Genomic DNA, 111044 nt, shown 5'->3' on the forward strand with positions numbered 1-111044 from the left:
GGCCAATCGATGATCAACGTGAAATCGGGCGGTCGTGGACGCCTGTCGTGTTTCGCTGCAGGGGTATTCCTGTTGTTTCTGATTGTCGTGCTCGGGGATTGGGTTAAACAAATCCCGATGCCAGCACTGGTGGCGATCATGATCATGGTATCTGTTGGTACATTTAGCTGGTCTTCGCTCAAGAATTTGAAAGAACATCCGACAGCCTCGTCCGTTGTGATGGTGGCAACCGTTGTTACGACGGTGTTCAGCCACAACCTTGCAATAGGTGTTTTGACCGGAGTTTTGTTGTCAGGAATTTTCTTTGCCTGGAAAATTGCGGCAGTGTTTCGCGTGACATCAACGCCGACAAACGGCGGGCGTGGACGCCACTATCTCGTTGAAGGTCAATTGTTTTTTGCGACAGCGCCAGACCTTTCAGATGCGTTTGACTTTAACGAGGTGCTGGAACATGTCACGATTGACGTAAGTCGCGCGCATATCTGGGATATTTCGTCGGTCAGCGCATTGGATATGGTTGTTCTCAAATTTCGCCGCGAGGGTGCGGAGGTTGAGATTGTTGGTATGAATGAAGCAAGCGAAACCCTGATGGGACGGCTTGCCGAGCACGACAAACCGGGCGCGTTAGAACGGCTGATGGGACATTGAGGATGGCTGATATGGCAAAAATTATCGCGCTGGTTGACGGTTCGGTTTATTCGGAAAGTGTCTGCGACTACGCGGCGTGGGTCGCACTGCGAAAAGATGCCTCGGTTGAAGTGATGCACGTCCTGGGGCGCAGGGACGAAGCAAAATCAAACCTGTCTGGCAATATCGGCCTTGGAGCGCGTACAAAACTTATGGATGAGCTTGCGGATCTTGACGCACAGAAAGCAAAGTTTGGCCAGCAACGCGGCCGTGCAATTCTTGAGGATGCGGAAGCACGTCTGCGAAGTGATGGTGTGGAACATGTCACCACAAGATTACGCCATGGTGATCTGATCGAAGAGCTTCTTCTGGCGGAAAAAGATGCAGATCTGGTCGTCATCGGGAAACGCGGCGAGGCAGCAGATTTTGCGACCCTTCACCTTGGGTCAAACCTTGAAAGAGTTGTGAGAGCATCCAGAATTCCTGTGCTCGTAACATCACGTGCTTTTTCCGAACCGTGCAGTTTTCTGCTCGCTTTTGATGGTGGAAAAAGCGCGATGAAAGCGGTGGAGCATGTTGCGAAGAGCAAAGTTTTTGCGGGCCTCAATGCGCAATTGCTGACGGTTGATGAGCCAACAACAGTGAAAAATCGCGCGTTGGAAGGTGCAGCCGCCACGCTGAAGAATGCGGGTTATGTTGTTGAGAGCACGGTTGTTAAAGGTGATCCAGAAGCAGTAATTTCTGAACGTTGCAAATCGGGAAGATTCGATATGCTTGTTATGGGTGCTTACGGCCATTCGCGGATTCGCAGTCTTATCATCGGATCAACAACAACAGAAATGGTTCGGCTTTGCCAGATTCCGGTGCTGCTGTTCCGGTGAAGACGACCAGATACTGCTTGAAACATTAAAAATTTGAGGCGCACAAGTGCGCCAATTCTTCTGGCACGTCGTGCGATTTTGCGCTCCGCGCGGGGATATTTAAAGGATGTAGAAAAGGTAAAACCGCCATTCTTTTTCCCCAAAATATCCCCGCCGGAGGCATCATGCACCCCGCTAGGGGTGCGTAAATGTTTGGCGCGCTTGCGCGCCTCGATTTCTAAGCGGCAGGCTTACGCACAGAGCGGCGGCGACGCTGTTGATTTGGTTTGTCGCCAGACGGCTTTGCGGTGGCTGCGTTTCTTCGGCCGCTTCCTCCGGCGTGCGATCTGGCTTTGCCACCACCGTGTGGTGCGCTTTTACGCCCGCCCCGGTTGCCGCCTCGTGGCTCAGGCTTCTCTTCAGCCGGGCGAATGCCACCGATCACCTTGATTTCGGTTTTCATGATTTTTTCGATTTGCCGAAGATATCCGATTTCCGTTGCGGCGCAAAAAGCAATGGCTTCGCCGTCTTTTCCTGCGCGCGCGGTCCGGCCAATGCGGTGAATATAGTTTTCCGGCACTTCTGGCAGATCGTAGTTATAGACATGGCTGACGTCAGGGATATCGATTCCGCGGGCTGCAACGTCGGTTGCAACCAGAATACGCGCCTCGCCTGATTTGAAGGCTTTCAATGCTCGTTCGCGTTGGCCCTGGGATTTGTTGCCATGGATCGAGACAGCGTCAAATCCGCGAGCAACCAAAGTGTTTTTAAGTTTTTCAGAGCCATGTTTTGTGCGGCCAAAAACGAGAGCGAGACCTTCGGGCGATTTGTTCAGGTAACTCATGAGCAGATCCGTCTTTTCACCTTGTGAAGCGAAATGTAGAGATTGCGTCACTTTATCGGCAGCTTTGCCAGGAGGGGCGACTTGAATGCGCACTGGGTTTGTCAGGTATGCGGCGGAAAGCTCGTTCATCTGCTTGGGCATCGTTGCTGAAAACAGCAGGGTTTGACGAGGCGTTCCAAGAAGGGGAGCGATTTTGCGGAGGGCGTGAATGAAGCCAAGGTCGAGCATTTGGTCAGCTTCATCGAGCACGAGGTACGTCGCGGAATTCAGGAAAAGCGCACGACGATCCACCAGATCGATCAGGCGGCCTGGAGTTGCGACAAGAATATCTGTACCTCCAGCCAAACGCTTGATTTGGGTATTGATTGATGTTCCGCCAACGACGGTTACAACTTTCAGATGGCTACCAGAAACGTAGGTCGAAAGGTTTGCTGCGATTTGGTTTACCAGTTCACGCGTTGGGGCAAGAATCAGCGCCTTGACGGATTTTGATTTACGCGCTTCGGTCTGAGACATGAGGCGATTGATCAATGGCAAGCCAAAGGCCGCAGTTTTTCCGGTTCCGGTTTGGGCAAGGCCCATCAGGTCACGCCCTTCTATAATTAATGGAATGGCACGCGCCTGAATCGGAGTTGGTTTATCATAACCAGCGGCTGTGATTGCGGTCAGAAGTTTGGGCGAAAGGCCCAGATCAGTAAAATTGGTCATATTGACCCCTTATATGGTCATGCAGCACGAGAATGCGCCGCATGTATGAAACAGCGGAGTAGGGCCAACACTAATGCGGCCACTTATCTGCGGTTGCGCCCTGAAGCGTGCCCCGGACCGGATGTCCAAAAAGCAGATCAAGGCGTCAGAACCCCGCGTGAATTGGGAACTTGGGAATTTGAGGGGTCGCCGAAGCGGAACCCGCATGTCTGTTCTTATCTCACCAATGGGTGGGCTGCTCACGCGGCAGCGGGACTAGACAGGGTGCGTATTTGCCCTTTCTGCTCAGATGTCAACTGTTTAAGATAAACCGAAGCATGCTGCGTGACAGTGTGTCATTCGCAAAGTGTATCGTTTGCATGGTTTTTGCGCCAGGAAAGCACCAACTGAACATCTCGGGCGATCGCCTCTTTCCCCCGCGTGCGCCTTAGGCTAAGAACCCGCGTCCGCTGATGGACAAAACGTAAAGGAGGCCCGTGATGGGTTACAAAGTCGCTGTCGTAGGTGCCACAGGTAATGTGGGCCGCGAAATGCTGAATATTCTGGCTGAACGCCAGTTTCCTGTGGATCAGATTGTTGCGGTTGCAAGCCGTAGATCTCTGGGCACCCAAGTCAGCTTTGGCGATAAAACTCTCACGACCAAGGACCTTGATACGTTTGATTTTTCCGGTTGGGACATCGCACTATTTGCCGTGGGCTCTGAGGCTACAAAAAAATACGCGCCACTTGCTGCTCGTGCGGGATGCTTGGTAATCGATAACTCGTCGCTTTATCGCTATGATCCCGCTGTGCCGTTGATTGTACCCGAGGTTAACCCCGAAGCGATCAAAGGTTATGCCAAAAAGATGATCATCGCTAATCCCAACTGTTCAACTGCGCAGATGGTTGTGGCTTTGAAACCGCTGCATGATCGTGCGCGGATCAAGCGGGTTGTTGTATCAACATATCAGTCTGTTTCCGGGTCTGGGAAAGACGCTATTGATGAACTTTGGAACCAGACCAAAGGTATGTATGTTCCGGGCCAGGAAGTTGCGCCAAGCGTCTATCCAAAACAGATCGCGTTCAACGTTATTCCGCATATCGATGTTTTCCTTGAGGATGGCTCTACCAAGGAAGAATGGAAAATGGTCGCCGAAACCAAGAAGATTGTCGATAAGTCAATCAAAGTAACTGCAACCTGCGTGCGGGTGCCCGTTTTTGTCGGCCATTCCGAAGCGATCAACATCGAGTTTGAAGAGCATCTGGATGAAGACGAAGCGCGTGATATTTTGCGTGAAGCACCCGGCGTTATGGTGATCGATAAACGAGAAAGCGGTGGTTACGTGACCCCGGTTGAGTGTGTGGGTGACTACGCAACGTTTATCAGTCGTATTCGGCAGGACAGCACGATCGACAACGGGATCAACCTGTGGTGTGTCAGTGATAATTTGCGCAAGGGCGCGGCGCTGAACGCCGTGCAGATTGCAGAACTGTATGGCCGGGAAATTTTGAAAAAAGGCTAGTTCCAGATCGTGAAGAGATCTTTGAGGGCGGCATTGGCCGCCCTTTTTTCGTGACGTTAGTGCTAAAAGTTTTGTTGGTGAGTTGTTGTCGGCGTGACGCGATCTCGAGCAATCGGTCAGAATCGGGCCGTTTGTGCTGCGCCTAACGCTGAGTTTTAACTGGGAGCAACGAAGCAGATAAGCGAACTGATTTGTTCGTAAAAGCGGGCACATCGATACAAACTTGATGCACCCGCCAAAAATTTATTTTCGGATGTTGCCACTCACAGCAATCACCCGGACTAACAGAACGATTGTCGCAAGTTCTCAAATAATGTCAATATGATATTATTAACCTTTCGTAAACTCGCTCATAAATTGAAGAAATCTGCAAGAATTCGTCTTTGCCTAGAAGTGTAAACTAATTGTTAACTTATAACTCACAAGTACAAATGTACTTTTAGGTATTTGCTCCTAAACTGGGTATGAAACGCGACTAACCAAACGATTTGAAACTGAGAAGAATATCATAGTGATTGAAACAAGTAAGATTGCGCAGCTTCGGCGGTTGTTACACAGCATGGAAGAATCATTAGGCCTGGTAGAACTGTCGTCTACTGAGCGAGATGTTTATTACGCCGCTAGTGAGCTTTCAGAACAAGACAGAATCGTTCGCAGTGATGACTTACAGGAGCACCCTTTGATTAACGGTGTCGCGAAACCAACGTATTTCAGGGCGCTAAAAACGCTCGTTAAACTTGGGTACTTGCATCATGCTGCGGGGACGAAGACGGGCAAGTATGTTGTAGATCTGCCATCAGAATAAGGAAGCGATTTGCCGCATTTTAAATGTCTGAAAAACAATCTTTGGTTTTTGGAAATGTTAGCGGTATCAATCGCTTATATATTGGCTTTTTTTCTGACGCACTATCTCTTTTACCCGCTTCAGTTAAAGATCATTCCAGAGTTTGATAGTCTCGCAAACCTTTTGTATTTGCCTCATGGCGTCCGAGTATTGGCGGCATGGCTTCTTGGGTGGCGTTCCGTAGTTGCGATTGCAGCCGGAGCTTTCGTTTCACAAAATTTGCTATTTGAACAACCGATCTGGGATTTTAATTTTTTTGGGGTATTTTTCATCGGCATAGTCGTTGCGCCTTTGGCGTTCAGCCTGTTGAAGTTCGCAAAATTTGATGCAAGCGCACGGGAAGAAAATCCACCTTGCTGGCAATGTGTGATGGTTGTGGGTATTTTCGCGTCTTTGCTTAACGCTCTTCTGGCCAACCTTGTGCTTGGGACGCTTACCATTGATTTTTTGGGATATCTGGTTGGTGACGTGTCTGGATTGTTTTTCCTTGTTCTGATTCTGATGCTTGTTTTCAGGCAAATGCGCGCTTGGGGCTACTGAAAAGGCAACCATTCCCTTGGCTAAATTTTCCCAAACAAGTCGCTTTCCGGAAACTGGATATTGCACCTGACCGAAATGTAAGACATTTGATTGGCTGACAATTGAAGACAGCATTGGATCAGCGGAATGACAAATAGGATTGACAGTTTACTCGAAGCTGCTCGCACGCATTGCGACGAAGAAGTACTTCCAAATGTGGACAAATGGAACGAGGTTGGCTTGTGGCCCCGGTCTTCGTCAGACAAGGCTGGAGACCTCGGTTTAACAGGGCTCTATGCACCCGAAGAATTCGGAGGTCAGGGACTGCCGCTTGGTGAAGGTATTCGTATTTACGAAGAGTTGGGGCGTGGCGACGGTGCCTATGCCTTTGCGCTCTCGATGCATAATATTTGTACATTCGCTGCTTGTGGTTACGGTACAGAGGTTTTCAAAAACGCCTGGGCCAGAGATTTAACCTCGGGCCGCAAACTCGCAAACTTTTCGCTGACCGAGCCGCAGTCTGGTTCGGACGCAACCAATATGTACTCTCGAGCTGTCATAAATGGCGACGGCACGTGGACAATCAGCGGTGCAAAGGCCTGGGTTAGTTTGGCGGGTGAGGCGGATATTTACTTTACCGTCGTCAAAACAACTGACAAGCCCGGCCATCAGGACATGGCCATGATCGCAATTCCAGCGGATGCCGAAGGCGTGAGTTTTGGACCCTTATACGAAACGCCCTCATACAACTTTTTGCCAATGGCAGAGATGTACCTGAAAGATGTCGTCGTCAGCGAAGGCAACATTATCTTGCCGGTGGGTCAGGGCCTGCAAGGGTCACTTATGGCAATTGATATTGCGCGTGTTTCAATCGCGTCCGGATGCTGCGGACTGATGCAATCTGCTCTCGACACTTCATTGGCCTATTCTGCGAACAGGAAGATGTTCGGCGGTAAGAACATCGATCTGGATGGCATACAGTGGATGCTTGGCGATGTCGCAACAGAGCTTGAAGCGTCCCGGCTTTTGTACCGCGCTGCAGCCAATGCGCTTGGAACACCAGAAGGTCCGCTTATGGCGGCCCACGCCAAACGGTTCGTGCCAGATGCAGCGGTGAAAGCTGCGAACACATGTACCCAGGTGCTGGGTGGTATGGGGTTGCTGAAGCCCTACGGGATGGACAGACTATCCCGGCTTTCCCAAATGCTTCGTATTGTCGACGGAACAACCGAAATCAGCCGCGTTGTGATCGGGCGAAGCCTGAAAAAACGTGCGGCCCAGTTAAAAACACCTGTCATCCCGAAAGGTTTTGGCGAAAGCTAAACACAATTTAAAACGAGATGGCCTCTGACCCATTCTAACGGTCAGGGGCCATTTCTTTGCGCATCACCTAATTAAAGCCCAAACCGGTCCATCATTGAATTCCAGCGCAGAAAAGCGGGCAGGAACCACGGTGTTCCATTGTAAAAGGGCTTTGACTCAAAGGACAGATCGTCGAGTTCGGTGCGTCCTTCCGGATCTCCCAGCATTTGTAATGCAACTTTCCGGCCAAAATAGCTAGCGCGGCCGACGCCGGAACCGCAGTAGCCCATGACATAGTGTACGCCATCATGCACCCCAAGGTGCGGTGCGTGATCAAAAGTATAGGCCACAGTACCTGACCATGCATGGGTGACCTGAGTGTCAGATAACTGCGGAAAAATACGGTGCATCATTCGTCTGAGGTCAGGTACATAGCGATCAGGTCGATCCGCAAGATCAAAGGCCCGACCGCCAAAGATCATCCGCGTACCATCGGGCGACGGTCGGTAGTAAAGTACAAGGCGCGAGCTTTCCCCAAACCCGCGGTTCTTCGGCGAAAGTTCTGACATCAATCCGGCTGGCAATTGTTCCGTCGCGATGATGGCAGAACGGATGGGAATGACGCGGTGGTGGAAAAAGGGCATTTCTGGCCCGGAATATCCGTTTGTTGCGACCAGAACCTGCCCGGCTGTAACTTCCGTTTCGCCAATACGTACGGTCAGTTTGGCGCCATTCCTTGTCACCCCGGTTACACGGGCGGGCGCAATGATTTGTGCGCCAGCTACAAGAACCCTTTCGACCAGTGCTCTCGCATAAAGACCGGGGTGCAGATGACCGTCATCTAGATAAACAACGCCACCATGATAATGATCACTGCCAATTTCTGCGTGTTGGGCCGCGCGTGGTATCATTTCAAACTGCATGCCTGTCGCACTAGCCAGGTCTTCCGACTCGCGGGCCACGCTTTCATAGCCTTCCGGTTTAACGACGCCCCGGAAACGTCCAGTCAAATGCAAGCCGCAGTCGATCTTTTCTTCGACAAGGAAGTTTTTCAGGTATTTCAGGCAATCCATCGATTCTCGCAGAATCGCGGTGGCTTTTTCTTGCCCGAAAGCAGATTTCAAACCGGACAGACCCAATTTGTGAAAGGACGGGCCAATCAGCCCACCGTTGCGCGACGAACAGCCGTAAGCGGGCATTTCGGCGTCAACGACCAAAACTTCGCGGCCAGAGCGCGCCAATGTCAGGGCCGCAGAAAGGCCGCTGTAGCCAGCGCCAACGATCAGGGTTTCTACATGCTTGGGCAGGTTATCAGGCGAGCTTGCCGCGACAGATAAATGCGGTTCAGCAGCATCCCACCAATAGGGTCGGGTCAGATAGTTTGCCAACGCGTGACTCCTCCGGTCGATCAGACAGGAACAAATTTTGCCTGTTTCGGATCGTAGGCTTCAAGACCACCTTCCGCAATGTCATTCCAAAGGCCATGAATGCTTAATTCTTCTTCTTTCACGGCATCGCGAACGAACGGAAAAGTTATGAGGTTCTCTAACGAGATTAATACGGCTTCTTTTTCCAGTGCACGTTCACGATCTGGTTCGCTTTCTATATGGCGAACACGTTCGAAGCCGGGGCGCAAAATATCCATCCAACGCCCAATGAAGCTGGATTCTTCATCAAGATCGGGTGCCTTACCAGAGCACATTTCATGGCATCCGTGAACTCCGCCACAATTAGAGTGACCCAATACGATAATATGGGCAACTTTCAACACTGTTACGGCGTATTCAACCGCTGCGGATGTGCCGTGATGATCGCCATCCGGTGCATAGGGTGGGACGAGATTTGCAATGTTGCGATGGATGAAAAATTCACCCTGTTCTGCCCCGAAAATCGAGGTCACGTGAACGCGGGAATCGCAGCATGAGACAACCATGGCCCGAGGTCGCTGGCCCTCTGTCGCAAGCCGCCTGTACCAGACTTTGTTTTCCGCATAGCTGGTCGCCTTCCAGCCCTGGTAACGTTGCACCAGATAGGCTGGCAGCGGTTTTGCATGATCCATTGCGTGTGCCCCTCTTATATACCTCCAGCGTATCTATGCGAAATTTGTACGAAATTCGAGCGAATTCTGTGTTTGGCCTCAACCTTTTCGAAGGGTCGAGAGTAGAATATCGCCATGCTGTGGGGGCGTTCAGAAGCGGGGTGAGCTTATGGAGATTGTAACCATACTCAGACATGAAGAAACAGTCAGGATCAATCCTGATCGACTGACGGAGCTTTTCCTAAATTTGGGTGAGACAGCGGCAGAGGAATTTATTTGCTGGGCTGTCGAGGACCTTGCAATTAAAATTTCAGAGATTAAACGCGCGGCCTCAAATAAACAGTACGATCTATTACAACTTAGTTCAGAACAGGTGGCGGAGATAGCGACGCGGGTTGGCCTAACGAGTTTGGCGCGTGTCGCACTGGATGTGGACTATTGCCTGAAAATTGAAACGGATACAGCATTGTCAGCCACTGTTGCGCGGCTTATCCGCATCGGAGAGATGTCTCTTTTGAAGGTTTGGGACGAACGAGATTTATCTGTTTGATGCGCCGCTTATTGCCCCTTTGCTGGTTCCAAGCAAACCGATAGGGTGACGGGCAGACAAAGCAGTGAAAAGGTCACGGGATGCCGCTGAAATTTGCAAATGGGGATACCTCGTCGATCCCGGTGCACGTCGTTAAAAAAGACGCTTTTAAGGGTTGGTTGGCAAGCCAGCCTGAAGAGGTTGCCTCATGGCTGGGCCGGACCGGATTCGAGGCGGAAGCTGGTGAATCGCAACTTGTCCCGGGCGCAAGTGGAAATCCTCAGATGGCCGTTGTTGGCTATGGTACTGCTAAAAGCCGTGCGCGTGGCCGGTTTCATATTGCGCGTGCAGCCAGAGCGTTGCCAAAGGGAACGTATCATATTGCAAGCGGACTTATAGGGCCCGCCCTCGAAGAAGCAGCCCTTGGCTGGTTATTGGCCAGTTACCGGTTTGACCGGTACCGAAAGCAAAAACCGCAAAAAGCACGCCTCAAAGCACCCAAAGGTGTTGATGCGGCACGCTTGGAAGTTATCGCTGAAGGAGAGGCGCTGACGCGTGACTTAATCAATACACCAGCATCTGACATGGGGCCGGACGAGCTTGAGTCCGTCTTTTTGGCGTTGGCGGACCAGCACAGCGCATCGGCTGCGATAATAAGTGGTGATGATTTACTCAAACATAATTTCCCAATGATTCATGCGGTTGGACGCGCGTCAGATCGGACACCGCGTTTGCTTGACATGCGTTGGGGTACGGCGGGGCCGATGCTCACGTTGGTGGGTAAAGGTGTCTGTTTTGATACAGGCGGATTAAATTTGAAGCCGAGTTCATCAATCGGGCTTATGAAAAAGGACATGGGTGGGGCCGCCGCCGCCCTTGGGCTGGCCCATATGATTATGTCACTGGGCCTGCGTTTGCGATTGCGTGTCTTGGTGCCTGCTGTCGAAAACAGTGTTTCAGGCAATGCATTTCGCCCGCAAGATATTTTGACATCGCGCAAAGGATTAACCGTTGAAATAAACAACACCGACGCCGAAGGTCGGCTGGTTTTGGCGGATGCTTTGGCTCTGGCAGATGAAGAGAAGCCCGATTGTCTGATTTCGATGGCGACATTAACGGGTGCGGCCCGTGTCGCCGTTGGACCAGATTTGGCCCCGTATTTCGCAGATGATTCTGGGTTCGTCGGAGCGCTCGAAGCAGCGGCTGCGCAAGTTTGTGACCCGGTCTGGCGAATGCCCTTCTGGTCGCCTTACGAAAACCTGATCGAACCGGGCATAGCCGACCTTGATAACGCCCCAAAAGGTGGATTTGCGGGGGCGATCACTGCGGCCCTGTTTTTGCGTCGTTTTGTCGAAAACTCGCCAAAATACGCACATTTTGATATTTATGGATGGCAACCGACCGCTGCCCCTGCCCGGCCCAAGGGTGGTGTAGGACAAGCAACTCGCGCTATTCTAGAGGCGCTGCCATCGATTTTGGAGATTTAGATGGACCGACGTTTGATACCAGCGAACGAACGCGTTGCCGCTTTGCATCTGAAGGGGAAAGTTGAGGCAGAGCAATATCTGAAAGGGGCGGCGCGTCAGGTGACGGCGTCCGAAGCAAACCTTTTGCGCGCGCCGGGTGGTAAACGGGATCGCCAGTTGCTGATGGGGGAAAGGGTCACCGCCTATGAGGACCGTGCCGGATATGCGTTTGTTCAGGCAGCACGCGACGGGTACGTCGGGTATGTCGATAGCCTGGCAATTGGCCCGGCGCAAAGTATGACTCATTGGATCGCGAGCCGGTCAACGCATATTTATTCGACTGCCAATTTCAAGAGCCCGGAAACAGGAACACTGTCGTTTGGCTGCGAAGTCTGTGCCAGATCACAGGCGGAAAATTTTGTCGAAATCGGAGACGGGCAATTTCTGCCGTTGCAGCATTTGCTGGAAATCGGCGAAGGATTGCAAGATATGGTGTCCGTTGCCGAAATGTTCCTTGGAACGCCTTATCTCTGGGGGGGCAACAGCGGCACCGGAATAGACTGTTCAGGGCTGCTGCAGGCGGCTTGCCTTGCCTGTGGTATTCCCTGCCCACGCGACAGTGACCAGCAAGAGGCGCAGCTTGGAAAAGAATTGCCCAAAGAAACACCCCTTGAACGAGGTGATCTGGTGTTCTGGAAAGGACATGTTGGATTGATGCTGGACGGCGAGATTTTGCTTCACGCAAACGCGCATCACATGGTTGTGGCGGTTGAGCCTCTGACCGAAGCGATCAGTCGTATTTCAGCTAAAGAATTTGGTGATGTTACGGCTGTCAAGCGATTGTGATTTAATCGATTGGCCGGATGAGTTTGCGCTCCAGAATGCGCAACACCTTTTTCAGATCAGCCCCACGCTTTAGGATTTGCCCGTCCATTGCGATAACGGAATATTGCCCTTGTCGCAGGCGCATTTTAGGGCGCTTTTCTATTCGGTAAAGCGGATGCTCTGCGGTGCGGCGGAAGACAGAAAAAACAGCGACATCCCGCAGACAGGAAATGCCATAATCGCGCCACTCACCGGCAGCGACCATACGCCCATAAAGCGCCAGAATATCCCCGAGCTCTTTCCGGTCAAAACTGATCTGATCCGGAATCCCGTTGCTTTGCGGAAAAGGCGTCGGTGACTGAATTGTCATATTGTAAGACTGGCCTGTGTTTCGGACAAAATCAAGCGCTGCCCCGAGTTTGCCTAAAAAAGATCAGGAAAGAGCCTTGCCACAGCTATTATACAGCCCTGATTACCTGTTCAATTTGCCTTGTAGCGACCAACGCTAGCCTCGGTGTCATGGATTAACAGCCCCCACCCAGCCTGTGGCACCGGGGCAAGATCAACCAAAGCCCTCACCTCTGTGGTGGGGGCTTTGTCTTTTGCAGTCTTCCTTAAAACCTGGTCCGAAAACGACAACGCAGTTATGGCGGAGCGCATTGTTGGCAATGGTTAAATCATAGGGCCGTACTGCGATTCGTGGCATTGGATTGTTGGTCACTTTTAACGATGGGTCGTGACAGCCCAGATTGGCGTCGTCTTTGAGTTGATAAGTTTCATGGATTCGATCAAAGTGACTCCGAGTTTTAAAAAGGGAGGAGTGACCATGCGCACCCGTGCAGCCGTTGCCTTAGAGGCGGGAAAACCGCTTGAGATTATGGAAGTGAACCTTGAAGGCCCGAAGGCGGGCGAGGTTTTGGTTGAAATCAAGGCAACCGGAATTTGCCATACCGACGAGTTTACCCTTTCAGGGGCTGATCCGGAGGGGCTTTTCCCGGCGATTTTGGGGCACGAGGGTGCAGGTGTGGTTCTGGAAGTTGGGGCTGGTGTGAGCAGCCTGAAACCCGGCGATCACGTGATCCCGCTCTATACCCCGGAATGTCGCGAATGCGAATATTGCCTTAACCCGAAAACCAACCTGTGCCAGTCGATCCGCAGCACACAGGGTCAAGGCCTGATGCCGGATGGAACAAGCCGGTTTTCAATGCTCGATGGGACGCCGATCTTGCACTACATGGGGTGTTCAACCTTCTCAAATCATACGGTTCTGCCGGAAATCGCATTGGCAAAAGTCCGCAAAGACGCGCCATTTGACAAGATTTGCTACATTGGTTGCGGGGTCACCACGGGCATTGGTGCGGTGATCAATACAGCAAAAGTAGAAATTGGGTCCAGGGGGATCGTTTTTGGCCTGGGGGGTATCGGTCTCAACGTGATTCAGGGGCTGCGGTTGGCAGGCGCTGATCAGATTGTTGGCGTTGACCTGAACCCAACCAAAGTTGAAATGGCAACACGTTTCGGCATGACGGACTTCGTGAACCCAACTGAGGTTGAGGGCGATCTGGTCGCGCATCTGGTTGAACTGACTGGCGGTGGCGCGGACTATACGTTTGACGCAACAGGAAACGTTGGTGTGATGCGGGCGGCGCTTGAATCTGCGCACAAGGGCTGGGGTGAAAGCATAATCATTGGCGTTGCACCCGCCGGAGCAGAGATTTCGACCCGACCTTTCCAGCTTGTCACCGGCCGGAGTTGGCGCGGTACAGCCTTTGGCGGCGCGCGCGGTCGTACCGATGTGCCAAAAATTGTTGATTGGTATATGGCCGGAAAGATCGAGATCGACCCGATGATTACCCATGTGCTGCCACTGGAGGACATCAACAAAGGCTTCGACTTGATGCACGAAGGCAAATCGATCAGGGCTGTGGTGGAGTTCTAGGGACCCAAAGATTTTAACGAGCAGCGTGTTCCTGTTTTGGAGCGCGCGGTTCGTTATCGAGCGTTTTGAGAACCATATCGCGCCATGAACATGTCCACGGTGCCGGCGATGATTTTGTCGATTTCGGCTTGGGTTGGTACAGAGGTTACGTGGAAACTGACGCGTACCCAGATATCAGTTTTGCAGAGAGCCGCAAACTGATCTGCGGCGAGATCAAGGTCATCTATATTCAATTCGCCGCGGCGAACACCGGCGGCGAACAGAATTTTCAGCCTTTCGCGCCCAAGTTCCGGACCGGATTTATAGAATGCCCGAGCGAGTTCAGGAAAGCGGTCAGATTCTCCGACAGCCAACCTGTGAATGCTTTGAGAGAATGGGCTGATGAGAAAATTAACAAGAATAGATGCGGCAACCGTCAGCAGCTCATCAATGGGTTTGTCGCATTTTTCCAGATCAAACGCGGCATCTGCCTGCTTCAAGCATTGTTCTTTGCAAATTTCCAGAAACAGGATGCGCTTGTCAGGAAAGTAACTGTAGAGCGTAGCCTTTGAAACGCCAGCTTCGCGTGCAATGTCGTCAACGCTTGCGCCTTCAAAGCCGTCTCTTAAAAAAACATTGCGCGCGCCTTCAATCACCTGATCGAATTTTCGACCTTTTCGAATGGTGCCAACGTCCGCGTTCATATGTTTTCCCCTAGGATCACGGACAAGTATAAACTGATCAGTTCAATTCCAACAAGGCGACAAAAACACCCAATCAAACCATATCGCTACTGAAGCAGGCATATCTTTGGTTATTTGTCTTTGGTGTCGGGCTTTGTGACTTCGGTTGGTTGAAAAGTACCCTGATCCGCACCATCAGATTCTGGGTAGGTCAGAGTAGGGAATTCTACGCTCAAGTTTCCTGCGCTGGCAGGTATGGCAGCGATTGTAACTGCAAGGATAAAGGCGGACGTTTTGAGTATGGACATTGCTGATCACTTTCTAAACCGATTAGTTCACTTTATCTAAACTGATTAGTTTAGAATTCAAGTGCATACTTCGAAAATTCGCGGTGATTTGCCTTGAATTTGGCGGGTGGATTGATACTTTAGAACAATTCTAAAAGGAAAAAGTTATGATCCCCGGATTTAGCCAGCGCCGTCGCTTTTCAGATTTGACCGAGCAGGAAATTATCGCTCTTGCCATTTCATCAGAAGAAGATGACGCTCGGATTTATCGAACGTATGCGGAGCGCCTAAGGGCGGATTACCCTGCTTCGTCTGCAGTATTTGACGGCATGGCTGTTGAAGAGCAGGAACATCACCGAAGGCTCATAGAACTTCATCAGGAACGATTTGGTGACGTCATACCGCTGATCCGCCGCGAACATGTTTCTGGCTTTTATGCGCGCAGACCTGTCTGGCTTGTCGAGAACCTTGGCCTTGAAAGAATGCGGGACGAAGCTGCCCGTATGGAACACGACGCCGCAGAATTCTACACGAAGGCTGCGGGCAGGATGACAGACGCAACAACGCGCAAGTTGCTGAGTGATCTGGCGGCGGCAGAAGCAAGCCACGAACACTCTGCCCAATCGTTGCAAGACGAGCATCTGACAGAGGATGCAAAATCTGACGAAGATCGCGCAGCGCACCGCCAATTCATACTGACCTGGGTTCAGCCCGGGCTTGCCGGTTTGATGGACGGGTCCGTTTCGACCCTGGCGCCGATTTTCGCCGTGGCCTTTGCGACCCATGATACACACACAACATTTCTGGTTGGCCTTGCCGCGTCAGTTGGTGCCGGTATTTCGATGGGCTTCACCGAAGCAGCCTCGGATGATGGAGAACTGTCAGGGCGTGGATCACCGTTAAAACGTGGAATAGCAGCCGGGGTCATGACCACGATTGGCGGTCTGGGACATGCGCTACCTTATCTGATACCGGATTTTTGGACCGCAACGATTATTGCTTTGATCGTGGTGTTTATTGAGTTGTGGGCGATCGCCTGGATCCAGAACAAATTCATGGAAACACCGTTTTTGCGCGCGACATTTCAGGTGGTTCTCGGGGGTGCTTTGGTCTTTGCAGCGGGGGCGTTAATTGGGGGTGGTTAAACCGACCATTGCCACAGATACGCGTACGCGATAGGCCTCGGACAAGGCGGCGCGAACCATGATCCAGATTTTCTTTAAGACACTTCCATTTTTTGCGCTGATCGGTCTTGGGTACTGGGCGTGCAGAACGCGGTTCTTCACGGAAGAAGCAGCCGCTTATCTAACTAAATTTGTGTTTTATTTTGCTCTGTCGGCCATGCTTTTTCGCTTTGCGGCCAGTCTGCCAATCTCCGAAGTTTTTGATACGCAATTTGCATACGCGTATTTGGCAGGATGTTTCACGGTCTATTTTTTGTTCACCGCAGTTGCCTTGTTTCGCGGAATTGGCATCGAGGAAGCCGCGATAGAGGCCCAATGTTCAGTGATCGGGAACGTAGGTTTTCTGGGCGTGCCGATGCTGGTTGTTTTATTGGGTGAAGCTGCGGCAGGGTCAGTCTTACTGATACTTGCGATTGATCTGATCGTCTTTTCCAGCCTTATTGTCATCCTCATAACAGGCGGCCGCGATGGGCGCATGTCGTTTGGAATGCTGCGAACTGTGGGCCTTGGGCTGCTCAAGAACCCAATGATTGTGTCGATAAGCCTTGGTTTGATTTGTTCGGGATTATCATTACCAATCCCTGCGCCTGTAGACGAATTCTTGTCAATTTTGGGCGCTGCTGCAACGCCTGGCGCTTTGTTTGCGATTGGCGCGTCGCTTGCTGGTAAATCTGCAGAACGCCTGTCGGTTGCCAGTTGGTTGAGTTTTGGAAAATTGGTGCTTCACCCCATTGCCGTCGCGTTCTTTGCGTTGATGGTTTTTGACGTCGATCAGTTCTCTGCATACGTTATGATTTCGGCGGCCGCGTTACCTGTGGCTGGAAACGTCTACATTCTGGCACAACACTATGGTGTTGCACCGCAACGGGTATCAGCCTCGATCCTGATCTCTACAGCGATCAGCGTGTTAACTGTGAGCTTGGTCATTGCGGTCTTGCAAGGATAAACACGCCGAAGGTTTCATAAAAGATCGAAGTTCGATTTGTCGGTTGGCGTAAGTGATCTGTCGATTGTATCGGTCCCAAAGAATGTAAATACAGTTTAGGTTTGTCTCATACGCACGTCCTGTTAGTAGAGGGCAACGCGATAAAAAGGGGCGATCCAATGGAAACCATCTCTGAAAACAAATGCTTTGGTGGCACACAGGGTGTCTATAGCCACACATCAGCAGTGTGCGGTTGTGAAATGACGTACGGGTTGTTCCTGCCGGAAGAGGTGGAATTTGGCCCGGTTCCGGTTCTTTGGTATTTGTCCGGGCTAACCTGCACCCACGAAAATGCGATGGTCAAAGCAGGAGCGCAAGCCTGGGCGGCTGAGCAGGGCATTGCTTTGGTTTTTCCAGACACATCCCCTCGTGGTGACGGTGTTGCTGATGACGATGCCTTTGATCTGGGCCAAGGCGCGGGTTTCTATGTGAACGCGACAGAGGCACCATGGGCACCACATTTTCAGATGTGGGATTATGTGACAGAAGAGCTTCCCGCACTCTTGTTTGAAAACTTTGCGATCGATGAAGCGCGCCAAAGCATCACTGGCCACTCGATGGGTGGCCATGGTGCATTGACGATTGCGATGAATTTACCAGAACGTTTTCGTTCTGTTTCAGCCTTTTCACCAATTGCCAATCCGACCAAATCTGATTGGGGCCGCAACCAGTTAACGGCGTATCTTGGCTCGGACGAAGGCAAATGGGCAGCCAATGATGCAAGCCTGCTGATGCGCGAAAAAGGTTTTCCCGGTCCGGTTCTGATTGATCAGGGAACAGAGGATCAGTTTCTTGACCTGTTAAAGCCGGAGGCTTTGGCAGACGCAATCGCGACACGTCGGCAAGAAGCAATTGTTCGGATGCAAAAAGGGTATGACCACAGCTATTTCTTCATTTCCACCTTCATGGAAGACCACGTGAATTTCCATGCAGAAGCTCTCTATGCGGGGTAAATCATGAGCCATTATGATCTGATCGTTATCGGAAGCGGCCCTGCGGGTCGCGCCGCCGCTATTCAGGCTGGAAAGCTTAAGCGCAACGTTTTGGTGGTTGAACGCAGCGGGCGAATGGGCGGCGTATCTGTTCATACAGGGACGATTCCATCAAAAACGCTCCGCGAAACGGTGTTGAACCTGTCAGGCTGGCGCGAACGCAGTTTTTATGGCCGTTCCTACCGGGTGAAAGACCAGATCAATGCGGGCGACCTGAAGGCCCGTATGCACATGACTTTGGACCATGAAGTCGATGTTCTGGAACATCAGTTTGCCCGTAATCATGTAACAACGGTCGAAGGTGTGGCACGTTTTGTCGGCGAACATGACATCGAGATTACGAACGAAACTGGCGAAGTTAGCCGGCTTACTGCTGACAGATTTCTGATTTCGACAGGGACGCGCCCCTATCGACCCGAGTATGTGCCGTTTAACGGCACCAATATTCTGGACAGTGATGAGTTTCTTGAACTGTCACAAATTCCCCGAAGCCTGATTGTTGTTGGGGCCGGTGTTATTGGGGTGGAATACGCCACGATGTTCGCAGCCCTTGATGTGCGGGTCACATTGGTTGAGCCGCGTGAAACATTCCTCGATTTCATCGATAAAACTCTGATTGGCGAGTTTACCCACCAGGTGCGCGAAAACGGTTTGGATCTGCGCCTTGGCTCTGAGATCGAGAAGGTCGAGGATAAGGGTGAGTTCGTTGAAATCTCGCTCGACAACGGTCGGCATGTCCGCGCTGAAATGTTGCTATTTGCCGCCGGGCGTCTCGGGGCTACGGGTGAACTCAATCTGAAAGCCGCCGGGTTAGAGACTGATCATCGAGGTCGCTTGGAAGTGGATCGGAAAAGCTATCAGACAAAGGTGCCACATATCTACGCAGCCGGTGATGTGATTGGTCACCCAAGTCTTGCGTCGACGGCATTACAACAAGGCCGCGTTGCCGCATGTCACGCCCTTGATACGCCAACGCTCAAGGAAAGCCCGTGGTTCCCCTACGGCATCTATTCCGTTCCTGAAATTTCCACCTGCGGCATGTCCGAGGAAGAGGCGCAGCAACGTGGCATTCCTTACGAGGTTGGCACCGCACGCTTTCGCGAAACATCGCGCGGTCAAATCATGGGGCTTGATCATGGAATGCTGAAAATGCTGGTGTCGCTTAAAACGCGCCGTCTGCTTGGTGTTCAGATTATGGGGGAAGGTGCGACGGAACTTATTCACATCGCCCAAGCAGTTTTGAACCTGAAAGGCACCGTGGATTATTTCGTGCAGAATACATTCAACTACCCGACATTGGCAGAAGCTTACAAAATCGCCGGGCTTGATGCGTTTAACAGAATGCCGATACCCGAAGAGTACCGGGTAAAACCCAAGCCACAGAAAGCAGCAGAGTGAGCGCGATTTACGTTGATGCAGACGCCTGCCCTGTGAAGGCCGAGGCAGAACGTGTCGCTACCCGTCACAAGCTTACGATGTATGTCGTTTCAAATGGCGGTATCCGGCCGTCTCCAAATCCGTTAGTTGAAACGGTGATCGTACCGGATGGTCCTGATGTAGCCGATATGTGGATCGCAGAGCGCGCTGGGCGCGGTGATGTGGTCGTGACAGGCGATATTCCCCTGGCGGCGAAATGCGTTGCATCTGGCGCGCGCGTCTTGCGTCACAATGGTGAAGCGCTGACCGAGGCGAATATCGGCAATCAGCTAGCAACGCGTGACTTGATGACAGATCTGCGCGCGGCGGACCCGTTTCGCCAAGGAGGCGGTCGACCTTTTTCGAAGGCTGACAGGTCGCGGTTTCTGGATGCGTTGGAGCGTGAAGTCCGGGTAGCACTTCAGGCATAGCCCACCCGCGATTTAGCGACAGCTATGTCGCGGACGGAACAGCAGCCTGGCGGGTTTTGGGTCAATCAAGTTGTATAGGAGCCGTTTTGACTTTCGCAACAACTCAGCAAAAAACATCTTTGGGTGCTATTTGGGCGCTCTTCGCTGTGATGTGTTTTTCAGTCAATGACGTGACGATCAAGTTTCTGAGTGGTGATTATGCCCTGCACCAGATTGTACTGATCCGCTCTTTTGTCGGTATGGCTGTTTTGCTGGCTGTAATTATGCCGCTGGAAGGTGGGTATCACCTTATTAAGACACGGCGGTTGGGGCTGCACATTATCCGCGGACTCTGCGTTGTTTTTGCGAATATGACCTTCTTTCTGGGCCTTTCAGTATTGCCGTTGGCCGATGCAGTCGCTGTCTTTTTTATTAGCCCGATGATCATCACAACCTTGTCGGTGTTGGTTTTGAAGGAAAAGGTCGGGCTGTTTCGCTGGGGAGCGGTTATTGTCGGTATGCTCGGTGTGCTGGTGATGTTTCGCCCGGGTGGCGAAAGCTTCAGGTTGGCGCTTTTATTGCCGTTTGCTGCCGCCTTTGGGTACGCCTTTCTGCATATTCTGACACGCTTTATTGGCGGAACAGAACGTGCATCAACCATGGCATTTTACATTCAGTTTGTTTTTATAATCGTCAGCGGGTTGATTGGCTTGATGTTGGGCGATGGGAAGTTTGCGGGTGGGGATGAACCGATGCTGGAGTTTCTGTTTCGCAGCTGGGTCTGGCCGGCAGTATCGGATTATCCTTTGCTGGGCCTAATCGGGGCGACCAGTGCAATGGGTGGTTATTTTATCAGTCAGGCCTATCGACTTTCAGAAGCCAGCCTTATTGCGCCCATGGAGTATGGCGCGCTGGTCGCGGCAATATTCTTTGGAGTTGTTGTTTTTGGCGAATGGCCGGATTTCGTAAGCTGGTTTGGTATTGTTCTGATCGCAGGGGCCGGGTTATGCGTGATCTGGCGCGAGTCAGTGCTGAACAAACGCCAGCGTGCAGCCCTTCCACGGTCAAAGCATTAGAACTGGTTTCGCTGCAATCCGTTAGCGGTTAAAGCGGTTTGCAAATCGAGAACAAGGGAATTTCAATGTCGCAACCCAAAGCCGTCATCTTCGATATTGGAAATGTTCTGATCGAATGGAACCCCGAACGATATTTTGACCAGGTGATCGGACAAGAGCAACGGGAAAGGATGTTTTCCGAGGTTGATATCCATGGAATGATGGAACGGATTGATGCGGGTGCACCCTTTGCCGAAACCGTGGCGGAAATGGCGGGCGAAAACAGCAAGTGGCACGATGCGATCTTGCATATTCGCGATCATTGGACAGACGTTGCAAGCCCTGCAATTGACCATTCCGTACGCTTGCTCAGAGCGTTGAAAGACAACAACGTTCCAGTTTTTGCACTGACAAATTTTGGAGTTCAGAACTTTCCGCTTAGCGAGGCAAAATATTCTTTTCTGGGTGAATTTGACCGCAGATATATTTCAGGGGAATTGGGGCTAATTAAACCCGACCCGCAAATCTATGCGATCGTTGAGGCCGATACCGGGTTAGCACCCGAAAATTTGCTTTTCACAGATGATCGTGAAGATAATATCACTGCTGCCAACGTACGAGGTTGGAAAACACATTTGTTCGATGGACCAGAGGGGTGGGCGCAAACGCTTGTTTCATATGGTTTGCTTGATCCCGCGGAGGCAGGTTTATGAAGTTTGAGGTTATTGAGTTTGAGGCAGACAGCCTGTTGAGCTGGGACGGGCTGTGCGAAACCTTTCTTGAAGGTCACAAGCTGCCCAAAGCTGAAATTGACGACACATTCCTTTATCGTGGTAAGGATACGCTCTTGTCACGTGCGGCATGGATTGATGGCATGGGAATTGCCGTAAAATCCGCTACGATTTATCCGGATAATCCTGCTAAGGGCACCCCGATGATCAATGGGGCGGTCAGCCTGTTCTCCGATTCCGAAGGAACGCTGGACGCGCTGATAGACTTTCATCTGGTGACAAAATGGAAAACCGCTGGTGACAGTTTGCTTGGGGCGAAGCTTTTGGCGCGCCCTGATAGCCGTAAAATCCTGATTGTTGGTGCTGGTACAGTAGGGCGAAATTTGCGTTCTGCTTACGTCAGCGCCTTTCCAGATGCGGAGTTTATGGTCTGGAACCGCACCTCTGCCGGGGCAGAGGCATTTGCATTGGAGTTTGAAAATACAGTCGCGGTTACGGATCTGCAGGCAGCCGTTGTTGACGCCGACATTGTAACATCTGCCACGATGTCGACCGAGCCGCTGATCATGGGAGAGTGGCTGAAACCTGGTCAGCACATTGACCTGATTGGTGCGTATCGTCCGGACATGCGCGAGGTTGATGATACCGCGCTACTTCGTTCTCGGGTTTTTGTGGACAGCCGTGACACAACGCTTGACCATATAGGTGAGCTGAAAACTCCGCTGGCTGAGAGCGTGATAAGTCGCGAACATGTTGTGGCGGATTTCTATGACGTAAAGACAGGTGGGTTTAAACGGACATCAGCGGATGAAATCACCCTTTTCAAAAATGGCGGTGGCGCGCATCTGGACCTGATGACCAGCCGCTATATTCTGAAAGCATGGATTAGCAGATGATCACGGAACAGAAAATCAACGAATTTCAGCGAGACGGTGCAACCTGCATCCGGGGGGCGTTCAAAGACTGGGTTGATGTTATGGCCGTAGGGGTTGAGCGCAACATGGCAGAGCCGGGCCAATACGCCTCAGAAAATGCTGTGACGAAAGGTCGGTTTTTCGACGACTATTGCAACTGGACACGGATACCCGAGTTTGAGCGCATCGTACGCGAAAGCCCAATGGCAGAGATTGCGGCGCAGGTGATGCAGTCCAGGTCCGCGCAGTTTTTTCATGACCATGTGTTGGTCAAGGAAAGCGGCACACCAAAGCCCACGCCCTGGCATCAGGACGGGCCATATTATTTTGTCGAAGGTGAACAAACCGTTAGCTTCTGGGTTCCACTGGATCCGGTTGATACTGCCAGTTTGCGCCTGATTGCCGGGTCACACCATTGGGACAAGCCCGTACGGCCCGTTAGCTGGGCAGACAACAGTGATTTCTATGAAGGCGATCAGGAATGGATCGAAGTCCCTGACCCTGATGGCGACGATGGGGAATATGACGTTCGCGAATGGGCCATGCAGCCGGGGGATGCCGTACTGTTTGACTACCGCACAGTGCACGGTGCGCGCGGCAATCCGGGGGGCGCACGGCGACGGGCACTTTCAATGCGTTGGGTTGGTGATGACGCGCGGTTCATTGAACGACCCGGGCGAACTTCACCTCCGTTTCCGGGGCATGATATGGTTGCAGGGCAGCGCCTGCGCGAGGATTGGTTTCCTGTAATCTGGAAAGGCTGAGATGGGCTGGATTCTGTTTCTGTTATTAATTGGTGCCATTGCGGTCGTGCCTCTGGTTTTGGAAAGCCGCAGGTTGCCAATGGATCAGGCAGAACGGGCCAATGCGCCGGGTCGGTTTGCGAACCTGTCCCGCGGGATGACGCACTACGATTGGTCTGGCCACATAGATGGGCCAGTCGCTGTTTGTGTTCATGGGCTGACCTCGCCAAGCTTTGTCTGGAGCGCTGTTGTAAAAATACTGACCCTGATAGGGTTTCGCATCCTGACCTATGATCTTTACGGGCGAGGATTTTCTGATCGGCCGAAGGACGCGCAGGATGCAGACTTCTTTGTCACCCAACTGAATGAACTGATGGATGATCAGGATGTAGGGGACAATGTCACCTTGCTTGGGTATTCAATGGGCGGCGCAATTGCGACAGCCTATGCTGCGCGCCATCGCGACAGGCTTGAACGGCTCGTCCTGATCGCGCCGGGTGGCCTTGGCCATGATCTTGGAAAATTCTTTGAGTTTGCTGCGAAAACACCGCTGATAGGTGATTGGCTTTTCCTCACGTTTGGGGGATTTATGCATCGGCGCAATATTGCGAAAGAAGCAGCAGTTTGGCCAACCGAGGTTCCGGATATCCATGAAGATCAAGCAAACGAAACCCATTTTCAGGGTTTTCTGCCAGCAGTTCTGTCTAGCATGCGTCACATGCTGAGTAACGATCAGGAACCGGAACATCGCGCCATAGAAAAAACGGATTTACCGGTTCTTGCGATCTGGGGGGAAGAGGATGACGTTATCCCGATTTCAGGACTTGGCAGGTTGGCGGAGTATCACAGGGATGCGAGACAGGTCTCTATCCCCGGCGCGCCGCATGCGTTGGCCTATACCCATCCCAAGGATGTACAAAAGGCCCTTCAGGATTTGTTGCATGACGGGCTTTAGCTGACGGATATTCAGGCCGCAACGGTAAGCGGTTTTTCACGCACAGGCAAATGCACGATGGCTGAAAATTCACCAACGCCAACGCCAACCCACCAGACCGCCGTATAGTCGCCGTAGATGTCATACATCCGTCCGCCCAGCCAAACACCCAGAAAACTTCCAAGTTGGTGGCTGAAGAAGACAATTCCGTACAACGTGCCCATGTTCCGCAGGCCGTAGATATGCGCAACCAGACCAGCCGTAAGCGGTACAGTTGCCAGCCAGAGAGAGCCCATCGCGAAGGAAAAAAGGACTACGGATGTCGGTGTGATTGGCATTAGGATAAAGGCTGCAGCAATTAGGGTTCGGCCCGTGTAAATTCCCGCCAGAAGGTACTTGCGGGAATAGCGATTGCCCAGCCAGCCCGCAAAAATTGTACCCGCAATATTTGTCAAACCGATCAGAGATATTGCAAGAGCGCCGAGGCTTGATGTCGTCGAAACCCCAATCGCCGCCAGTGTGCCCGAAGGGTCAATTGCGCCGCACATTTCGGTCACAAATGCAGGGAAATGTGCTGTGATGAATGCAAGTTGATAGCCACACGAAAAGAAACCGAAAAATATTAACGAATAAGATGGATCTCTGAACGCTTTGAGCAAGTTCTGACCCATCGATCCCTCAAGCTCGGTCCTGCTAACAGGCTGCGGGCTGCGCATCATTGGCAACGCGAAAAGTGCTAGAAGTATGAGAGCTGCAAAAACCATGAACACCTGTTGCCATTGCATAAAGCCAAGCAGGAACTCGGCAAAAGGTGCGCCAATAACTTGTCCGGCAGATCCCGCTGCGGTGGCAATACCCATGGCGACCGATCGGTTTTTGTCACTGGCTGCGCGGCCAACAACCGCCAAAATTACGCCAAACCCCGTTCCGGCGACGCCAAAGCCGACGAGAATTTCAAGCCATTGATGTGCCCCGGGTGTGACGGCGTAAGACGATAGAACCAAACCTGTTGCGTAAAATAAAGCACCAACAATAATTGCTCTTCGATCACCGAATTTTTCAGCTAAAGCGCCGAAAATAGGCTGCCCAATACCCCATGCGAGATTTTGAATGGCGATTGCAAAAGAGAACTCTGTTCGCAGCCAGCCAAACTCCTCGGCGATGGGAATTTGAAACACGCCAAAGGACGCACGTATGGCAAAGCCGATCATGATAATGATGCAGCCGCCGACCAGAACCGGGGTAAACAAGGGTGTACGGGTCTCTGTCATCGCGGTCTCCAAGCGTTCTGGTGACCGTCACGGAAAAAGCGCACAACGTCAATTCAGTGTTTTTTGCGCCCTGCATCAGCTTTTCTTATTCGTCACGGCGATTTATGGGAGGGTATGGCAGAGAGCTTGCAAGATATTTACAACCGCCACGTTGCGGAGGGCCTGCTGACAGCAGATAATGCGCAGATTGCAGCACTGCCAGCACTAGAGGATATTCGTCAGCATTTGGAAGCAGCAAAAACCCGCAAGCGCGGCATATTGGGTGGCTTGTTTCATAAACCCGAAGAAGTGCCGAGCGGTTTATATCTTTGGGGCGGTGTTGGGCGCGGTAAATCTATGCTGATGGATCTGTTCGTCGATCATTTGCAGGTATCTGAAAAACGCCGGGTGCACTTTCATGCCTTTATGCAGGAAGTACACACTGCAATGCATGAAGCACGGAAAACTGGTGTAGATGACGCAATAGCGCCCGTTGCGGCAGAGGTTTCTTCCAAGGTCCGTCTGTTGGCTTTCGACGAAATGCAGATCAACGATATCACGGATGCGATGATTGTTGGTCGATTGTTTGAAAAACTGTTCGAGGCGGGCGTTGTGATTGTCACAACCTCTAATCGCGTGCCAGATGACCTTTACAAAGACGGGCTGAACCGGCAACTTTTCTTGCCTTTCATCAAACTTCTGAAAGAACAGATGGTTGTGCATGAACTGATTAGCCCGACAGATTACCGGCAAGACAGGCTAGCAGGATCAGAAGTTTATTTTACGCCTGTTAACGCGGAAAACCGCAACGCTATTCGCGCGATCTGGGAAAAGATGAGCGGTGGCGCGGCGGACCCTCTGGTTCTGACGGTCAAGGGGCGTTCGGTGGAACTTCCTGCGTTTCGCAATGGTGTGGCACGGGCAACTTTTTATGATCTATGTGGCCGCCCACTTGGACCAGCGGATTTTCTGGCTATCGCCGAAGCCGTTCGCGTTTTGGTGTTGGAGGATATCCCACAACTTGGCCGGTCAAACTTTAACGAAGCAAAGCGTTTCGTCACGCTGATAGACGCGCTTTATGAGGCCAAGGTTCGGCTGATATGTTCAGCAGCATCGCTCCCTGAAATGCTTTACATCGAAGGCGAAGGAACGTTTGAATTTGAACGCACCGCAAGCCGCCTGCGAGAAATGCAGGACGCTGACTGGGGGCACTAGCCAAAGGCTAAATTCCGGCCCATTCCAGCGGGTCGGGCAAATCAAATGCAGCGAAATCCACTTGCAATACGCGTCTGCGCGTCGGGTGTTGAGCGGCGTCAGAGGCATGTAGAATAAGCGTGCGATACGCCCAGATATCTCGGGGCTTTGCCAGACAGTCCAACTGTTCTGAGCTTGCCACGGCGTCTGCGATATCATCGACACGAACAAGCCCCAGCTTGTGAGAGCCAAGCGCCACTTTCAAAGGGGCATTTTCAGCGCCACACGGATCAAGATGCACACGAAGTGTCAGCATGTGTTCCAAGATGGACGCGGGCGGTTGAACATGAAGCAGGCCGGATTTGCGCGTAAATGGCCCAAACTCCGCAACATCAGCAATTCGTTTCACGCAAATTGTCCGATCCTGATGCCAGCCGAGCGGCCAGTTGTTATCGGCAGTTTTGTCAAACAAGATCGCCCGGACAGCCCGCGCATTCGGGCCAAGGAACTGCACGGCGATATCGCGCATTGCGCTTTGGTTTTGTGTCAGCAGCTTGGAAGCCGGGTTGCCTTTGAGACGCTGGCCGGGTTGGCGCGGGTCCGTTTCTTCGCCGAGCTGTTCCAAAAGTTGGAACTCTGCGTCAGAAAGCGCTTTCGAAAAACACTCGGCACCTGTCGTTTCAAGCGTGGGTCTCATCCGTTTTCACGTAATACCGTGCCCGCTAAATAAAGCGATCCGCAGATCAGGATGCGGGCATTTGGTGCTCTTTTAGCGATGCTATTAATTGCCGCTTCAACGTCCGGTGCCGTGCTGGATTGCAACCCGGCTTTTTCAGCGGCTTCAGCGGTTGTTTCGGCGGGCAGGGTGTTTGCCTCTCCCGGGATGGAAACAGCCGTCAATGATGAGGCAACTTCTGCCAGCGGCCTGAGATACCCGCCGACATCCTTCGTGTTCAGCATACCGCAGATCAAATGGGTTGGTCTGGGTGACAGACTTTTCAAAACTTCGGCAAGCGCATCTCCGGCTGCCGGGTTGTGACCGCCGTCCAGCCAAAGCTCTGCTGGGCCAGCGGCTTTAATCAACGGGCCGGATTTTAATCGCTGCATCCGGGCGGGCCAGTTCGCGTTTGTCATCGCCGCTTCGCAGGCGGTTTCGCCATATCCAAGCGCGCGCAATGCCGCGATCGCGGCGGCGGCATTTTGCATCTGATGCGCGCCCAGCAAGTTGGGAAGCGGCAGATCCAGAAGACCATGTTCATCCTGAAAAATCAGACGGCCCCGTTCCTCAAAAACATGCCAGTGCTGGCCATGAGCTAGAAGCGGAACGCCAAGCCGCGCGGCTGTTGCTTCTATCACGTCCAGCGCTTCTTCCGGCTGTGGGCCAACGACACAGGGCACACCTCGTTTCAGAATACCGGCTTTTTCGGCGGCAATCTTTTCCAGCGTGTCCCCAAGGTATTGTTCGTGATCAACAGAAATGGGTGTGATCACGGTCAACGCGGGTTTGTCGATCACGTTCGTGGCGTCCAAGCGCCCGCCAAGACCCACCTCAAGCAGCGTGTAATCTGCCGGGGTGCGGGCAAATGCCAGCAAACCGGCGACGGTGGTGATCTCAAAATAGGTGATGTTTTCGCCGCTGTTCGCCGCGTAGCATTCGTCAAGTATTTCGGTGAGATGTGTCTCTGAAATCAGGGTACCTGCGAGACGAATTCTTTCGTGAAACCGGGCAAGATGTGGCGACGTATAGGCATGCACTGATTTACCGACGCCTTCTAAACCGGCACGAATCATCGCCTGAGTTGATCCTTTGCCATTGGTGCCTGCGATGTGAATCACTGGTGGTAGCTTACGCTCCGGATGATCAAGCGCAGCCAGCAAACGCCAGACGCGATCAAGCGTAAGATCGATAATTTTAGGATGCAGCGCCATCATCCGTGCCAGGATGACGTCCGATGTAGCCTCGTTCACTTTTTGGCATCCTCGGCAGGGGTACCATCCGGTTGGTCATCGGTTTTGGAATTTGTATCAGGTTTGGGCAATTCACCCATGACGGCTGGCGGTAAACCCATCAGCATTCGGGTAATGGTGATCAGCTCTTCCCGCAGATCCTTGCGGTGCGTCACGCGATCCAGCATACCGTGGTCCAGCAGATATTCAGAACGCTGGAAACCTTCAGGCAGTTTTTCGCGAATGGTTTGTTCGATCACGCGGGTTCCGGCGAACCCGATAAGTGCGTTTGGTTCTGCGATTTGCACATCACCAAGCATCGCGTATGAGGCGGTTACACCGCCCGTTGTTGGATGCGTCAGAACAACGATGTAAGGCAGGTTAGCCTCGCGCAGCATTTCCACCGCTACAGTTGTGCGCGGCATTTGCATAAGGCTGAGGATACCCTCTTGCATTCGGGCTCCACCAGCGGCGGAGAACAAGATAAAGGGACGTTTCAGGGCAACGGCACGTTCGGCACCGGCAATAATGGCGTTTCCAACGTACATACCCATAGAGCCGCCCATGAAGGAAAAGTCCTGTCCGGCGGCAACAACAGAAGTGCGTCCGATTTCACCTTCAACCACCAGCATCGCGTCTTTTTCACCGGTCTTCTTGCGTGCATCCTTCATCCGGTCAGGGTATTTTTTCTGATCGCGAAAGTGCAACGGGTCAGCGACAGCGGCGGGCACTTCGATTTCAGCGAAAATTCCACCGTCAAACAGCGCCTCGAAACGCTCACGTGGTGCAAGCGCCATATGATGGTCACACCCCGTGCAAACATTCAGGTTCTCTGAAAGTTCCCGGTGAAACAGCATGGTCCCGCACTCAGGGCATTTGGTCCAGAGATTGTCCGGCACCTCACGACGGGAAAACAGCGAGTTGATTGTGGGTCGGACGTAATTGGTGATCCAGTTCATTCGTGCTGTACCTTTGCTAAAGTCTTGCTCTGAAATAAGACGCCAGCGCTTGAAATGCAATCAGCGCCTTATTGCAATACGCGCCGCAAGCCATGCAACAATCAAAAAGCCGAAATCAAGCATGATAAGCGGGCTTGCTGCCTCAATGTCTGACGCGCTGTAAGGCAGATGATAGAGTGCGAGACCACCAAGTTGATCCGGAAAGCCTACGATCAGCATAGCGTAGGCGTTGTTTGTGAAGTGAAAACCGATAGCTGCGCCAAGGTTGCCACTGCGTGCTGTCAGGTCTGCCGCCATCAAGCCGAACATCCCGGCCCAAAGCGTTGCCCAGATCGCGTTGTCACCCAGAGTTGCGGTGTCGAAATGCCCCAGAGCGAACAGAAAAGAGGGCACCCCCATCCAAATGATACGAGAGTTAAAACGCGCCGCGAGTTGGCTTTGAATGTAGCCGCGAAACAGAATTTCTTCTGCGCTGGTTTGGATCACAATCCCTAAAACAGACAATGGCAATAAAGCCATCCAATGCCTGAACGACAGGTTTGCAACAACTTCGAACGGGTCATAAGGCGGCAAGATTTCCAAGACGATCTGAAGAAGGATCAACGCAAAAGTAACGCGAAAAAAATATCGCACGGTGAGGCGTAAATCACCAACCAAAGTCAGGCCCGGCCTTTTGTGTAACCATCGCACAATCAGCATCGGAGGAAGTGCCATCATGACAAAGCTGAACAGCATAACAAGCGTAGCAGTTGGGTTACCAGTGCTTAGCAGCATTTCGAAAGACCAGGCAGGTATCTTCAACAGAAAAGAGATCGCCTCGCCCAAAGCGATAATTCCGAAGAGGTAAAGTACGGTACATAGCACCAGCCCAACCACAAGTCGCCAGATTTGAGGTTTTCTGCGCGCGGGCGCGACGAGTTGTTCGTAAGGGACGTAGGACATCAGGGATTTTCTGGACTGTAAAAGACGAAGGCTCACTCTGACGGGGATGTGCGCGGAAATCAATAACGGTGGGTTGTGTAAGTGGGGAATGGTCCGTTTCAGTCGACCTGCCGGGTTAGGAATACCGCAAACCAAACCTACAAGGAGGGCAGGAAAGCCGCAATCACGCTTGTACACAGGTCGACTGTCGAATATTCCAAGTCGAGGTCTGAAACGGGAGTCATTCCATGTCCAACAGCAAGTTCGATAAATCTAAACTACCAAGCCGCCATGTAACCGAAGGTCCGTCACGCGCGCCACACCGATCTTACATGTATGCAATGGGGCTTTCTGAGGAAGAAATTCACCAGCCGCTGGTTGGCGTTGCGACGTGTTGGAATGAAGCCGCACCATGTAACATCTCGCTGAACCGTCAGGCACAAGCCGTGAAGATGGGTGTCAAACGCGCCGAAGGCACGCCACGCGAGTTTACGACGATCACAGTAACCGACGGCATTGCGATGGGCCACGAAGGCATGCGTTCGTCTTTGGCAAGCCGTGAGGCAATCGCGGACACGGTTGAATTGACCATGCGCGGCCATTGTTATGACGCGCTTGTCGGACTTGCGGGATGTGACAAATCATTGCCGGGCATGATGATGGCGATGATCCGTCTGAACACACCATCGGTTTTCATCTATGGCGGATCGATCCTGCCGGGTCGTTATCAAGGCCGTGATGTGACGGTGCAGGACGTGTTTGAAGCTGTAGGTCAGCATCAGGCTGGCAACCTCAGCAGTTGTGAGCTGGAAAAACTTGAGGCTGTGGCGTGCCCAAGTGCCGGTGCTTGTGGCGGTCAGTTCACCGCGAACACTATGGCATGCGTGTCCGAGGCAATTGGCCTTGCATTGCCAAACTCTGCTGGGGCACCTGCACCTTATGAATCTCGCGACCATTACGGTGAAGCATCCGGCCGCGCTGTGATGAACCTGCTGGAAAAGAATATCCGGGCGCGTGACATTGTTACCCTTGAATCGCTGATCAACGCGGCGCGTGTTGTTGCATGTACTGGTGGGTCAACCAATGCCGGTCTGCATCTGCCTGCGATGGCCCATGAAGCCGGAATTGATTTCGATCTTGATGATGTCTGCGACATTTTCCGCGAGACGCCGTATTTCGTCGATCTGAAACCGGGCGGCGCCTATGTTGCGAAAGACCTTTATGAAGTTGGCGGTGTGCCAGTTATCATGAAAGAGCTTGATAAAGCCGGTCTTATCAACCGCGATTGCATGACTGCAACCGGTCGGTCCATGGGCGAAGAGATTGACATTGTAACGCGCGAAGCCGACGGCAAAGTCATTTATCCAGTAGCTACGCCGCTGAGCGAAACAGGCGGCGTTGTTGGCCTAAAGGGAAATCTGGCTCCGCAAAGTGCGATTGTGAAAGTGGCCGGGATGACGAAGGAACAGCAGGTCTTTAGTGGTCCGGCGCGTGTATTTGAAAGCGAAGAAGACGCTTTTGAAGCCGTGCAAAACCGCACGTACAAAGAAGGTGAAGTGCTGGTCATTCGAAACGAAGGTCCGGCCGGTGGGCCCGGAATGCGCGAAATGCTGGCAACAACGGCGGCGCTTTCAGGTCAAGGTATGGGTAAAAAAGTAGCACTTATTACCGACGGGCGTTTTTCCGGCGCGACACGTGGTTTCTGCGTTGGCCATGTTGGGCCAGAAGCCGCGCATGGTGGCCCAATCGCGTTGCTGAAAGATGGCGACGTTATTACGATAGATGCGATCAAGGGCGAACTATCGGTGGCGTTGACAGATGAAGAACTTGCAGCACGCAAAGCTGATTGGAAAGGCCCCAAAAAGACGCTCTACGCGTCAGGTGCTTTGTGGAAGTACGCGCAGCTTGTTGGCCCGACCAACAAAGGTGCTGTTACACATCCAGGCGCAGAAGCGGAGCTACATGTCTACATGGACCTCTGACTTAAAAACATGCGCGGTTGCAGGCGTAGCCGCGCTTTTGGCTTTGGCCGGATGCATTGACGGGGGCGGATTTGGCTATGCCCCCAGCCAAATGATTGTGTCCCAAAACAGCGTTGTGATCTCCGGTCCGCCGGGGTTTTGTATCGATCGGCCCGCGAGCCGTGATAATGCGGACGGCGCGTTTGTTCTTATGGGAAGCTGTGCCGCTATTGCACGATCATCAAAACAGCCAACACCTGATGTGGCCGCTGTTTTGATGGCTTCCGTCTCGACACCGGTCGCTGGCAAACCAGTATCTGAATCGCTTGATACGTTGGAGCGGTTTTTTACTTCGGAAGAAGGTCGCGCAGCGCTTAGTCAAACAGGTCACTCTGACAGCGTCGAAGTACTGGACACTCTTCAAAGGGATAAGGTTTTCTATATTCATGCGCGTGATGCGAGCGAGGGGCTGGCGAGCGAAGTGCGAGACGAATATTGGCGGGCATTCTTTGATGTGAAAGGCCGACTGGTGACAGCGTCTGTTTTTGGCACCGACGAACGGCCATTTTCAAGCGACGCAGGACGCGCCACATTGACTGAATTTGTACAGCAAATACGCCGCCGCAACACAGGCGACAGCTAATACTGAAATTTTGCCTGACTTTTGCTTCTATGAAACCTCTTTGGGCGATATAAGAAATCAGAAGCCGGATTAACTGGCGTGTCGAGGTTTTGGGTATACATGGCAAAACGCATAGATTCCCTGTTTCAGCGTCTGTTTCACCGGCGTTTCCTGTATCGCTGGAAAAAAATTGCTGATGCTGCGGCGCAGATGGATCTGGTTCGCCTGCGCCTGTTCCGCACCCGTGCGCGTCAGGTGCGGCGTCCGATTGACCGGTTTATTCAGGTTGCAGAAAACCGGTTGGCCCTGCCGTTGATGGGCTCCAACGCGATACAGACCCCACTTGGAACAGACTGGTCTTACAGGCCGGAACTTTGGCGTGGGCCGATAACACCTTCGGGACAAGCAGGGGTTGAGAGCAAATCCATTTTTGGTGACGAGGCAACCGTGTTTCATGACTGCCGCATATCTGAGTTAACTCTTCGGCAGTTGCGGAACACAAGAGAAGCAGATCTTGCCCCCTTTGGCGTTCGAATGGATGTTTTTAGGTTTGACGGAAGTTTTTTATCTTTGGTCATCGAATTGCCCGAAGCAGCTGTACAGGGGCTCAAGAAGAAACACGTGATCCGAATGGATGTTATTGTTGAGTTGGAAAAACCTCTCGAAATTTTTGCGCGCCTAAACATCAAGCATGGACCAAACACCGAGCAGATCGTGCGGGAACTGCCACTTAACCAAGATGAGGTGATGGTGGAGTTCGATCTGGCTTACACCAAACTGAACGAAAAGCGGACAGACCGGATCTGGATCGATTTGATTTTTGAAGGTCCGGAAATGAACCAGATTATTTTACGCGACGTCACGTTTAGCCGTCGCCCACGTGCAGAACTTTAGGGGGTCGGCATGGTTGAGACAACGTTGACACACACACGCACTTCGGAAGGTGTTTGGGAAGGGCTGCTTGTTATGGGGGGTGATACGCCGCCTGTACCGGAACTCAAGGTAACACATCTGGAAAAACCAATTCCGGAGGTCAGCCTGACCGAAAATCCTGAAAAAGGCGGCGAATGGGTGCTCAGTTTCCCAATTCCCGTTGAATGCCTTTCGGATGGGGTGCAAACCTTTTTGATTACTGACACACGCAGCGGGGCGCGGCTTGGCAGTTACACAATTGTGACAGGAATGGCGCTGGAAGATGACTTTCGGGCCGAAGTAGATTTGCTGCGCGCTGAACTGGATATGCTGAAACGCGCATTTCGCCGTCATTGCCTTGAGACCGTTGGTTAAATTTAATTTTTTCACGTGCTTTGGTCTGAAATGCGACCCTTTCAAAGTTGACGTGGCGTTCTTCGTGACAAGATGACGGAAATTACTGCATCTTCATCGGAGTTTTCCAAGGACCTGTCATGATAAATTACCCGCATCTTCTTGCCCCTCTGGAGCTTGGTTTTACCACGTTGAAAAACCGCGTGCTAATGGGGTCTATGCACACCGGTCTGGAAGAGACGAAAGACTGGTGTCGGGTCGCTGAGTTTTATGCAGAGCGTGCGCGCGGTGGAGTTGCGCTAATCGTAACGGGTGGAATGGCGCCAAACCGCGAAGGCGGTGTTTTCCCGGATGCTGCAGGGTTGTTCAGTGCTGAAGATATTGCGAACCATCGTACAGTCACAGACCGGGTCCATGCCGAGGGCGGCAAGATTGCGATGCAAATATTGCACGCGGGACGCTATGCATACGGACGCGAATGTGTGGCTCCTTCGCCCGTGAAGTCACCGATATCTCCTTTTCCACCAAAAGAACTGGGTGAAGCGGGAATAGAAAAGCAGATCTCGGACATTGCTACTGCCGCCGCGCGTGCGCGCGAGGCTGGTTATGATGGCGTAGAGATAATGGGGTCGGAAGGATACTTCCTAAATCAGTTTCTGGTCACTCACACAAACAAGCGGACGGATCGCTGGGGTGGAACTTACGAGAACCGGATGCGCTTGCCGCTTGAGGTTGTGCGTCGTGTTCGCGAAGCGGTGGGTGACGACTTTATTCTTATCTATCGGCTGTCGATGATTGATCTCGTGCCCAACGGGTCAACCTGGGACGAAGTTGTAGAGTTGGCAAAGCGAATAGAAACCGCTGGTGCAACAATCATTAATACCGGAATCGGTTGGCACGAAGCGCGTATTCCAACCATTGCGACGTCTGTGCCACGTGCGGCTTTTAGCTGGATAACGAAGAAACTGATGGGAGAGGTTTCCATTCCCATCATAACATCCAACCGGATAAATTCACCCGAGGTTGCAGAAGGTGTTCTGGCCGATGGCTGTGCTGATATGGTCTCTATGGCGCGGCCTTTTCTGGCGGACCCTGAATTTGTTAAGAAAGCTGCAGAGGGGCGCAGTACGGAAATTGCGCCCTGCATAGCTTGTAACCAGGCCTGTCTGGATCATACCTTTAACGGCAAGGTTTCGACATGTCTCGTAAACCCACGTGCCTGCTATGAAACGGAACTGGTACTGGAAAAAACCAATCGCGCAAAGAAGATTGCTGTGGTTGGAGCAGGACCGGCAGGGTTGTCTTGTGCGCTCGCCGCATCCGAGCGCGGGCATGAGGTAACTTTGTTTGACAGGGCTGATCAGATCGGCGGACAGCTTAACATGGCAAAACAGGTTCCCGGTAAGGAAGAATTCCGCAGCTTTGTTGATTGGTTTCGCGTGATGGTTGAAAAGTCCACCATTGATCTTTGCTTGGAGACCGAAGCAACAGTAGAGCGATTGCAAGGCTTTGACGAAGTGGTTATCGCCACGGGCGTATTGCCGCGTGATCCTGATATTGCCGGGCAGGATGCAACAAATGTCGTAGACTACATTGATGTCCTGCGTCGCAAGTTACCCGTGGGGGATAGTGTTGCAATCATCGGCGCGGGTGGCATTGGATTTGATGTCGCAGAATACCTGGTGCACGAAGGCACGAGCCCCTCTGAAGATCTGGAACGCTGGAAGGCTGAATGGGGTGTTGGCGACCCGGAGGAAACTGCTGGCGGGTTGGCACAACAAGGCCCACAGCCAGAACCAGCCGCGCGTTCGGTGACCCTTTTGCAACGCAAGGCTGAAAAACTCGGCAGACGGTTGGGCAAGACGACGGGTTGGATTCACCGTACAGAATTAAAAATGAAGGGCGTCAAAATGATTGGTGGCGTCAATTACGAAAAGATCGACGACCAAGGTTTACATGTGTCTTTTGGCGAAGCGCGGGAAAACCCGCAAACCTTGAAAGTTGATACCATTGTTCTTTGTGCGGGGCAGGTACCTGATCGCAGTCTTGTCGGCGGTTTGATTGCGTCCGGGGTAACACCGCATGTTATTGGCGGCGCGGATGTGGCAGCAGAACTGGATGCAAAGCGTGCAATCAATCAAGGTACGTGGTTGGCCTCACAATTTTAGGGTAATTTCGTAGATTCAATTTCATTTCCTGCGGAGTTTGGTTCGAAACAATTGTTTCCAAATTTCGAATTTTATTGTGATCACCGCTTTTTCGTCCGTCGCGTGACCCATTGTTGCCAAAATTGACTGTAATACACATCCGGAATGGGTGAGCGCAGTATTGGGTAACGCAATGGACCGACTAACCGAAATGGAAGCTTTCGCCACCGTCGTGGATCAAGGGGGATTCACGGATGCGGCGAAGAAAATGGGGATTTCAAAATCTGCCGTTTCCAAACATGTTTCATCACTTGAAGCACGCCTTGGTGCGAGACTACTAAACCGCACGACGCGTCGCGTCAGCCCGACAGAAATTGGCCTGGCCTATTATGATCGTGCCCGCCGCGTTTTGAACGACGCCGGAGAGGCAGATGCATTGGTTACATCAATGCAATCGGCACCTTCCGGATTGTTGCGAATATCCGTCGCGACAGATTTTGGTGTCAATCACCTGTCGCCTGTTTTGGGCGAGTTTCTTCAGGAATTTCCGGATATCACCGTTAATATGGTGCTTAACAACCGTTTCGTTGAGTTAATTTCCGAGGGGTTTGATTTAGCAATCCGTATTGGTGAATTGGAAGACAGTACGTTGCGCGCCAGAAAGCTGACTGATACCTCCAAACGTATGGTCGGCTCTCCTGACTATTTTAGAAAATTTGGTCGGCCAGAAAAAATCGACGAACTGAATGATCACAAATTGCTGCATTATTCGAACCAATCTAATGGGTCTGTCTGGAAACTGACGGCACCTTCTGGCGAAAAGCGTCAGGTGCGTACCGCAGGTTGGCTGAGCGTGAATGACGGGCAATCCCTGCTCAACGCGGCGATTTCAGGTCTGGGAATCGCGTATCTTCCTAGTTTTCTTTACGCAGAAGCCTTGAAAGATGGTCTGGTTGAAGAGGCGATGCCAGAATTGCCTGCTGACCGTCAGGGCATTTATGCGGTCTACCCACCCGGTCGGTTTACACAGCCAAAAGTGCGTGCATTTATTGATTTTCTCGTTCACGCGTTTGCAGATAAGGGGCCAGACAACTGGTAAGCACGCCTGTTACCACTTCTGTGAATCCTAAAATTTAAAAGACCGAAGTGTTTAACGCTCCGGTCTTTTTGACTGTTTTGGGGTGTTTATTCAATCGATGTTAATATGACTTCGACGCGTCTGTTTTGAGTTCGCCCATCTTCAGTCAAATTTGTTGCGCGTGGCGAAAGAAAACCCATGCCTTCGGCACTCATCTGTGCACTATCTACCCCGTAGTTGGACACCAAGTGTTGCAAAACAGAACTTGCACGCCGTTTGGAGAGCGCGACATTTCCCGCCAGTGAACCTTCTGCATCCGTGTGGCCAACAAGTGCTATGGTTTTGTCCCTATGCGCGTTTAAGTACTCCGCCAACGCCACCAGAGTAACATAGTCGCCTTCGTCAAGTTCGGATGACCCGGTTTCAAAGTTGAGGTCTTCAAGAACGACATATCCCTCCTGCTCCAACATCTCACCCAAAGCCGAATGTATACGCCCTGCGGCGAGGGGCGCAGGCGTCTCTGCTGAGGCGACAAATTGTGGCGCCGCCGCATTTTCAGCGCCAACGTGCATAAACTGAACGAAACCAGTGTCACCACTACGGCTTACCAAAAGGCTTAGATACTGCGGGGTTTCGCCGTTCAGGCGTCTTGCTGAAAGAAATCGGTAATCGCCAAGATCGACATGCATCGCAGGTTCCGGAACAACATCAATATCGAACCGAAAGTCAAAACCGCCACAGACCGTTGATTCACATTCAAAGACAATCTCGAATCCTGCTGCTGTCAACTGTTCCCGCAAAGGTGCCAGCAGTTGCAGTGTTGTCAAACCCTGAGCCGGAACTTTCCATGCTTGCTGGGTTATTTTGCCTTCGGCATTCTCCGAAACAATTACACCGTCAGACCAAGGGCCAAGGGGAAATGCGTAACTTCCGTAGGGTTCAACCTGTTCTGCAGATTGAACTGCGCTGCCGGTGAACTCCAGCGTCATGGCATGGCCTGGTCCGGAAATTACTGCCGCGACAGTCGCCAATATGAATGTGCGAAGGGTCATCTGTGTGACGCGTGGTACTCCGAGTTGGGTCGCATATCGACAGCAGATGCGACGCGATTGGTCATGTTGAAAAAGCCTGCTACAGACGCGATGTCGAATATGTCACGGTCGCTGAAACCCGCGTCCCGCAACGCCTGCCGGTCTGCTTTCTGAGTTTTGGCGCTTGCTTCCGTCAAATTTGCCGCGAAATCGAGCATTGCACGCTGGCGCTTGTCCAGGTCTGCAACGCGGTAATTCATCACAAGCATTTCCCCAAGTTCGGGGTTGCCCGACAGTTCGCGCACCGCTGCGCCATGGGCGACGAGGCAATAAAAACATTTATTGATCGATGAAACCACCACGGCGATCATTTCGCGTTCAAGTTTGGATAATCCGCTCGGTGCCAGCATGAGATCATTGTACATACCTGCAAAAGCGTTCAGCTTTTCGACGTCAAAGGCATAGGCCTTGAGCACATTTGGAACCAACCCAAGCTTTTCCGCGCAGATGTCAAAATACTTTTGCGTTGCCTCAGGAAGAGGGTCGACCATAGGAAGGTCAAGCGCGGTTACATAGGGTTCTGTCATCTGTTAGCCTGCTCTCTTACCGCTTATGCGGCTTTTATTCTGTAGTGATAGTTTCCCACATTCTGCATGCTGAGGGAAGAATAGAGAGCATTCGCCCCCTTATTTTCTTGAGTCACCAGTACTAACAGAGTTTCGGCACCCTGATCTTGTGCCCAATGCGCGGCCGCCCGCATTATATTGATGGCAACTCCTTGCCGACGCTGGTCTGGTGAAACCTCTAGCGCATGAAGAACCGCGGTATTTTGATGAATTCCGACATACGCGACCCCGGCGGCACGATCATTTTGTCGCCCGAGAACGGTGGTTTTGGGCCCTTTGGCGCGCAGCATAACGTTGATCCTTGCCGGTCCAATTCCACCCTCCGCCCAAAGTTCCCGCATGATCTGAAGTGGTGGAAAAATGTTAAACGTTGAAACGCGCGGAGGTTTTACACCGGTGAGATCTTTGACCGGACAAGAATACATGACAACGGGATCCTTGACGGTATATCCTCGAGCGTCCAGAGCAGCATCAAGTGCATGTTCACCCTTTCGGATCATGAAAAGATTAGGTTGATCAAGGGCTGCCATGGCTTTTTCGGCCATTTCAATATCGGGCAATGTTCCTAATTCTGCGGCTGTCGTAGACGAAACACGTTGCCCGCCGCCTGCTCCATCTCTCACAACCCAGCCCTCTATTTCGTGGAAAGCGGCAGGCGGCCACGTAGCTTCGGAAATCTCGAAGAGTTTGGTTAGCTCATTCGGGGTCATCTGTAACCTCAGGTAAAAGGTTTGAAAGCCGGATCATGGCGGCGTCAATCAGCCCGCCGTCAGAGCCGCGAACGACGATATTTGTTCCGTAAACACCATCTTTCTGAAATGGATAAGATCCAATTGAAAGGTCAGGAAAATCTGCGGCAAGTGCACCCAGAGGCTCGGCAATCGTGCCTTCGCCAACCATGAACCGCATCGTTTGTGACAAAAGAGGTCGCCCGCCGGAAAGCTGGTGAATAACACCAGCGACCATGGCCTGAAAGACCGAAGGAACCCCGGCCATTACGAAGACATTACCCAGAATGAAACCGGGAGCGGCAGAAACCGGGTTTTCTATTAACTCTGCGCCTTCGGGAATACGTGCCATGCGAAGACGCGCTGCATTTAATTCCAATCCTGTGTCCGCGTAGTGTTTTGTCAGAATCGCGCGCGCATCATCGCGAATATCGATAGGGATACCAAAGGCTGCTGCAATGCAATCCGCCGTAATGTCGTCATGGGTCGGCCCAATCCCGCCCGAGGTAAAAACGTAAGTGTAAGTTTCCGACAGGGTACGCGTCGCAGAGATGATTGCACTCCGATCATCAGAAACGACACGTACTTCGCTGAGTGCGATCCCGTTGTTCGTAAGCTCACCCGCAAGATGGTACATATTGGCGTCGCGTGTTCGGCCCGAGAGTATCTCGTCACCGATAACCAACATTGCTGCGGTTGGATTAGACATGTGAAGCTCCTTGTTCGGATTTCACCTTGGGTATAGGTCGGGTTTATGCGCTTTCAAACCCCCTTGGTACCTGCCGTGCTAATCCGCCGCTACAAACGTTTTCTGGCAGATGCCAGGCTGGAGGATGGACGCGAAATAACTGCCCACTGCGCAAACCCAGGCTCGATGCTGGGTTTAAAAGAACCAGGCACACGTATTTGGCTCGAACCGAACAATGACCCGAAGAAAAAGCTGAAATACGGGTGGCGCCTGGTTGAGCATGAGAATGGTCATTTTACCGGCGTCGACACAGCGCTACCCAACCGCGCAGTTCGGGCTGCCCTTATAGCAGGTGAAATACCAGAGTTGGCTAGCTACAAGACAGTACGACCAGAAGTTAAATATGGTCAAAATAGCCGTGTCGATTTCTTGCTGAGCGAGTCCGGGCTCCCGGACGCTTATGTAGAAGTCAAATCCGTCACGTTAAGACGGCAAGGCGATTTGGCGGAATTTCCTGACAGCGTAACTGCGCGGGGTGCCCGGCATCTGGAAGAGTTGAGCGCAATGGTTGCCGCAGGGAACCGCGCCGTTTTGTTTTACTTGGTGCAGCGTACCGATTGTTCCCGTGTAAGCGTGGCGGCAGATATCGACTCTGTATATGCCCAAACCTTTGCAAAAGCGCGCGCAAAAGGTGTCGAGGTGCTGTGTTATGATACAAGCATTTCGGTCGAAGATGTTTCGCTAAACCGCACGTTGCCGTTTGAAATGCCAGTTTGAAATCGGGCCTGCTGTTCGCGGTAAGGGCGCACTCCGAATGCGGTTTGTGACATAAGCTGTCTCCAATATGATTGCGGTTTGCTCTGGATGAAAGTTGTCATTATGTGTAGGAGGTTTCGAAATTGAGACTGACCAAGCAAGAGCAAACCAAATGAACGACCTTCGCGGCAAAGTTACTAAAGACGGAATTCGGATTTACGAGGCTGATGATTTCGCCGGTATGCATGCAGCAGGTCGTTTGGCTGCGCAAATTCTTGACGATATGGCACCGCTGGTTGTGCCAGGCGTAACAACCGGTGAAATTGACCGTGCAATCACTGATATGGTGGATGCGGTTGGGGCCAAGTCAGCGACGATTGGGTACAAAGGGTATAAACACGCAAGCTGCATAAGCGTGAACCATGTTGTGTGTCACGGCATCCCCGGCGAGAAAAAACTTAAAGATGGCGACATCCTGAACATTGATGTGACTGTAATTGTCAACGGATGGTTCGGTGACACAAGCCGGATGTATGTGGCCGGTCAACTGAGCCGCAAATCCGAACGTTTGATCCAGGTTACGCATGACGCGCTGTTCAAGGGTATCGAACAGGTCAAACCCGGCAACACATTTGGTGACATAGGTGCCGCGATACAAAGTTATGTCGAAGGCCATCGCATGTCGGTTGTGCGCGACTTTTGTGGTCATGGCTTGGGTCGGGTGTTCCATGCTCCGCCGAATGTGCTTCACTATGGTCGACCTGGTACTGGCCCAATGCTGGAAGAAGGCATGTTCTTTACGATTGAGCCAATGGTCAACCTTGGCCGCCCTGAAACAAAGGTTTTGGCCGATGACTGGACAGCTGTTACACGAGACAAGTCCTTGTCAGCGCAATTCGAACATTCAGTAGGTGTTACAGCAGATGGTGTCGACATTTTCACATTATCACCCGGAAACAAGTTCCACCCGACGTGGGGCGAATAATCTGCAGTAACTCACAGCGATCCCTCTAGTTATGTTCTCCCGAGAATGGTAACAAACGTGTCCCCGTATTTCCGACTGTCATGCAGTTCAAAACCTTCTGGCGCCTTTTGGGGGCTTTTTTCTTCCCACACGATCAATGCGCCTTCGGCGATCCATCCGCCCTTAACTGCCAGGTCTAAAGCGGTCTCGCCCAGGCCTTTGCCATAGGGTGGGTCCATAAAAACCAGATCATAGGGTTCGTTGCCGTTCACGGGCAAACGGCAGGCGTCACAACTCAAAAGCTGTGTATCCGGCTGGCGGCGTGTCAAAGCAATATTTTCGCGGATGAGCTTTTTAGCAACGCGACCGTTGTCAACAAACGTAACGTGCGAAGCCCCGCGAGAGAGTGCTTCAAGCCCCAGTGCACCTGTACCCGCAAACAGATCAAGCACCCGGGTATCCGTAATTGGGTCGCCAAAGCGACCACCCAGAAGTACGTTGAACAGACTTTCGCGCACCCTGTCAGCGGTTGGCCGCAAATGCGCCCCGGCATCGCCTTTACCAACCGAAGTGAGCGTAAGCCCTCGATGCGTGCCAGCTATGATCCTCACGCCTTCAACAAGGCTTTCATGTCGGTGTCCGGGTTTGCAATTACGCTAGGTGCAGGGGATTTCCCCGATTCAATAAGCCGCTTTCCGATCATATAGCTGCGTGGATCATTCATCGCATCAACAGCAAGCAAAGTGTCTCCCTTGTAGTACCAATGCGATACAGCATCGCCCTTGTCACCCGGGCGCACGACGATAGTGTCGTAGCCTGTGTTTAATCCTGCGATCTGCAATTTGGTGCCAAACTGATCAGACCAGAACCAAGGCATAGGGACATATTCCTTTCCCGCACCCAGAATGTTTTCGGCGACCAACTCTGCCTGATCTATCGCGTTTTGAACGCTCTCAAGACGAATACGATTGCCTTTGTAGGGAAACGAAGCACAATCACCCGCGGACCAGATTGCAGGGTCAGAGGTGCGACCCTGTGCATCAACCTTGATGCCATTCTCAATTGTCAGCCCAGCGACCTCTGCCAGCGTACTTCCCGGCATTATGCCAACACCCACGATAACAAAATCAACGTCGGTTTCACTGCCATCGGTAAAGCGAGCGCCACTGACACGACCCTCACCCAGCAGACGTTCCAAACCCAGCCCTTCAAGGATATTTACGCCGTGAGACTGGTGTAGCTTGCGGAAATAGTCTGACGTTTCAGGCGCTGCAACGCGTTGCAAAATGCGATCTGCCATTTCAACGAGCGTGACTTGTACGCCGAGCTTGGATGCAACTGCCGCAGCCTCTAGCCCAATATAGCCACCGCCAACAATCAAAACGCGACGTCCGCTGGTAAACTCCGGTGCCATGCCGTCAACATCAGCAAGGGTGCGTACGACGTGAACACCTTGTAATGCGCCGCCGATTGCATCAGGCAAATGACGCGGAACGGAGCCAGTGGTTAGCGCGAGTTGATGGTAAGAGATTGTCTCATCCCCAACGGTCACGGTTTTGGCAGTCGTATCGATGCTTGAAACGGGTTTGCCGAGCCTTAAAGTGATGTTTGCCTCGTCGTAGTAACTTTTGGGCCTTAAATAGAGCCGCTCCAGATCCATCTCACCGAGCAGATATTTCTTTGACAACGGCGGGCGTTGATAAGGGGGGACTGGTTCTTCTCCAATCAAGGTCACTTTGCCTTCGAAACCAAGGTTTCGAAGTTTGACGACAAGAGAACACCCAGCTTGTCCTGCGCCGATAATCACAATATGACTCATCTCTTTCCCCGTGACCTAGTAGTTGCAGGTATGAAGCCTATATCTTCGTCTACACGAAACGCAATCGCGCAAGAGGGGCCAAGATGACAATATCTGTCGGAAACAGACTACCAGAGGCTACGCTGCTGAAAATTGGCGAAGATGGGCCAGAATCAGTGGCGCTTTCAGACAAGCTTGCCGGACGAAAAGTGATTATTTTCGGCGTGCCGGGCGCTTTTACACCTACGTGCCACTCCGCGCATGTCCCGAGTTTCATTCGGTCAAAAGATGCGCTTGAAGCGAAAGGCGTTGACGAGATAATCTGTATTTCGGTGAATGACCCTCATGTAATGAAAGCCTGGAGCGACGCGACGGGTGCATCCGATGCCGGTTTGACGATGCTCGCGGATGCACAAAGCGCTTTCACCACAGAAATTGGGATGAGTTTCGATGCTCCACCTGCCGGTCTGATGGCGAGATCAAAGCGTTATGCAATGCTTGTTGAAGATGGTGTTGTAAGAATCTTGAACGAGGAGGTTGCCCGGGGAACCTGCGAAATCTCAGGCGGTGAAAATCTTCTCGCAGCACTTTAATTCTTTATCCGTAAAATATCCCTGCCGGAGGCACTAAAGTTTTTGCCTCCGGCGGGGATATTTATTGGAAAAAGAAAGTTTCGCGGTTGTCTGAGCTTATCGAATAGGCTCGATGGGTTTTTCAACAAAGCAGATGTTTAGTGCGCAAGCGTATCCATCTTGTTGGCCAACTTTACATCAAGCTCTGTCAGACCGTCTGAATCGTGCGTCGTAAGGGTCACGTCCACTTTATTGTAGACGTTCGACCATTCTGGGTGGTGGCGGTATTTTTCAGACCAGATTGCAATCCGGGTCATCCACCCGAACGCCTCGATAAAGCTTTTGAAGGTGAAGGTTTTCGAGATCGCGTCGCGATCCGGGACGAGAGACCAGCCGTTTTGAATTAGTGGAGCGAGGTCAGATTCACGTTGTTCATCGGACAGTTTCATTTTTCTTCTCCGGATGATTTCTTGAATGGGCCATAGCTGGTCAGTACATCGATATCATTGTCAACGGCTTCACGTTCTGCGACCAGGTATTTTTCAACTGCATTCGCAAAGCCGGGGTCGGCGATCCAATGCAGCGAATGAGTCGTGACCGGCAGGTAGCCGCGCGCCAGTTTGTGGTCGCCCTGAGCACCAGCTTCGACGCGTGTCTGGCCGTGGGTAATGGCGTAATCAATCGCCTGATAATAGCAGAGTTCAAAATGCAGGCAGGCGTGGTCTTCGGTGCACCCCCAATAGCGGCCGTAAAGAGTACCTTTTCCGATCATGTTCATGGCCCCAGCTATCCAGCGGCCATTGCGCTCTGCCAACACCAGCAGGATATCGTCACGCAGAGTTTCTTGCGCAATATCAAAGAATGCGCGCGTCAGATAAGGGGTGCCCCATTTTCGTGCGCCTGTGTCCTGGTAAAATGTCCAGAATGCGTCCCAGTGCTCGGGTTCGATCTGGTCCCCGGTAAATTGATGGATTGTTCCGCCAAATGTCTGCGCCGTTGCACGCTCTTTTCGGATGTTTTTGCGTTTGCGCGCCGCAAGGCTCGCTAAAAACGCATCAAAATTTGCATAGTCTGTATTTTCCCAGTGGAACTGCTGGCTCGTGCGGTGAAGCAGACCCATTGCGCGGCCTGCTTCGGCCTCGGCTTCAGTGCAATATGTTATGTGCAGCGAAGAAAGTTGATTTTCAGACGCGAGCTGTACTGCACCTTGTACCAGTGCAGACTGACCCATCTCCTCATACCCTGGGCGCGCCAGAAACCGCCTGCCAGTGGCTGGTGTAAAGGGGACGGAAATTTGCAGCTTCGGGTAATATCGTCCGCCAGCGCGTTCATAAGCGTGTGCCCAGCTATAGTCGAAAACATACTCGCCCTGACTATGGGTCTTTGCGTAGGCCGGGGTGACAGCAATAGCCATTTCACCGGAGTAAGCAACTAGGTAACGAGGCGTCCAACCCGTACCCGTGCCAACAGACCCGCTGTCTTCCAGCGCTTTGAGGAATCGGTGGGTTGTAAACGGATCAATCGGCCTGCTTTCGTTTGATTCGGGGCAAGCACAGGCATCCCACTCTGCTTCTGAAATATCAGAGAGCGACGTCAGAACATGTATTTCGATTTGTTGATTGCTCATCTGCCTCACCTGTCTGCGGGACATAGATTGGGGGCGAAGCGGCCAACGTCAAGCGGTGGGCAAGGCAGCGGCGTAACCTTCGAAGGTAATATTGTCGGCAATTTTGCGCGCTTCGGCTTCGGCTTCGGGGCTGCGTATCGTCCAGCACAAAATATGCGCGCCACTTGCTTTTAGTTCTGCAACGCGTGGTCTGGAGAGATCTGCTGCCTCGTGGCTGATAAAGCAAGCGCCAACGCGATCATAATCCGGGATATCACGCAAGATTTGGCGTCGTGCTGCCGGAATCATTTGTGTATCTTTGTCTGTCCAGCCTTCTGTAACGAGTCCGCGCGGAAGATGCGGTGCAAGTTCTGCAAGTTTGGCAACTGAATGCGGGTTGAAAGACATTAGTGCGACCGGACCTTCGTAGCCTATCAACGCATTCACAACTGCCTGCTCCAAAGGCCCGATGTTTGGGCCCATCTCACCGTCTTGGTCTTTTAGTTCGACAAGTAGAGGAGCACGCCCGGCGACAAGGTCTAGAACTTCAGCAAAACTCGGTACATTTTCGTTGCTGCCAATCAGTTGAATCTCTGCCATTTCTGCGGCTGAACGTTGCTGAATCGGGCCCCTTTCACTAGTTAGACGGGTCAAATCATAGTCGTGAAAAACCATGGCCTGATCGTCTTTGGTGCGCTGCAGGTCCATCTCAATGCCGTAGCCTGCTTCAATAGCAGCAAGAAACGCAGCGCGCGAATTTTCAGCACGGCCTTTTGCAAGATTGTGGTAGCCTCGATGCGCAATCGGAGTTGATAAAAATACCGGGGGCAGATGCGTCATTTTATTTGAAAAATACCTTCAATTTCCACAGCAACGCCCAACGGCAGTGATGCAGCACTAACAGCAGAGCGCGAATGACGCCCGGCGTCACCCATCGCTGCAACAAGAAAATCGGACGCCCCATTTATGACTTTAGGCTGGTCAGTGTAGTCGGCGGTCGAATTGACGAATCCGGTGAGTTTTACGGCGCGGACAAGGCGGTTAAGATCGCCACCGCAAGCGGCCTTAACTTGCGCGAGTAGGCTGATTGCACAGGATTTTGCAGCGTCTGCGCCTTGTTCAGTTGACATATCGTCACCAAGCTTGCCGGTGATTAACCCATCAGGCCCATTAGAGATTTGGCCAGAGACATACACAATGTCGCCAATCTGTACGAACGGCACGTAGTTAGCGGCCGGGGCAGGTGCATCGGGTAGTGTTACACCAAGTTCAACAAGTCGTGCTTCGAGACCATTGCTCATGAGAATTCTCCCTATTCGAATTTGAACAGACGCTAGCCCGGACTGCGGACGGGGAAAACCACAAAATCGGTTCTGGTCGAATTTCAAACCAAAATTGTTGAGATTGTTCGTCCCTTCAAGCCTCTAAGGCGTTAATAATGCATTAAGATTAGGCCTACGTGGCGCGTTGAAAGTACTATTGGCAACAAAGCAACGCCCTCCGTGTTCCATAGAAAAAACAAGATTAATTGATTTATCGTTGCTCGTTGTAACCAAACAGTCACAATGACGTTTTCTACACCGCCGATTGATTGGACTTTGTAAGTAAAATACTATTTGAGGGGCTGAATGGGATTGTCGAAGAGAATTATTTTGCCTGGATCCAGAACCTGCCCCACAAGAGCTAGGCTAAAAATGGCTTGTGTACTTGTCGTCGCGCTGTCTCTCAGCGCGTGCGGTTTTTCGCAGCCAGTCGATGGAATTCAGGATCCAAATGAGAGACTAAACCGCCGTATTCATGCCGAAAACATAGCGTTTGACCGTTTTCTGTTCCGCCCAGCTTCAAAGGTTTATGGCAGAGGGATACCGATGCCTATTCGCCGAGGTATCGGTAACTTCGCCGGAAACCTGAATTTGCCGCGTGTTGTTGTAAACAACCTCTTGCAGTTTAGGATTGGGAAGGCACTGAAGCACACCGGGCGTTTTGTGATCAATACAACGCTAGGTATGGGTGGCCTTCTGGACCCGGCCACACCTATGGGTGTTGAGGAAGACAGAACCAATTTTGGCGAAACGCTATATGTCTGGGGTTTCAAAGAAGGTAACTTTATGGAATTACCTTTGTTGGGGCCGTCGACGGACCGGGCTACAGTGGGCATGATTGTCGACCTTTTTACCAATCCGCTTGTCTACATGGTGCCATCGCCTGAAAACGCAATTGGTGTATTTTCAGCAGGACTCGCAAAAGTTGGTGATCGGTACGAGTATTCGTCTACGATAGACTCTATCTTGTATGAGAGCGAAGATAGTTACGCACAGGCACGTTCTCTTTACTTGCAGAATCGCAGGTTTGAGCTGGGTGTAGAAGTAACCGACGACGAAGTTGACGAAATAGATTCATTGTTCGAGGATCTGTATGGTGAATGATGTAAAACGACGAACTGTTCTGGCCGGACTTGGTGCCGGCGTGGTTGCCGCGGCGGTGCCCGGTTCAGCGATGGCGCTGACCACCGCTGAAGCGCGCAGACTGATTGATGATGTCGTGAGCGAGATCACGCGCGTTATCAACTCTGGCGGATCTGAATCACGTATGTTGACGCAATTCGAACGAATATTTGATCGGTTTGCGAACACTGCCGTCATTGCTATCCGGGTGCTTGGAGCCGATGCGCGCTCTGCCAGCCAAGCGCAACTACGCGATTTTACAGTGGCATTTCGAAGATACATTGCACGCAAATATGGTCGTCGGTTTAGGGAATTTATAGGGGGTCGGATCGAAGTCGATTCAGCCCGCGCTGTAAAAAGCTGGCACGAAGTGCAGACAACTGCACATCTGCAGGGAGAAGCGCCTTTCCGCATCGATTTTCTGGTCAAGGAAGCAGGTGGTCGAAACCTGTTTTTTGACATGGTGATCGAAGGAATTAGCCTGACAAAAGTTGAGCGCGAAGAGATAGGCGCAATGCTTGACCGGCGACGTGGGAATCTTGATCAGTTGATCAGCGATCTCCGGAACACCGGCTGACGCGATGCGCTTGGGCATTGTCATAGCCACAGGCCTCTTGGCCTCGGCAGCAATAGCTGAAGAACAGCTTGGGAGTTTCGATGGTATCTACCGTCAGGTGGCTGGTGCTGATTGTGCTAGGATTGGCGAAGAGGGTGGTGCACTAAAGGTCGAAGACAACACCTTTATTGGTGTCGGTTCACAATGCACGATGATTAGCCCGGTCTCTGTTCGGGATATGAATGCCGTTCTCTATGACATGGAATGCGAAGCCGAAGACGCCCATTGGGTCGAACGGGTGCTGTTCATGAAAGCTGCCGATTCAGGGCTGATCATGGTCTGGAACGGCTATGCATTCAAATATGATAACTGTTCAGAGGAAGATCTGGTTGAGGGTGCTGTTGACGACGTCGTTAGCAACGAGTGAAAATCACATTAGCACTCGCCCGCGCTAGCGGCGCAAGCAAACCAGTTAAGAGGCGTCTCTGGTGCAAAAGTTAGCGATTGCGACCGCCGAATATGCTGTTCAATACATCAAGAATTATGCCATCTGCCTGACGGTCCCGTCTGCCCCTGTTGCCACGTGTACGCAATTCGGACAAAGGTGGCTGCGGTGGAACGGGTGTTATCATAGGCAGCGGTTGAGCAGGCAAACCTTCATGAACCCGTAGCATCGTTTCGTGCCATATTTCGGCTGGCAGACCACCGCCTGTCACACCAGTGAGCGGAGTGTTGTTGTCATAGCCCATCCAGACGCCCGCAACATAGTCGGCGGTAAAGCCTAAAAACCACGCATCGCGCGCGGCCTGAGTTGTTCCTGTTTTACCTGCTGCTGGCCGTCCCGGCAACTTTGCACGCTGACCAGTACCGGCTTCGACAACCTGGTTCATCATATAGATGAGTTGCGCAGCTGCATTTTCACTGATGACACGTTCACCGATGCCACCCTCTTGTCGCATAAGGGGGTCCTGCTCGCCCTGTAGCCGAAGCTCAACAAGCCCGTAAGGTGTCACACTGCTTCCGCCGTTTAAGATGCCAGCGTATGCGCCTGTCATTTCAATAAGAGTGGATTCCGATGCGCCAAGCGCCAGTGCCGGGCCCAAAGCCAGATCACTTTCAATGCCGAAATCGGCTGCGATTTTGCGCACATTTTCGCGACCTACGCTTTCGGAAACGCGGACAGCCGGAATGTTAAAGGACTGTCTCAGGGCGTCGGTCAGGGTCACTTGGCCATGAAATTTGTGATCATAGTTCGTCGGAGACCATGCGCCGGACCCCGGAATGTTGATTGTGAGCGGTGAGTCATCAACGTAATCGTTGTAACTGTACCCAAGGTCGAGAGCGGCGGCATAAACGAAGGGTTTGAATGCTGACCCAGTTTGACGCAGAGCCTGCGTCGCACGATTGAATGCGCCTGATACGCGTGTTTGCCGTCCGCCAACCATTGCACGCACCGCCCCGTCGGATGACATGACAACGATCGCGGCTTGTGCTTCTGAACCGTCGCGTACCTTGGTTTCAAAAATGTAGGCCAGCGCTTCTTCGGCAGCAGTTTGTATGCGCTGATCAAGCGTTGTGCGGATGATAACGTCTTCGGTTGTGTTGCTGGTAAAGAAATCTGGCCCACTTCCCATGACCCAGTCCGCAAAATACCCACCGGCGCGTGCGGCTGCGGCTGCGGATAATTCCGCGGGGTTTTCGCGTGCATTCACTGCCTCAGCCGTAGAAAGATATCCCTGCTCTTCCATCAGATTCAAAACGACCTGCGCACGGTCACGAGACCGTTCAAGGTTGTTCGTCGGTGCATAGCGTGTCGGGGCTTTCAGCAAGCCCGCCAACATTGCAGCCTCTGTCGGAGAAACTGTGTTTGCTGATTCACCGAAATAACGTTGGCTCGCCGCCTCAAAACCACGTGCACCTGCGCCTAAAAACGCGCGATTGAGGTAGATCGTAAGGATTTCGTCTTTGCTGTACCGTACCTCCATCGCAAGTGCGTAGATCGCTTCTTTCGCCTTACGCCAGAGCGTTCCCCGGCGACAATCAGCCTCGTATTCTGCTTCAGTCATCCCTGAACTAGGGTCGTGTGGAACACCAAGACACAGCAGTTTCGCTGTTTGTTGCGTTATTGTAGAGCCACCGTTGCCGGACAGCGGGCCGCGTCCGGCGCGTAGGTTGATGCGTACTGCGCTCGCAATCCCACGCGGGCTTATGCCAAAATGCCGGTAAAAACGCTTGTCTTCGGTCGCGATGACGGCGTTTTTCAGATGTGGGGAAACGGTATCAGCCGTAATCATGCCGCCAAACTGATCGCCGCGCCACGCGAACACCTGCCCGTTTCTGTCAAGCAGTGTGACGGATCCGCGGGTACGTCCGTCGATCAGCTGTGTGGCGTCAGGCAGTGTTGCAGCGAAGTACCCAACGGTCAGGGTGACTAGCAGCAGCAGCACAGCAGAGCTGCGCCAGACCACACCCCAGATCATCCGAAATACCCAACGAAACAATCCTGATATCGCCCTAATAATTGGGTTGCGAGATCTGCTCCGCCTACGTCGTGTCGTTTTCCTTGGGGTGGGTTTGCTTTTAGTTGTTCGGCGTGTGGTAGCTGTCTTGGCAGCAGGTCTTTTACCTGATGCTGCCTTTGACGCATAACGCCGATCCGCCACCAATGGCGGTTTCTTTTTGCCAGTACCACTCATGCGTCACCCAATCCGGCGCCTGCCTTTTTTTCGCAACTTACACGCTTCGCGTTGGAATGTGGAGCTTATAGAGCCAATCGCAATCCATTTTTCCAAAGCTTAAATTTTAAGCATAGCCCGAAAAAACCGCAAAAAATGTGCGATCGAAGGGATTCATGCCTAAATTTTCGTCTCTCTCCCTTGAAGCGCGCATGTGCGGCATCGCTATGCTGCAGCTGCAAACACGCGGTCAGAAGGGAAATAACGTGAAACTTATCATAGCGACCATCAAACCGTTCAAGCTCGAAGATGTCCGGGTTGCACTTACAGAAACAGGCGTACGGGGCATGATGGTGAGTGAAATCAAAGGATTTGGTGCCCAGTCCGGTCATACGGAAATTTACCGGGGGGCCGAATATACGGTGAACTTTGTTCCGAAGATCAAACTTGAGATCGTTGTCGCTGCGGCAATGGCCGATCAGGTGATCGAAACAATCCAGAAAACAGCCAACACCGGCAAGATCGGCGACGGCAAAATATTCGTGCTTGATGTGGCGCAGGCAATGCGTGTGCGGACCGGCGAAATGAACGAGGACGCGCTGTAAAGCGGCGGACTGTCAGAGAGGAATATAGAAATGAGACTGACAACACTTAGTCTGGCCGCACTGGTGGCCGCACTTCCAAGCCTTGGGTTTGCGCAAGAAGTGGATGAAACACCACTGAACGCCGATATCGGCTTTATCTTTACGACATTCATGTTTCTGGTCACCGGGTTTCTGGTGTTCTGGATGGCGGCAGGGTTTGCCATGCTTGAGGCGGGTCTTGTTCGCGGCAAGAACGTCACCATGCAGTTAATGAAGAACGTTGCATTGTTTTCTCTGGCGTCGATCTTCTACTACCTGATTGGTTACAACCTTATGTATCCGGGTGACGGCTGGTCGATTGACGGAATTCTTGGGGCGTTTTCTCCGGCTTCGTTAGAACCTGTCGGCCTTGCAGACACCGAAGCAGACCTGACTTATGCGTCTGTGGGTTCAGACTTCTTCTTCCAGCTTATGTTCTGTGCAGCGACCGCGTCGATCGTGTCGGGTGCCATGGCAGAACGCGTAAAATTGTGGCCATTCCTGATTTTCACCGTGCTGCTGACGTCTGTCATCTATCCCATTCAGGCAAGTTGGAAATGGGGCGGCGGATTTCTGAACGAAATGGGCTTTCTTGATTTTGCCGGCTCGACCGTTGTGCACTCGGTCGGGGGCTGGGCTGCCCTGACAGGTGCTATTATCCTTGGGCCGCGTATCGGCAAATACAAAGATGGCAGAACCGTCCCAATGCCGGGTTCGAACTTGACGCTGGCTACATTGGGAACGTTTATTCTGTGGATGGGTTGGTTTGGTTTCAATGGCGGCTCGCAGCTTTACATGGATACCGCTGGTAACGTTTCTGACATCAGCCGGATCTTTAGCAATACCAATCTGGCTGCTGCCGGGGGCGCGCTCGCCGTACTCATCCTGACTCAGGTTCTTTATAAGAAACCTGATTTGACGATGGTGCTGAACGGTGCACTTGCCGGGCTTGTATCGATCACTGCAGAACCGCTAACGCCAAGCCTTGGCGCATCTGTTCTGATTGGTGCAATCGGTGGTGTGATTGTTGTCTTTGCGGTGCCAATGCTGGATCGGTTCAAAATCGACGACGTCGTCGGTGCAATTCCGGTTCACCTGCTTGCAGGTATCTGGGGAACTCTGGCGGTCTGCCTGACAAATAGCGATGCATCTTTTGTCACCCAATTGATCTCGATCATAGTGGTAGCTGCCTTTGTCGTGGTTGCTTCAGCTGTGGTCTGGCTCGTTCTGAAGGGTCTGATGGGGCTCCGAGTGAGCGAAGAGGCCGAGATCACAGGGCTCGACATGACCGAATTGGGCATGGAGGCCTACCCCGAGTTCTCTAACGGCTGATTCCCTTCCTTTTCAGCCGAGAGACATCTTGCCCGGGCCTAAGTGCCCGGGCCTTTTTTGTTTGTCTTAACGAAAAACGCGGCCTCCCGGGGCACGCTTTCGTTTAAAGCAGAGTGTTAAATTGGTTCAAATTCCAACATCGATGATTGCTTTGGCCAGAATAGGCACTGAGTTTTTATTCAGGCCTGCAATGTTTAGCCGACTGTCACCAACCATGTAGATGCCATGATCGCGGCGGAGCGTTTCGACCTGCTCTGGCGTTGCACCAAGGCGCGAGAACATGCCGCGGTGCTGCGCAAGAAAAGCAAAGCGGTCAGAACCAGCGAGTTTTTGAAGCTCTTTCGCAAGCTGTTCACGCAATGCGAGCATTCCAAGGCGAACCTCTTCAAGCTCGGCGCTCCAGTCAGCGCGCAGTGCTTTGTCATCAAGGATCATTGTAACAAGCCGTGCACCATGATCCGGCGGGAAGGAGTAGTTCTGACGGTTCAGAAACGCGAGGTTCCCCTGCGTAACATCCCGCAACGATGCATCCTGTGTCACCACCATTAGAATACCCGTGCGTTCGCGGTAGATACCGAAGTTTTTGGAACAGCTCGCCGCAATCAGGGTCTGGGGCATTTCAGAGGCGACCATACGTAAGCCTGCTGCATCTTCTTCCAGACCGTCACCAAACCCTTGATATGCGATGTCAATAAACGGGATTGCGCCGGTTTCCTGTAGCACGGCGATCACTTCGGCCCATTGTGCGTTGGTCAGGTTTGCACCGGTTGGGTTGTGGCAGCAACCGTGCAATAGCACAACATCGCCTGCGGGAATCTGTGCAAGGTCGGCGAGCATACCCTCAAAATCTACGCCCCGGGAGTCGTTATCGAAATACCGATACTCGCGCATCTTCATCCCAAGATATTTGATGATCGACGGGTGGTTGGGCCATGTTGGGTTTGATATCCAGATAGTGGCATCTGGTGATGCCATCTGGATGAGTTCCAGCGCCTGTCGCACAGCACCAGTTCCACCCGGAGTCGCAGCTGCAGCCACGTTTTCGCGCGCGACTGAGGAACTCAGAACCAGAGAAATCATTGCGTCCTGATACGCAGGCTCACCGGCAAGACCAGTGTACGATTTGGTTGTTTCGGTTTCCCAAAGTTGCTTTTCAGCAGCTTTGATTGCACGCATCACAGGAGTGACACCTTCGGCGTTTTTGTAAACGCCAACACCAAGGTCGATTTTGTCAGAACGCGGATCGTCGCGATACATTTGGACCAGCTGGAGGATTTTATCAGCGGGCTGTTGTTTGAGATTGCTAAGCATATCAGGCCCCCGTTTTTATTTTAAGATCATTGTACATGCCCCATTCCGCCCATGAACCGTCATAGAGCGCGTGGCGACGATGCCCAATACGTTCCAGCGCAAGGCTGAGGATCGCTGCAGTTACACCAGAACCGCAAGTGGTGATTGCTGGCTTGCCAAGGTCGACGCCAGCATTTTCGAAAATGGGTTTCAGTGCATCCACGGATTTCATCGTTCCGTCAGCGTTCAGAACATCCGGGTAGGGAACATTTACCGAATTGGGTATGCGTCCGGAACGAAGGCCCGGACGCGGCTCTTCTTCTTCGCCCCGAAAGCGTGCAGCGCTGCGAGCGTCGACGATTGTATAATCACCCAGTTTCGCTGCTGCGGCGACTTGCGTAACATCTTTGGTCAGATGTGCCTGCCGTTGAACTGTCATATGACGGTCGCGCACGATTGGGGGCAAGTCTTCGACTTCACGTTCTTCGGCGATCCATTTGGGAAGGCCACCATCCAGAACAGCGATGTCTGTTTTGCCCATAAGGCGAAACAACCACCAGACACGTGCCGCGGAAAACAGACCAGAACCATCGTAGGCAACAACCTGATGGCCGTCTCCCACGCCCATTTCGCGCATTCGTGACATGAATTTTTCAATTGGAGGTGCCATATGTGGCAGCTCAGAGCGATGATCACTGATGTCATCGATATCGAAAAACCGTGCACCCGGAATGTGGGCCTCTTCATATTCCGCACGTGGGTTACGCCCAGATTGCGGCATATACCAGGATGCATCAAGAATACGCAGGTCTGGATCTTTCAGATGCTGGGCTAGCCAGTCTGTTGAAACCAGTGTTTTCGGATCATTTTCGGACATTTTTCGCCCCCAGAAGACTCGGTCGATCCTTGCCTACCGAGAGGGACGCGCGCTGGCAAGAGGCAGGTGCCTTACCTAAGGGGCAGGCACCTGCAATTTTTCTTATTTTGCCATCATCTTTTTGACGATTCCGACGATTGCCAGCAAAACGCCGCCGCCAACACCGCCGCCAGCAATTTGGCTAACGATTGCGCCAAGGTCCATTCCGCTGCCTGCAGCCGCGTCGGCCATGCCACCTGCGCCAATCATTCCAAGGAGCTGGCCACCAATACCACCGCCCAAGATTCCGGCAATCGAATTCAACAGAGTGCCTTGGTTAAGGTTCTTTAACAGGCCGCCAGCTACGTTGCCGCCGATGGCACCCGATATCAGACTGATCAGGAGTTCCATTTTTGTGTCCTTCTTCCGTCATGGGCCATTAAATTTATACACCAATACCCGGCCCAGATACTTGGCTTAGGCGGAGGATATCAAATTTAATGTTTTTCCGCGAAGGGGAATAATTTGACTGATCTAACCGTTACGTAAAAGACGCTGTTTCTGGCGGCCCCAGTCGCGTTTTGCCTCGGTCGCACGTTTGTCGTGAACCTTTTTACCTTTGGCGATACCGATCTTAAGTTTGACCATACCTTTGTGGTTGAAATACATGACCAGCGGCACAAGGGTCATACCTTGACGCGAAGTTGCTTGCCAAAGTTTTGATAATTCTTTCTTTGAAACCAGAAGTTTACGTTTGCGCCGCTCTTCGTGACCCCAGGTTTTAGCTTGCGCATAAGGGGAAATGTAGCCGTTAATCAGCCAAAGTTCACCGTCTTCAACATTTGCATAACTGTCGGCAATGTTAACCTGACCCGTGCGGGTCGATTTTACCTCGGACCCAAAAAGCACGATGCCACATTCGAGATCATCCTCGATGGCATAGTCATAGCGCGCGCGCCGGTTTTCGGCGATCACCTTATAGTTTGGGTCTGATTTCTTGTTCGACATAATGTCTGTTGCCTACACCGCAGCAAAGAGGGTGTCCATCGGGGACCGACGCAGAAGGTAAGTTGAAATTTAAAAATTATAACCAGTGCCTTTGAATTCTATTTTAGCTGGAAGGCCATTCCGCGATCACGGCGTCTGCTTCTATCTCGATCAACCATTCCGGATTTACAAAGCGTTCAACCGCCATGATTGTATCAACCGGACGCACATCGGCGAAATAATCTTTGCGGACGTCTATGGCAGATTTCCAATCATCAATATTTGTCAGGATAATCCGGGTACGCACAACGTCGTGCATGCCAGACCCCGCCTGTTCAAGCGCAGCCTTAATGATCTCCAGAATACATTTTGTCTGCATCGCGACATCACCGATACCAACGGTTTTCCCGTCGGGACCAACCGGGGCAGTTCCACCAATCGAAATAAATGGGCCAACCCGAACGGCACGAGAGAAGCCCACGATCGCCTCCATCGGGTTTCCGTTGGAAATAAGCTCTCTGTCAAATAGCGCCATGTTGGCCTCCGGTAATGGATTAAGTAGGGGCACGTTAACGGAAAATTTCGTTTTTGCGAAATTAGGCGGCGAACGCCTACTCAATTCAGTTTTCACTTGTCATTTTCGGAGAAACCGATTGCCGCATCGCAACTAAAGATTGAAGAATTGATGCTGACGTATATTTAGAGATGCGGGTTTCTAATTGATCACTTTTGTTAATCGCGAGCCGTTAGTTAGTGAATAATGGAGAAATTTGTAGGCGATGGAGATATTGAGCGAAATCTATCAGGGTGGTTTTTACTTACTCTCGCGCAGGTTCGAGAAAAAGCAGTTTCCGTTTATTGGCGTGGAGGAGGTACTTCCACCTGTTGACGTAGATCTAAACTTACTTGCGGATCAAACTGTGACCTCTCCCGAAATCTTATCCGAAGAATTAAGAAAGCATGATTTTCAGTTAACGCTCGCAGAACTGCAAACCGAATTCGCGGGCCAAAATGGTCTTTTGCTTTTACATGCTTTGCTAATCGCGGTTTTACGCAGACGCGAAGCGCCGGAAAATGCAACGCATCTCTTTCTGCGCCTGTGGCGAGAGCAAGGAACTCGTTTAGCCAAAGACCTGACGATACGATGGAAGATATCCGCAGCGACCACGTTTGCCGACCACGGTAACTCATATGAGCAACGATCACTGGGGATGGGTCTTTCAATCCTATTTGACATGATAAAACTGCACGACAGTGAAAGGCGCCTTACCGGTCAATCAGGTCGCGCCCCATTTAGGCGAAATCCAGAAATACGCCGATTTCCGCTGGCTTTCGGAATGGTGCCATATTCATTTCAGAACGGCGATCTTGATCGCAACATGCTGGCACGCCTCTGGGCGCTCTCTGAGAAAGATGAAGTAATCGCCCCGCTCGCTCGCTCAATGTTGTTTGCTGTTATGACAGATCAGCGATCAATTTTCGCTCGTGCCCAGCGCCTTAAGCCCAAACACGGCAATGAATCTGTCTTGGACCTGATCCCACGCGACGAAGGGTCAAAGTGAATTTTGAATAGAGAAACTCTGGTCGTGCTAGCGACAATTGCAGGGCTTTGCCTGGTTAAACTATCTCAAGAGATGTCTAATTCACTTTTTCGCGTCTCTTCCAGAGTGAACAAACACAGGTATTATTGTTACATTAATTAATCAAATCTGCATGGCGCATTGCGGCGTCGATTTGCGCCTTTGTTTCGTCCAGCAATTCGGTCAGCGGAGAGCGGACTTCGGCGGAGCACAGGCCAAGTTTCGAGAGGCCGTATTTTGCGCCAACAAGGCCGGGCTCTGTGAATATTGCCTGATGCAACGGCATGAGCTGGTCCTGATACTCAAGCGCAGTGGTGAAATCACCGGCAAGCATGGCTGCCTGAAACTCCGCACAAAGGCGCGGCGCAACGTTTGCTGTGACGGAAATACAACCAATACCCCCGTGCGCGTTAAACCCAAGTGCCGAACCATCTTCGGCAGACAATTGGATGAAATCTTTGCCGCAAGTTTCACGTTGTTCAGAAACACGAGTCATGTCCGCCGTGGCGTCCTTCACACCGATAATCCGTGGCAAGCGCGCAAGTTCACCCATCGTTTGGGCTGTCATATCAACGACTGAACGGCCGGGGATGTTATAAATAAAGATCGGCAGGTCGCAGCAATCGTGCAATTCGGTGTAATGCGCGATCAGCCCGCGCTGAGTTGGCTTGTTGTAGTATGGTGTCACGACAAGTGCAGCGTCTGCGCCAACCCTGTGCGCATGGCGCATGAACCGCACGGCTTCGACCGTGTTGTTTGAACCGGCGCCCGCGATAACAGGAACGCGACCAGCGGCTGCTTTTACGACCGTCTCGACAACAATTTCATGCTCTTCATGGGTCAAAGTTGGGCTTTCACCCGTTGTGCCAACCGGGACAAGACCAGTTGAGCCCTCTGCAATATGCCATTCGACCAGCTTCTTAAGCGTATCGAGATCCAGCTGGCCGTCTTTGAACGGCGTTACCAGAGCAGGGAGAGACCCTTTAAACATGATACGCATCCTTTTGCTTGAGGGCTAATCCAGTCAACCCGACGAATTCGCGGCAGACCCTAGCCATATTTGCCCCAAATGCCAAGTTTGTGTGTCGAAGGGAAGGGGGATGCGCTACATTTGTCGAAGGAATCTCAGAATTCGAGCAGGGACTACAGGCTGATGCACCAATTAATTGTTCTACTATTGCTTTTTTGCGTATCCGTCAGCGCTGTTGAAGCGCAGACCACCGAACAAGGCCAAGCTATGGCCAGTGCGATGAAAGAAGTGCGCGATGACAATTGGGATGAAGCCGTAAAACTTGCGCGTCCGGAGGGTCAAGTAGCGCTCGATTTAGTGGAATGGCGCCGCCTTCGTGCCGGAGAAGGCGATTTTACAGATTTCCAAAGGTTCTTAACGCGCCGTTCTGATTGGCCCGGGTTAAAGCGGCTGCGGGCTCGGGGGGAGATATCCATCACTGATGCTATTCCGACAGCTGATGTATTGGCATACTTTGAAGACCATCCTCCTCAGACCGGGAATGGTGCGTTGCAAAGAGGGCGGGCTTTTCGCGAAATTGGTGCGCAGCATGACGCGAACGACGAAGCGGTCATTGCATGGCGAAGCCTTTCAATAGAGCCATCAGCACGCACAGTATTGCTACAAAGATACGGGCATATACTTGGGGCGCATCATGAAGCACGCCTCGACATGTTGCTTTGGCGCGGTTTGGTGAGTGAAGCAAAGGCAATGTTCCCGCTGGTTAGTCCGGGCTGGCGAAAACTGGCCGAGGCGCGATTGGGGTTGCGCGCGGATTCCAACGGCGTTGACGGTTTGATCGCGGCAGTTCCAGCGGCTCTAAGAAATGACCCTGGTCTGGCCTATGAACGGTTCCTGTGGCGCGCAAAAAAGGGGCGTGACGAAGCCGCCATCGAAATTGCTCTGGCGCGAAGTGGAAGCGCAGTCTCGCTTGGCGAGCCAGAACGCTGGGGGCGGTACCGGCGACAGATGGCGCGACAGCTTATGCGCGATGGACAGCCAAGATTGGCATACCGGCTCGCGTCTGCACACCATTTGAGTGAAGGTAGAAATTACGCCGATCTTGAGTGGCTGTCAGGTTTTATAGCGTTAAGAAAACTAGATGAACCAGCGCAAGCCTTAGAGCACTTTCAGAATTTTCAAGCCGCAGTTTTCACACCGATCAGTCTTGGTCGTGCAGGGTATTGGAAGGGCCGCGCAGAAGAGGCGTTGGGCAATACAGAGGCAGCGCAGGCAGCCTATGCTTTTGGCGCGCGATATCAGACGAGCTTTTACGGCCTACTCGCCGCTGAACGGGCTGGCCGGAAAATGGATGCGGGTCTGACCGGAGCGGAGAGTTTTCCGGATTGGAGGAACGCCGACTTCATGCAATCCAGTGTCATTGCGGCGGCTTTGCTGTTGTTGGAAGCTGGTGAGCCAGATCTTGCTAAACGTTTCTTTCTGCATCAGGCGGAATCGCTAAACCGAAGCGAATTGGGCCAATTGGCGGATTTGGCGTTGTCATTGGATGCGCCCCACATCGCGTTGAAAATTGCGAAACAGGCCGCGCAACAGGGGTATATGTTGCCACGATCCTACTACCCGCTTCATCCTTTGCGCAGCGAGGAACTGCCTGTTGCGCCAGAGCTTACGCTCTCAATTGCGCGGCGAGAAAGTGAATTTAATCCGGTAGCAGTCAGCGGTGCGGGTGCTCGGGGTATCATGCAACTAATGCCACGAACGGCGCAGGCAATGACCAGTAAATTGGGCTTGGGGTATAATGGTGATCGTTTGTTGACGGACTGGCGCTACAATTCGCAGCTTGGAAGCGCATATCTCGCGCTACTGATCGAAGAGTTCGGTAAGTCTTATGTGCTGGTTGCTGCGGGCTACAATGCCGGACCATCCAGACCGCGTAAATGGATCGAGCGTTTCGGAGATCCGCGCAATGAAAGCGTGGATGCTGTCGACTGGATTGAACATATCCCGTTTGATGAAACGCGAAATTACGTAATGCGCGTTATGGAATCTCTGCCGGTTTACCGCGCGCGCCTCACGGGTCAGGTTCAGGAACTGACATTGTCGCAGGAATTGCGGCAGTCGCCGTAGGGCTTGGCGCGCCTTTCGCGCCAAAGTGCGAACAAGCCGGCACCAACGACCAGACCCGCTCCGACGATGACATTGAACTCCAGCGTTTCGCCAAAAAGCGTTATGCCGATCATGGTTGCGAAAACCAGTTGCAGGTAGGCAAAAGGCTGCACAGCCCCGGCTTCAGCGACTTCGTAACATTTGATCAGCAACCAATGCCCCAGAACACCTGTAACACAAAGACAGGCCATCCAACCCCAGTCGGTTGCGATCATAGGTTCCCAGAACCACACCCCAATGGATGTCATCGCAACAGAGCCTGCAACACCTGTCCAGAAAAAACTGGTTGCGGCGGTGTCACGTCGCGCGGCATATCGGGTCAGCAACCCGTAGAGAGCAAAAAGAAAAGCAGCGATCAAAGGTATGACGGCTTCTGGTGCAAATACCCTGAAACCAGGTTGCAAGATGATCAGAACCCCAATGAAACCCACGCCAATGGCCGTCCAACGCCGCCAGCCTACCGTCTCACCCAGAACCGGGCCGGACAAGGCGGCGATCAATAGAGGGTAGCTTGTAAAAATGGCGTGGCTTTCGACCAGCCCAAGATAGGTGAAAGCAAGCACCATCACACAGATTTCAACGGCCAGCAGGACCCCGCGAAAAATTTGCAGCACGGGCTGAGTCGTTGCCGCCGCCGCGCGAATACCCCCGGTTTTTCGGCTCGCTATGCTGATCACGAAGGCTGCAAAGAACCAGTAGCGGATCATGACGACCATCAAAACATTATAGGTGTCTGCAAGATGACGCGACAAACCGTCTTGCGCTGCAAAGACAAAGGTTGTCGCAATCATGAGCAGGATGCCAAGACGGGTGTTTGATTGCGTCATGCTTTGGTTTCCATAACGGCGGTTGTCATGTGGCGTTTGCGCCCAAAGCCTGTTTGACGGGTCACTGTAAATCCAGCCTCTGATAAGGCGCGGCGAACGAAACCTGCGGCTGTATAGGTGGCGCATGTGCAGTTTGGTGCTGTATGCTTGGCGACCTGTTGGATCAGAGACTCTTCCCAGAGCTCTGGGTTTTTGACCGGGGAAAACCCATCAAGAAACCAGGCGTCAGCTAAGCCATGCCAAAGGGGTAGCATTTCACGCGCATCGCCAATGCGAATGTCAGCTATAAGATCATCGGTTTCGATGTAGGTTTTGCCCGAACGCCATTGATCAAGGAATGGTCCCGCAATCGCCTGCGCTTCCGGAAACGCAGCAAGCGCTGTTTCGATTTGATCTGCTTCCAGCGGGTAGGCTTCGAATGATGTAAACCGCAGCGGCCCAAAGGTGTCGGACACGCGCCAATCAAGCAGGGCGGTCAGCATGTTGAGCCCAGTGCCGAATCCAAGTTCTGCTATTTGAAAACCGGGGACAAACCGGTCAGGTAATCCGTTTCCTGCCATGAACACATGCCGGGTTTCAGCAAGACCGTTTTCGATGGAAAAATAAGGGTCATCAAATTGCACGGATACCGGAGTTATTCCGTCGCGCCATTCTAACTCTGTCCGCTGGTCTGTCGTCATGGGATGCCCTAAAAGCGCTTAACGAACGGACAATGATGAAATCGGAAAGGTTTGGCAATGGCCGACATAACAGTCGTGGGCGCAGGGATTTTTGGGCTTTCAATTGCCTGGGTCTGCGCAAGCCGTGGCGCAAAGGTGCGGGTTATTGAAAAACATGCAATTGGTGCCGGATCAAGCGGCGGAATCGTTGGGGCATTGGCCCCTCATACGCCGGACAATTGGAACCATAAGAAAGAGTTTCAGTTTCAGAGCCTGATAATGATGCCGGGCTTTTGGAAAGCCGTTGATGATGCCTCAAATCTATTGTCCGGCTACGCCCAGTTAGGCCGGTTGCAATCGTTAGATGATATGAGAGTTCTTAATCTTGCGCAGGAGCGGATATCCTCTGCAAAAGATTTATGGCGAGGTAAAGCGATTTGGCGGGTCGAAGAGGTGGGTGATCGCGGAGATTGGGCGCCTAAAAGCAAAACTGGGATGCTGGCGTTTGACACTTTAAGCGCTCGTATTAACCCCCGTGCCGCAACCCATAGTCTGGCGGCTGCGGTTCAGTCGCTTGGGGTTGAAATTTTGATTGGTGAAGCGCAGCCAAAAGGGCGGGTAATCTGGGCAACTGGTTATCATGGCTTGCTCGACCTGTCGCGCGCGCTTGGTCAGGAGGTTGGTAAAGGGCTGAAAGGCCAGGCGATATTGCTGCGTCATGATGCAGGTGATCAGCCACATTTGTTTGCTGACGGTATCCATATTGTACCGCATGAGAATGGCACTGTTGCTGTCGGCTCAACCAGCGAACGCGAGTTCGAAGATGAAACCAGCACCGACGAACAGCTTGACGACCTTCTTGAACGTGCGCTGAATGCGTTTCCTGTTTTGACTAGGGCAAAGGTAATTGAACGCTGGGCGGGTGTTCGACCACGGGCAAAAACCCGTGCTCCGATGTTGGGGGCGTACCCCGGCCGCGCGGATGAGTACATTGCCAATGGTGGGTTCAAGATAGGGTTGGGAATGGCACCCAAAATCGCAGAGGTAATGGCGGATCTTGTGTTGGAAGGGCGCGACGAAATCCCTGATCCATTCAGGGTTGAAGCCAACCTTTAACTCGCTGTTGCCTGCATACACTGCCGTCCGTCTGGGCCGCGAACCCACATATCTGCACCCTCTTTACAGCACGTCACAGTTTCAAAATGCATGACGGGTGCTGTTGCCCGGAAAGAAAAAGTTTTAAGTGAACCAAGTTCGCGCTCTGCCATATGCATCAGCAACTGCGCCAGCAATGGGCCGTGAACGACGAGGCCATCATAGCCTTCCACTTCACGCGAATAGGTTTCGTCATAATGGATGCGGTGGCCGTTCAAAGTCAGCGCAGAGTAACGAAACAACAAAGTTGAATTGAAACTGTGGTTTTCACGTGTGCCCTCATCCGTTCTTGCAACTGGGGGTATTGGTTTCGGCGCACCCGGATCAGGGTCTTCGCGGTAGACGAGGTCTTGATGTTCTTTAAGGCAAAGCTTGCCATTCTGGTAAACTTCGTGGCGCACGGTGATAAAGGCAAGTGGCCCGCTGCGCCCGTCTTTCAACGCAACATTCTCGATAATGGTGTGTTTATCCGCTGGGGTGCCGATAAGCAAAGGGGATAGAAATTCCATCTGGCCACCGGCCCACATGCGGCGGGGCAGACCCAGATCAGGTATGAAACCCCCAATTTTGATGTGCCCGTCGCGACCAAGCTTTTCGGCTGGCAGCGGGTCCCAGAAGTAGATTTGATGCCAGAAGGGCGGAAGTGGATCACCTTCTGCTGGTGCAGGACCGTTCAAGCCAAGTAAAACGTGCAAGGCGGCGGCGCGAGCCGGGTCCAGCGTGCAATGAAGGGTGTGTGATCGTCCAATAGCGTCGTGCATGAAGGCGACGTTAACCGCAGCGGTCAAAAAGGAAAAGATGTGATGGCACCAAAACTAACATCCCTTGATCATCTGGTGCTTACTGTTCGCAACATTGAACAAACCACGGATTTTTATACTGAAGTTCTTGGAATGACGGCGGAGGAGTTTTACCCCAGTGATGGTAGTCGCCGGACTGCGCTGAAGTTTGGCAAACAAAAGATAAACCTGCACCTCGCAGGGGCAGAGTTTGAGCCAAAAGCGCAGGCGCCTGTATCTGGTTCTGCGGACCTGTGCTTTCTAAGTGATGTTCCACTCCCGGAATGGGAGGCGTATTTAACTGCTTCGGGAATACCAATCGAAGATGGCTCAGTCGCACGCAATGGCGCGACAGGGCCCATTCAGTCATTGTATATTCGTGATCCAGACGGGAACCTGATCGAAATTTCGAACAAGGTTTGACACGCTTGATGCAACAGAAATCCCGAACAAGCCCAGATATTCAGATCAGCGTTTAGCGTCTGCATGCAATGCGGCCATCAACTCCGTCAAAGCCTTGATGTAGTGCTTGTTCGTCAGAAGACCGTCATCATTGAATTCGGCTTGTGCGCCAGCAACGCCAACCTCTGGACCGGTTAGCAATCTTGGTCGAAACGGGTTCATTGCCAGACGCAGAGAATATTGCGCACGCGCTCCACCTGCACGACCGGCAGCGGCTGAAATGATCGCGACAGGTTTATTTTTCCAAGGTGCGCCATCGGTGCGGCTGACCCAGTCGAGCGCATTTTTCAAAACTCCGGAAAGGGCCTGATTGTATTCTGGTGTCGAAATGATTACTGCATCAGCGTTTGCAATCTGTTCTGCGAGTGTTTGAGCGGGTACAGGAACACCGCTGGCGCTTTCAAGGTCGCCATCGTAGAGCGGCATTTGTAGGTCCGCCTCAATGAAATCACCATCGAACAACCGCGCTGCTTCGCGGATCAGTTTTCGGTTAAAAGAGTCTTTGCGAAGAGAGCCGGAAATTCCTAGCAATGTTGGTTTCGACATGAGTCACCTTTTAAATCAGTTACACATTAGATGATCAGCAAACCAAAATGACGCAATACCTGCCTGCGCACAGGCTGTGCATGATCGATGCACAGCGCCTGCTAGACCATCCCTCGTTATGGAAACGTCGAGAAAGGAGCGGTTTGCAATTTGGCTCTAAAATTCCACCCCAATCTGGGCTTTGACGCCGGATCGGAACGGGTGCTTGATAAGTTCCATTTCCGTTACCAGATCAGCGATTTCGATCAGCTCTTCCTTTGCATTTCGCCCTGTCAGAACCACATGAGTCATTTCAGGTTTTTCCGCCTTCAAAAACTCAACGACATCATTGATGTCGATGTAGTCGTAGCGTAGCGCAATGTTGATTTCGTCAAGCAGAACCATCTTGTTGGCTGGGTCGCGGATCAGTTCTTTTGCCTTTTCCCAGGCGGCTGCCGCCATTTCGATGTCGCGGCTTTTGTCTTGGGTTTCCCAGGTAAAGCCTTCGCCCATCGTGTAGAATTCGCAGGCATCGGAAAACTTGTTAAGGATCAGATCACGTTCGCCAGTCGACATCCCACCCTTGATAAACTGCACGACGGCACATTTCATGTCGTGGGCGATGCAGCGAAAGATCATGCCGAACGCTGCAGAGGATTTACCTTTGCCCTTACCGGTGTGCACGATGATCAGACCTTTCTTGTCGGTCTTGGTTGCCATGATCTTATCGCGCGCGGCCTTCTTCTTGGCCATTTTCATCGAGTGGCGGTCAAGGTCTTCTGGTTTGACGTCGGTCATTCTGCGTTTCCATTTAATGAGGTCGTTTGATACTTTGGCAAATCATCCGTGATATGCAACCACTCAACACGCTCTTTGTAGTGAACGTGAAATTTTGGTTTGAAATCTGCGGGATCATCAAGTGTTGTCGCATAGAAGTGAATTTCACCCGGAAAGCGTTCCGCTTCATAAGCCATGGGTGTTCCACATTTCGCGCAAAAATGCCGGGTAACATCGGCAAAAGATTTATAGGTTGCAGGGGGTGTCCCAAGCCACCTGTAGTGTTCATTTGCTACACCAAAGAAAGCCGCAACAGGTGCTGCGCAATTTCTGCGGCAACTTTCACAGTGGCAAAAGCCAGACCACAGGGGTTTGCGCTCAAACTTGAACTTGGCAGCACCGCATAGGCATCTTCCAGAACCACTCATTATTCTCTCCTGCGCGGGGTAAGAGTTAGTTTCCATTATAGGCGCAAAAAACGGCATTTGAATTTGTTTAAATTTGCGATGTGCGCGGCAAGATTGGTTTTCTTGTGGCTGTAATGATGACACAGTTTTCATGCCCCGAGGGTGCCTTTGATCGGTTTTTGCAACGTGTATGAGGTTGCGTTTTGATATCCGGGATGCGCCGTTTCCCCGACGATGCCAAAGCCCATGGCTGCAAAGGCTGCGTGGTTTTCAACAAGTTCGACGCGGCTTTCAAGCTCCAGTTTCGATTTGCCTAAATCTCTGGCTCGATTCTCGGCTAGTGTGGCAAGAGCACGGGCCAGCCCTTTGTTTCTCGAACTCTCGTTAACTGCGAGTTTTCCAAGATATAGCGTGTCGGGTTTAACGGTTAAAAAGATGCATGCAATTGGGGCGTCATTTTGCTCGATCACCCAGATTTCATTCTGTTCAGCGTGTTCTGCAATGTTTTTAAGTGATAGCAGGTGCATTGATGAGGGTGGATCAATGCGCCCTTCCATATAGGCAAATGATGTCTGAATTAGCTGCAGCAATGCCGCGTGATCCTCGCCCGGTTTAACGCGACGTGGTGTCATTGGGCAAGCTCTGCCAGCAATGCGCGTGCTGAGTTTGATCGCGGCGTCCAAAGCCCCCGGTCAATCGCCTCATTCAACCTTTGTGCCATTTCCCGCAGTGCGGGTTCATTGTGTTCAGCAATAAATGTGCGCGTGTCCTCGTCTTCCAGAAAAGCGGTGTGGACAAGGTCAAAATGATGGCCTTTCACCGCGCCGGTCGTTGCGGCAAAGGCAAAGAGGTAATCAACAGTCGCCGCCATTTCAAAAGCGCCTTTGTAGCCGTGGCGCTTGACCCCGTTGATCCATTTCGGGTTCACCACACGCGAACGGACAACGCGCCCAATCTCATCTTCCAGCGTTCGAATAACAGGGCGTTCCGGGCGCGAATGGTCATTGTGGTAGATCGGCCTTTCTTTGCCCTGAAGCGTGCTGACAGCAGCGGCGGCGCCGCCTTCGAACTGATAATAATCGTCACTATCCAGAAGGTCGTGTTCGCGGTTGTCCTGATTTTGAACAATGGCTTCGGTCTGGGACAGACGGGTCTCAAATGCTTCCCGCGCACGCGTACCTTCGGCATTCTTGCCATAGGCGTAGCTGCCCCATTCAAGATAAGCCTCGGCAAGATCAGCTTTACCTGCCCAAAGTCGCTCGTCAATCATGGCTTGCAAGCCAGCACCATAAGACCCGGGTTTGGACCCGAACACGCGATGATGCGCTTCTGGCCCTTCAGTGCGGGCACGTGCGGCGGCTGGGTTCAAATCTTCGAGTTCATCAAGCTCCATAACTGCGCGGGCCGCAGAATCAACCAGGGCAATAAGCTGCGGAAACGCATCACGAAAGAAACCGGAGACTCGCAAAGTTACATCCACACGTGGACGGCCAAGCACGCCTTGGGGTAAAATTTCAAAACCTGTAACGCGGCGGTTTGAACTGTCCCATTTCGGTTTTACGCCCATCAGTGCAAGGCATTGTGCGATGTCGTCACCACCTGTCCGCATATTGGCGGTACCCCAGGCGGTCAGCAACATGGTGCGCGGCCAGTCGCCATGCGTTTGCAAGTGCTTTTCAATCAGAAGATTTGCAGATTTCCAGCCTAACGCCCAAGCGGTTGGCGTCGGTACGGCGCGACTGTCGACAGAGAAAAAGTTCCGCCCGGTCGGCAGTACATCCAAACGCCCACGGGTTGGCGCACCGGAAGGGGCCGGGGCGACAAACTGGCCTTGAAGCGCGGTCAGAAGCCCCGCGCCTTCGTTCTGTCCGCAGGCGCGGAGTGCGGGCAAAACAACGGCGTGGATTTCTTCCATCAACAGAATGGTGTGTTTCCATTTTGGGTCGGGTTTTGTGCCATCAAGCAGGCAACAGCAAAGCTCCTCCAGCCGCTCGACCGTGTCGCCGGCCGTTCGCCAAGGGTCTGCTGACATTGCCTTTAGCACTTTGGGGTGCGAGCCGGACCATGCGTGCGACATGGCGCAATCCAACGGGTCAAATGCCTGCTCAACTCCGCCACTTGATGGAACACTCACTGCGTTGAACCCCAGATCAGCAGACAAAGCCCGGAGCAGCGAGGCATTTGCCCCTTCACCATCCCCGCGCGGAACGCGGACGAGGGCAAGGGTCAGATCGCGTTCTAACCGACCCTCGGGAGAGGTGCCAAAAACATGCAAACCGTCACGAATCTGCGCCTCTTTCAATTCGCAAAGATAGGCATCGAGCTTTGCCAGATCTGTGTCTTCATCTTCGCCCTTCATGCCAACGTCGGCATCGATCCCGGTTGTAGAGGTAAGCGACAGTATCTCGCGTCTCAGGTGTCTAATGCGGCGCGGGTCAACGCCTGCGGCTTCATAGTATTCATCAACCAGTGCTTCCAGATCGCGCAACGGCCCATAGGTTTCAGCGCGGGTCAGTGGTGGCGTCAGATGGTCTATAATCACCGCTTGCGAGCGACGCTTGGCTTGTGTGCCTTCACCGGGGTCGTTCACGATGAAGGGGTATATATGCGGCATCGGTCCAAGGACAGCCTCGGGCAGGCACGTATCAGACAATGCCAGTGCCTTGCCCGGCAACCATTCAAGGTTGCCATGTTTGCCCATATGCACAATCGCATCAGCCCTGAAACTGTGGCGTAGCCAGAAATAAAACGCGAGGTAATTATGCGGCGGGACAAGGTCCGGGGAATGGTAGGTGTCGGTCGGGTCAATGTTGTAGCCACGCGCAGGTTGAAGGCCGACAACAACATTGCCAAAGGTCAGAATAGACAATTTGAAGCGCCCGCAATCAACCTCACCGAGTTCAAAAAACGGATCAGCCTCTGGCTTGCCCCAACGTTCCTCAATCCTCTCGCGCAGTTCCCAAGGCAACGTACCGTAGGAAATCTGATAGTCAGCCATCGATAGATCGACGCCGCCCTGCCTTTCGGCCCTGTCGGTCAGCCAATTTGTTGGGCCAGCCAGTATAGCCTGCATTAAGGCGTCACTGTCTGCAGGGAGATTGCGCAGACTATAGCCACTTTCCTGTAGTAGATTCAGCACGTGAACGGTTGCAGCCGGGGTATCAAGCCCAACACCATTTGCAAGGCGGCCGTCCTTGTTCGGATAGTTCGCAAGAACGAGCGCGACACGGCGCTCAGCATCAGGCTTTCCACGAAGATTCGCCCAGTTCTTGGCAAGCTCTGCAACAAATTCCACCCGATCGCCGCGCGCGCGGTATGTTGCTATCGGGCATTCGGTGGCTTCGTCAAAATAGGCCTCACCCTTGAAACTGATCGCACGCGACAGAACCCGCCCGTCGACCTCGGGTAGGGCGACATTCATCGCGATGTCGCGGCTGGAAAGACCGGTCAGGCCGGTTTCCCACGCTTCTTCAGACGAGGCCGCAAGAACGACCTGAAACACAGTACTGCCGTTTGCGGCGGCCATCTGAAGCGGATTTGCAGCACCTTGAAGGTGTTCCCCCTGATGAGGGGAGCCCACCGCGAAAGAGGTACAGTTCAGGATGACCGAGGGAGGTGCAGCCTTGAACAGGCTTTCAAGCGTAGCAACTGAAACCGGGTCTTTCAGGGACGCGACAAAGATTGGCAGCGGGTTCAGCCCCTGACGCAAAAGCGCCTTCACCATGCGGTTGATCGGATGCAACCCAGCACCCTGCACCAAAGCACGGTAAAAGATCAGCGGCACAACCGGGGCGTTTTCAGTCCAAGATTCTTGTGCAGATGAAAGGTCCTCAACTCCGGAGCCGGGCCAGTAAACACCAGCCCGCAGCAACGGACTTGCGCTTGCCGGCTTTTCGCCGCCGTCCAGCATCGATTTCGTATAGCGTAGCAGGTTACTGGCATTATCTGGCCCGCCCTCGACAAGGTAGGCCCATAGCGCGTCATAATCTTCACGATTGACCGTCGATAACCTCCACAAGTCTTCGTCGGGTTTGTCGTCACCCGGAAGTGCAGCAAAAGGCACACCAGCGTCGTGCAAATGGGCTGCGTATTGTTCCAGCCCATATTTCCAGTAGCCCGCACCACCCAGCACCCGGGCAACGACGATACGGGACTTTGTCGCACATGCCTCGATGTGCAGATCGACAGACATCGGGTGCTGTAAATGCGTCAGATTGGCGAGCCGAAGGCTTGGTGCATCTGCCAGTTCAGACCGAGCTTCAGACAGCGCAGCCAATTCCGTGTCAGCCGCAGAGATAAACACAACATCGGCCGGGGTTTGGCCCAGGTCGAAGGGTTCATTCCCGTCGTCAATAGCACCGGGGGTGGCTGCAAGAAGGTGCATCAGAGCGCGTCTTTCGCTTGCATAGTTGTCAGCAGTGCTGCACTTGTTCGCGATGCACGGCGGATCAGGAGTGTCAGGCAATGGCCTATTCGAACCAGAAGAACAGCGCCTTCAATAAAAAAGGCCCGCGCTTTCAGGATGCAAACGCGCCAGGTGGGCGTAACAATCCATTTGGCGGCGCGAAAGCCAAGAAGCCCGCAACTAAACCTGCAAAGTCTGCCGCTGGAAAAAAGCAGGCTCAGGACGGTGCTGATACTTAAAGTTAAAATTTTCACAGCGGTTTTTCCATAAACAGGCTGTTCGGATCATCCGGGTAATCCCCGAAAGGACCGCGGCGGATAAAGCCAAACCCTTCGTACATTTTATGCGCAGAATGCAGCTTTCCCCCCGTTTCAAGCCTTAACAGTGGAAGGTCTTCTTTGTGGGCTTCCTCTTCAATCCGCTTCAAAAGCCTGATACCCAGACCGGAGCCGCGCGCAGCGGGGTCGACAAACATGGATTTTACTTCTCCATAGCCATCCCTTAGAGCCAGCGCACCGCAGCCAAGAACAGAACCGTCAACCTTGGCAACGAAGAACCGGATGTCATCTGTGCACAGAGCATCAACCGACAGATAGTGGTTCGACTCCGCCGGGAAAAGCGATTGCATCAGCGCGTGGCTCGCCTGAAGCAAAGCAGTGGCTGCCGCGTCGCGCGGATTACCCAACTCGACCGTGGTCGCCTCGCTGCTCATGCAACCAATGCAGCTTTGATAGCGCCGCGATCAAGGCCAGACTGACCAATGACCACAAGCCGTGTTTCACGGGTTTGGTTGCCGAAAGGTTGATCGAAATAGGTGTCGATGCGGGGGCCTACAGCCTGCAATGTAAGGCGCATCGGTTTTCCGCTGACGGCTGCGAAACCCTTGAGCCGCAAAATGTCATGGTCCCGGATCACCTGTGCGACCTGCTCTGCAAATCGTGCGGGATCGGCGATTTCCTCTCGGGTTACGACAAAGCTCTCAAACTCGTCATGATCATGGTCGTCATGATCCTCGTCGTCGTGGTCATGATGGTGATGGTGTACTTCGTGACGCGATTCCAGATCAGCCTCAGCACCGATGCCTTGACCAAGCAGGACATCGACAGGCAACTCACCCATGGTGGATTTTACCACCTGAACACCTGCACGGGACTCGCTGCGCAGTTTGGAAACCAAAGCATCCGCTTCGTCGGCACCAAGCAGATCTGATTTGTTGACCACAATCATATCGGCGCAGGCAATCTGATCTTCAAACAGTTCAGAAAGCGGCGTTTCATGATCCAGGTTTTCATCCAGCTTGCGCTGGGCATCGACAGCGGCAACATTATGCGCGAAACGCCCCTCACTCACGGCCTTGCCATCAACCACAGTCACAACGCCATCAACTGTCACACGCGTCGAAATTTCAGGCCAGTTAAAAGCGCGGACCAAAGGCTGGGGCAGTGCCAAACCGGAGGTCTCAATCACGATGTGATCAGGCGCATTTTCGCGGGCGAGCAGTTTTTCCATCGTCGGGATGAAATCTTCGGCCACGGTGCAGCAGATGCAACCGTTTGATAGTTCCATGATGTCATCTTCGGAACAGGTTTCATCACCACAGCCGCGCAGGATGTCACCATCAACACCAAGATCGCCAAATTCATTGATTATAAGTGCAATGCGCTTTCCTTCTGCGTTTTGCAGCATGTGGCGGATCAATGTGGTTTTGCCAGCGCCAAGAAAACCTGTCACGACGGTTGCGGGAATTTTGCCAGCCATTGGGGCAGCTCCTGTAAAAATTCGAAACGGCGGCACAGGATGTGCCGCCGATGTTTTTAGTCGGTTTGGCGATGCCAGAAATACCCGGCGACGCCACCTAGAACAACCCAGGCAATCATCATAACGAACAACGTGCGCGACACAAACAATGCCGAGAGTTCGGGTGGGGCAAAACCCGCGTAATACGGAAGGTGCGGCGCACCGATGATATGCGGGGCAGCAAGCAAAGCAGCGCCGATCACGATGTAAACCAGCCCACGGCCAAAGACGACAAAGGCGATGCCCGTAATCGTTGTCACAACTGTGGTCATCCACCAATACTGACGCAGAACAACATTGTCTGCGGGTGTGCCCGGCAATTCAGGATAAAGTCCCGCTGCCGGGGCAAGCTGAACGGCGATAAACCCGGCAAGTCCCCAGACCATTCCGCTGTGAAATGTGACTTGATGTCCAAACTGAGCGGCAAGCGCAAAGCCAGCCACCAAAATCAAACCAAACCCTGAGAAGACGACCATGTTCATAAAGAATGTGGTGGCATGGCGCGCCATCAGGTTTTCTTCTTCCTCAGCTACTTCGGCTGCCTCTTCTTCGGGCGCAACAATATTGCCTTCGGAATCTTCAACCACAACCAAAACACCCTCAAAATGTGTTTTGGCGCCAGTCTCATATTCCTCGCCTTCAAGAAGAAGAGGTGTGACAAGCCAAAATTGCAGCAGGACGGCGATCAGCCCTGCTGCAAATCCAGCGAACACCGCGCTGGAAAGCAATTTTAGCGTCATAGTTTAGTGGCAGGGAAACGCGATTGCGTGGCGCGTGTCATGGGCGGTGTCGTGAAACACGGTAGCCTGCGCAAAACCTGCAAAGAAAATCAGGAACACACCAGCAAGAGCTGTAGAAACGATTGGCAGAAGGCCAGTGTCAGCTTTTGCAGCGGTTTGGGTCATGGTTGTCATAGTTCGTTCTCCTGTATCTGTCACACCCGACAGAAAGATTTCAGTTCCATGCCTGGCTGGTCTCCTGGCTTGCGGATGATCACGCTTACGTCGCCTTCCCGAGAAAAATCCCAGTGGCATATGACGCGCGCTACCGCATACAGTCGCGGGGGCGGCTGTGGCTTCGGGTCCCGGATTGGGTCGCCCATACCACATTCCCAATTGATCCCCAGACGCTTTGCGTCCGGTGGGGAACCATGCATGTCACCATGTGCGTCTTTTCCGGGCTTTCGGTCAAGTGCGATTCCGACGCGCAATGTGAAAATTGCGGCACGTTATTTTGAACCCAATGCGCGAAAAGCCGCGATATCTTGTGGATAAGTAGCGCTATCTGCCTAGATGATGGGGTTGAGCGTTGACAGCGCGGCATTGCAGCCGAAAGATTAACGAATAACGAGAATCACAGGTAATAGCCCCTTTTGCGTTTTTCAAAGCTCAGACTGAACGGATTTAAAAGTTTTGTTGACCCGACCGATCTGGTGATCGCCGACGGGCTGACAGGTGTTGTCGGGCCGAACGGTTGTGGCAAGTCTAATCTATTGGAAGCGTTGCGTTGGGTCATGGGGGAAAATCGGCCAACCGCCATGCGGGGCGGCGGCATGGAAGATGTGATCTTTGCCGGGGCCGCCACACGACCGGCGCGCAACTTTGCTGAAGTGTTGCTGCAAATCGATAACAGTGATCGTCTGGCACCCGCGGGCTTTAATGATCTTGATACCCTGGAAATTGTACGCCGGATTACACGCGATGCAGGCTCAGCCTATAAGGCGAACGCCAAGGACGTCAGGGCACGTGATGTGCAGATGCTGTTTGCTGATGCATCTACCGGCGCGCACTCACCCGCGCTCGTTCGGCAGGGTATGATTTCTGAACTGATCAACGCAAAGCCTAAGTCGCGACGCCGAATTCTTGAAGAAGCTGCAGGTATATCAGGCCTCTATCAACGGCGACACGAGGCGGAGCTCAAGCTAAATGGAGCGGAAGCGAATCTGGTGCGTGTTGACGATGTGATTGAGCAACTCGCCACCCAGCTTGCACAGCTCGCAAGGCAGGCACGGCAAGCAGCGCGCTATCGCACCATCGGTGACGAACTGCGGAACGCAGAAGGATTGCTTTTGTATCGTCGGTGGAAAGAAGCCGAAGATCAACGCTTGCGGGCCGACGAAGATCTGACTGAACGCACCAAGGCAGCCGCACAGGCAGAAGGGGCAGCGAGGCAAGCGGCAAAGACCCGTGCTTCGGCAGAGGAAACACTGCCTCCGTTGCGCGAAGAAGAGGCAATTGCCGCCGCTGTTTTGCAGCGACTTCAGGTTCAGCGCGATACACTCAGCGATCAGGAAGCGCGCGCTTTACAAACCATTGAAACCCTTAAAGCAAGAATTGAACAACTTACGCATGATATAGAGCGTGAGACCGGTCTCAACAAAGATGCGGGCGAAACAATAGAGCGTCTCGACTGGGAACAAGCTCAACTTGCAAAATCAGGTGAAGGGCACGAAGCGAGACTTGTGGCCGCCACTGATGAGGCAAGCAATGCAGCAAGGATTTTGCAGGAACGCGAAGGTGCGCTTGGCCAAATGACCGAAGATGTGGCGCGACTCGCAGCACGACATCAGTCCGCGCATCGCTTGCTGGAAGATTATAAAACAACGCTGACCAAAAACGAAAATGAGGCAGAACGCGCTCGAGGAGCCGTATCCGGTGCAAAAACTGCGCTGGCTGCAGCGACACAAGATTATGCCCGTGCCGAAACCGCGCAGAAACAGGCTGCCGACGCCTCTGAAGCTGCAGAACTGGCGCTGGTAAACGCAGACGACGCCCGGTCTGAGGCGCAGGCGCGTGAAGCGGATGCAAGGGCAGAACGGTCCGAGGCCGAAGGTGAGGCCAACGCTCTTCGGGCAGAGGTTTCTGCACTGGCCAAGCTTGTTGAACGGGATACAGCCGAAGGCGGGCAGGTGCTTGATTCTATGCGGGTTGAGTCGGGTTATGAAAAGGCACTGGGCGCATCACTGGCGGATGATCTGCGTGCACCAGAAGTTGGGCCAGAGGCCGCGTCAGGGTGGGCGGTTTTACCTGCCTACAATCAGGCACAGACCTTACCCGAGGGCGTGAAAGCGCTGACCAACCATGTTAGCGTTCCCGAGGTTCTTGCGCGTCGGATGGGGCAGGTCGGGCTTGTTGATGCGGCGGATGGCCGACGTCTTCAGGGCGAACTGAAACCAGGTCAACGATTGGTCAGCATTGAGGGGGACCTCTGGCGCTGGGATGGGTTTCGTGCCGGTGCAGAAGATGCCCCAAGTGCTGCCGCATTGCGCCTGCAACAGCTCAATCGTTTGGTCGAATTGAAACGCGATCTGGAAGAAGTAAGCGCGCGTGCAGAGGGGGCAAGCCGTGCGCATGAGCATTTGACACAAGAACTCGTCGCGCTGACACACGCTGACCAGCAGGCTCGTGAAGCCCGCCGCGATGCTGATCGCGCAGTGACAGAAGCAAACCGCGCCCTTTCGCGCGCCGAAGCAGACCAAAGCATTTCCCAGGGCAAGCTTGAATCGTTAGGCCTCGCAGTCACGCGTTATGAAGAAGAAGCGATGATCGCAAGCAAATCTGTGGGTGAGGCCGAAAAGGCCGTTACAGAATTGGGTGATCTGGAAACCGCCCGCGCAGAAGTTGAAGACGTCAAAATGACTGTTGAGGCCGCGCGTATGACGATGATGGCAAGGCGATCAGAGCAAGATGAACTGCGCCGCGAAGGCGAAGCACGCGTGAAGCGCAGCCAGGAAATCACGAAAGAGGTCAGCGGCTGGCGGCACCGGTTGCAAACCGCCGAGAAACGCATTGGCGAACTTGAAACCCGCCGTGCCGAGTCCGAGGTGGAGTTGAAAGCGGCTTCTGAAGCGCCACAGGAGATTGCGGCAAAGCGGTCTGAACTGACCGATGCAATTGATGTAGCGGAACAACGCCGCAAAGATGCCACTGACACATTGGCCGAAGGAGAAAACGCATTGCGCGCAGCGGTCGAAGCGGAACGTGAATCAGAGCGCGCGGCAAGCGAGGCCAGAGAGATGCGGGCCCGCGCTGAAGCCCGCGCCGAGGCCGCACGTGAAACCGTGTCTTACGCAGAAGAACGCATTGCGGAGGAGCAAGAGACAACGCCGGGGCAGCTCTTGGAAGCTCTGGGTACTGACCCGGACAAAATAACCTCTTCGGAGGCAATCGAAGCGGATGTTAACCGTTTGAAGCGCCAACGTGATGCCTTGGGCGCGGTCAATTTGCGTGCCGAAGAAGACGCCAAAGAAATTCAGGAAGAACATGACACCTTGCTGACGGAAAAGATTGACCTTGAAGAGGCAATCAAAACACTACGCTCTGGCATCGCGAACCTTAACCGTGAAGGCCGCGAACGTCTTTTGACGGCTTTTGAGCAGGTGAACAGTAACTTCTCGATGCTGTTCAAGCACCTGTTCGGGGGCGGTGAGGCGAAGCTTGTTTTGGTTGAATCCGATGACCCGCTGGAAGCCGGGCTAGAAATTATGTGCCAGCCCCCGGGCAAAAAATTAAGCACCTTGTCGCTCTTGTCTGGCGGCGAGCAAACACTGACAGCACTGGCGTTGATCTTCGCGGTGTTCCTGGCGAATCCAGCACCTATTTGTGTTCTGGACGAGGTGGACGCCCCGCTGGATGACGCGAATGTTACGCGGTTTTGCGATTTGCTGGATGAAATGACTCGGCGTACGGATACGCGATTTCTGATTATTACGCACCATGCTGTTACAATGGCGCGTATGGACAGATTGTTCGGAGTTACCATGTCAGAACAAGGTGTTAGTCAGCTTGTAAGCGTCGATTTGAAGAAGGCGGAAACGCTGGTTGCTTAGTCATCTAGCGTTCAATCTGGACTTATATTATTATTTGTCTGGATGATGAAATTGGTCCAGTTTGCTGCTGATAATGGACTATGATCAGACCATGCGCCTCTCTTGCCTGAGATTCGCGAACGATTTGCGTCTGAATTCCGTCAAACATTCCCGATCCTGAACTTGGATTGGCCTCATCTATGGATACGTCAAATGGACAATATGCCCCACGCCAATGACCTCTCGGATGTGATCGAAAATGATCGTGCCCATATCTGGCATCACCTGAGCCAGCACAAAAAATACGAAACCGTTGACCCGACAATCATCGTCGAGGGCAAGGGGATGCGCGTTTGGGATGCAACAGGTAAAGAACACCTTGATGCGGTGTCCGGCGGTGTCTGGACCGTTAACGTTGGTTACGGACGCGAAAGCATCGCAAATGCGGTGCGCGACCAGTTGATCAAACTGAACTATTTTGCTGGCTCTGCCGGGTCTATCCCCGGGTCGACATTTGCCAAGGCTTTGATCGACAAAATGCCGGGCATGACCCGCGTTTACTATGCTAACTCTGGTTCTGAAGCGAACGAAAAAGTCTACAAAATGGTTCGTCAGATCAGCCACAATAAATACGGTGGCAAAAAGCACAAAATCCTGTTTCGTGACCGCGACTATCACGGCACAACCATCACCGCGCTAAGCTCGTGTGGTCAGCCAGAGCGCGCGGCGCAATACGGCCCGTTCACGCCCGGTTTTGTCGAAGTTCCACATTGCCTCGAGTATCGCAGCCAATGGGGCGAGGTATCAGATTATGGTATCCGTGCAGCCAACGCGATTGAAGAGGTTATCTTGCGCGAAGGCCCGGACACTGTTGGTGCTATTGTGCTTGAGCCGGTCACTGCTGGCGGCGGCGTCATCACGCCACCCGAAGGTTATTGGGAGCGTGTTCAGGAGATCTGCGAACAATACAATATCCTTCTTCATATCGACGAAGTTGTCTGCGGTGTTGGCCGGACCGGCAAGTGGTTTGGCTATCAGCACTACGGCATCAAGCCTGACTTTGTGACGATGGCAAAAGGTGTAGCTTCTGGTTACGCAGCAATCGCCTGTACCGTGACGACAGAAAAAGTGTTCGAAATGTTCAAGGACACACCAGATGATCACATGAGCTATTTCCGCGATATCTCTACCTTCGGCGGGTGTACCGCCGGCCCAGCTGCCGCTATCGAAAACATGCGGATTATCGAGGACGAAAACTTGCTCGACAATGTCAACAACATGGGTGAATACCTGATGGGCCGTCTTGGTGAGTTGGAAGGCAAGCACACAGCAATTGGCCAGGTTCGCGGCAAGGGCCTGTTCTGTGGTGCCGAACTGGTTGCAGATCGCGACACACGCGAGCCTGTGCATGAATCTATGGCTGCTGCTGTCGTTGCCAATTGTATGCAACAGGGTGTGATCATTGGTATGACCAACAGGTCACTGAACGGGTTGAATAATACCCTGTGCCTCAGCCCGGCGCTGATCGCGACAAAGGACGATATTGATGAGATCACACAGGCAATCGACAACGCCCTGACAACGGTTTTTGCTAAAGCTTAAGCTGGTTTAAAGAGTTACAAGAACGGCGCCTTTCGGGGCGCCGATTCTGATGGGACGTATCTGTATTGAGTTGGTTTTTGTGTGGAACTTGCGGTACTATCAAAATCTCACAATCAGAGTCGATTTAAAAAAATCGTTCTTCGGCCTAGCAAGCCCGAAAACTCCAATCGAATTTCATCACCAGTATCTGGCTTGGACTTAGAGCGAGTTTATCTTCTCTCTGAGTTTTCGATAATTTGTGCGATCTCTTCACGCAACCGGGCAAAAATGTCTGCGTATTCCTTGTCAGTCTGGGTGATTTTTTGCCCAAGTTCCGCGCTCATCCTGGAAATTTCTTCCACGCTGACATTTGGCGCTTTCACATCATGGAGCAGCTCATTTAACCAGAGTTCTCTCTGTTTGTGCACTTCGCGCACCCGGGCACCTTTGTTTGCGATTTCTTCGTGAATTTTTACGATTACCGGTGCAATCGCGTCACGTTGTTTCTCAAACAGCGGATTATGGTTCTCGTGATCGAGATAGGGAACATCAATGCCGCTAAAGTAGTCATGCCCTAGTTGGAGGGGTATGAACCACCTGGACATTGCACGGGAATGGTTTGAAGCAAGCTCTTCAGTTTCCGTTTTGGTCGTTATCAATAAGGCGTGCGTATCAGCACCCATAAGATACTTCACAAGCCAGAAGTCATATCTTTCCCTAAGAAGATACGCGATGGACGAAATGGTGATGTAGGTATTATGTGCGTCACAGCTAAGAGGAAAGCGATGCTGCTCATCATTTAGGTTGATCCAAAACTGATCTCCCCTCCATTCTGCTATCAGGTTATCGTGGGCTTTTAGCTTCCAGCCCAGTGGTGTGACGAGGCCTTCTTGTTGTTGAAGCCAGCCAAACCATAAAAATTCATCACCAACGTCATCTTGGGAAATAAAATCATCGTCGGGCGTTCCATCTGAGGTGTAGATGGAAGCATCATCTTTGTCATAATCGGGGCCGGATGCATGGATTGCAGTGACCTTGAGCATCCTCAGCAAGTCTCGCATCTCAAAGACCTTTTTGTACGATTGTCAAAGACGGTTTAACAACTCTGTCGTCGGCCATGCGTCGGCCGGCAGGCCAAGTCTCACTTGTTCAGCTTGCACCGCGGCCCGGGTTTTTGCACCCAAAATTCCGTCTATCGCGCCAACGTCACGGCCACGCGCTGCGAGCTTGCTTTGCAGGTTACGCATCTGCGCATCGGAAAGTGCGGGGCTTGGGGTGCGCGCATCATAGACCGGCGCGCCTTCAAGCCGTGTTGCGAAATAGGCGGCTGTTGTCACATAGACAAAGCTCTTGTTCCATTCGAAATAGACGCTGAAATTTGGATAGGCGAGGAAAGCTGGCCCGTTACGCCCCATAGGGAGCAGCACGGATGCGTTGAGGTTCGCTGAACCTAACCCTCCACTGCGTGCCGCAACACCCATGCGCGCCCATTCGCGAACTGAACGCTCATGGTTCAACCCCGTTTGTGACCAGTCGAGATTGGATGGTACGGTGATTTCCTGCAGCCAAGGCTCATTCGCGCGCCAGCCAAGGCCGCGCAGCATGCGTGCACCTGACAACAGCGCGTCAGCAGGCGAGGTTTTAAGACTCACACGTCCATCACCGTCGCCATCAACACCGTTTTCCAGAATGTCTTTGGGCAGCATCTGGACCATGCCAATTTCGCCGGCCCAGGCACCTTTTGTATTCACAGGGTCAAAATCATCACGCTCGTATAACTCCAGCGCGGCAAAGACCTGCGGGCGAAACAGATCGGGGCGGCGGCAATCATGCGATAAGGTCAGCAAGGAATTCAGGGTGTTAAAATCGCCCTGCACCGCGCCATAGTCTGTTTCCAGCGCCCAGAACGCCAGTAACACCCCACGCGAAACACCATATTCACGTTCGACCCGGTCAAAGACGGTGTCATACCGTTCGGCGTTTCGGCGACCGTTGGTCATACGGTTCTGGCTGATCACGGCGCGAGAAAAATCAATAAAGGTTTTTTTGAAGACCCCCTGTGCGTTGTCCGCTCGGATCACGGCAGGATCGCGCCGCGCATTTGAAAAGAAGCGATCAACATTCGCGCGTGAATGGCCGCGTGACACAGCTTCGGTCTTCATATTGGAAATGAAACTGCCGAAGCTTCCTCCGCAAGGAACAGAAGCGAGCGCAACGGATGGTAGTGATAAGAAAAGGGCAGCAGCAAAAACAGACAAACGCATAAAAAACTCCAAATTTGATGCGTTGAGGTTAGGCAGGTATTTTGCCCAAGGCAACTGTATCAAAACAGTGCAATCAGGAGCACCAAACCTAATAAACCCACCCAGACCCGCCAAAGGGCGGACGTTGCTGCGTCAATATCCGTAGGTCCGGCGGTTCTTCGACCCTCTGGGTAAACATAAGGGAAGTCGCGGATCTCGCCATCGTAACTGCGTGGACCAGAAAGTGAGACGTTCAAAACGACCGCCATCGCTGCTTCGGGCCAGCCAGCATTTGGCGACCGGTGTAGCCCGGCATCGCGCCGGATGGTATGCCAAGCGTCAGGACGCAGATAGGTTGCCGCAATAAGTACCGCAGTCAGGCGTGCGGGAATCCAGTTCAGCAGATCATCAAGGCGCGCAGAGGCCCAGCCAAAATCCTCGTAACGTTCGTTCCTGTACCCGATCATAGAATCTGCAGTGTTGATAACTTTGTAAACCAATAGGCCGGGCAAACCTGCGACGAGAAACCAGAACGCAGGCGCGACGACACCGTCAGAAAAGTTTTCTGCGGCGCTTTCAATCGCACCACGGGTAACTGCCGTTTCGTCCATCTCTGCGGTATCACGCCCCACAATCTGCGCCACAGCGCGGCGGCCATCACCTAGCGAAAGGCGCAATGCGTCGCCAACGGCCTGCACATGCTGCGCGAGGCTTTTCTGCGCGAGCAGGGTTGCTGCCAACAGAAGCGAAACAAGGTCGCCAAGGAAGAAATCCGCGAGAAATGCTCCGATAGAAAAGGCACCTACGCTAAGCCCAATGCAAAACAGTGTTCCGTTCCGTTTTCTCGCGGCACCTGCGTTAAAACGCTTGTCCGCCCAGCCGATGACACGCCCCATCAAAACTGCAGGATGCGGAAACTTAGACCAAAGCCATCGAGGTTCGCCAAATGCCGCATCAAGGCAAAGCGCCAGGGCGAGGATTAGGGCGGTATTCATAAGGCGGCCTCTAATTGTGACCATCGGTCGGGTGCGGGCAACCCAAGGCGCAACCATGTGCGGCTATAGGGGAAAACCCGTGTCAAAACAAAACTCTTTGCAAGATGATCTTGCCATTGTGCCGCGCCGTCAACGTTGTAGAGACGAAACAGCGGAGTCCCGCCAAGTAAATCGGCACCCTTGGCCATCATCATGCTGTCGAGCCGCGCTGCGTCTGCGTTCAAACGATCACGGGCATTGGCTGCCCATTCAGTATCGTCCAAAGCTTTTGCACCTATGGAAAGGGCCGGGCCGGAAACGGACCAGGGGCCAAGCCCGTCTCTCAAACGAGCAACATGGTCAGGGTCGCCAATAACGAACCCCAGACGCAAGCCAGCGAGTCCCCAAAATTTACCAAAGCTTTTCAACACAAGTGTTCCGGGGTTTTCGGCGAGGTGGATCAGACTTCGTCTGGGCGCGATGTCACAAAAGCTTTCGTCTATAACTGTAAGTGGTGCGTTTAGATCAGACTCGTTCCACCATCGCCCATCCGGGTTGTTTGGGTGCACCACGACGGTTGCATCTGAGGTTTGGTCAACTGTGTCCGAAACACGCCAGCCAAACGAACGAAACGCCGCCGCGTGTTCGTTGTAAGTCGGCCCCGGTATGGCAACAGTTCCCGCCGTCGCGAAAGACGGGATGCGCGCAATAGCGGCAGATGCCCCATGGGTAGGCAGAACATCTGCTTTGCCCGGTACATTCCAGAGTTTCCGGGCGGCCGCGATCAGGGAACCAGCCGCCGTGCGGTCTGGCAGAGCCGTCCAGGCGTCTGCAGGTAAGTCGGGTATCGGGTACGGTACAGGGTTAATCCCTGTCGACAAATCCAGCCATTCGGCGCGGGTGCCGCCATAACGCGCGATTGCGGCATCAAGGCCGCCGCCGTGATCTCGGGTCTCGGTCATTCATCGTCAGGCAGTGGGGGGTGGCGGGTGATGAAATGGCCTTTCACACCCTGAGGCCATTGACGATAAGGCACTTGTCCTGTTTCGCTTTCGGCGTGCAGTCGCGCGTATTCGACAATCGCGTCGGCGGACGTGTCGTTTGGTGTGAATTCACCCAACGTGTAATTGAGCTTACCAGCACCTTGAATTGCGACGTTACAGCTTCGAGTGCATCCCATAAGACAAGACACGCGACGTGTTTTCACATCACCATCCGCACGGTTCTCGATGAGTTCGGCCAGAACCTCGCCATCTGTCAGATCGCCGCTGGCGGCATCCCAATCTTCACGTTTGCACGTATCACAGATTGTAATCCAGGTCGTCATAGTAAGCCTCGCGCGCTCAGTGTTCCGGTTTCATCAATCGGATTCGGCTCGCAAGTGCAAGGCCAAGCTGAAGGATAAAAGTACACGACGGCGTGTCTCGAGGCGACATGGTCACATAGAATGCTTCTGCAAATTTCTTGCTAACCCCTACCGTGTGGCGTGCGAAAATCAAGGATCGGATTGATCGGGATGATCCGGTTTGGATTGATGGTATCGTGGCTGTAATGATAGTGGCGCACGATATGTTCAAAGTTCACAGTTTCGGCAACACCGGGGTGCTGGAACAGTTCACGCGTGTAGCCCCAGATATTCGGATAATCGATGATCCGTCTGCGATTGCATTTGAAATGCAAATGATAGACCGGATCAAAGCGCACCAAGGTTGTGAACAAACGCCAGTCCGCCTCGGTCAATGATTTCCCGAGCAGGTAGCGGTTATTCGAAAGATGTTCTTCTAACCAGTCGAGCGCGTCGAAAAGAGTGCTGACTGCAGAGTCATAAGCCGCCTGAGAGGTCGCAAACCCCGCTTTGTAAACGCCGTTGTTAATTTCGCCGTAGATCCGGGCGTTTATATTTTCAATCGCCTCTCGTTGATTAATCGGCCAATAGTCGTCTGTGTTTCCAGTCAAGCCATCAAAGGCAGAATTGAACATTCTGATGATTTCAGAAGATTCATTAGAGACGATGGTTTGCTGTTGTTTATCCCAAAGAACAGGCACTGTTACACGGCCGGACACATCCGGCATAGCTTTGGTGTAAATATCACGCAAGAAAGGCAGACCATAGAGCGCATCACCAGTCGCTCCGTGGGAATCCGCTTCAAACGTCCAGCCGTCAGACAGCATATCGGGATGTACTGCTGAAACACTGATGTGATCGCTCAAGCCCTTCAGAGCTCTGAAAATCAGGGTCCGATGCGCCCAGGGGCAGGCGTAAGAGACATAGAGGTGGTAACGGCCACTTTCAGCTGGAAATCCGCCGTCACCTGATGGTCCGGGCGTGCCATCCGGCGTGATCCAATTGCGAAACCCTGCATTAGAGCGCACAAATTTTCCACCAGTCGATTTGGTGTCATACCAGACATCCTGCCATTTGCCTTCTACGAGCTGTCCCATTTGGTCTCCGTTCCTTTGTTGCGCTGAAGGTAAGGGTCAGTGAACGGCTGGAAAACCTGTACTTTAGCGCAAGACACCTGCGTCTTTGCACATGAGCTTGATATTTGCGAAGCTACGCACACTCGAACATTGCTCAGGGGATGATATGGCTGACGAAAAAGACATTATAAGCGACGTATACGATACGGCGAAATCCGGCGGGGCGGAGGGGTTGTATGATAAGTGGGCCTCGGATTATGACGCCGATACGGCTGCGAAAGGGTTTCGTTTGCCAGGGATTGCTGCCGGGTTCGCAGCACGCCATATACCTTTGGGTTCAGGTCCAATTTTGGACGCAGGCGCGGGTACAGGTCAGGTTGGGTCGTGTCTTCAAATCCTGGGATACGATCAGATCACAGGCATCGACATCTCTGAGGCTATGTTGGCAGAAGCGCTCAGGACGGGGGCTTATGAAGCCGTAAAACGCCAAGTTCTTGGTGAAGAACTGAGCTTTGCTGACAATATTTTTTCCGGGGTGATCTGTGTTGGATCATTTGGGGTTGGACATGCGCCGCCGAGCTCTCTTTTTGAATTGTTGCGTCTGACAAAACCGGGATCGCCATTCATATTCAATGTGGTTGAAAATACCTGGGTCGAGCAGGGTTTTCCTGACGTAATGGATGCAATTGATGCTGCGGGCACGTGGGAATTTGTTGAAAAATCAGAAGCATTTTGCCCGTACACGAATGGCGAAGAAGATCTGCTGACCAGAGTTTTCGTGTATCGGGCTCTTTAGTTCGTTTAGATGTGCTTGTCGGTTTTATCCGCCTGTGCGCCGCGAATCCGTTTGCGAAGGTCTGATCCCCAACGTATACAAATTTCAGACGAAGCCCGTTGGGCCAGAGAGGTTGGCTGTGCGTGATTGACCCAAGCTGGGAATCACAAGCAGCATCGTCGGAGACATGCGTGTCTGCCGCTTTGGCCTGTCCGGGAGGATTGAGAAAAGGACGCATGTAATGAAATCTTTACTGACCACTGTTGCAATTCTTCCCGCAGCGCCTGCATTGGCGCATCCGGGCCACATGGCGGAAGCGCTGGGTCATGATCATTGGCTTGGTGCCGCTGCTATCGGGTTGGCGATTGCTTTGGGGCTCTGGGCTAAGCTGAAAGGCAAGGATCAGACAAAAACAAAAGACAATGAAGAAGCTGAAGACGAGGCCGAGGCCGAAGAATTACAGGAAGCCTGAAATGTCCAAAATTGGTGTGATGATTTGCGGCCATGGTTCGCGCAGCCACGCGGCGGTTGATGAGTTTGCCGTTCTTGCAGAAAAGCTGCCAGCACTGCTGCCAGAGGGCTGGGAAACCGACTATGGCTATCTGGAGTTCGCTAATCCAGTTATTCGCGACGGGCTTGATCGTCTGCGCGAAAAAGGATGCGACCGTATTCTGGCAGTACCCGGAATGCTGTTTGCCGCGATGCACGCCAAGAATGACATTCCTACAGTGTTGAACACCTATGCGAAGAAACACGGCGTTGATCTGACCTACGGGCGCGAACTGGGCGTTGATCCAAAAATGATCGCTGCCGCAGGCGCGCGCATTCAGGAAGCGGTGGACTCAGCCAATGATACGCAGGGCGATGTCCCCCTTGAGGAAACTTGTTTGGTTGTGATCGGGCGCGGTGCAAGTGACCCGGATGCAAACGGAAATGTTTCAAAGATCGCACGCATGTTGCAGGAAGGCATGGGGTTTGGCTGGTGCGAAGTTGGCTATTCCGGCGTTACCTTTCCGCTGGTTGAGCCTTGCCTGAACCACGTCGTAAAGCTTGGATACAAGCGCGTCGTCGTATTTCCGTATTTTCTTTTTACCGGCATTCTGATCGACCGGATTTATGGGTTCACCGACAAGGTCGCAGCCGCGCATCCGGACATTGAGTTCGTCAAGGCAGGCTATCTGAATGACCATCCCGATGTGCTTGCGACCTTTGCGGAACGGGTCACAGAGCAATTGGGTGACGTTGTGCCGCCTACATGCGGTACCTGCAAATATAGAACGCAGGTATTGGGCTTTGAAGCTGAAGTTGGCGCAGTTCAGGAAAGCCATCATCACCATGTTGAAGGGCAAGGTGCGAACGCGCCCGGCTCAAACGTGGCAGATTGTAAATTGTGCGACACTTTTTGTACCGGGGAATGTAGGTTGGAGATGGAGCATCACCACCATCATCACGATCATGACCATGTGCACGAGGACGGCCACCACCACCATCATGATCATCAGCATGCAGTTTACCCACACGCAAAACACCCGCATGGCCCGGAAAGCGCGCGCACCAAAGGATAGCGTTTTCAAAAGGAAAAGCCCCAAGGGGCTTTGCGTCATCAGTTTGATTGGCGCTTGCGGCAAAGGCATCGCATGAGACCATATGAAAAAGACCCCGGCGCGATCTATGCGCAAAGCTTTGCAACAGTCCGGAAAGAAGCGCGCTTGGAACGCTTTGGGCCGGGGATGGAAGCATTGGCGATACGGCTGATCCATGCTTGTGGAATGGTCGAAGTGGCGGACAGGCTTGCTTTCTCTACGGAGGCATATGTGGCCGGGCATGCGGCGCTTAAGGCTGGGGCGCCGATTCTTTGTGATTGCGAAATGGTCGGTGCCGGAATCATCCGTCGTTATCTGCCTAACAACAACCGGGTTATCGTGACGCTGAATGACGCGACAGTGCCAGAACGCGCAAAATCAATTGGTAACACACGCTCTGCTGCCGCTGTTGAACTTTGGGCCGATCAGTTGGAAGGGGCGGTTGTGGCAATCGGAAACGCCCCCACTGCTTTGTTTCATTTGCTCGAATTATTGGATTCGGGTGCGCCAAAACCGGCAGTGATCCTGGGGTTTCCTGTTGGTTTCGTCGGTGCCGCCGAAAGCAAAGCTGAACTTGCCACAAATTCCCGAGGGTGTGAATTTGTTGCATTGCGTGGACGGCGTGGTGGATCGGCCATCGCTTCGGCAGCCGTAAACGCACTTGCTGTCGGCTTGCCGGAGGAAGCACAATGAAATCATGGTTGCACATTGTTGGGATCGGCGAGGACGGGCTGGATGGCCTGACACCAGCGACGCGTGCCGTCGTTGAAGCCGCCGAAGTGATTGTTGGTGGCGACAGGCATCATGAACTGTCCGAGATCGTGAGTGCAGAGCGCGTCGCGTGGCCTTCGCCTTTTGATGCGCTGGTTGACTTGCTTGGCAGCTACAAAGGCAAGCGTGTTGTTGTGCTGGCAACAGGGGATCCGCTTTGGTACTCGGTTGGCGCAAGGATCGGGCGGGCGATTGACCCGGCAGAGATCACGTATTATCCGCAGGTTGGTGCGTTTCAATTGGCGGCAGCACGCATGGGCTGGTCGATGGCGGATCTTGAAACGCTGACGGTTCATGGGCGACCTGTTGAGCAAATGATTGCCTTCATCCAGCCTGACCAGCGGCTGCTGATTTTAACGACTGGTGCAGAGACACCGGGACAGATCGCCAAGTTTTTGACCGAGCGTGGGTTTGGGCAGTCCAAAATGACTGTCTTGGCCGCGATGGGCGGCGAAAATGAAAAGCGGTTCGATGGAATCGCTGAGAGCTGGGATCACATCGTTCCTGCATTCAATACGCTGGCTGTTGAATGCATCGCGGCACCTGATGCAGCGCTATTACCGCGAGTTCCGGGTTTGGCAGACGATCTGTTTCAGCATGACGGGACGATGACGAAGCAGGAGGTGCGTGCCGCGACATTGGCCAAGCTGATGCCGATGCGGGGTGCTTTGCTTTGGGATATCGGAACAGGCTGCGGGTCGGTTGCTGTCGAATGGATGCGCGCGGCGCGCTATGCGCGTGCCATCGGTATTGAACCTCGCGCAGACCGGCGGGCGATGGCGGCTGCTAATGCATTGGCACTTGGTACACCCAAACTGGAACTGATCGATGGTCAGGTTCCGGAAGCTCTGGAAGGACTAGACCCGCCGGATGCTATTTTCATAGGCGGTGGTCTAAGTATTGAAACGTTCGAGACCGCGTGGGCGTCTTTGCGTCCACTTGGCCGGCTCGTCGCGAATGCAGTGACGCTTGAAAGCGAAGCGGTGCTTATAAATCTGCACAAGACTTACGGTGGGCAATTGGTAAAACTGCAGGTCCATCGGGCAGAGCCCGTCGGGCCGCGCACCGGCTGGCGCCCGCTTATGCCAGTGACACAATGGAGCCTCGTAAAAAGATGAGCGGAACACTTTATGGTGTGGGTCTGGGGCCGGGCGACCCGGAGCTTTTGACGATGAAGGCGCATCGCTTGATTTCCGGCGCGGGTGTTCTGGCCTATCCCGCATTGGCTGGTGGCGAAAGTTTGGCGCGGTCAATTGCATCAGAGTTTATTCCTAACACTGCGCGCGAGATTGTCATGGATGTACCGATGACTGTCGAGCGCGCGCCAGCGCAAGCGGCCTATGACAAAGGTGCAGCGGCGATTGCCGCGGAACTGCAAAAGGGTGAAGATGTTGTCTGCCTTTGTGAAGGCGACCCATTCTTCTACGGTTCTTTCATGTATCTGTTTGCGAGGCTGGCAACTGACTATCAGGTCGAAATTGTACCGGGGGTTACGTCTATGACTGCCTGTGCAGGTGCAATTGGAATGCCCCTTGCGGCACGCAACGAGGTTCTGACCGTGATCCCTGGGCCGCTCGCTGCAGCGGAAATGGAAGAGCGGATAGTGTCGTCCGACAGCGTGGTCATCATGAAGGTCGGGCGGCACCTGGGTAAGATACGCGCAATCCTTGAGCGGCTCGGTTTGCTGGAACGCGCGTCTTATGTTGAACGCGCGACGCTGGGTAATGAGCGGCGTATGCCCTTGGCCGATGCCCCCGCGCCCGCGCCATATTTTTCAATGATACTTGTTACAAAAGGGGCCGACCCATGGCTTTGAAACCCGTTGTTTTATGCCTTTCTCGTTCTGGAGAGAAAACGGCACATTCCGTTGCTGGCGCGCTGGGCGCGTCAGTGCACGGGCGCGAAGGGCGTGTTGACGTGGCGGACGCCTATTTCCCTGACGCGCTTGAGCATACCCGGACTTTGTTTGCCAGTGGAACGCCGATTATCGGGGTTTGTGCTGCTGGCATACTGATCCGGGCGGTGGCGCCTTTGCTGGCTGACAAGACTGTTGAGCCACCCGTGGTCGCGGTGTCAGACGACGGTTCCGTCGTTGTCCCCTTGCTGGGTGGGCATCGTGGGGCCAACCGTTTGGCAAGCGAGATCGCGACTGCCTTGGATGCTGTTACAGCCGTTACGACTGCTGGCGATGTTGCGATGGGCGTTGCACTTGATGAGCCACCATTGGGGTACCGGCTCGCAAACCCTTCGGACGCAAAGGCGGTAATGGCTGCTTTGCTTGGCGGAGCAGGTGCGAAACTTTCGGGTGAGCAGATTTTTGATCTGGCCTCAGACCAAGCCGGTACTGTTGAATTACTGGTAAGCGAAGCACTGGCTGAGGGGTCAGAAAAGCAGTTGGTTTATCACCCGCAGCGTTATGCGTTGGGCCTCGGGTGTGCGCGCAACGCGGACCCGGAAGAGCTTTGGTCGCTGGTAACAGAGAGTTTGGCAGATGCAGGAATTGCAGAGGGTGCGATTGCATCGGTCAACTCCATAGATTTGAAGGGTGACGAGCCAGCAATAATTGAAGCCGCACGGCGGCTTGGCGTTCCGTTGCGCTTGTTCACCGCAGCGCAGCTGGAGGCAGAGGCAGGTCGCCTGAAAACACCGTCAAACGTAGTATTTGCCGAAGTTGGCTGTCACGGCGTAAGTGAAGGTGCGGCCCTTGCGGCGGCTGGTGCAGGGTCTGAGTTGACCATCGCAAAACGGAAAACGGCGAATGTAACCTGCGCTGTTGCGCGATCAGAAGATCCAATTGTTGATCTGCCGGGGCGTGCGCGTGGCCGTTTGTCGATTATCGGGATTGGTCCGGGCCAACATAGTTGGCGAACACCAGAAGCAAGCCATTTGGTTGCTGAGGCTGAAGAACTGGTTGGCTATGGGCTTTACATCGATTTGTTGGGGCCGCTGGCCTATGGCAAGGAAAGGTCTGATTTCCCGCTGGGTGGTGAAGAAGACCGCTGCAGATATGCGCTGGAACAGGCAGGCAAAGGCAAAAATGTTGCGCTTATCTGTTCAGGGGATGCCGGTATTTACGCGATGGGTGCGCTGGTTTTTGAGCTGCTTGATCGCGGACCTGAAGCGATGGGTGTGACCGATGCCGCGCGTCGGGTTGAAGTAATTTCAACGCCGGGGGTTTCGGCACTGCAAGGTGCAGCAGCAAGGGCTGGAGCGCCGCTGGGCCATGATTTCTGCGCGATTTCGCTGAGCGACTTGCTGACGCCACGCGAAGATATTGTGAAGCGCCTGAAGGCGGCGGCGGAGGGAGATTTTGTCATCGCCTTTTATAACCCCGTGTCGATGCGGCGGCGCACTTTGCTGGCTGAAGCCCGGGACATTCTGCTGCAGCATCGCCCTGCTGACACGCCTGTAATGCTGGCAAGTTCGCTTGGACGGCCAGAAGAATATGTGCGGTATCGACGCCTTGATGAACTGGAAGTTGATGAGGTCGATATGCTGACAGTCGTTTTGGTGGGGTCCAGTCATACAAAACTTGCGGCGTTGGGTGAAGGTCCGCGTATGTACACACCGCGTGGCTATGCGCGGAAAATTGATGGTGATTTGGCCAAGGGGGCTTGAACCAAACAGCTTGGGCTGCGCCCACACGCCATTCATTTGTGCGTGTGTTGAGGCGAGCCCGCTTCTGATGGTTCTCAGGAGATTGATATGACGGTTTACTTTATTGGTGCAGGTCCGGGTGATCCGGAGCTTTTGACACTGAAAGCGCAGCGTGTGATCGGGGAATGCCCGGTTTGTCTTTATGCAGGGTCTCTGGTTCCGCCAGAGGTTGTTGCATGTGCGCCGGAGGGTGCGCGTGTTTTGGACACGGCGGTTATGACGCTCGATGATACGCATGCTGAGATACTGGCGGCCCACCAGCGCGGCGAAGATGTTGCGCGTGTGCATTCGGGGGACCCGTCGCTTTATGGAGCGATCGCTGAACAAATAAGGCGATTGAAGGCGGATTGTATCGACTACGCAGTCATTCCAGGCGTGCCTGCCTATGCAGCGATGGCTGCGGAAATGAAGCAAGAACTGACAATCCCCGAGATTGCGCAATCTATCGTGCTGACCCGGATGTCCATGCAGTCTACCTCAATGCCAAAAGGGGAAACGCTGGAAAATTTCGCCAAGACCGGAGCGACACTGGCGATCCACCTTGCTGTAAGGAATATGCGGGAAATTGAACGTGTTCTGGTGCCTTACTATGGGGCTGAATGCCCTGTAGTTGTTGGCTATCGTGTCGGTTGGCCAGACCAGATGCTAATTCGTGGAACACTGAGCGACATACGCAAAAAAGTCCGCGCGGAAAAGATTACGCGCACGGCTTTGATCATGGTTGGGCCTGCTTTGGCAGCCGGGCAAGAATTCAAAGATTCAGCGCTTTATGATCCCGAAAAACCGCATGTTTTGCGGCCTGTCATTGGTGTGGGTTTGGTGGAGGATCACAACACTTAGTAAAAAATGCAATGGTCGCAAAAGGTTAACTTGACCTGATGTAATCTCATGCCGAAAATGTGATTCGGGGAGTGGGATGTTTGCTATGACTGATTTTTTACCAAAGGAAGTGCGCGAAGGGCTGGAAGCGGCCCGCAAGCGTGATTTGATGCGCAAAAGCCGTTTGCGTGTTCATACAGATGACGAGATTTTTCCGATACTGCGGTTTTGGGAAACAGGTTTTGCCCTGGATGCTGAAAATGCACCACATCTTCGGGGTTTGGTTGACGTTTTCGATGGCTCAAGGCACCTGTACCAATGTCTGATCGTCGCTTCTGAAGAAGAAGACGGTCAGATGATTTATGATTTCAAGCGCAGTACGCTCGCTCTGGACAAAGCGCCGCTGGATTTTGAGCGTGCAGAAAACGCGCCAATTGCGCTACTGGGTCAGTAGAAGCACAAGTTATTGATTTTATTGAAGGTCCCCGAAGGCCTTTTGCATTCTATCAACAGCTTCTTTGATTAGCGCGCGTGGCGTTCCAATATTGAACCTGAGATAGTTTTCGCCACCCTTGCCGAAGGTAGATCCATAATTCACCGCGATTTTTGCTGTTTTGTTTACGCGGGATTTGTACTCTTCGCGGGTCATTCCAGTACCAGAAAAATCAACCCATGACAGGTAGGTCGCTTCCATCGGCATTGATTTCAAGCCGGGGATTGCATTGATGCCTTTGTCAAAAAGTTTGCGGTTACCATCAAGGTACTCGACTAACGCGTCCGCCCAAACAGCCCCTTCTGCTGAATAGGCGGCGGTCGTCATGGCAACACCAAAATTGTTGGGAGAAATGCCCATTGCGGCCATTGTAGCAGCAAAGCGCGCGCGCAGTGTTTCATCCTGAATAATGACATTGCCCGTGTGCGTGCCGGCAATATTAAAAGTCTTAGACGGCGCGGTTAGCATGATCAGCCGATCGATGATATCCGGTGCAGCAAGAGGCATTGGAATGTGTTTTGCACCGTTAAACACCAGATCATGATGAATTTCATCGGAAACAAGCAAAAGGTCGTGCCGCTTGCAAAAATCTGCAAGATCACGCAATTCACGCTCAGTCCAGACCCGCCCGCCCGGATTGTGGGGCGAGCATAGAATGACCATTTTTTCGTTGCCCGTCATCTGAGCATCGTAAGTTGTAAAATCCATTTCATATTTATCGTTATTCAGCACCAATGGGCACTCTACGACTTTACGCCCAGCAGATTTAATAATGCGGGCAAAGGCGTGATAGACGGGTGTAAACAAAACGATGCCATCGCCGGGGTTTGTGAAGGTCTCAAGCGTAAGGCCGACACCATTGATAAGACCGTGCGTGGTGAAAACCCACTCTGGCTCAACGCGCCATCCGTGACGGTTCAGCATCCACCAACTAATAGCCGCTTTGTAAGGGCGGTAATCGCCGATATAGCCGTAGACACCGTGATCAAGCATATCACGAACGGCTTTCTGGATTGGGTCAGCCGATTTGAAATCCATATCGGCGACCCACATTGCCAAACCTTCATCCGCAGCGACGCCATAGATTTTTTCCATCATGTCCCATTTACCGGACAGGTGACCGCGCCGGTCGATGATTTCGTCAAAGCTCATGTGTGCCTCCTGTAGAATCGACGACAAGCTAGTCACTTAAGCGCCAAGCGCAAGAGGCGTTGCACGCAGGCCGATGTTATCCTAAATCACACTTATGACTGTTAGACCGATCCTGATTTATCCAGAGCCGCGCCTTAAGAAGGTGTCGCGTTCTGTCGACGTCGTGAACGACGAGCTTAAAAAGCTCGCGAGCGATATGCTTGATACCATGTATGATGCGCCGGGTGTTGGTCTTGCCGCGCCGCAGGTTGGCGTACTGAAACGTCTGATCGTGCTTGACTGTGTTAAAGAAGAAGGCGCTGCGCCCCAACCGATGGTGCTGTTCAATCCAAAGGTCGTCTGGGAATCTGAGGAAAAGAACGTCTATGAGGAAGGCTGCCTGTCTATCCCGGAACAATACGCCGAGGTCGAAAGGCCCGCAGAAGTGACTGTTCAGTGGACGGACATCGAGGGGGCTCAGCATGAAGCAACATTCGATAAACTGTGGGCCACATGCGTTCAACACGAGATTGACCATTTAGACGGTAAGCTGTTTATCGATTACCTTAAGCCGCTGAAGCGCCAGATGATTACACGCAGAATGGTCAAGGTAAAACGTGAACGGGCGCGTGAATGAGCGTTCGTCCCTTTGTTCCCTGGCCTGACAAGCGGTTGAAAACGGCAGCCGCACGGGTTGAGAAAATTACCGACGACATACGTGCAATCTGGGCTGACATGGTTGACACGATGGAGGCGATGCCGGGTCTCGGACTTGCAGCGCCGCAGATTGGTATGATGAAGCGGTTGGCTGTTGTCGATTGCTCTAACGAACGCGGACAAGTCGTAAAAATGGCGAACCCGGTGATACTTCATAGCTCTGTTGCGCCTCGCGAGCATGAAGAAGGAAGTCCGAACCTGCCCGGCGTTTCGGCAAAAGTGGAACGGCCGCGCGCGGTGACAGTTCGGTTTCTGAATGAAGACGGCGTTGTTGAGCGCAGGGACTTTGTAGGTGTCTGGGCAACTTCCGTTCAGCATCAGATCGATCATCTGGAAGGCAAAATGTATTTTGACCGGCTTTCGCTAGTGAAACGCAACATGCTGTTGAAGAAGGCAGAGAAGCTAAGGAAACGCTCATGAAAGTGGTTTTCATGGGAACGCCTGAGTTTTCTGTGCCTGTATTAGAAGCATTGGTTTCAGCGGGACACGAGGTTGTTTGCGTTTATTCACAGCCACCGCGCCCGGCTGGCCGTGGTAAGAGGAAACGCCCGTCTCCGGTACAGGCCAAGGCCGAAGAACTTGGTCTTCAAGTTCGGTGTCCGGTTAGTTTGAAAGGGGCAGAAGAGCAGGCAGAGTTCGCAGCACTTGACGCAGATGTTGCTGTTGTTGTGGCTTATGGGCTGATCCTGCCGCAGGCAATACTAGACGCGCCTGTTCAGGGGTGCCTGAACATTCACGCGTCGCTGCTGCCGCGTTGGCGGGGTGCTGCCCCAATACATCGCGCAATCATGGCTGGAGATATAGAAACGGGTGTTTGCATCATGCAGATGGATGCAGGGCTGGACACGGGAGATGTGGTTTTGCGTGAGGCGACGCTAATTGGCAAAGAAGAGACCGCCGGGATGCTACTTGACCGCTTGTCTGAAATGGGCGCACGCCTGATATGTGACGCGTTGGAACGATTGGAAGAATTGCCTCGGGCACCACAACCGCCCAGCGGCGTGAGCTACGCAGAGAAGATTGAAAAAGCAGAGGCGCGGATTGATTGGACAGCGTCCTCGGAAGAAGTTGACCGTAAAATACGCGGCCTTTCACCGTTTCCGGGGGCATGGTGTGATGTTGCGGGGGAGCGGGTGAAGCTGCTTCAAAGCCGTTTGGTTGCTGGTATGGGTGCGCCGGGCGAAGTGCTGGGTGGATTGCGGATCGCTTGTGGTAAAGGCGCTGTCGAGGTGCTGAAAGCACAGAGGCAAGGCAAACGCGCAATGGAAGCAGAAGAGTTTCTTCGCGGTTTCGATTTGCCAGCCAGGCTTAGCTAACTATTCGTATTGAACACCTGCGGCGCATTTCTTTAAGTGCTTTGCGTGGAATGGGCTTCACATTTGTTCGAATTCACCCATATTCAGTGGCATGGGATTTATTGCATTGTTCATTGTTGGTGCCGCAGCCGGGTTTCTGGCTACACGGTTGATGAAAATTGAAGCAGATGTCATTACAACCGTTTCGGTTGGCGTTCTGGGGGCGTTAGTCGGTGGCGTGTTGCTGCGCACTTCACTCGCGGTTATGGGATGGGCCGCAGGGTTTGTTGGCGCGGTACTGGGTGCGATGGCTCTGATCTGGTTGTGGCAGCGGTACTGGCCAAAGTAACGAATTTTAACCGTCTTTCTTTTTTTTGGGCTTAAAGGGTTCCATCCCTGCGCGGGCCAATTCATCAGCACGTTCGTTTTCCGGATGCCCTGCATGGCCTTTGACCCATTCCCAAGTCACTTTATGACGCATTGTCGCTTCTTCCAGCCTTTGCCAAAGCTCAACATTTTTGACAGGCTTTTTGTTCGAGGTCCGCCAACCGTTTTTCTTCCAACCATGAATCCAGCTGGTCACGCCATTTCTTACGTATGCGCTATCCGTAACGATGGTCAGCGTTGAGGGGCGACCGAGAGCTTCGAGTGCATGAATCGCAGCCAATAGCTCCATTCTGTTATTAGTGGTGTCGGCTTCACCACCTTTGAGTTCGCGGGTTTTCAGAATTGTCTCACCCTCACGTGCGATCAACAACGCACCCCACCCACCGGGTCCTGGATTGCCAGAGCAGGCTCCGTCAGTGTAGGCAAAAAGATCAGGCATGGGCGGAGATCATGATCCAGGGCGCATCTTTACCGTCAAGCCCAACACCGCTACTGAGACTTCGGTCTTCGGTCTTAAAACCAGCTTTTTCAAGATGTGAAGTTAGCTCATCTTCACTGTAATAGGCGTAAAAACGGCCAATATCATCACGGTGCTCCCCAGTGCCAAGCTTCATGCCGATGTAAAAATGTCCATTTGGACGAAGGCTGCGATGTAGCGCCGACAGATAACGCGGAAAATCGGATTTCTTGGCGTGCAGCAGGCTGAAGCTGGCCCAGATACCATCGTAGATGTGTAACCCCTCGATCTCGTCGAAAGTGGCTTGTTTTACAGTAAGGTCGAATTGCTCTTTTGCGAGTTTAACCATGGCAGGCGAGGCATCCATTGCAATAACGGATAGTCCTGCGTCGCGCATTCTGGCAGCAGCAGCACCGGGGCCGCAGCCCAGATCAAGCACATTATCGCCCTTGTTCAATGCTGCGATGAACCGATTGAGTTGCATGTTTTCCGCGCCAGACGGGGTCATTGCGGCATAGTCTGCAGCGCGGCTGTCATAGACAGCGATTGTTTCACTATCTTTGCTCATGTTGCTTCGCGCATTATGCGAGGGACTTTGAATTCAACGTTTTCTTCAGCCGTTTTTATCAATTCCACAGTAACCTCATATCTTTCCCGGAAGGCATCAATCACCTCATCCACAAGTACTTCTGGTGCAGAGGCCCCTGCGGTTAGACCAATAGTGCGAATGCCGTCGAGCGCCCGCCAATCAATGTCACGGGCACGCTGAACCAGTTGCGAATAGGTGCAACCTGCGGCGGCGCCCACTTCGACAAGGCGTTTGGAATTGGACGAATTGGGAGCGCCTATCACCAGAATGGCGTCTGACTTGGGTGCCATTTCTTTTACTGCGTACTGCCGGTTTGTTGTGGCATAGCAAATGTCTTCTTTATGGGGACCAATGATGGTTGGGAAACGTGCCTTCAGTGCATCGACAATTCCGGCAGTATCATCAATTGAAAGCGTTGTTTGGGTGATGTAGGCCAATTGTTCGGGTTCGCGAACAACAAGTGACGCTACATCTTCCGCAGTTTCAACAAGCAGAACTTCACCTTCTGGCAATTGTCCCATTGTGCCAACGGTTTCCGGGTGCCCTTCATGACCTATCATCACCATTTGAAGACCATTCGCGAAATGCCGTTCAGCCTCGATATGCACTTTGCTGACCAGTGGGCAGGTGGCGTCCACAAAAATCATTTCGCGCTTTTCGGCTGCCCTTGGCACCGCTTTGGGTACACCGTGGGCGGAAAAGATGACAGGCCGATCAGTTGGACAATCGTCAAGCTCTTCGACAAAAACCGCACCTTTTGCACGCAGCCCGTCAACGACAAATTTGTTGTGCACAATTTCATGGCGCACGTAGACGGGTGCGCCCCATTTTTCGAGTGCAAGCTCTACGACTTTTATGGCACGCACAACTCCGGCACAAAACCCGCGCGGTGCGGCCAGATAAAGAGTGAGCGGTGGCTTGGGCATACTAAAACCTGTTCGTTCGTTTAGAGTGGTCTAACGTGACAAATGGGGTGAGGTCCACGGTGGAGTTCACCCGAGCACGAAATTTCCGGTTTTGCCGCTTGACCTTCCGCTTGCTGGAAGTTGTAGCGAGGTGTCGAAGCTGAATACCGACAGATTGCGAAACGCTCTATGAAACAAAAATACGCATTGGGATTCCTCGTGACTGCGATAGTGGCTGTAGGTGCAGCGACGTTTTGGCAACCTTTAAAAGCGCAAGATGGGCTTATTCCGTATTGGGAAACGACCGAAGTCGCACGAGGTGCCGAGATATATTCGGCGCAATGTGCTTCCTGTCATGGTGAAGAATTGGAAGGCGCTGGGGACTGGCGCAGACCGCTGGCGAATGGACGGCTGCCAGCCCCGCCCCACGACGAAACCGGTCATACGTGGCACCATCCTGATCCGATTCTGTTTCAGATAACAAAGTTCGGAACCGCCGCTATGGTCGGTGGTACATACAAAAGCGATATGCAGGGATACAGTGAGATTTTGTCCGACGAAGAAATTCTAGCGGTTCTGGCCTTCATCAAAAGCCGCTGGCCGGATCAGATAATCGAGCGACACAATCAAATCACAAAAAGTGCGTTGGATTAGGCGACCGGGGCGAAACTCGCCCTGGTCAAATTCACTTAGTCTTCGCTGGAAGCGAGATCATCATCGCCATAGGGCTCGCGGGGAGGGCGGCCAATCACGTCCTTCAGTTCCTGAAGTTCGATGAAATTATCGGCCTGGCGACGCAGTTCGTCCGAGATCATTGGTGGATTTGATCTGATTGTGGATACGATAGATACGCGCACACCTTTGCGTTGCAAGCTCTCAATCAATGGTCGGAAATCGCCGTCGCCGGAAAACAAGACCATGTGGTCTACGTAAGGCGCCAGTTCCATTGCATCGACGGCAAGTTCGATGTCCATATTGCCCTTAACTTTACGGCGCCCCATCGCGTCGGTGTATTCCTTGGCAGGTTTTGTAACCATGGAGAAACCGTTGTAATGCAGCCAGTCGACCAACGGACGAATAGGTGAATACTCGTCATTCTCTAGCAGAGCCGTATAGTAAAATGCGCGGAGTAGTTTGCCACGGCGCATAAATTCTTGCCGCAGAAGTTTATAGTCAATGTCGAACCCGAGAGACTTTGCAGCCGCGTAAAGATTCGAGCCATCAATGAACAGCGCGAGCCGTTCGTCCTTGTAAAACATAAAATTCCCTTCCAATCGTAAGGTATTCGTCTTGCGTTACGTGAGTGAGTGAGTGAGTGAGTGAGTGGGTAAGCGAGTGTATACTAAAAATAGACGAAACCTGTCGTAACCTAGGGAAATTCTGGAATGTCGCAACCCTTGGATCAACTTAATCACGAAACTTTGTCACATGTTGCGATAGGTGCGAATGATTTGGCAGATATTCGCCTGCTTTTAGAGCGGGTGAAGCGCGCTTTGGCAGAGCTTGAAATGAATGATGTCATAATTCGTAAGACCAGCAAATTTTATAAAACTCCTTGTTTTCCGGCGGGTGCCGGCCCTGACTATGTTAATGCAGCGGTAACTCTGTCGACAACTCTGCCCCCGACGCAACTTTTGGCACATCTGCACAAAATTGAAGCCGACTTTGGGCGCGAAAGAATCCAACGCTGGGGGGTGCGCTCACTTGATCTTGATTTATTGTCATATGGAGATCAGGTTCTGCCGGACGTGGCGACCTATGAATGCTGGCGCGCCTTAGAGGTGGAGCATCAAAAACTCAGGGCCCCAGACCAGCTTGTACTTCCGCATCCCAGAATGCAGGATCGGGCGTTTGTTTTACTTCCGTTGGCTGATATCGCACCTGACTGGAAACACCCGGTTTTAGGGCAAACAGTACGAGAGATGCTGGAAGAATTGCCCTCATCCGCAAAAATGGGTGTTGTTCCGCTGTAATCCTTGGGGAATCGGGGTTGTCAAGCGTGTGGGATAAGCATAAATAGTCGGTTTCTAACCATCCGATATGAATTGGAGTCGCCGATGGCCCGCGTTACGGTTGAAGACTGCGTAGATAAAGTTCCAAACCGGTTCGAGCTTGTAATGCTTGCTTCGCACCGCGCCCGCGAAATCGCGGCAGGTGCAGCATTGACTGTGCCGCGTGACAACGACAAAAATCCTGTTGTTTCCCTGCGGGAAATTGCTGACGAGACTCAGTCCGCGGAAGAACTGCGTGAGCGTCTTATTGAAAGCAACCAGACTCAGATCGAAGTTGATGAACCAGAAGAAGACGCAATGGCGCTTCTTATGGGTGCTGAGGCTGACAAGCCAGCCGATAACGATATGTCAGAAGAAAAATTGCTACGCGCTTTGATGGAAGCACAGGGGCAACAGTAAGGGCAGAAACAGCCCAGACTAAAGGTGCGGACCGGATGATCACTGTCGACGACCTGATCCAACTGGTCCGCAATTACAATCCGAAAACAAATCAGCAACTGATCCGCGATGCCTTTGCCTATGGCGAGGCAATGCATGAGGGTCAGTTTCGTCATTCGGGAGAACCGTACTTCACGCATCCCGTTGCTGTTGCTGCCATTTTAACGGAGCAGCAGCTTGATGACGCAACGATAATTACTGCGCTGCTGCACGATACCATTGAAGACACTAAATCCACCTACAGCGAAGTGGCGGAAAAGTTCGGCACGGAAATTGCTGAGCTCGTCGATGGCGTTACCAAACTGACCAACTTGCAGCTTTCGTCGTCGGAAACGAAACAGGCCGAGAATTTTCGCAAGCTGTTCATGGCTATGTCCAAAGACATGCGAGTCATCCTCGTGAAGCTTGCTGACCGGCTTCATAATATGCGCACCATTAAATCCATGCGTGTGGAAAAGCAGGCGCAAAAGGCCCGCGAAACCATGGATATTTTTGCACCACTTGCTGGCCGCATGGGTATGCAGTGGATGCGCGACGAACTGGAAGATCTTGCCTTTTCTGTCCTCAATCCGGATGGCCGTAAATCGATCATGCGCCGGTTCATAACGCTGCAGAAAGAAAGCGGCGATGTCATTCTGAAGATCACCAATGACATTCGTCACGAGTTGGAAAAGCAAACGATTAAAGCCGAAGTTTTTGGCCGTGCGAAAAAACCCTATTCGATCTGGCGCAAGATGCAGGAGAAAGACCAGGGGTTTTCACGGCTATCGGATATTTACGGTTTCCGCGTGATAACCGAGAACGAAGCAGATTGTTATCGTGTGCTAGGTGCGATTCATCAGCGTTGGCGGTCTGTTCCGGGAAGATTCAAAGACTATATCAGCCAACCTAAATCAAACGGATATCGTTCTATCCACACAACTGTTTCGGGTCGCGATGGTAAACGTGTCGAAGTGCAGATCCGCACCGGGCAGATGAATGATGTTGCGGAAGCCGGCGTTGCTGCGCATTGGTCCTATCGTGATGGGGTTCAATCTGAAAATCCGTTTGCCGTCGACCCCGCGAAATGGATCGCGGGTTTGACGGAGCGATTTGAATCGGCTGAAGACCACGACGAGTTTTTGGAACACGTCAAAATGGAGATGTACTCAGACCAGGTGTTCTGTTTCACACCGAAGGGCGAAGTTGTGAAACTTCCACGCGGCGCGACACCGCTTGATTTTGCCTATGCAATCCACACTCGAATTGGCGAAAGCTGCGTTGGCGCGAAGGTCGATGGAATCCGCGTTCCTTTGTGGACCAGGGTTAAGAACGGGCAATCGGTTGAGATTATGACAGCCGAAGGTCAACGCCCGCAGGCCACATGGATTGATATCGTTGCGACAGGTAAGGCAAAAGCGGCGATCCGCAAGTCTTTGCGCGAGGAAGACCGGGATCGTTTCATCAAGCTTGGCCGCGAGCTGGCCCGCGTGGCATTTGAGCATATCGGAAAGAAGTCCACAGACAAAGCGCTTGGGATTGTGGCAAAGCATCTTGGTTTGGTAGATGCCGCAGAGGTTCTCGCAAGGCTTGGCAGCGCCGAACTGACAGCGCGCGACGTGGTTGAAATTCTTTACCCTGAACTAGCCTCAACAAGCGGCGACGAGATTGATGCGAGCCGCGCAGTTGTTGGACTGTCCCAAGGTCAGTCTTTCACGCGGGCGGAATGCTGCCAACCGGTTCCTGGCGAGCGTATCGTCGGAATTGCATATCGTGGGCAAGGTGTTGTGGTGCACGCAATCGACTGCCCGGTTCTTTCGGATTTTGAAGAGCAACCGGGCCGATGGGTCGATCTGCACTGGCACAGTGGTCGCCACCCGGCTGTGCACTCTGTCACACTTAGTATCACGATCAGCAATGATGCGGGCATACTGGGACGAATTTGCACATTGATTGGTGAGCAGAAGGCCAATATCTCCGATTTACATTTTGCGGACCGCAAGCCGGACTTTTACAGGCTTTTGATTGATGTTGACTTGAGGGATGCGGAGCACCTGCATACTGTCATGACGGCTCTTGAGGCTGACAGTGATGTCGCTTCTCTGGAGCGATACCGAGACCCGAACCGTAAGCCCTGAAACACAGACCCACAAAAGGACATAACTGTTGGTCTTTAAGCGACGCGACAAACGGCCAATCTGGCAGATTGTGACCGACTTTTTCTATCCGCGAGGCGGATGGGCGCGTGCGTACAGATATGTCAAACACCGTATGCACCGTTTGCCTGACCCGCCTGACAGGATCGCGCGTGGCATTTTTGCGGGTGTTGCGGTTTGTTTTACGCCTTTCTTCGGGTTCCATTTCTTTTGGGCGGTTATTGTAGCCAAGCTTATGAGGGGAAATATCTTTGCCGCTTTGCTGGCAACATTTTTCGGCAATCCCGTCACCTTCCCAATTATTGGCGCGCTTAGTCTTAGCCTTGGCCATTTCATGTTGGGAACAACTTTTGAAGAATCAGCAAACGCAACGCTTGTCGCAAAATTTATCGCAGCGGGCGCTGATTTTAAGGACAATTTTTTTGCGTTGTTCACGGACAAAGGTGCTGATTGGTCAAACCTGAGCGAGTTCTATTCCGAAGTATACTTGCCTTACTTGGTCGGTGGCTTGGCGCCGGGGGTCATTGCCGGAACAATTGCTTACTACCTGTCTGTCCCGGTCATAACTGTATATAAGAACCGCCGAAAAGGCAGGTTGAAGAAAAAACTCGAAGAGTTGCGTAAAAAAGCATTGAAGAAGGCTGACGAAACTAGGTCGAAGCGGTAGCGTCTGTTCTGAAAGACAACAAAGGATATTACTGATGAGTGTCACGCCTTTAGGCAAGCTGCGGCTTGGGGTAAATATTGATCACGTGGCGACCGTGCGAAATGCACGCGGCGGGGACTACCCGGATCCGCTAAGGGCGGCCCGCATTGCAGAAGAAGCTGGGGCAGATGGTATTACCGCGCATCTGCGTGAAGATCGGCGTCATATTTCAGATGCAGATATCGAAGGGCTGATGGAAATTCTGTCAGTTCCACTTAACTTCGAAATGGCGGCAACGGATGAAATGCAGGCTATTGCATTGCGTCATAAACCTCATGCGGTCTGCATCGTTCCGGAAAAGCGCGAAGAGCGGACAACCGAAGGTGGCCTTGAAGTTGCACGCGAGGAAAACAGGCTGGCGCATTTCATCGCCCCATTGCGCGAGGCAGGCAGCCGCGTTTCTATCTTTATTGCAGCTGAGCCAGCGCAAATTGAAGCGGCTAATCGCATAGGTGCAGAGGTGATAGAACTTCACGCCGGGGCTTACTGTGACGCGCATGTTGAAGGTCGTTTTGACGAAAGGGACAAAGAGCTTGAGAAACTGCGCGACATGTCCAGTTTTGCCCACTCGCTTGGGCTAGAGGTGCATGTGGGACACGGGATTACATATGACACTGTAAAGCCTGTCGCGGCTTTTCCGGAGGTTATGGAGCTTAACATCGGGCATTTCCTGATTGGCGAAGCTATCTTTCGTGGTCTGACGCCAGCGGTGTTGGAAATGCGACGCCTGATGGATGAAGCACGGGCGCAAGATTGAGCAGAGCGGGAGCATTATGAAAGCTGTCTGGTACGAAAAATTTGGCGCGGCTACAGGCGTTCTCACGATCGGTAGCTTACCTGACCCAACCCCAAATACTGGCGAAGTTTTGGTGCGCTTACACGCCTCTGGTGTAAACCCCTCTGACGTTAAACTTCGGGCTGGTGCGCGTCCCGGCGCCATTATGGAATTTCCCAAAGTTGTTCCTCATTCTGATGGTGCTGGCGTTATCGAAGCCGTCGGCGCGGGTGTTGACACCGACCGGATTGGTCAACGTGTCTGGATTTGGAACGGACAATGGAAGCGCGCCTATGGCACAGCCGCAGAACTTATCTCCATCCCGGCAGATCATGCTGTTTACCTACCTAAAACAACCAGCTTTGCTGAAGGCGCCTGCTTAGGCATACCCGCAATGACCGCCTGGTACTCGGTCTTCGCAGACGGATCGGTCGAGGGTAAAACTGTTCTCGTGACAGGCGGTGCAGGTACAGTTGGACGCTACGCCTGCCAGATGGCGAAGCTAGGAGGCGCGCGCGTCATCACCACCGTCTCCTCACTGGAAAAAGCCGCGCATTCTACAGCTGATGAATGGATCAACTACCGCGAAAATGATGTTGCCGAAGCCGTGATGAGCTTAACTGACGGAGTTGGCGTTGATCGTATCGTCGACGTGGATTTTGGCGCGAACCAGGCCACTTCACTTGCCATTCTGAAGCAAAGGGGTGTCATTGCAACCTATGCGTCCGCAAGTGTCATGCGGCCTGTTCTCGATTTTTACCCATTCATGTTCAAGAATTCTGTGCTGAGAATGCTGATAGTTTATCTTCTGGATCCCGAAGTGAGACGCAAAGGTGAAGCACAGATAACTAAGTGGCTGGAGAAAAGTGCCCTATTGCACGCACCCGTAGCTGCTGGCAGATTGGACGATGCAGTTGCAGCGCATCAATTGGTGGAAGCTGGTGACAAGCTTGGCACTGCCGTTCTGGAGTTTTGATACCATGATCCTTGGTATTGGTACCGATCTGGCAAATATCGAACGGATACAAGGTACGCTGGACCGTTTTGGTGACAGGTTCAAGAACCGCGTTTTCACAGAGATAGAGCAGCAAAAAGCAGAGCGGCGCAAAGACACAGCTGGCACCTACGCCAAGCGCTGGGCCGCAAAGGAAGCCTGTTCCAAAGCGCTTGGAACAGGGCTCGCGATGGGAATTGCCTGGCGCGACATGTCAGTTTCCAATCTGAAGTCGGGTCAGCCCGTGATGCATGTTACGGGCTGGGCGGCTGAACGACTGGCGGAAATGACACCGGCAGGACATCAAGCGACAATTCATGTAACACTCACTGACGATCATCCCTGGGCACAGGCATTTGTGGTCATAGAGGCGCTGCCAGTTTCGCCGAGCAATGCGTAAACTTGACTCCCCGCTGTCGGCACCTCATGTAGCGCAAGGACAAAAATCAACATACAGGACGCGAATACATGACCACTGAGGCAAAAAAAGGCGATGGCTTGCTTGAGACCATCAAAACAGTGGTCTACGCGCTGCTAATTGCGGGCTTGTTTCGCACATTGTTTTTTCAGCCATTCTGGATTCCATCAGGGTCTATGAAAGATACTTTGCTGATAGGTGATTTTCTGTTCGTGAACAAAATGGCCTATGGGTATTCTCAGTATTCCTGCCCTTTTTCCGCCTGCCCTTTTTCCGGTCGTATTTTTGGAGGTGACCCAGAGCGGGGTGATGTCGTGGTGTTTCACCACCCGGTCAATGGTCAGGATTTCATTAAACGGCTGATCGGTTTGCCAGGCGACAAAATTCAGGTCACGGATGGGGTGCTGAAACTGAATGGAACCCCGGTCCAACTGGAACCGGCAGGGCAATTTGAAGAGATATTCGAACCTCAGGGCCCAAACCGCGGTTTTCCCATTTGCCAGAACCAGCCAGTCCGTCGCGGTGAGGTGTGTGTGAAAGAACGTACCGCCGAAACTCTGCCTGGCGGATTAACGCATAACATTCTGAATGTTAGTGACTCTCGGACCGACAACACGCCCGTCTTTACGGTGCCGGAGGGTCATTTCTTCTTTATGGGAGACAACCGGGATAACTCTACTGATAGCCGGGTCTCACCGACGGTTGGCGGTGTTGGTTTTGTTCCGTTCGAAAACCTTATTGGCCGTGCTGACCGCGTCATGTTTTCATCTGCTGGTCGGTCCTTATTTTACTTTTGGACGTGGCGCAGTGACCGTTTTTTCAAGGCGATAGAGTGAAGCTTTCGACGGAATTAAAGGCCTTTGAAGGCCGGATTGGCTACCAGTTTTCCGAGCCAGAGTTGTTGGTTCGCGCGGTGACGCATTCTTCGATGTCTTCGGAGACGAGGGATGACAACCAGCGCTTGGAATTTCTTGGCGACCGGGTGCTTGGACTCGTAATGGCAGAGGCGCTGCTTTTTGCTGACAGATCTGCTAGTGAAGGTCAGCTTGCACCGCGTTTTAACGCACTCGTGCGCAAAGAAGCACTGGCCGATGTTGCACGTCAGGTTGACCTTGGCACCGTGCTTAAACTTGGTCGCTCAGAAATGTTGTCAGGTGGGCGACGCAAAGAGGCATTGCTTGCCGATGCGATGGAAGCGGTGATTGCGGCGATATATCTTGATGGCGGCTTTGAGCCAGCCCGCAACACGGTTCTTCAGATTTGGGGAAAGCGTGTCAGCACTGTAAAAGCAGATGCACGTGATGCCAAAACGGCATTGCAGGAATGGGCGCAGGCCCGGAAACAGACGCCGCCAACCTATGATGAATTACGCCGCGAAGGCCCCGACCACGCACCGGTTTTCACGATCAAGGTTCAACTGGCAAGCGGCGAGTCAGAAACAGCGACCGCCGGATCGAAAAGACAGGCCGAACAAATGGCGGCACAGGCGCTTTTAGCGCGATTGGAAGGCAAATCATGACCAAAACGCGTGCGGGCTTTGTCGCCCTTATCGGCGAACCCAATGCGGGTAAATCGACGCTGCTTAACCGGATGGTTGGGGCAAAAGTTTCGATAGTGACGCATAAAGTGCAAACCACGCGTGCGCGTATTCGTGGGGTGGCGATTGAAGGAGACTCTCAGATCGTGTTCGTGGATACACCGGGCATGTTCCCTCCACGCCGCCGGCTAGACCGTGCAATGGTTGCGGCAGCCTGGGGCGGTGCTGCGGATGCGGATATCGTGGTGCTGCTTATCGAGGCTAATCGCGGTATGACCGAGGGTGTCCAAGCGATTCTAGAAAAGCTGAGAGAACGGCAGAACGACAGACAGAGAGTAGCGCTTGCTATCAACAAGATTGATCGGGTGAAATCTGAGGCCTTGTTGGCACTGACTGAAAAGATGAATGACGCCTATCCGTTTGAAGACACCTTTATGATCTCTGCTGAAAAGGGTCATGGAGTCGATGATTTGCGGGACTGGCTTGCCGAGCGTTTGCCAGAAGGTCCATGGCTTTACCCAGAAGATCAGATTGCTGATTTACCAATGCGCATGATCGCGGCGGAAATGACACGCGAGAAACTGACACTGCGCCTTCATCAGGAACTGCCTTACCAACTGACCGTTGAAACCGAAAACTGGGAAGAACGCGAAGATGGCTCTGCCCGGATTGACCAGTTGATCTACGTGGCACGTGACGGACATAAAGGCATTGTACTTGGTAACAAGGGCGAAACGATCAAAGCGGTTGGTAAAGCTGCACGTGAAGAACTGGAAGAGTTTCTGGGGCGTAGGGTGCATCTGTTCCTTCAAGTGAAAGTACGCCCAAATTGGCTTGAAGAATCCGAACGTTACTCGGAAATGGGCCTCGATTTCAAAGACGGGAATTCATGACGCGCCTGACCGCAGAGTTTTGGGTGCACGCCTATCTGCGCAGGCTTGCATTGACGGATATACCGGCATTTGTAACATCCAAGGGTGATGTGACGGCCGGGGCGGTGCTGATCAAACTGAACACGCTGGACGGTTGTGCGGTTGTCTATCAACGCTCATTTGACTTGATGACAGGTGAACGCGCATGGATGGTTCTTTCCCAAGGCGTTGAGCAAGAGGTTGACCTCGCGATAACCAAGCAACGTTCCTTTGACCCTGATCTCTGGGTCGTGGAAGTCGAAGACCGCCAGGGGCGTCACCTCTTGGATGAACCGGGGCTCAAGGCTTGAGGCACGCCTGAAACGGCTTGCATAGGTGTGAGACAAAGGTACTCTCCCTAATATGGATTGGCGCGACGAGGGGGTATTGCTTAGTGTCCGACGACACGGGGAAACCTCTGCAATCATTGAAGTATTTACGGCAGAACATGGCCGGCATGCAGGCGTGGTGCGAGGTGGCACCAGCCGCAAAATCGCGCCTGTTCTGCAACCTGGAGCACAGCTTGATGTGACGTGGCGTGCCCGTTTGGAAGATCATCTGGGCAGCTATACGGTTGAACCTTTGCGAAGCCGTGCAGGTGTTATGGCGGACCGCCTTGCGCTGGCAGGTCTGAATGCAATCTGTGCGCTTCTCGGTTTTGTACTGCCGGAACGCGAGGCACATATAGGACTCTACCAAAGGTCGGTAACCCTGTTGGATTTGCTCGAGCGGACGGATGCCTGGCCGCTAGCCTACCTGCGTTGGGAAACAAACCTTCTTGAAGAATTGGGGTTTGGTCTCGACTTAACCCGGTGCGCCGTGACAGGAACGCGTGAAGATCTGGCATATGTTTCGCCAAAAACCGGGCGTGCAGTCAGCCGTGACGGTGCGGGCGAATGGGCCAGCAAGCTGTTGCCATTGCCTATGTGTTTGCTGGGCCAGGGGCCAGTGACAGATGCGGATATAACCCAAGGGCTTCGCACGACGGGTTTTTTCCTTGGAAACTGGGTTGCGCCCTCGCTTGGGAACAAGCCACTGCCAGCTGCACGACAGCGCCTTGTTGATCTTCTGGCGCGTCAGGGTTGAGCCAGCCTAAAAACCATTTCGCGTCCTGCGTCATTTGACATAATCAGCGTTTCGCCAGAAACCTCGACCAATGTCATTTCCTCAAGCGCTTTTAGAAATTCGGCTTCTGCAGGTAAATCGGAACAGGCCATTTTGGTGGCGCCAATCTCGGAAAGGGCGATCCACGGGTAAGGTGCCTGCTGATTTCCGAAGTACCGATTGCAGGGTGCTTGCCCTTCTACCCGCCCTGGTTCGGGAAAGGATATTGTGGCACTTGAGGAAAAGGGTGCGCCATCAAGTTCGGAAAGTACCCACGTGGATTCGGAGCTAACGTAGCCAGAAATGGATTCATCCTCTTGGCAAGCGTCAAATAGCAACAGAGGGATCATCAGGATAAAAGCACGCATAAGGTGTCTGCCTGTTTATGTCAGAAACATTTTCACAGTAAACCTAAGCGCAAATTGTGCATAGACCAATTCGTCTGAAAACTGGGTGCGGCATTCGTGCGGAAGGCCGTGCTGCTAAGTTTACCCGAGCAGGCGCCGCGCAATCACCTGCGCCTGAATTTCTGCCGCCCCTTCGAAGATGTTGAGGATGCGCGCGTCACACAAAATACGGCTGATCTGGTACTCCAGCGCGAAACCGTTTCCACCGTGAATTTGCAATGCATTGTCCGCCGCCGCCCACGCAACACGTGCGCCGAGTAGCTTGGCCATCCCGGCTTCAAGGTCACAACGTTTGTCATG

120 protein-coding genes and 1 riboswitch (2 of these 121 cut by a window edge) are annotated in these 111044 nt (G+C 52.8%); of the genes, 67 read left to right on the forward strand and 53 right to left on the reverse strand.

Features of this window, described 5'->3' with window-relative positions; all coding sequences use genetic code 11:
• Together J4E70_RS00230 and J4E70_RS00235 are read left to right on the forward strand one after the other, a co-directional pair.
• Positions 1-648: the end of a SulP family inorganic anion transporter gene (locus J4E70_RS00230; protein ID WP_343229440.1), read on the forward strand. It extends 828 nt beyond the left edge of the window; the window shows 648 of its 1476 coding nt (coding positions 829-1476); its start codon lies off the left edge, out of view; the stop codon is at positions 646-648.
• 11 nt (positions 649-659) lie between these two features.
• Entirely contained in the window at positions 660-1508 is an 849-nt protein-coding gene (locus J4E70_RS00235; protein ID WP_343229434.1) for a universal stress protein, read from the forward strand.
• 217 nt (positions 1509-1725) lie between these two features.
• On the opposite strand, the gene J4E70_RS00240 is transcribed toward J4E70_RS00235, so the two are convergent.
• On the reverse strand, positions 1726-3039 hold the full coding sequence (locus tag J4E70_RS00240) for a DEAD/DEAH box helicase (RefSeq protein ID WP_213887058.1): 1314 nt from the start codon (positions 3037-3039) through the stop codon (positions 1726-1728).
• Positions 3040-3518: 479 nt separating this feature from the next.
• Between J4E70_RS00240 and J4E70_RS00245 the strand changes: the two genes are divergently transcribed.
• From J4E70_RS00245 to J4E70_RS00255, 3 genes are all read left to right on the forward strand, one after another.
• Complete coding sequence (locus J4E70_RS00245; protein WP_213887059.1) at positions 3519-4541, forward strand: aspartate-semialdehyde dehydrogenase; 1023 nt, start codon at positions 3519-3521, stop codon at positions 4539-4541.
• Positions 4542-5400: 859 nt separating this feature from the next.
• On the forward strand, positions 5401-5925 hold the full coding sequence (locus J4E70_RS00250; protein ID WP_213887060.1) for a hypothetical protein: 525 nt from the start codon (positions 5401-5403) through the stop codon (positions 5923-5925).
• Positions 5926-6051: 126 nt separating this feature from the next.
• Positions 6052-7227, forward strand: coding sequence for an acyl-CoA dehydrogenase family protein (locus tag J4E70_RS00255; RefSeq protein ID WP_213887061.1), 1176 nt, complete (start codon positions 6052-6054; stop codon positions 7225-7227).
• Positions 7228-7298: 71 nt separating this feature from the next.
• On the opposite strand, the gene J4E70_RS00260 is transcribed toward J4E70_RS00255, so the two are convergent.
• Positions 7299-8594 (reverse strand): NAD(P)/FAD-dependent oxidoreductase, encoded by a 1296-nt coding sequence (locus J4E70_RS00260; RefSeq protein ID WP_213887062.1) that lies wholly within the window; start codon positions 8592-8594, stop codon positions 7299-7301.
• Between the two features lie 20 nt (positions 8595-8614).
• Positions 8615-9265 carry a carbonic anhydrase gene (locus J4E70_RS00265; RefSeq protein ID WP_213887063.1) on the reverse strand — a complete coding sequence of 217 codons (651 nt, stop codon included), beginning with the start codon at positions 9263-9265 and terminating at the stop codon, positions 8615-8617.
• Between the two features lie 148 nt (positions 9266-9413).
• Here J4E70_RS00265 and J4E70_RS00270 point away from each other — a divergent pair, with 148 nt between their 5' ends.
• The 3 genes from J4E70_RS00270 (at position 9414) to J4E70_RS00280 (ending at position 12085) form a co-directional block, all read left to right on the forward strand.
• Positions 9414-9794, forward strand: a complete 381-nt coding sequence (locus tag J4E70_RS00270) for a hypothetical protein (protein ID WP_213887064.1) — start codon at positions 9414-9416, stop codon at positions 9792-9794.
• Positions 9795-9874: 80 nt separating this feature from the next.
• Complete coding sequence (locus J4E70_RS00275; protein ID WP_213887065.1) at positions 9875-11260, forward strand: leucyl aminopeptidase family protein; 1386 nt, start codon at positions 9875-9877, stop codon at positions 11258-11260.
• Entirely contained in the window at positions 11261-12085 is an 825-nt protein-coding gene (locus J4E70_RS00280) for a C40 family peptidase (RefSeq protein WP_213887066.1), read from the forward strand.
• A 1-nt stretch (position 12086) separates the two neighbouring features.
• On the opposite strand, the gene J4E70_RS00285 is transcribed toward J4E70_RS00280, so the two are convergent.
• The gene (locus J4E70_RS00285) at positions 12087-12434 is read right to left on the reverse strand and encodes a DUF2794 domain-containing protein (RefSeq protein ID WP_213887067.1); all 348 of its coding nucleotides are present in this window, start codon (positions 12432-12434) and stop codon (positions 12087-12089) included.
• 456 nt (positions 12435-12890) lie between these two features.
• Here J4E70_RS00285 and J4E70_RS00290 point away from each other — a divergent pair, with 456 nt between their 5' ends.
• A complete protein-coding gene (locus J4E70_RS00290) occupies positions 12891-14003 on the forward strand; it encodes an S-(hydroxymethyl)glutathione dehydrogenase/class III alcohol dehydrogenase (RefSeq protein WP_213887068.1) in 1113 nt (370 codons plus the stop codon).
• Between the two features lie 53 nt (positions 14004-14056).
• Here J4E70_RS00290 and J4E70_RS00295 read toward each other — a convergent pair whose 3' ends face one another.
• Both J4E70_RS00295 and J4E70_RS00300 read right to left on the reverse strand, forming a co-directional pair.
• Positions 14057-14686 carry a TetR/AcrR family transcriptional regulator gene (locus J4E70_RS00295; protein WP_213887069.1) on the reverse strand — a complete coding sequence of 210 codons (630 nt, stop codon included), beginning with the start codon at positions 14684-14686 and terminating at the stop codon, positions 14057-14059.
• A 110-nt stretch (positions 14687-14796) separates the two neighbouring features.
• Positions 14797-14973 (reverse strand): hypothetical protein, encoded by a 177-nt coding sequence (locus tag J4E70_RS00300; protein ID WP_213887070.1) that lies wholly within the window; start codon positions 14971-14973, stop codon positions 14797-14799.
• A 146-nt stretch (positions 14974-15119) separates the two neighbouring features.
• On the opposite strand from J4E70_RS00300, the gene mbfA reads away from it, so the two are divergent.
• The 10 genes from mbfA (at position 15120) to J4E70_RS00350 (ending at position 24337) form a co-directional block, all read left to right on the forward strand.
• Positions 15120-16097 (forward strand): iron exporter MbfA, encoded by a 978-nt coding sequence (gene mbfA, locus J4E70_RS00305; RefSeq protein ID WP_213887071.1) that lies wholly within the window; start codon positions 15120-15122, stop codon positions 16095-16097.
• 58 nt (positions 16098-16155) lie between these two features.
• On the forward strand, positions 16156-17082 hold the full coding sequence (locus J4E70_RS00310; RefSeq protein WP_213887072.1) for an AEC family transporter: 927 nt from the start codon (positions 16156-16158) through the stop codon (positions 17080-17082).
• 158 nt (positions 17083-17240) lie between these two features.
• Entirely contained in the window at positions 17241-18074 is an 834-nt protein-coding gene (fghA, locus tag J4E70_RS00315) for an S-formylglutathione hydrolase (protein WP_213887073.1), read from the forward strand.
• A gap of 3 nt (positions 18075-18077) precedes the next feature.
• Entirely contained in the window at positions 18078-19511 is a 1434-nt protein-coding gene (gene sthA, locus J4E70_RS00320) for a Si-specific NAD(P)(+) transhydrogenase (RefSeq protein ID WP_213887074.1), read from the forward strand.
• Positions 19508-19960: a YaiI/YqxD family protein gene (locus J4E70_RS00325; RefSeq protein WP_213887075.1), complete on the forward strand. Its 453-nt coding sequence runs from the start codon at positions 19508-19510 to the stop codon at positions 19958-19960. Before sthA ends, J4E70_RS00325 begins: the two co-directional genes overlap by 4 nt.
• A gap of 86 nt (positions 19961-20046) precedes the next feature.
• Complete coding sequence (locus J4E70_RS00330; RefSeq protein WP_281414268.1) at positions 20047-21015, forward strand: DMT family transporter; 969 nt, start codon at positions 20047-20049, stop codon at positions 21013-21015.
• 65 nt (positions 21016-21080) lie between these two features.
• Positions 21081-21707 carry an HAD family hydrolase gene (locus tag J4E70_RS00335; protein WP_213887076.1) on the forward strand — a complete coding sequence of 209 codons (627 nt, stop codon included), beginning with the start codon at positions 21081-21083 and terminating at the stop codon, positions 21705-21707.
• The gene (locus J4E70_RS00340; protein ID WP_213887077.1) at positions 21704-22621 is read left to right on the forward strand and encodes an ornithine cyclodeaminase family protein; all 918 of its coding nucleotides are present in this window, start codon (positions 21704-21706) and stop codon (positions 22619-22621) included. The genes J4E70_RS00335 and J4E70_RS00340 overlap by 4 nt, the downstream gene beginning before the upstream one ends.
• Positions 22618-23403, forward strand: a complete 786-nt coding sequence (locus J4E70_RS00345) for a phytanoyl-CoA dioxygenase family protein (RefSeq protein WP_213887078.1) — start codon at positions 22618-22620, stop codon at positions 23401-23403. Before J4E70_RS00340 ends, J4E70_RS00345 begins: the two co-directional genes overlap by 4 nt.
• 1 nt (position 23404) lies before the next feature.
• The gene (locus J4E70_RS00350) at positions 23405-24337 is read left to right on the forward strand and encodes an alpha/beta fold hydrolase (protein WP_213887079.1); all 933 of its coding nucleotides are present in this window, start codon (positions 23405-23407) and stop codon (positions 24335-24337) included.
• A gap of 11 nt (positions 24338-24348) precedes the next feature.
• Here J4E70_RS00350 and J4E70_RS00355 read toward each other — a convergent pair whose 3' ends face one another.
• Positions 24349-25587, reverse strand: coding sequence for an MFS transporter (locus tag J4E70_RS00355; protein ID WP_213887080.1), 1239 nt, complete (start codon positions 25585-25587; stop codon positions 24349-24351).
• Between the two features lie 114 nt (positions 25588-25701).
• Here J4E70_RS00355 and zapE point away from each other — a divergent pair, with 114 nt between their 5' ends.
• Positions 25702-26781, forward strand: a complete 1080-nt coding sequence (gene zapE / locus J4E70_RS00360; protein ID WP_213887081.1) for a cell division protein ZapE — start codon at positions 25702-25704, stop codon at positions 26779-26781.
• Between the two features lie 7 nt (positions 26782-26788).
• Here the strand turns inward: zapE and J4E70_RS00365 are convergent, their stop codons facing one another.
• The 4 genes from J4E70_RS00365 to J4E70_RS00380 are packed head-to-tail and all read right to left on the reverse strand — an operon-like array spanning position 26789 to position 30608.
• Positions 26789-27457: a phytanoyl-CoA dioxygenase family protein gene (locus J4E70_RS00365; RefSeq protein WP_213887082.1), complete on the reverse strand. Its 669-nt coding sequence runs from the start codon at positions 27455-27457 to the stop codon at positions 26789-26791.
• Positions 27454-28728 carry a bifunctional folylpolyglutamate synthase/dihydrofolate synthase gene (locus J4E70_RS00370; RefSeq protein ID WP_343229435.1) on the reverse strand — a complete coding sequence of 425 codons (1275 nt, stop codon included), beginning with the start codon at positions 28726-28728 and terminating at the stop codon, positions 27454-27456. The genes J4E70_RS00365 and J4E70_RS00370 overlap by 4 nt, the downstream gene beginning before the upstream one ends.
• A complete protein-coding gene (gene accD, locus J4E70_RS00375; RefSeq protein ID WP_213887083.1) occupies positions 28725-29666 on the reverse strand; it encodes an acetyl-CoA carboxylase, carboxyltransferase subunit beta in 942 nt (313 codons plus the stop codon). Before accD ends, J4E70_RS00370 begins: the two co-directional genes overlap by 4 nt.
• A 60-nt stretch (positions 29667-29726) precedes the next feature.
• Positions 29727-30608, reverse strand: a complete 882-nt coding sequence (locus J4E70_RS00380; RefSeq protein ID WP_213887084.1) for a CPBP family intramembrane glutamic endopeptidase — start codon at positions 30606-30608, stop codon at positions 29727-29729.
• Positions 30609-30835: 227 nt separating this feature from the next.
• Here J4E70_RS00380 and ilvD point away from each other — a divergent pair, with 227 nt between their 5' ends.
• The 6 genes from ilvD to J4E70_RS00410 all read left to right on the forward strand — a co-directional run bounded on the left by ilvD (position 30836) and on the right by J4E70_RS00410 (position 37682).
• Positions 30836-32569 carry a dihydroxy-acid dehydratase gene (gene ilvD, locus J4E70_RS00385; protein ID WP_213887085.1) on the forward strand — a complete coding sequence of 578 codons (1734 nt, stop codon included), beginning with the start codon at positions 30836-30838 and terminating at the stop codon, positions 32567-32569.
• A complete protein-coding gene (locus J4E70_RS00390) occupies positions 32550-33191 on the forward strand; it encodes a hypothetical protein (protein ID WP_213887086.1) in 642 nt (213 codons plus the stop codon). Before ilvD ends, J4E70_RS00390 begins: the two co-directional genes overlap by 20 nt.
• A gap of 99 nt (positions 33192-33290) precedes the next feature.
• Positions 33291-34064, forward strand: a complete 774-nt coding sequence (locus J4E70_RS00395; protein ID WP_213887087.1) for a DUF6478 family protein — start codon at positions 33291-33293, stop codon at positions 34062-34064.
• 9 nt (positions 34065-34073) lie between these two features.
• On the forward strand, positions 34074-34457 hold the full coding sequence (locus tag J4E70_RS00400; RefSeq protein WP_213887088.1) for a hypothetical protein: 384 nt from the start codon (positions 34074-34076) through the stop codon (positions 34455-34457).
• Positions 34458-34576: 119 nt separating this feature from the next.
• A complete protein-coding gene (locus J4E70_RS00405; protein ID WP_246531551.1) occupies positions 34577-36604 on the forward strand; it encodes an NADPH-dependent 2,4-dienoyl-CoA reductase in 2028 nt (675 codons plus the stop codon).
• A gap of 172 nt (positions 36605-36776) precedes the next feature.
• On the forward strand, positions 36777-37682 hold the full coding sequence (locus J4E70_RS00410; protein WP_213887089.1) for a LysR family transcriptional regulator: 906 nt from the start codon (positions 36777-36779) through the stop codon (positions 37680-37682).
• Positions 37683-37768: 86 nt separating this feature from the next.
• On the opposite strand, the gene J4E70_RS00415 is transcribed toward J4E70_RS00410, so the two are convergent.
• Genes J4E70_RS00415 through J4E70_RS00430 form a run of 4 tightly spaced genes read right to left on the reverse strand, consistent with a single transcriptional unit; the run spans position 37769 to position 40755 of the window.
• On the reverse strand, positions 37769-38713 hold the full coding sequence (locus J4E70_RS00415) for an OmpA family protein (protein ID WP_213887090.1): 945 nt from the start codon (positions 38711-38713) through the stop codon (positions 37769-37771).
• Positions 38710-39279 (reverse strand): peroxidase-related enzyme, encoded by a 570-nt coding sequence (locus J4E70_RS00420; protein ID WP_213887091.1) that lies wholly within the window; start codon positions 39277-39279, stop codon positions 38710-38712. The genes J4E70_RS00415 and J4E70_RS00420 overlap by 4 nt, the downstream gene beginning before the upstream one ends.
• Positions 39280-39302: 23 nt before the next feature.
• Positions 39303-40028 (reverse strand): GNAT family N-acetyltransferase, encoded by a 726-nt coding sequence (locus J4E70_RS00425; RefSeq protein ID WP_213887092.1) that lies wholly within the window; start codon positions 40026-40028, stop codon positions 39303-39305.
• On the reverse strand, positions 40015-40755 hold the full coding sequence (locus tag J4E70_RS00430) for a competence/damage-inducible protein A (protein ID WP_213887093.1): 741 nt from the start codon (positions 40753-40755) through the stop codon (positions 40015-40017). Before J4E70_RS00430 ends, J4E70_RS00425 begins: the two co-directional genes overlap by 14 nt.
• Positions 40756-40800: 45 nt before the next feature.
• Between J4E70_RS00430 and sfsA the strand changes: the two genes are divergently transcribed.
• Both sfsA and map read left to right on the forward strand, forming a co-directional pair.
• Positions 40801-41511: a DNA/RNA nuclease SfsA gene (sfsA, locus tag J4E70_RS00435; protein WP_213887094.1), complete on the forward strand. Its 711-nt coding sequence runs from the start codon at positions 40801-40803 to the stop codon at positions 41509-41511.
• A 151-nt stretch (positions 41512-41662) separates the two neighbouring features.
• Positions 41663-42475 (forward strand): type I methionyl aminopeptidase, encoded by an 813-nt coding sequence (gene map, locus J4E70_RS00440; protein ID WP_213887095.1) that lies wholly within the window; start codon positions 41663-41665, stop codon positions 42473-42475.
• A gap of 29 nt (positions 42476-42504) precedes the next feature.
• On the opposite strand, the gene rsmD is transcribed toward map, so the two are convergent.
• Both rsmD and J4E70_RS00450 read right to left on the reverse strand, forming a co-directional pair.
• Positions 42505-43065, reverse strand: coding sequence for a 16S rRNA (guanine(966)-N(2))-methyltransferase RsmD (rsmD, locus tag J4E70_RS00445; protein ID WP_213887096.1), 561 nt, complete (start codon positions 43063-43065; stop codon positions 42505-42507).
• A complete protein-coding gene (locus J4E70_RS00450) occupies positions 43062-44273 on the reverse strand; it encodes an NAD(P)/FAD-dependent oxidoreductase (RefSeq protein ID WP_213887097.1) in 1212 nt (403 codons plus the stop codon). Before J4E70_RS00450 ends, rsmD begins: the two co-directional genes overlap by 4 nt.
• A gap of 83 nt (positions 44274-44356) precedes the next feature.
• Between J4E70_RS00450 and J4E70_RS00455 the strand changes: the two genes are divergently transcribed.
• A complete protein-coding gene (locus J4E70_RS00455) occupies positions 44357-44845 on the forward strand; it encodes a peroxiredoxin (RefSeq protein ID WP_213887098.1) in 489 nt (162 codons plus the stop codon).
• Between the two features lie 137 nt (positions 44846-44982).
• Here the strand turns inward: J4E70_RS00455 and J4E70_RS00460 are convergent, their stop codons facing one another.
• The 4 genes from J4E70_RS00460 to J4E70_RS00475 are packed head-to-tail and all read right to left on the reverse strand — an operon-like array spanning position 44983 to position 47731.
• A complete protein-coding gene (locus tag J4E70_RS00460; protein ID WP_213887099.1) occupies positions 44983-45273 on the reverse strand; it encodes a 4a-hydroxytetrahydrobiopterin dehydratase in 291 nt (96 codons plus the stop codon).
• The gene (locus J4E70_RS00465) at positions 45270-46451 is read right to left on the reverse strand and encodes a GNAT family N-acetyltransferase (RefSeq protein ID WP_213887100.1); all 1182 of its coding nucleotides are present in this window, start codon (positions 46449-46451) and stop codon (positions 45270-45272) included. The genes J4E70_RS00460 and J4E70_RS00465 overlap by 4 nt, the downstream gene beginning before the upstream one ends.
• A 48-nt stretch (positions 46452-46499) precedes the next feature.
• A complete protein-coding gene (locus J4E70_RS00470; protein WP_213887101.1) occupies positions 46500-47270 on the reverse strand; it encodes a glycerophosphodiester phosphodiesterase family protein in 771 nt (256 codons plus the stop codon).
• A complete protein-coding gene (locus J4E70_RS00475) occupies positions 47267-47731 on the reverse strand; it encodes a RidA family protein (protein WP_213887102.1) in 465 nt (154 codons plus the stop codon). The genes J4E70_RS00470 and J4E70_RS00475 overlap by 4 nt, the downstream gene beginning before the upstream one ends.
• A 393-nt stretch (positions 47732-48124) precedes the next feature.
• On the opposite strand from J4E70_RS00475, the gene J4E70_RS00480 reads away from it, so the two are divergent.
• From J4E70_RS00480 to J4E70_RS00490, 3 genes are read left to right on the forward strand one after another with little or no spacing between them, the layout of a single operon-like run.
• On the forward strand, positions 48125-48856 hold the full coding sequence (locus J4E70_RS00480) for an MlaA family lipoprotein (RefSeq protein ID WP_213887103.1): 732 nt from the start codon (positions 48125-48127) through the stop codon (positions 48854-48856).
• Positions 48846-49451, forward strand: coding sequence for an MlaC/ttg2D family ABC transporter substrate-binding protein (locus J4E70_RS00485; protein WP_213887104.1), 606 nt, complete (start codon positions 48846-48848; stop codon positions 49449-49451). Before J4E70_RS00480 ends, J4E70_RS00485 begins: the two co-directional genes overlap by 11 nt.
• Before the next feature lie 4 nt (positions 49452-49455).
• Positions 49456-49857 carry a hypothetical protein gene (locus J4E70_RS00490; RefSeq protein WP_213887105.1) on the forward strand — a complete coding sequence of 134 codons (402 nt, stop codon included), beginning with the start codon at positions 49456-49458 and terminating at the stop codon, positions 49855-49857.
• A 70-nt stretch (positions 49858-49927) separates the two neighbouring features.
• Here the strand turns inward: J4E70_RS00490 and J4E70_RS00495 are convergent, their stop codons facing one another.
• On the reverse strand, positions 49928-52126 hold the full coding sequence (locus J4E70_RS00495) for a transglycosylase domain-containing protein (RefSeq protein ID WP_213887106.1): 2199 nt from the start codon (positions 52124-52126) through the stop codon (positions 49928-49930).
• 245 nt (positions 52127-52371) lie between these two features.
• On the opposite strand from J4E70_RS00495, the gene J4E70_RS00500 reads away from it, so the two are divergent.
• Complete coding sequence (locus J4E70_RS00500) at positions 52372-52710, forward strand: P-II family nitrogen regulator (RefSeq protein ID WP_213887107.1); 339 nt, start codon at positions 52372-52374, stop codon at positions 52708-52710.
• A 30-nt stretch (positions 52711-52740) separates the two neighbouring features.
• Positions 52741-54060, forward strand: a complete 1320-nt coding sequence (locus J4E70_RS00505; protein WP_213887108.1) for an ammonium transporter — start codon at positions 52741-52743, stop codon at positions 54058-54060.
• Between the two features lie 126 nt (positions 54061-54186).
• Here J4E70_RS00505 and J4E70_RS00510 read toward each other — a convergent pair whose 3' ends face one another.
• The 5 genes from J4E70_RS00510 to J4E70_RS00530 all read right to left on the reverse strand — a co-directional run bounded on the left by J4E70_RS00510 (position 54187) and on the right by J4E70_RS00530 (position 57728).
• Positions 54187-55371 (reverse strand): amino acid aminotransferase, encoded by a 1185-nt coding sequence (locus J4E70_RS00510; protein ID WP_213887109.1) that lies wholly within the window; start codon positions 55369-55371, stop codon positions 54187-54189.
• A 1-nt stretch (position 55372) separates the two neighbouring features.
• Positions 55373-56227, reverse strand: a complete 855-nt coding sequence (gene sseA / locus J4E70_RS00515) for a 3-mercaptopyruvate sulfurtransferase (RefSeq protein ID WP_213887110.1) — start codon at positions 56225-56227, stop codon at positions 55373-55375.
• A 102-nt stretch (positions 56228-56329) separates the two neighbouring features.
• Positions 56330-56617, reverse strand: coding sequence for a hypothetical protein (locus J4E70_RS00520; protein ID WP_213887111.1), 288 nt, complete (start codon positions 56615-56617; stop codon positions 56330-56332).
• A gap of 123 nt (positions 56618-56740) precedes the next feature.
• The gene (gene smpB, locus J4E70_RS00525; RefSeq protein ID WP_213887112.1) at positions 56741-57214 is read right to left on the reverse strand and encodes an SsrA-binding protein SmpB; all 474 of its coding nucleotides are present in this window, start codon (positions 57212-57214) and stop codon (positions 56741-56743) included.
• 103 nt (positions 57215-57317) lie between these two features.
• Positions 57318-57728 (reverse strand): RidA family protein, encoded by a 411-nt coding sequence (locus tag J4E70_RS00530; protein WP_246531552.1) that lies wholly within the window; start codon positions 57726-57728, stop codon positions 57318-57320.
• Between the two features lie 244 nt (positions 57729-57972).
• Between J4E70_RS00530 and J4E70_RS00535 the strand changes: the two genes are divergently transcribed.
• On the forward strand, positions 57973-58755 hold the full coding sequence (locus J4E70_RS00535; RefSeq protein ID WP_213887113.1) for a hypothetical protein: 783 nt from the start codon (positions 57973-57975) through the stop codon (positions 58753-58755).
• 133 nt (positions 58756-58888) lie between these two features.
• On the opposite strand, the gene dapA is transcribed toward J4E70_RS00535, so the two are convergent.
• Positions 58889-59764 carry a 4-hydroxy-tetrahydrodipicolinate synthase gene (gene dapA, locus J4E70_RS00540; protein WP_213887114.1) on the reverse strand — a complete coding sequence of 292 codons (876 nt, stop codon included), beginning with the start codon at positions 59762-59764 and terminating at the stop codon, positions 58889-58891.
• Positions 59765-59926: 162 nt separating this feature from the next.
• Here dapA and J4E70_RS00545 point away from each other — a divergent pair, with 162 nt between their 5' ends.
• Positions 59927-61870: a lytic transglycosylase domain-containing protein gene (locus J4E70_RS00545; RefSeq protein ID WP_213887115.1), complete on the forward strand. Its 1944-nt coding sequence runs from the start codon at positions 59927-59929 to the stop codon at positions 61868-61870.
• Here the strand turns inward: J4E70_RS00545 and J4E70_RS00550 are convergent.
• Complete coding sequence (locus J4E70_RS00550) at positions 61828-62736, reverse strand: DMT family transporter (RefSeq protein WP_213887116.1); 909 nt, start codon at positions 62734-62736, stop codon at positions 61828-61830. The genes J4E70_RS00545 and J4E70_RS00550 overlap by 43 nt on opposite strands.
• Complete coding sequence (gene mnmC2, locus J4E70_RS00555) at positions 62733-63416, reverse strand: tRNA (5-methylaminomethyl-2-thiouridine)(34)-methyltransferase MnmC2 (RefSeq protein WP_213887117.1); 684 nt, start codon at positions 63414-63416, stop codon at positions 62733-62735. Before mnmC2 ends, J4E70_RS00550 begins: the two co-directional genes overlap by 4 nt.
• 57 nt (positions 63417-63473) lie before the next feature.
• Between mnmC2 and J4E70_RS00560 the strand changes: the two genes are divergently transcribed.
• Positions 63474-64511 (forward strand): NAD(P)/FAD-dependent oxidoreductase, encoded by a 1038-nt coding sequence (locus J4E70_RS00560; RefSeq protein ID WP_213887118.1) that lies wholly within the window; start codon positions 63474-63476, stop codon positions 64509-64511.
• Here the strand turns inward: J4E70_RS00560 and J4E70_RS00565 are convergent.
• Positions 64508-65311: an HTD2 family dehydratase gene (locus J4E70_RS00565; protein WP_213887119.1), complete on the reverse strand. Its 804-nt coding sequence runs from the start codon at positions 65309-65311 to the stop codon at positions 64508-64510. The genes J4E70_RS00560 and J4E70_RS00565 overlap by 4 nt on opposite strands.
• A 42-nt stretch (positions 65312-65353) precedes the next feature.
• Here J4E70_RS00565 and J4E70_RS00570 point away from each other — a divergent pair, with 42 nt between their 5' ends.
• Complete coding sequence (locus J4E70_RS00570) at positions 65354-65752, forward strand: VOC family protein (RefSeq protein WP_213887120.1); 399 nt, start codon at positions 65354-65356, stop codon at positions 65750-65752.
• Positions 65753-65797: 45 nt separating this feature from the next.
• On the opposite strand, the gene J4E70_RS00575 is transcribed toward J4E70_RS00570, so the two are convergent.
• From J4E70_RS00575 to cobN, 5 genes are all read right to left on the reverse strand, one after another.
• Entirely contained in the window at positions 65798-66337 is a 540-nt protein-coding gene (locus J4E70_RS00575) for an NADPH-dependent FMN reductase (protein ID WP_213887121.1), read from the reverse strand.
• Between the two features lie 156 nt (positions 66338-66493).
• On the reverse strand, positions 66494-67114 hold the full coding sequence (gene cobO / locus J4E70_RS00580) for a cob(I)yrinic acid a,c-diamide adenosyltransferase (RefSeq protein ID WP_213887122.1): 621 nt from the start codon (positions 67112-67114) through the stop codon (positions 66494-66496).
• The gene (locus J4E70_RS00585; RefSeq protein WP_213887123.1) at positions 67111-67521 is read right to left on the reverse strand and encodes a GFA family protein; all 411 of its coding nucleotides are present in this window, start codon (positions 67519-67521) and stop codon (positions 67111-67113) included. Before J4E70_RS00585 ends, cobO begins: the two co-directional genes overlap by 4 nt.
• Positions 67522-67649: 128 nt before the next feature.
• Positions 67650-68132, reverse strand: a complete 483-nt coding sequence (locus J4E70_RS00590; protein WP_213887124.1) for a GNAT family N-acetyltransferase — start codon at positions 68130-68132, stop codon at positions 67650-67652.
• The gene (gene cobN / locus J4E70_RS00595) at positions 68129-71884 is read right to left on the reverse strand and encodes a cobaltochelatase subunit CobN (RefSeq protein WP_213887125.1); all 3756 of its coding nucleotides are present in this window, start codon (positions 71882-71884) and stop codon (positions 68129-68131) included. Before cobN ends, J4E70_RS00590 begins: the two co-directional genes overlap by 4 nt.
• An 80-nt stretch (positions 71885-71964) precedes the next feature.
• On the opposite strand from cobN, the gene J4E70_RS00600 reads away from it, so the two are divergent.
• Positions 71965-72144 (forward strand): hypothetical protein, encoded by a 180-nt coding sequence (locus tag J4E70_RS00600; protein WP_213887126.1) that lies wholly within the window; start codon positions 71965-71967, stop codon positions 72142-72144.
• Between the two features lie 11 nt (positions 72145-72155).
• On the opposite strand, the gene J4E70_RS00605 is transcribed toward J4E70_RS00600, so the two are convergent.
• The 4 genes from J4E70_RS00605 to J4E70_RS00620 are packed head-to-tail and all read right to left on the reverse strand — an operon-like array spanning position 72156 to position 74616.
• Entirely contained in the window at positions 72156-72617 is a 462-nt protein-coding gene (locus tag J4E70_RS00605) for a GNAT family N-acetyltransferase (RefSeq protein ID WP_213887127.1), read from the reverse strand.
• A complete protein-coding gene (gene cobW, locus J4E70_RS00610; protein WP_213887128.1) occupies positions 72614-73663 on the reverse strand; it encodes a cobalamin biosynthesis protein CobW in 1050 nt (349 codons plus the stop codon). Before cobW ends, J4E70_RS00605 begins: the two co-directional genes overlap by 4 nt.
• A 56-nt stretch (positions 73664-73719) precedes the next feature.
• A complete protein-coding gene (locus tag J4E70_RS00615; protein WP_213887129.1) occupies positions 73720-74442 on the reverse strand; it encodes a CbtA family protein in 723 nt (240 codons plus the stop codon).
• 3 nt (positions 74443-74445) lie between these two features.
• Positions 74446-74616 carry a CbtB domain-containing protein gene (locus tag J4E70_RS00620; RefSeq protein ID WP_213887130.1) on the reverse strand — a complete coding sequence of 57 codons (171 nt, stop codon included), beginning with the start codon at positions 74614-74616 and terminating at the stop codon, positions 74446-74448.
• 37 nt (positions 74617-74653) lie between these two features.
• Positions 74654-74870: riboswitch (cobalamin riboswitch) on the reverse strand.
• Positions 74871-75074: 204 nt separating this feature from the next.
• Between J4E70_RS00620 and smc the strand changes: the two genes are divergently transcribed.
• Positions 75075-78530, forward strand: a complete 3456-nt coding sequence (gene smc, locus J4E70_RS00625) for a chromosome segregation protein SMC (protein WP_213887131.1) — start codon at positions 75075-75077, stop codon at positions 78528-78530.
• 192 nt (positions 78531-78722) lie between these two features.
• Positions 78723-80111 (forward strand): aminotransferase family protein, encoded by a 1389-nt coding sequence (locus tag J4E70_RS00630; RefSeq protein WP_213887132.1) that lies wholly within the window; start codon positions 78723-78725, stop codon positions 80109-80111.
• Between the two features lie 209 nt (positions 80112-80320).
• On the opposite strand, the gene J4E70_RS00635 is transcribed toward J4E70_RS00630, so the two are convergent.
• From J4E70_RS00635 to J4E70_RS00660, 6 genes are all read right to left on the reverse strand, one after another.
• Positions 80321-81151, reverse strand: coding sequence for an HMG-box domain-containing protein (locus J4E70_RS00635; RefSeq protein ID WP_213887133.1), 831 nt, complete (start codon positions 81149-81151; stop codon positions 80321-80323).
• Between the two features lie 24 nt (positions 81152-81175).
• On the reverse strand, positions 81176-82354 hold the full coding sequence (locus tag J4E70_RS00640) for a lytic murein transglycosylase (protein WP_213887134.1): 1179 nt from the start codon (positions 82352-82354) through the stop codon (positions 81176-81178).
• A gap of 59 nt (positions 82355-82413) precedes the next feature.
• Positions 82414-83328 (reverse strand): adenosylcobinamide-phosphate synthase CbiB, encoded by a 915-nt coding sequence (gene cbiB, locus J4E70_RS00645; protein ID WP_213887135.1) that lies wholly within the window; start codon positions 83326-83328, stop codon positions 82414-82416.
• Complete coding sequence (locus J4E70_RS00650) at positions 83325-84269, reverse strand: threonine-phosphate decarboxylase (RefSeq protein WP_213887136.1); 945 nt, start codon at positions 84267-84269, stop codon at positions 83325-83327. The genes cbiB and J4E70_RS00650 overlap by 4 nt, the downstream gene beginning before the upstream one ends.
• Positions 84266-84634, reverse strand: a complete 369-nt coding sequence (locus J4E70_RS00655) for a DUF1636 family protein (RefSeq protein WP_213887137.1) — start codon at positions 84632-84634, stop codon at positions 84266-84268. Before J4E70_RS00655 ends, J4E70_RS00650 begins: the two co-directional genes overlap by 4 nt.
• Positions 84635-84774: 140 nt before the next feature.
• Entirely contained in the window at positions 84775-85749 is a 975-nt protein-coding gene (locus tag J4E70_RS00660) for a glutathione S-transferase family protein (RefSeq protein WP_213887138.1), read from the reverse strand.
• 145 nt (positions 85750-85894) lie between these two features.
• Between J4E70_RS00660 and J4E70_RS00665 the strand changes: the two genes are divergently transcribed.
• The 9 genes from J4E70_RS00665 (at position 85895) to J4E70_RS00705 (ending at position 93787) form a co-directional block, all read left to right on the forward strand.
• A complete protein-coding gene (locus tag J4E70_RS00665) occupies positions 85895-86524 on the forward strand; it encodes a class I SAM-dependent DNA methyltransferase (protein WP_213887139.1) in 630 nt (209 codons plus the stop codon).
• A 220-nt stretch (positions 86525-86744) separates the two neighbouring features.
• Positions 86745-86975: a DUF6732 family protein gene (locus tag J4E70_RS00670; protein WP_213887140.1), complete on the forward strand. Its 231-nt coding sequence runs from the start codon at positions 86745-86747 to the stop codon at positions 86973-86975.
• A gap of 1 nt (position 86976) precedes the next feature.
• Positions 86977-88068 carry a sirohydrochlorin chelatase gene (locus J4E70_RS00675; protein ID WP_213887141.1) on the forward strand — a complete coding sequence of 364 codons (1092 nt, stop codon included), beginning with the start codon at positions 86977-86979 and terminating at the stop codon, positions 88066-88068.
• Positions 88069-88140: 72 nt separating this feature from the next.
• Entirely contained in the window at positions 88141-88779 is a 639-nt protein-coding gene (locus J4E70_RS00680) for a precorrin-8X methylmutase (RefSeq protein WP_213887142.1), read from the forward strand.
• The gene (cbiE, locus tag J4E70_RS00685; RefSeq protein ID WP_213887143.1) at positions 88776-89975 is read left to right on the forward strand and encodes a precorrin-6y C5,15-methyltransferase (decarboxylating) subunit CbiE; all 1200 of its coding nucleotides are present in this window, start codon (positions 88776-88778) and stop codon (positions 89973-89975) included. The genes J4E70_RS00680 and cbiE overlap by 4 nt, the downstream gene beginning before the upstream one ends.
• Positions 89972-90673, forward strand: coding sequence for a precorrin-2 C(20)-methyltransferase (gene cobI, locus J4E70_RS00690; RefSeq protein WP_213887144.1), 702 nt, complete (start codon positions 89972-89974; stop codon positions 90671-90673). Before cbiE ends, cobI begins: the two co-directional genes overlap by 4 nt.
• Entirely contained in the window at positions 90664-92475 is a 1812-nt protein-coding gene (cobJ, locus tag J4E70_RS00695; protein WP_213887145.1) for a precorrin-3B C(17)-methyltransferase, read from the forward strand. The genes cobI and cobJ overlap by 10 nt, the downstream gene beginning before the upstream one ends.
• An 87-nt stretch (positions 92476-92562) precedes the next feature.
• The gene (cobM, locus tag J4E70_RS00700; RefSeq protein WP_213887146.1) at positions 92563-93354 is read left to right on the forward strand and encodes a precorrin-4 C(11)-methyltransferase; all 792 of its coding nucleotides are present in this window, start codon (positions 92563-92565) and stop codon (positions 93352-93354) included.
• An 85-nt stretch (positions 93355-93439) separates the two neighbouring features.
• Positions 93440-93787, forward strand: a complete 348-nt coding sequence (locus J4E70_RS00705; protein WP_213887147.1) for a hypothetical protein — start codon at positions 93440-93442, stop codon at positions 93785-93787.
• 18 nt (positions 93788-93805) lie between these two features.
• Here the strand turns inward: J4E70_RS00705 and J4E70_RS00710 are convergent, their stop codons facing one another.
• Complete coding sequence (locus tag J4E70_RS00710; protein ID WP_213887148.1) at positions 93806-94978, reverse strand: MalY/PatB family protein; 1173 nt, start codon at positions 94976-94978, stop codon at positions 93806-93808.
• 94 nt (positions 94979-95072) lie between these two features.
• Between J4E70_RS00710 and def (J4E70_RS00715) the strand changes: the two genes are divergently transcribed.
• The 4 genes from def (J4E70_RS00715) to J4E70_RS00730 all read left to right on the forward strand — a co-directional run bounded on the left by def (J4E70_RS00715) (position 95073) and on the right by J4E70_RS00730 (position 97318).
• A complete protein-coding gene (gene def / locus J4E70_RS00715) occupies positions 95073-95594 on the forward strand; it encodes a peptide deformylase (RefSeq protein ID WP_213887149.1) in 522 nt (173 codons plus the stop codon).
• Complete coding sequence (gene def / locus J4E70_RS00720; RefSeq protein ID WP_213887150.1) at positions 95591-96094, forward strand: peptide deformylase; 504 nt, start codon at positions 95591-95593, stop codon at positions 96092-96094. Before def (J4E70_RS00715) ends, def (J4E70_RS00720) begins: the two co-directional genes overlap by 4 nt.
• A complete protein-coding gene (gene fmt / locus J4E70_RS00725; RefSeq protein WP_213887151.1) occupies positions 96091-96990 on the forward strand; it encodes a methionyl-tRNA formyltransferase in 900 nt (299 codons plus the stop codon). Before def (J4E70_RS00720) ends, fmt begins: the two co-directional genes overlap by 4 nt.
• Before the next feature lie 91 nt (positions 96991-97081).
• Entirely contained in the window at positions 97082-97318 is a 237-nt protein-coding gene (locus tag J4E70_RS00730; protein ID WP_213887152.1) for a GlsB/YeaQ/YmgE family stress response membrane protein, read from the forward strand.
• Between the two features lie 6 nt (positions 97319-97324).
• On the opposite strand, the gene rnhA is transcribed toward J4E70_RS00730, so the two are convergent.
• From rnhA to ispH, 3 genes are read right to left on the reverse strand one after another with little or no spacing between them, the layout of a single operon-like run.
• On the reverse strand, positions 97325-97795 hold the full coding sequence (gene rnhA / locus J4E70_RS00735) for a ribonuclease HI (RefSeq protein ID WP_213887153.1): 471 nt from the start codon (positions 97793-97795) through the stop codon (positions 97325-97327).
• Positions 97788-98381, reverse strand: coding sequence for a class I SAM-dependent DNA methyltransferase (locus J4E70_RS00740; protein WP_213887154.1), 594 nt, complete (start codon positions 98379-98381; stop codon positions 97788-97790). The genes rnhA and J4E70_RS00740 overlap by 8 nt, the downstream gene beginning before the upstream one ends.
• Positions 98378-99328, reverse strand: coding sequence for a 4-hydroxy-3-methylbut-2-enyl diphosphate reductase (ispH, locus tag J4E70_RS00745; protein WP_213887155.1), 951 nt, complete (start codon positions 99326-99328; stop codon positions 98378-98380). Before ispH ends, J4E70_RS00740 begins: the two co-directional genes overlap by 4 nt.
• A 168-nt stretch (positions 99329-99496) precedes the next feature.
• Between ispH and J4E70_RS00750 the strand changes: the two genes are divergently transcribed.
• Positions 99497-99961 carry a c-type cytochrome gene (locus J4E70_RS00750; protein WP_213887156.1) on the forward strand — a complete coding sequence of 155 codons (465 nt, stop codon included), beginning with the start codon at positions 99497-99499 and terminating at the stop codon, positions 99959-99961.
• A 35-nt stretch (positions 99962-99996) separates the two neighbouring features.
• Here J4E70_RS00750 and J4E70_RS00755 read toward each other — a convergent pair whose 3' ends face one another.
• The gene (locus J4E70_RS00755) at positions 99997-100566 is read right to left on the reverse strand and encodes a LabA-like NYN domain-containing protein (protein WP_213887157.1); all 570 of its coding nucleotides are present in this window, start codon (positions 100564-100566) and stop codon (positions 99997-99999) included.
• A gap of 126 nt (positions 100567-100692) precedes the next feature.
• Between J4E70_RS00755 and folK the strand changes: the two genes are divergently transcribed.
• From folK to recO, 12 genes are all read left to right on the forward strand, one after another.
• Entirely contained in the window at positions 100693-101280 is a 588-nt protein-coding gene (folK, locus tag J4E70_RS00760; protein ID WP_213887158.1) for a 2-amino-4-hydroxy-6-hydroxymethyldihydropteridine diphosphokinase, read from the forward strand.
• A gap of 84 nt (positions 101281-101364) precedes the next feature.
• Positions 101365-101718: a DNA-directed RNA polymerase subunit omega gene (rpoZ, locus tag J4E70_RS00765; RefSeq protein WP_213887159.1), complete on the forward strand. Its 354-nt coding sequence runs from the start codon at positions 101365-101367 to the stop codon at positions 101716-101718.
• 35 nt (positions 101719-101753) lie between these two features.
• Positions 101754-103874, forward strand: a complete 2121-nt coding sequence (locus J4E70_RS00770; RefSeq protein ID WP_213887160.1) for a RelA/SpoT family protein — start codon at positions 101754-101756, stop codon at positions 103872-103874.
• Between the two features lie 28 nt (positions 103875-103902).
• Positions 103903-104559 (forward strand): DUF2062 domain-containing protein, encoded by a 657-nt coding sequence (locus tag J4E70_RS00775; protein WP_213887161.1) that lies wholly within the window; start codon positions 103903-103905, stop codon positions 104557-104559.
• A 34-nt stretch (positions 104560-104593) separates the two neighbouring features.
• Complete coding sequence (locus tag J4E70_RS00780; RefSeq protein ID WP_213887162.1) at positions 104594-105355, forward strand: pyridoxine 5'-phosphate synthase; 762 nt, start codon at positions 104594-104596, stop codon at positions 105353-105355.
• A 16-nt stretch (positions 105356-105371) separates the two neighbouring features.
• Complete coding sequence (locus J4E70_RS00785; protein WP_213887163.1) at positions 105372-106349, forward strand: NADPH:quinone reductase; 978 nt, start codon at positions 105372-105374, stop codon at positions 106347-106349.
• A gap of 4 nt (positions 106350-106353) precedes the next feature.
• Positions 106354-106767, forward strand: a complete 414-nt coding sequence (gene acpS / locus J4E70_RS00790; protein ID WP_213887743.1) for a holo-ACP synthase — start codon at positions 106354-106356, stop codon at positions 106765-106767.
• Positions 106768-106835: 68 nt separating this feature from the next.
• Positions 106836-107621, forward strand: coding sequence for a signal peptidase I (gene lepB / locus J4E70_RS00795; RefSeq protein WP_213887164.1), 786 nt, complete (start codon positions 106836-106838; stop codon positions 107619-107621).
• A complete protein-coding gene (gene rnc, locus J4E70_RS00800) occupies positions 107618-108304 on the forward strand; it encodes a ribonuclease III (protein ID WP_213887165.1) in 687 nt (228 codons plus the stop codon). The genes lepB and rnc overlap by 4 nt, the downstream gene beginning before the upstream one ends.
• Positions 108301-109215: a GTPase Era gene (gene era / locus J4E70_RS00805; protein WP_213887166.1), complete on the forward strand. Its 915-nt coding sequence runs from the start codon at positions 108301-108303 to the stop codon at positions 109213-109215. The genes rnc and era overlap by 4 nt, the downstream gene beginning before the upstream one ends.
• Positions 109212-109544, forward strand: coding sequence for a DUF1491 family protein (locus J4E70_RS00810; protein ID WP_213887167.1), 333 nt, complete (start codon positions 109212-109214; stop codon positions 109542-109544). The genes era and J4E70_RS00810 overlap by 4 nt, the downstream gene beginning before the upstream one ends.
• A 52-nt stretch (positions 109545-109596) precedes the next feature.
• Entirely contained in the window at positions 109597-110319 is a 723-nt protein-coding gene (recO, locus tag J4E70_RS00815; RefSeq protein WP_213887168.1) for a DNA repair protein RecO, read from the forward strand.
• Here the strand turns inward: recO and J4E70_RS00820 are convergent.
• On the reverse strand, positions 110310-110705 hold the full coding sequence (locus tag J4E70_RS00820) for an META domain-containing protein (protein WP_213887169.1): 396 nt from the start codon (positions 110703-110705) through the stop codon (positions 110310-110312). The two genes, recO and J4E70_RS00820, sit on opposite strands and share 10 nt — an antisense overlap.
• Before the next feature lie 120 nt (positions 110706-110825).
• Positions 110826-111044, reverse strand: the end of a protein-coding gene (locus J4E70_RS00825; RefSeq protein WP_213887170.1) for an acyl-CoA dehydrogenase family protein. It continues 1464 nt past the right edge of the window; 219 of the gene's 1683 nt are visible here — the last part of the coding sequence; its start codon lies beyond the right edge, outside the window — the gene reads right to left on this strand; it ends in the stop codon at positions 110826-110828.

It is taken from the genome of Pseudohalocynthiibacter aestuariivivens, from assembly GCF_018457175.1.
GTDB lineage: Bacteria > Pseudomonadota > Alphaproteobacteria > Rhodobacterales > Rhodobacteraceae > Pseudohalocynthiibacter > Pseudohalocynthiibacter aestuariivivens.

Excerpts from the sequence above, each read along its gene's own strand:
- J4E70_RS00290 (WP_213887068.1), top strand. The coding sequence starts at position 12,891 with ATGCGCACCCGTGCAGCCGTTGCCTTAGAGGCGGGAAAACCGCTTGAG.
- J4E70_RS00395 (WP_213887087.1), top strand. The coding sequence starts at position 33,291 with ATGGCAAAACGCATAGATTCCCTGTTTCAGCGTCTGTTTCACCGGCGT.
- J4E70_RS00570 (WP_213887120.1), top strand. The coding sequence starts at position 65,354 with ATGGCACCAAAACTAACATCCCTTGATCATCTGGTGCTTACTGTTCGC.
- fmt (WP_213887151.1), top strand. The coding sequence starts at position 96,091 with ATGAAAGTGGTTTTCATGGGAACGCCTGAGTTTTCTGTGCCTGTATTA.
- J4E70_RS00520 (WP_213887111.1), bottom strand. The coding sequence starts at position 56,617 with ATGGAACTCCTGATCAGTCTGATATCGGGTGCCATCGGCGGCAACGTA.
- J4E70_RS00415 (WP_213887090.1), bottom strand. The coding sequence starts at position 38,713 with ATGACCCTTCGCACATTCATATTGGCGACTGTCGCGGCAGTAATTTCC.
- rpoZ (WP_213887159.1), top strand. The coding sequence starts at position 101,365 with ATGGCCCGCGTTACGGTTGAAGACTGCGTAGATAAAGTTCCAAACCGG.
- J4E70_RS00345 (WP_213887078.1), top strand. The coding sequence starts at position 22,618 with ATGATCACGGAACAGAAAATCAACGAATTTCAGCGAGACGGTGCAACC.
- J4E70_RS00505 (WP_213887108.1), top strand. The coding sequence starts at position 52,741 with ATGAGACTGACAACACTTAGTCTGGCCGCACTGGTGGCCGCACTTCCA.
- J4E70_RS00565 (WP_213887119.1), bottom strand. The coding sequence starts at position 65,311 with ATGCACGACGCTATTGGACGATCACACACCCTTCATTGCACGCTGGAC.
- J4E70_RS00380 (WP_213887084.1), bottom strand. The coding sequence starts at position 30,608 with ATGTCCTACGTCCCTTACGAACAACTCGTCGCGCCCGCGCGCAGAAAA.
- J4E70_RS00585 (WP_213887123.1), bottom strand. The coding sequence starts at position 67,521 with ATGAGTGGTTCTGGAAGATGCCTATGCGGTGCTGCCAAGTTCAAGTTT.
- J4E70_RS00265 (WP_213887063.1), bottom strand. The coding sequence starts at position 9,265 with ATGGATCATGCAAAACCGCTGCCAGCCTATCTGGTGCAACGTTACCAG.
- J4E70_RS00490 (WP_213887105.1), top strand. The coding sequence starts at position 49,456 with ATGCGCTTGGGCATTGTCATAGCCACAGGCCTCTTGGCCTCGGCAGCA.
- rnhA (WP_213887153.1), bottom strand. The coding sequence starts at position 97,795 with ATGCCTGATCTTTTTGCCTACACTGACGGAGCCTGCTCTGGCAATCCA.
- J4E70_RS00355 (WP_213887080.1), bottom strand. The coding sequence starts at position 25,587 with ATGACAGAGACCCGTACACCCTTGTTTACCCCGGTTCTGGTCGGCGGC.
- J4E70_RS00710 (WP_213887148.1), bottom strand. The coding sequence starts at position 94,978 with ATGAGCTTTGACGAAATCATCGACCGGCGCGGTCACCTGTCCGGTAAA.
- J4E70_RS00705 (WP_213887147.1), top strand. The coding sequence starts at position 93,440 with ATGACTGATTTTTTACCAAAGGAAGTGCGCGAAGGGCTGGAAGCGGCC.
- J4E70_RS00495 (WP_213887106.1), bottom strand. The coding sequence starts at position 52,126 with ATGAGTGGTACTGGCAAAAAGAAACCGCCATTGGTGGCGGATCGGCGT.
- J4E70_RS00485 (WP_213887104.1), top strand. The coding sequence starts at position 48,846 with ATGGTGAATGATGTAAAACGACGAACTGTTCTGGCCGGACTTGGTGCC.
- cobN (WP_213887125.1), bottom strand. The coding sequence starts at position 71,884 with ATGCACCTTCTTGCAGCCACCCCCGGTGCTATTGACGACGGGAATGAA.
- J4E70_RS00630 (WP_213887132.1), top strand. The coding sequence starts at position 78,723 with ATGGACAATATGCCCCACGCCAATGACCTCTCGGATGTGATCGAAAAT.
- J4E70_RS00285 (WP_213887067.1), bottom strand. The coding sequence starts at position 12,434 with ATGACAATTCAGTCACCGACGCCTTTTCCGCAAAGCAACGGGATTCCG.
- sfsA (WP_213887094.1), top strand. The coding sequence starts at position 40,801 with ATGCGCTTTCAAACCCCCTTGGTACCTGCCGTGCTAATCCGCCGCTAC.
- J4E70_RS00670 (WP_213887140.1), top strand. The coding sequence starts at position 86,745 with ATGAAATCTTTACTGACCACTGTTGCAATTCTTCCCGCAGCGCCTGCA.
- J4E70_RS00590 (WP_213887124.1), bottom strand. The coding sequence starts at position 68,132 with ATGACACCACGTCGCGTTAAACCGGGCGAGGATCACGCGGCATTGCTG.
- J4E70_RS00635 (WP_213887133.1), bottom strand. The coding sequence starts at position 81,151 with ATGCGAGACTTGCTGAGGATGCTCAAGGTCACTGCAATCCATGCATCC.
- J4E70_RS00550 (WP_213887116.1), bottom strand. The coding sequence starts at position 62,736 with ATGACGCAATCAAACACCCGTCTTGGCATCCTGCTCATGATTGCGACA.
- J4E70_RS00410 (WP_213887089.1), top strand. The coding sequence starts at position 36,777 with ATGGACCGACTAACCGAAATGGAAGCTTTCGCCACCGTCGTGGATCAA.
- cobJ (WP_213887145.1), top strand. The coding sequence starts at position 90,664 with ATGGCTTTGAAACCCGTTGTTTTATGCCTTTCTCGTTCTGGAGAGAAA.
- J4E70_RS00275 (WP_213887065.1), top strand. The coding sequence starts at position 9,875 with ATGCCGCTGAAATTTGCAAATGGGGATACCTCGTCGATCCCGGTGCAC.
- J4E70_RS00600 (WP_213887126.1), top strand. The coding sequence starts at position 71,965 with ATGGCCTATTCGAACCAGAAGAACAGCGCCTTCAATAAAAAAGGCCCG.
- acpS (WP_213887743.1), top strand. The coding sequence starts at position 106,354 with ATGATCCTTGGTATTGGTACCGATCTGGCAAATATCGAACGGATACAA.
- J4E70_RS00740 (WP_213887154.1), bottom strand. The coding sequence starts at position 98,381 with ATGAGCAAAGATAGTGAAACAATCGCTGTCTATGACAGCCGCGCTGCA.
- ilvD (WP_213887085.1), top strand. The coding sequence starts at position 30,836 with ATGTCCAACAGCAAGTTCGATAAATCTAAACTACCAAGCCGCCATGTA.
- cbiE (WP_213887143.1), top strand. The coding sequence starts at position 88,776 with ATGAAATCATGGTTGCACATTGTTGGGATCGGCGAGGACGGGCTGGAT.
- lepB (WP_213887164.1), top strand. The coding sequence starts at position 106,836 with ATGACCACTGAGGCAAAAAAAGGCGATGGCTTGCTTGAGACCATCAAA.
- J4E70_RS00480 (WP_213887103.1), top strand. The coding sequence starts at position 48,125 with ATGGCTTGTGTACTTGTCGTCGCGCTGTCTCTCAGCGCGTGCGGTTTT.
- J4E70_RS00575 (WP_213887121.1), bottom strand. The coding sequence starts at position 66,337 with ATGTCGAAACCAACATTGCTAGGAATTTCCGGCTCTCTTCGCAAAGAC.
- J4E70_RS00465 (WP_213887100.1), bottom strand. The coding sequence starts at position 46,451 with ATGAGCAATCAACAAATCGAAATACATGTTCTGACGTCGCTCTCTGAT.
- J4E70_RS00460 (WP_213887099.1), bottom strand. The coding sequence starts at position 45,273 with ATGAAACTGTCCGATGAACAACGTGAATCTGACCTCGCTCCACTAATT.
- J4E70_RS00425 (WP_213887092.1), bottom strand. The coding sequence starts at position 40,028 with ATGACCCCGAATGAGCTAACCAAACTCTTCGAGATTTCCGAAGCTACG.
- J4E70_RS00810 (WP_213887167.1), top strand. The coding sequence starts at position 109,212 with ATGACGCGCCTGACCGCAGAGTTTTGGGTGCACGCCTATCTGCGCAGG.
- cobW (WP_213887128.1), bottom strand. The coding sequence starts at position 73,663 with ATGGCTGGCAAAATTCCCGCAACCGTCGTGACAGGTTTTCTTGGCGCT.
- J4E70_RS00615 (WP_213887129.1), bottom strand. The coding sequence starts at position 74,442 with ATGACGCTAAAATTGCTTTCCAGCGCGGTGTTCGCTGGATTTGCAGCA.
- J4E70_RS00535 (WP_213887113.1), top strand. The coding sequence starts at position 57,973 with ATGGAGATATTGAGCGAAATCTATCAGGGTGGTTTTTACTTACTCTCG.
- J4E70_RS00450 (WP_213887097.1), bottom strand. The coding sequence starts at position 44,273 with ATGAGTCATATTGTGATTATCGGCGCAGGACAAGCTGGGTGTTCTCTT.
- folK (WP_213887158.1), top strand. The coding sequence starts at position 100,693 with ATGTCGCAACCCTTGGATCAACTTAATCACGAAACTTTGTCACATGTT.
- smpB (WP_213887112.1), bottom strand. The coding sequence starts at position 57,214 with ATGTCGAACAAGAAATCAGACCCAAACTATAAGGTGATCGCCGAAAAC.
- def (WP_213887149.1), top strand. The coding sequence starts at position 95,073 with ATGACTGTTAGACCGATCCTGATTTATCCAGAGCCGCGCCTTAAGAAG.
- J4E70_RS00660 (WP_213887138.1), bottom strand. The coding sequence starts at position 85,749 with ATGGGACAGCTCGTAGAAGGCAAATGGCAGGATGTCTGGTATGACACC.
- sseA (WP_213887110.1), bottom strand. The coding sequence starts at position 56,227 with ATGTCCGAAAATGATCCGAAAACACTGGTTTCAACAGACTGGCTAGCC.
- J4E70_RS00250 (WP_213887060.1), top strand. The coding sequence starts at position 5,401 with ATGTTAGCGGTATCAATCGCTTATATATTGGCTTTTTTTCTGACGCAC.
- J4E70_RS00820 (WP_213887169.1), bottom strand. The coding sequence starts at position 110,705 with ATGCGTGCTTTTATCCTGATGATCCCTCTGTTGCTATTTGACGCTTGC.
- J4E70_RS00620 (WP_213887130.1), bottom strand. The coding sequence starts at position 74,616 with ATGACAACCATGACCCAAACCGCTGCAAAAGCTGACACTGGCCTTCTG.
- J4E70_RS00310 (WP_213887072.1), top strand. The coding sequence starts at position 16,156 with ATGATCCAGATTTTCTTTAAGACACTTCCATTTTTTGCGCTGATCGGT.
- J4E70_RS00730 (WP_213887152.1), top strand. The coding sequence starts at position 97,082 with ATGGGATTTATTGCATTGTTCATTGTTGGTGCCGCAGCCGGGTTTCTG.
- J4E70_RS00295 (WP_213887069.1), bottom strand. The coding sequence starts at position 14,686 with ATGAACGCGGACGTTGGCACCATTCGAAAAGGTCGAAAATTCGATCAG.
- era (WP_213887166.1), top strand. The coding sequence starts at position 108,301 with ATGACCAAAACGCGTGCGGGCTTTGTCGCCCTTATCGGCGAACCCAAT.
- J4E70_RS00785 (WP_213887163.1), top strand. The coding sequence starts at position 105,372 with ATGAAAGCTGTCTGGTACGAAAAATTTGGCGCGGCTACAGGCGTTCTC.
- J4E70_RS00420 (WP_213887091.1), bottom strand. The coding sequence starts at position 39,279 with ATGACAGAACCCTATGTAACCGCGCTTGACCTTCCTATGGTCGACCCT.
- J4E70_RS00455 (WP_213887098.1), top strand. The coding sequence starts at position 44,357 with ATGACAATATCTGTCGGAAACAGACTACCAGAGGCTACGCTGCTGAAA.
- mbfA (WP_213887071.1), top strand. The coding sequence starts at position 15,120 with ATGATCCCCGGATTTAGCCAGCGCCGTCGCTTTTCAGATTTGACCGAG.
- J4E70_RS00560 (WP_213887118.1), top strand. The coding sequence starts at position 63,474 with ATGGCCGACATAACAGTCGTGGGCGCAGGGATTTTTGGGCTTTCAATT.
- J4E70_RS00350 (WP_213887079.1), top strand. The coding sequence starts at position 23,405 with ATGGGCTGGATTCTGTTTCTGTTATTAATTGGTGCCATTGCGGTCGTG.
- J4E70_RS00405 (WP_246531551.1), top strand. The coding sequence starts at position 34,577 with ATGATAAATTACCCGCATCTTCTTGCCCCTCTGGAGCTTGGTTTTACC.
- J4E70_RS00365 (WP_213887082.1), bottom strand. The coding sequence starts at position 27,457 with ATGAGACCCACGCTTGAAACGACAGGTGCCGAGTGTTTTTCGAAAGCG.
- J4E70_RS00650 (WP_213887136.1), bottom strand. The coding sequence starts at position 84,269 with ATGACCGAGACCCGAGATCACGGCGGCGGCCTTGATGCCGCAATCGCG.
- mnmC2 (WP_213887117.1), bottom strand. The coding sequence starts at position 63,416 with ATGACGACAGACCAGCGGACAGAGTTAGAATGGCGCGACGGAATAACT.
- J4E70_RS00400 (WP_213887088.1), top strand. The coding sequence starts at position 34,074 with ATGGTTGAGACAACGTTGACACACACACGCACTTCGGAAGGTGTTTGG.
- J4E70_RS00340 (WP_213887077.1), top strand. The coding sequence starts at position 21,704 with ATGAAGTTTGAGGTTATTGAGTTTGAGGCAGACAGCCTGTTGAGCTGG.
- J4E70_RS00675 (WP_213887141.1), top strand. The coding sequence starts at position 86,977 with ATGTCCAAAATTGGTGTGATGATTTGCGGCCATGGTTCGCGCAGCCAC.
- J4E70_RS00245 (WP_213887059.1), top strand. The coding sequence starts at position 3,519 with ATGGGTTACAAAGTCGCTGTCGTAGGTGCCACAGGTAATGTGGGCCGC.
- J4E70_RS00655 (WP_213887137.1), bottom strand. The coding sequence starts at position 84,634 with ATGACGACCTGGATTACAATCTGTGATACGTGCAAACGTGAAGATTGG.
- recO (WP_213887168.1), top strand. The coding sequence starts at position 109,597 with ATGGATTGGCGCGACGAGGGGGTATTGCTTAGTGTCCGACGACACGGG.
- cobM (WP_213887146.1), top strand. The coding sequence starts at position 92,563 with ATGACGGTTTACTTTATTGGTGCAGGTCCGGGTGATCCGGAGCTTTTG.
- J4E70_RS00255 (WP_213887061.1), top strand. The coding sequence starts at position 6,052 with ATGACAAATAGGATTGACAGTTTACTCGAAGCTGCTCGCACGCATTGC.
- J4E70_RS00780 (WP_213887162.1), top strand. The coding sequence starts at position 104,594 with ATGAGTGTCACGCCTTTAGGCAAGCTGCGGCTTGGGGTAAATATTGAT.
- J4E70_RS00335 (WP_213887076.1), top strand. The coding sequence starts at position 21,081 with ATGTCGCAACCCAAAGCCGTCATCTTCGATATTGGAAATGTTCTGATC.
- J4E70_RS00530 (WP_246531552.1), bottom strand. The coding sequence starts at position 57,728 with ATGGCGCTATTTGACAGAGAGCTTATTTCCAACGGAAACCCGATGGAG.
- J4E70_RS00545 (WP_213887115.1), top strand. The coding sequence starts at position 59,927 with ATGCACCAATTAATTGTTCTACTATTGCTTTTTTGCGTATCCGTCAGC.
- J4E70_RS00770 (WP_213887160.1), top strand. The coding sequence starts at position 101,754 with ATGATCACTGTCGACGACCTGATCCAACTGGTCCGCAATTACAATCCG.
- dapA (WP_213887114.1), bottom strand. The coding sequence starts at position 59,764 with ATGTTTAAAGGGTCTCTCCCTGCTCTGGTAACGCCGTTCAAAGACGGC.
- ispH (WP_213887155.1), bottom strand. The coding sequence starts at position 99,328 with ATGCCCAAGCCACCGCTCACTCTTTATCTGGCCGCACCGCGCGGGTTT.
- J4E70_RS00475 (WP_213887102.1), bottom strand. The coding sequence starts at position 47,731 with ATGAGCAATGGTCTCGAAGCACGACTTGTTGAACTTGGTGTAACACTA.
- J4E70_RS00605 (WP_213887127.1), bottom strand. The coding sequence starts at position 72,617 with ATGAGCAGCGAGGCGACCACGGTCGAGTTGGGTAATCCGCGCGACGCG.
- def (WP_213887150.1), top strand. The coding sequence starts at position 95,591 with ATGAGCGTTCGTCCCTTTGTTCCCTGGCCTGACAAGCGGTTGAAAACG.
- J4E70_RS00510 (WP_213887109.1), bottom strand. The coding sequence starts at position 55,371 with ATGCTTAGCAATCTCAAACAACAGCCCGCTGATAAAATCCTCCAGCTG.
- fghA (WP_213887073.1), top strand. The coding sequence starts at position 17,241 with ATGGAAACCATCTCTGAAAACAAATGCTTTGGTGGCACACAGGGTGTC.
- J4E70_RS00665 (WP_213887139.1), top strand. The coding sequence starts at position 85,895 with ATGGCTGACGAAAAAGACATTATAAGCGACGTATACGATACGGCGAAA.
- J4E70_RS00235 (WP_343229434.1), top strand. The coding sequence starts at position 660 with ATGGCAAAAATTATCGCGCTGGTTGACGGTTCGGTTTATTCGGAAAGT.
- J4E70_RS00640 (WP_213887134.1), bottom strand. The coding sequence starts at position 82,354 with ATGCGTTTGTCTGTTTTTGCTGCTGCCCTTTTCTTATCACTACCATCC.
- J4E70_RS00430 (WP_213887093.1), bottom strand. The coding sequence starts at position 40,755 with ATGTCTAATCCAACCGCAGCAATGTTGGTTATCGGTGACGAGATACTC.
- sthA (WP_213887074.1), top strand. The coding sequence starts at position 18,078 with ATGAGCCATTATGATCTGATCGTTATCGGAAGCGGCCCTGCGGGTCGC.
- cobO (WP_213887122.1), bottom strand. The coding sequence starts at position 67,114 with ATGACCGACGTCAAACCAGAAGACCTTGACCGCCACTCGATGAAAATG.
- J4E70_RS00750 (WP_213887156.1), top strand. The coding sequence starts at position 99,497 with ATGAAACAAAAATACGCATTGGGATTCCTCGTGACTGCGATAGTGGCT.
- cobI (WP_213887144.1), top strand. The coding sequence starts at position 89,972 with ATGAGCGGAACACTTTATGGTGTGGGTCTGGGGCCGGGCGACCCGGAG.
- zapE (WP_213887081.1), top strand. The coding sequence starts at position 25,702 with ATGGCAGAGAGCTTGCAAGATATTTACAACCGCCACGTTGCGGAGGGC.
- J4E70_RS00680 (WP_213887142.1), top strand. The coding sequence starts at position 88,141 with ATGAGACCATATGAAAAAGACCCCGGCGCGATCTATGCGCAAAGCTTT.
- J4E70_RS00390 (WP_213887086.1), top strand. The coding sequence starts at position 32,550 with ATGTCTACATGGACCTCTGACTTAAAAACATGCGCGGTTGCAGGCGTA.
- cbiB (WP_213887135.1), bottom strand. The coding sequence starts at position 83,328 with ATGAATACCGCCCTAATCCTCGCCCTGGCGCTTTGCCTTGATGCGGCA.
- J4E70_RS00240 (WP_213887058.1), bottom strand. The coding sequence starts at position 3,039 with ATGACCAATTTTACTGATCTGGGCCTTTCGCCCAAACTTCTGACCGCA.
- accD (WP_213887083.1), bottom strand. The coding sequence starts at position 29,666 with ATGAACTGGATCACCAATTACGTCCGACCCACAATCAACTCGCTGTTT.
- J4E70_RS00470 (WP_213887101.1), bottom strand. The coding sequence starts at position 47,270 with ATGACGCATCTGCCCCCGGTATTTTTATCAACTCCGATTGCGCATCGA.
- map (WP_213887095.1), top strand. The coding sequence starts at position 41,663 with ATGAACGACCTTCGCGGCAAAGTTACTAAAGACGGAATTCGGATTTAC.
- J4E70_RS00755 (WP_213887157.1), bottom strand. The coding sequence starts at position 100,566 with ATGTTTTACAAGGACGAACGGCTCGCGCTGTTCATTGATGGCTCGAAT.
- J4E70_RS00280 (WP_213887066.1), top strand. The coding sequence starts at position 11,261 with ATGGACCGACGTTTGATACCAGCGAACGAACGCGTTGCCGCTTTGCAT.
- J4E70_RS00300 (WP_213887070.1), bottom strand. The coding sequence starts at position 14,973 with ATGTCCATACTCAAAACGTCCGCCTTTATCCTTGCAGTTACAATCGCT.
- J4E70_RS00270 (WP_213887064.1), top strand. The coding sequence starts at position 9,414 with ATGGAGATTGTAACCATACTCAGACATGAAGAAACAGTCAGGATCAAT.